Source organism: Streptomyces sp. NPDC030820, from assembly GCF_055572075.1.
The window spans coordinates 492355-605613 of record NZ_JBVIEB010000002.1 but is presented as its reverse complement, the minus strand read 5'-3'; the positions used below and the strand labels follow the sequence as shown (position 1 = coordinate 605613).

Below are 113259 nucleotides of genomic sequence, written 5' to 3'. Positions count from 1 at the left end.
GATGCCTCGGGACACCGTGCGCCTGGGTGCCGTCCGGAAGGCGGGGCACACCACGCACGGGAGTGCCGTCGGAAAGCCCCGGAACACCACGCGCGGGCGTCCCGTCAGGCAGCCTGGGAACACCACGCACGGGCGTCCCGTCAGGAAGGCGCGGCACGCCGCGCGCCGGGGTTCCCTCCCCGAAACGCGGCGCACCCTGGGCCGGCATGCCGTCCGGGAACCTCGGGACACCATGTGCCGGAGTGCCGTCGGGAAGCCTCGGAACACCGTGGGCCGGAGTGCCGTCGGGAAGCCTGCGGAACCCCTGCACGGGAGTGCCGTCGGGAAGCCTCGGTACACCCTGGGCCGGAGTGCCGTCAGGAAGCCTGCGGAACCCCTGCACGGGAGTGCCGTCAGGAAGCCCCGGAACACCACGCGCGGGCGGGCCGCCGGGGAACCTCGGGGCACCGCCTGTAGGAGTGCCGGGCGGGAAGTCCTGCGGGCCGCGCGGCGGGGAGCCGGTGGCGGTGCCGGGAGCGCTCGTCGGTGCCTGTCGCTGGCCGGGTAGCAGCGGCTGCCCGCCTCGGGCGCCGCTGGTCCGCCCGGCGGGGGGTGCGTCCGCGGAGTCGCCCTTCGGGGACGGGCCGCGGCGGCTGTGGCGTCCCACGTCGGCCTCAGCTCCCCGTGCCCGAGTCGGTGCCGGTGTCCCCGGTCTCCGCGAGGAGTTCCCGGAACGCGTTGGCCACCACGTCCGGGTACTCCATCATCGCCACGTGCCCGGCGTCCGGCAGGGACAGCAGGCGCGAGTCGCGGAAGGCGCGGGCGGCCCGGTGGGCCATGCGGAAGCCGACCAGCTGGTCGCGGCCGCCGTAGATCAGCAGGGTCGGCGCGAGCACGCGCTCGGCCTGGCGCCACAGCCCGTGCTGTCCGCCGAGCGTGTAGGCGTTGACGATCCCGCGCGCGGATCGGGCCATCGCGTCCCAGAAGTACGGCAGCTGCAGCCGCCGCTCCAGCTCCTCCACGGCGTGCTGGAACGCCTCGGGCGACACCTGCCCGGGGTCGCCGTAACAGAGCGCCAGGACCCCGCGCACCCGCTGCTCGGCCGTCCACTGCTTGGTGAACCGGGTGAACAGGGCGGCGACGCCGGGCACCCCGAGCAGCGCGGTCGGCGCCGCGGTGCGCTGGATGCGCAGCTCCGGCAGGGCCGGGGACACGAGCGTGAGCGTACGGACGAGGTCGGGGCGTACGGCGGCCACGCGCGTGGCGACCGCGCCGCCGAGCGAGTTGCCGAACAGGTGCACCGGGCCGCGGCCGGCCGCGTCGAGATAGCGGATCACCGCACGCGCGTGCCCGGTGACGGAGTAGTTCCCGTCGTCCGGGGGCGGTGAGTCGCCGAAGCCCGGCAGGTCGACCGCCTCGCTGTCCACGACGCCGTCCAGCTCGGCCATGAGCGACGACCAGTTCTGCGAGGAACCGCCGAGCCCGTGGACGTACAGCGCGGGCGGCAGGCCCTCGCGCGTGGGACGGCGGGACCGGATCGACAGGGTGACCCCGGGCAGTCCCACGGACCGCAGCCGCTCGCCCTCACCGACCCGGACGGGCGCCACCCGGGGAAGCACACTGGCGGCCGGCACGGACGGCGACTCGGTCGAAGACATGCGGCAATGTTACGAGGTGATCACGTCGTGGTTCATGTGTTCGCCGTCACAGAGTGCACCGCGGGTGACGGGTGGAGCGGAACCGAACCCGGATCCGGACCGGATCCCAACCGGATCCGGACCGGATCCCAACCGGATCCGAAACCGGATACGAACAGGTCCGCTGCGAACGGGCGAGACGGCATGGCGTCCGGTTCCGCCGTCTCATAGGCTCGTACAGAGGGCACCCGGTATGTGGCCCCTGCTGTTTCCAGGGACGTTCGTAGGAAGGGAGCCCACCATGGCCTATGACCCCACCGAACCCGACACGATCGAGGACCTGGAGGCCGACGCGGTTCCGGAGCCGGAGATCGACGTCGAAGCCAACGAGGTCGACGCCGCCGAACAGCACACCGATATCAAGCCGGACCGTGACGACCCCTTGACGGGCGTGGATCCGGCCCGCGCGAACGAGGCCGATCTGGTCGAACAGGCGCGTGTGGTCTCGCTCGACGAGGACGACTACCGCTGACCTCGCCGACCCCCGCGGCCGCACGGGACGCCCGCTGCAGCTCGCGAGGAGCGCGTCCGCGAAGTCCTCGAACGCCCGGCTGCAGCTTCCGCCGCCGTCCGGTACGTGAAATTCTGCGCTCGCAGCGCGCACACCACGGTTACCGAAAAGTACGATGGCCGCGCGGCTGACACCGCGATATGGACGACTTTGGGAGGCGGCGTGACAGCCATCGAGCAAACTGAGGCAGCACGCCCGCGTGGCACCCGTCTGCCACGCCGAGCCCGACGGAACCAGCTGCTGGGCGCCGCCCAGGAGGTTTTCGTCGCGCAGGGGTACCACGCGGCGGCGATGGACGACATCGCCGAGCGGGCCGGCGTGAGCAAGCCGGTGCTCTACCAGCACTTTCCCGGCAAGCTCGACCTCTACCTCGCCCTGCTGGACCAGCACTGCGAGTCACTGATCCAGTCCGTGCGCAACGCGCTTGCCTCGACGACCGACAACAAGCAGCGGGTCCGGGCGACCATGGACGCCTACTTCGCCTACGTCGAGGACGACGGCGGCGCCTTCCGGCTGGTCTTCGAGTCGGATCTGACGAACGAGCCCGCGGTCCGCGAGCGCGTCGACAAGGTCACCAACGACTGCGCCGAGGCGATCTGCGACGTCATCGCCGAGGACACGGGTCTGTCGCGCGCGGAGTCGATGCTGCTCGCCTCCGGCCTCGGCGGTCTCGCCCAGGTGGTGGCCCGCTCCTGGCTGCACAGCGACCGCAGCGTGCCGCGCGACCAGGCGGTGCAGCTGCTGACCTCGCTGGCCTGGCGGGGCATCGCGGGCTTCCCGCTGCACGGCAGCGAACACCACTGACGGCCGTTTGTTCCCGTGCGCTGTTCGCTGACGGCGTTCCGGCCCGCGGCGTGCGGGTCCTCTCACCGGGCTAATGTGTGCTGGGTACGGCGCGGAAGATCGCGCACATCACTGACCGTCGGAGGGACATAGCCGTGGAGGTCAAGATCGGCGTGCAGTACGCGCCCCGCGAGATCGTTCTGGAGAGCGGTCAGAGCGTCGAGGAGGTCGAGCGCCTGGTGAGCGACGCGCTGGCCGGAAAGACGCAGCTGCTGACCCTCCAGGACGAGAAGGGCCGCAAGGTCCTGGTGCCGACGGACCGCCTGGCGTACGTGGAGATCGGCGAACCGACCGTGCGCAAGGTGGGTTTCGGCGCGCTGTAGGCCGACGTCGTGAGAAGGGCCCGGCGGCCGTGTGCCGCCGGGCCCTTCTGCGTGTGCGGGGCACACAGTCGGAGCACAACTCCTCCACAGCGGAGGATTGCACTCCGCAGGTCACGGGTATGACGAGCTACGACCGCACGTGGGCAGGCCGCCGTGGGAGGAACCCCGACATGATCCTGGAAGCACTCGCGTCCGCAGTGCTCGGTCTGATCCTCGCCTGGGCGGCGGCACACCGTCTGTCCCACCGCCTGCCGGCCCGCCCGCTGGTCTTCTGCACGGGCATCGCCGGCGCCCTCTTCGGCGACTTCGTCACCCACACCGCCCTCGGCCCCGGCGCCGCCTGGCTGAGCCTCCTGGGCGCCGCGATCATCTCGGCGGCATCCCTGTCCCTGCTCATCCGCCCGGCGGGCGGACTGCGCCGATCAGCGACGGCGTAGCCGAAGCTGAAGGGGCGCGGGGCTGTGTTTGACATGCGGCTCCGCCGCGGGGCGCGAGCAACCACACCACACCCGCAGCCGCGCAAATCCCCGCAACCACCCCCCACGAAGCGCACCGCTCTCAGGCCGCGAGGCCCAGCGCAGCCATCCGCTTCGTGTGCGCCTCAGTGATCCGCGAGAACATCCTCCCGACCTCCGCGAGATCGAACCCGTCGGCAACCCCGCCCACGAGCATCGTGGACAGCGCGTCCCGGTCGGCGACCACGCGCTGGGACTGCGACAGCGCCTCGCCCATCAGCCGCCGCGCCCACAGCGCCAGCCGGCCCCCGACCCGCGGGTCGGCGTCGATGGCGGCCCGCACCTTCTCCACCGCGAACCCGGCGTGCCCGGTGTCGTCGAGGACGGCGAGGACGAGTTCGCGCGTGTCCGAGTCGAGACGGGCGGCGACCTCCCGGTAGAAGTCGCTCGCGATCGAGTCGCCGACGTACGCCTTGACCAGACCCTCCAGCCAGTCCGAGGGCGCGGTCTGCTTGTGGAAGCCGTCGAGTGCGGCGACGAACGGGTCCATGGCGGCCGTCGGCTCCTCGCCGATCTCGGTCAGCCGGTTCCGCAGCCGCTCGAAGTGGTGGAACTCCGCCGAGGCCATCTTCGCCAGCTCCGCCTTGTCCGCGAGGGTCGGCGCGAGCTTCGCGTCCTCCGCGAGCCGCTCGAACGCCGCAAGCTCCCCGTACGCGAGCGCGCCGAGCAGGTCCACGACGGCGGCGCGGTACTGCGGGTCGGCGGAGGCCTGCGCCCAGTCCTGGGCGGCGACACCGGTGGGTTCGGCGGAGGCGGCGGACGCGTTCTCAGGCTTGTCAGAGCTAGTCATGAGGCGCACAATAGCCCGCTTGCGCGGCGTCGGAAGGTCGTGGCCGATCAGTGTGACGACCATGACGTGACCAAATCGGCCATCGCATGTGCGCGAATCCGGGGTATGGTGGTAATGCGCCTGCCAGAGTGCGTCGACGGTGTTCGACGGCTCCGAACAGGCTGCATGCATGAGGATGCCCGGTCGGTGGCCCGATCGGCTCCGACCCGACAGCCCTCCCTGGCCGTGCGGCACAGTACGTACGACGACCGGAGGGACACCCTCAGCGGTACGAGCGCTAGAGCGTCGGCAGAGGTCCCGTGTCTTACGGCTTGCCTTGAGTGGCTCGCTCGTACGGCGGCCGACGTCCCCGGCACGGTCGCACATGACCCCCGCGCTCGCCTCGCGCCGCGCACACAGAAGAGGCATGACCCTGACTACAACGTTTCGAGACCTTGGGATCCTCCCCGAGACCGCCGAGGCCCTGGAGGCCGTCGGCATCACCACTCCCTTCCCCATCCAGGAGATGACGCTTCCCGTCGCCCTTTCCGGCACGGACGTCATCGGCCAGGCCAAGACCGGCACCGGCAAGACGCTGGGCTTCGGTCTCCCGCTCCTCGAGCGCGTCACCGTCCCCGCCGACGTCGAGGCCGGACGCGCCGCCCCCGAAGCCCTCACCGACGCCCCGCAGGCGCTCGTCGTCGTCCCCACGCGCGAGCTGTGCACCCAGGTCACCAACGACCTGCTGACCGCGGGCAAGGTCCGTAACGTACGCGTGGTCGCGATCTACGGCGGCCGGGCCTACGAGCCCCAGGTGGAGGCACTGAAGAAGGGCGTCGACGTGGTCGTCGGCACCCCGGGCCGGCTGCTGGACCTCGCGGGCCAGAAGAAGCTGAACCTGAAGCACGTGAAGTGCCTGGTCCTCGACGAGGCCGACGAGATGCTCGACCTGGGCTTCCTGCCCGACGTCGAGAAGATCATCGACATGCTGCCGGTCAAGCGCCAGACCATGCTGTTCTCGGCGACCATGCCGGGCGCGGTCATCGGCCTCGCGCGCCGCTACATGTCCCGGCCCACGCACATCCGCGCCACCGCGCCGGACGACGAGGGCGCGACGGTCGCGAACATCAAGCAGTTCGTCTACCGCGGGCACTCCATGGACAAGCCGGAGATGGTCGCCCGCATCCTGCAGGCCGAGGGCCGCGGACTGGCGATGATCTTCTGCCGTACCAAGCGCACGGCCGCCGACATCGCCGAGCAGCTGCAGCGCCGCGGGTTCGCGTCCGGCGCGGTCCACGGCGACCTCGGCCAGGGCGCCCGCGAGCAGGCGCTGCGCGCCTTCCGCAACGGCAAGGTCGACGTCCTGGTCTGCACCGACGTCGCCGCGCGCGGCATCGACGTCGAGGGCGTGACCCACGTCATCAACTACCAGACCCCCGAGGACGAGAAGACGTACCTGCACCGCGTCGGCCGTACGGGCCGCGCGGGCGCCAAGGGTACGGCGATCACGTTCGTCGACTGGGACGAGATCCCGCGCTGGCAGCTGATCAACAAGGCGCTGGAGCTGGACTTCAACGATCCGGTGGAGACGTACTCGTCCTCCCCGCACCTGTTCTCCGACCTCGGCATCCCCGAGGGCACCAAGGGCGTCCTGCCGCGCTCGGAGCGGACCCGTGCCGGTCTGGACGCGGAGGAGCTGGAGGACCTCGGCGAGACCGGCGGGCGTGCCGCTCGCGGCCGCGGCCGTGGTGGCCGGGGCGAGCGTGACGGCCGTCCCGAGTCCGGCGCCGCCGAGCGCGAGCGTACGGCCCGTACGCCGCGCCGTCGCCGCCGCACCCGTGGCGGGGCACTGGTCGACGAAGCTACGACCCCTGCGGCGCCGGCCACCGAGTCGGGCACCGCGGACACCGCCGGCGTGGAGGAGCCCGGTGCGCCTCGCACCCTGCGCCGCCGTCGCCGTACCCGCGGCGGGGCGCCGGCGCAGCCGGTGACGGCCACCGAGGCCGCCGTCGAGTCGGTGGACACGGCGGAGGGCCCGGCCCAGCTGGAGACCCCTGAGGTCCCGGAGGCTCCGGAGAAGCCGCGGCGCCGCCGCACCCGCAAGTCGGCGGAGCCGGTCGTGACCGAGACGGCGCCCGAGACCATCGCGCCGGAGCCGGAGCCGGCACCTGTGGCCGCCGAGCCGCAGGCCGTGGCCGCGCCCCTGGAGGCCCCGGAGGTGAAGCCGCGCCGCCGTACGCGCAAGACGGCCGAGCCCGCCGCCGAGACGGCCGTCGCCACCGCCGAGGGCGCGGAGGCAAAGCCGCGCCGCACCCGGAAGACGGCCGCCGCCGTCACCGAGGCAGCACCGACTGAGGCAGCACCGGCCGAGGCAGCACCGGCCGAGGCAGCACCGGCGGACACGGAGGCGGAGCCCAAGCCGCGCCGCACCCGCAAGAAGGCCGCCGCCGCACCGGAGGCCGCCGAGGCCGCCGTGGACACGGCCGAAGGTACGGAAACCAAGCCGCGCCGCACCCGCAAGAAGGCCGCTGCCGCACCGGAGACGACCGAGGCACCCGAGGCCGAGGCCAAGCCCCGCCGGACGCGCAAGACGGCTGCCGCCGCCGAAGCCGCGGTGGACGCGGCCGAGGGCACGGAAGCCAAGCCGCGCCGCACGCGGAAGAAGGCCGCCGCCGCACCGGAGACGACCGAGGCACCCGAGGCCGAGGCCAAGCCCCGCCGCACCCGCAAGACGGCCGCTGCCGTCGTCGAGGCGGACGGGGACGCCGAGGTGGCCGCGCCGAAGGTCCGGCGGACCCGTAAGGCCGTCGCCAAGGCGGTCACCGCGGAGATTCCGGCGCAGGCCACCGAGGAGCCGGAGGCCAAGCCGCGTCGCCGTACCCGTAAGGCCACGGCGGCCGTCGAGGCCGCCGAGAGCTGATCCGGCACACGCCAAGCGACGGCCCGGTCCCTGATGAGGACCGGGCCGTCGCCGTTTCCGGACGTCCGCGGCGGAGCCGTACATCAAACAGAGCCCCGCACCCCGCCCAGCCACAGCACAGCGCACCCGCCGCGCCCGATAACCTCTCCCCATGAGCAGGCCCGCCACCTTCGTCCCGCCTCCCGGTGCCCGTGCGTACTCGCTGCGGACCGCGCGCGGAGAGTTCGCCGTCGTCGACGCTCCCGTGGCCGACGGGGTCGCGCCCCGAGGGGTGGCGCTGTTGCTGCCGGGGTTCACCGGGAGCAAGGAGGACTTCAATCCGCTGCACGTGCCGCTCGCGCGGCGCGGGTACCGGACCGTGGCCGTCGACGGGCGCGGGCAGTACGAGTCGGACGGGCCCGAGACCGACGAATCGGCTTATGCGCAGCAGGAGTTGGCGCGGGATGTGCTGGCGCAGGCGGAGGCGCTCGCGGAGCCGGTGCATCTGCTGGGCCACTCCCTCGGCGGGCAGATCTCGCGCGCGGCCGTACTGCTCGACCACGCGCCCTTCCGGTCGCTCACCCTCATGGCCTCCGGCCCCGCGCACATCTCGGAATCCCAGCAGCAGCGCGTGAAGCTGCTGCGGGACGCACTCGCGGTGATGACCATGGGCCAGGTGTGGGACGCGATGCGGGCGATGGAGACGCCCGAGGAGACCGAGACGGCGACGCTCGACGGCGGCCTCGACGACCGGGACGACCTGCAGCGCCGCTGGCTGGCCACCAAGCCCGCCCAACTCATCGCGACCGGACGCCAGCTGTGCGCGGAACCGGACCGTGTCACGGAACTGGCCGCGCTGCCGCTGCCGTTCCATGTCCTGTCCGGCGCGCGGGACGACACCTGGCCACTGCCCCTGCTGGACGACATGGCGGTACGGCTGAACGCACGGCGGACGGTGATCGAGGACGCCGAGCACTCCCCCAACACCGACCAGCCCCTCGCCACGGCCCGCGCGATCGCCGACTTCTGGGACACGGCCGTCGGACAGGGCTAGCGCCGTCGGACAGGGCTAGTACTGCGTCTGCAGATGCTCCCAGAACCCGTCCCTGAGGGCGCGGCGCAGGTCTGCCTGGCCGCGCAGGGAGTACTGGAGCAGACCCTCGGCCTCGACCAGCAGGTCCTGATCGACGGAGCCGGGGAGGTAGGGATGGCCGGGGAGCAGCTCGACCAGGGCCTCGCGGCCTCGGGACACAAGCCACTTCGCGGCGATCTGGGCGCCGACGAAGCGGACGTCCTCGCGGGTGGGGCGGGTGCCGGCGGTGGCGTCGTAGGCGATGGCCGTGCGGCGGGAGACGTACGGCTTGAAGAACTCCAGGTCGAGGGTGCGTTGGCTGTCGACCTCCCAGAGGAGGGGTTCCGCCTGGTTGCGGCCCTCGGGGGCCTCTATGCCCCACAGGTGGACGCGGGCGCCGTAGCCCTGCGCCGCCTCGACCGCCGAGACCAGGTCCTCGTCACCGCCGAGCAGGGCCGCGTCGCTGATCGCGCGGTGCCTCGCCAGTGATTCGAGGTCGCTGCGGATCAGGGAATCGACGCCCTTCTGCTGGTTGTTGGCGTTGAGGTTGCCCAGGCGGACCTTGACGTCGGGGAGTTCGGCGATGGACTGCTGCTCGGCGGTGTGGATGCGCCGGCGGGCGCCGTCGTACCAGTACACACGCAGCAGGCGGCTGTCCGCGAAGACCTGGCGGGCGCGGTCGATGAGGGCCTCGATCAGGCCTTCGGCGTCGAGATCGAAGGCCCGGCGGTCCTCGGTCCCGGCGACCAGCCGGCCCGCGGCCGCGTACAGATAGCCCGCGTCGACGAAGATCGCGTGGGTGGAGGGCGTCTTCGCCACCTCGGCGAGCATGCGTTCCAGCAGCTCGTTCGTGCGGTCGATGCGGGCACCCAGGGCCGCCAGGTCGTCGTTCATTGCCTCCATTGTCCCGGTGGTCACGCTGCGAACACAACCGCTCCCGATCGGTTCCGCACCCTCTACTTACCGGTCGGTAATTAGACGTTCGAAAAATTTCTTTAGCGTAGGGAATGTTTGTAACACGCGGCAGGTTGACTACTCACGAGGCCGGAAGACACTTCCGGCCCGCCAAGTAGTTCTCCTCAGGAGGATGACCAGACGAAGGGAGAAGCCCATGCGCTTCGAAATCATGCGACTCGACGAGGTCGACGGCACCACCGTGGACAGCACCGTCGTGGACGCCGCCTCCGTCAACCGGATCGTTCAGCAGGCCGCCGCCATCGGACAGCGCCTGTGGATCCGCCCGGCCGACACCCAGGCCTCGTAACGCTCACGCGCTGCGCGCCACTCAAGCTTTCCGGGGGAGCCGAGCCTACGAGGGCTCAGCTCCCCCGGATCACCTGAGTGAGACCGTTGATGATCTGCTGCACGGCGATCGCGGAGAGCATCATGCCCGCGAGCCGCGTCACCAGCACGACACCGCCGTCCTTGATGACCCGGATGATCAGCAGCGAGTAACGCATCACCAGCCACAGCACGACATGGATCGCGAGGATCGCGGACCACACCGATACCTGTGTGGCCACACTGTCGGCCTTCTGCACGGCCAGGATCACGGACACGATCGCACCGGGCCCGGCCAGCAGTGGCATGCCCAGCGGTACGAGCGCCACGTTCACGTCCTTGGTCTGCTTCGGCTCGTCGGTCTTGCCGGTGAGCAGGTCCAGTGCGATCAGCAGAAGCAGCAGACCGCCCGCGATCATCAGCGCGGGGACGGAGACGTGCAGGTAGTCGAGGATCTGGTGGCCCAGGACGCCGAAGGTGGCGATGACCCCGCCGGCCACGCACACGGCCTGGAAGGCCATGCGCTTCTGCACCTTGGCCGGACGGCCGGCGGTGAGGGCGAGGAAGATCGGGGTTATCCCCGGGGGATCCATGATGACAAAAAGGGTCAGAAACAGAGAGCCGAAGACGGCGAGGTCGAACATGGGGAAGTACTGGCCTTGCTGGAAAGGGTTGACTAGGGGCGTGTGAGGGCCGCTGACGGCCTCAGGCCCCGCCGGTCCCCGGCACGGGAAACGCCCCGGTGGCCCGCCGCGTGATCTCCCCGTACACCTCGGGGTCGGTCGCGTACGCGCCCAGCGCCACGGTCTTGCGGCTGCCGTGGTAGTCCGAGGAGCCCGTGACCAGCAGATCCAGGTCCTTCGCCAGGCCCCGCAGCCGGTCGCGCGCGTCGGCGTCGTGGTCCATGTGGTCGACCTCGATGCCGTCCAGACCGGCCTCGGCCAGCTCCGCGATCCGCGCCTGAGGGACCGTACGGCCGCGCTTGGCGGCGGCCGGGTGCGCGAACACACAGACCCCGCCCGCGTTCTTGACCAGCCGGATCGCCTCGAAGGGGTCGGTCTCGTGCTTCTCCACGAAGGCCCGGCCGCCGTCGGCCAGCCACTCCTCGGTGAACGCGTCACTCACCGTCGGTACGACGCCCAGCTCGACCAGCGCCGTCGCGACATGCGGGCGCCCCACGGAACCGCCGGCCGCGATCCGCTCGACCTGCTCCCAGGTGACCGGCACGCCCAGCGCGTTGAGCTTGGCGATCATGCCCTTGGCCCGCGGCACCCGGTCGTCCCGCACCAGCTCGCGCTCGGCGAGCAGCGCGGGCTCCTCGGGGTCGAAGAGGTAGGCCAGCATGTGCATCGAGATGCCGTCGATACGGCAGGACAGCTCGGCGCCGGTGACCAGGGTGAGCCCCTCGGGCAGCGCGGCGATCGCCTCGGCGTACCCACGGGTGGTGTCGTGATCGGTGAGCGCGACGACGTCCAGCCCGGCAGCGGCGGCATTGCGCACCAGCTCGGCCGGGGTGTCCGTACCGTCGGAGGCCGTGGAGTGACAGTGCAGATCGATACGCACGCAGACTCCAGGCGATGACGGACGGAAGGGGACACCTAAGGATACCGGGGTTTTCAAGCCCACTGTCACACCCGCAACCGTTCAGCGCCCTTTACTGGACGAACCCAAAGGGGCGCGGGGCCGTGTTCGATATGCGGCTCCGCCGCGTGGGCGCGAGCAACCACAACGAGACCCGCAGCCGCCAACGACGAGAACCCGGCACCCCAGCAGGCGTCACGGCCGAAGCAAGCGCGGCGACAACGCTCCGAAGGGCACCAGATCCAGCTCCGCCCCCGCGTCCCGCAGATCGGTCAGCACCAGCTCGTCGTACATGAGCAGGCCCGCCTGCTCGGGCCACATCACCGCCCACAGCCACATGCCGAGGGCCTCGCCGGCGAAGACGGCGCGGTCGTCGGGGGTGCGGTAGACGTGCCACAGCGGGGTGGGACGGCCGGCGGCCAGCACCTTGGCCTGGGGCGGCTTCTCGACGTTCATGTACGACCCCGGGTCCGGGCCGTCGATGCCCGCGTACCGCGCGCCGAGGCCGACGCCGAGTTCCTCGGCCACCAGGATGAGCTCACCGGGGCCGCCCAGCGGGCCGGGCCCGGAGCAGGCGACGGCGGTCGCGCGGCCGCCGCTGCGGTCGTCGCCCGCGTAGGCCACGCCCGTGAAGAGCCAGCCGACGGGCAGCGGCCAGGGCATCCACAACGGCACATGCGTGCGGTGCACGACGGCAGCGAGGGCTTCCACACTGGGCGGGATCACGGGCTGCAGCGGATACACCGTGCCGTGCACATCGCACTGCCACGCATCGGCGAAGAGACCGGGCGCCCTGACCCGGCCACCGCACCTCGGGCAACTGGGTTCGCCCCTCATAGGGCTCCACGGTCCTACCCCCGCACGCCCACGTCAAGGACGATCACCCGTCCGGCAAACTCGATGCCACCTACATTGATCGGCTGAGCGGCCGCCTTCATGGGCAGCGGCCTGGTCGAACCGTTCCCGCCGTGGACCGCGTGGGCCCGCACGCCACCGTGAACGGCGACATCGTCTTTGCCAAGTGACCGAACCCAGCCTTGAGTTGGTGAGATCGGTCACTTCCGCATCAGTCGAGCGGGACCGACCTGCGGGCGGGGTCCCTGAGGTCCGTCCCGTTCGCGAGCCACCGCTCCTGGAGGGCCTGGGCGCCGTGCACCCGCTTCCAGGCGGCCTCGTTCGGGGTCATCGGCAGCAGCGGCAGGAACCGTACGGGCTCCATCGGGTCGTCCAGCTCCAGGTCCTCGACCAGGCCGCCGGGCTCGCCCACCAGGACCGAGGTGAAGGGGGCGCCGGGCCACAGCGGGTCACCGACGTCCAAAGAGGCGCCCGGGGTCACGATCAAGCCCTCCACCTGCGGGGACGCGGCCAGCACGGCCAGCGGCCGGAGCACCTTGTCGGTGTCGGCGAGGCCCGCGCGGACGGACAGGACCAGCTCGGCGCGGGGGCCCTTGACCGGGTCGGCGAGCATCGCGGTGGGGTCGGTCATGGGGTGCGCGGACATGCCGAGGGTGGCGTACCGCACGACGTCCCCCTCCTGGAACCGGAGCACCTCGATGCGGTCCGTGCCGAGGAAGGTGACGGCGGCGCGTGCGTCCGGCTCGCCCAGCGCGGTGGTCAACCGTGCTTCGACCAGAGGAAGAACATCAACCATGCGGTGAGCATAGAACTCGTCAGTAGCGGGCAAAGCTGCGCCTTGACACATCGGGCGGCTGCTACGCTGAGCCGGTGGTTCGGGACAGCACGCAGAAGCGTCGCTATCGAGTCCCGACGCCGATGAGACTCCCTTACGAGGGACCGGCCGGAGGAGGTGGGGCTGTCATGGATCGAAGTCGACCGTGCAGTACCACTCGCTCTTCCGCCCGTTGATGTAGTCACTGGCTGGTTTCCGGCTGTCTGACGCCTTCCTGTGCGCGTTGCCCTTCGGAAGAGCACTTCGTTTCGCTTTGCCTGATCCGCCTGATCACCCGATCCGTCTGATCACCAGATCTGCCGATCGCATCAGTTCTGCATCAGTAGCGAAGTCGCCACCGCGACGGTGCGGTGCTCCCCGCTTTGTGGACGTGCCAAACATCCCGCAGTCAGGACGTCCCCATTCCGGGTAGTTCCACCCGTCGCCGGCGGTCTTTCGTTGCCTGTCGCGAAGGAGCCTGCCCATGTCGATGATCCGCGACCTGCGCGCCGTGGTCCGTCCGTCCCGCGTCTCGCTGCGCAAGCCCACGAGCGCGTCGAGCGTGTCGTACGACACCACCCGCGACCCCGCCACCCCGTCGGCCGTGGTCGACTGCGCCGTCTACCGCGACGGCGTGCGCGTGCGCAGCGACAAGCCGCTCAGCCCGCACGAGGCGATGCGGCTGGTGCGGCGCGACGGCGGCTTCGTGTGGATCGGCCTGCACGAGCCGACCGAGGCCGAATTCGCCGGTATCGCGAGCGAGTTCGGGCTGCACCCGCTGGCCGTGGAGGACGCGGTGCAGGCCCACCAGCGGCCCAAGCTGGAGCGGTACGACGACTCGCTCTTCACCGTCTTCAAGACCATCCACTACGTCGAGCACGACCGGCTCACCGCCAACAGCGAGGTCGTGGAGACGGGCGAGGTCATGTGCTTCACCGGCCGGGACTTCTTCATCACCGTCCGGCACGGCGGCCAGGGCTCGCTGCGGGCGCTGCGCCACCGGCTGCAGGACGACCCGGAGCTGCTGGCCAAGGGCCCCTCGGCGGTGCTGCACGCGATCGCGGACCACGTGGTGGACGGCTACATCGCGGTCGCCGACGCGGTGCAGGACGACATCGACGAGGTGGAGACCGAGGTCTTCTCGCCGGGCCGCAAGGGCGGGGTCTCCCGTGGTGTGGACTCGGCGCGGATCTACCAACTCAAGCGTGAGGTGCTGGAGTTCAAGCGCGCGGTGGCTCCCCTGCTGCGCCCGATGCAGTTGCTGAGCGAGCGGCCGATGCGGCTGGTCGACCCGGACATCCAGAAGTACTTCCGGGACGTCGCCGACCACCTCGCCCGGGTCCAGGAGCAGGTGCTGGGCTTTGACGAACTCCTCAACTCCATCCTCCAGGCCAACCTGGCGCAGGCCTCCGTCGCGCAGAACGAGGACATGCGCAAGATCACCGCCTGGGCCGCGATCATCGCCGTGCCGACGATGGTGACCGGCGTGTACGGGATGAACTTCGACCACATGCCGGAGCTGCACTGGAAGTACGGCTACCCGGTGGTGCTGGGCCTCACCATCGCCATGTGTGTGGGCATCCACCGGGTGCTGAAGCGCAACGGCTGGCTGTGAGCGGCGCTGGATAGGCTGGGCGCATGACAAGCGAGCTGCTCGACCGGGCCCTCATCGAGGAGGCCTCCAAGAAGTCCGGCCTCATCTGGGTCAGGGGCGCCGGGGCCGGTGCCGCGCGTGCGCTGTGGCACGTGTGGCACGAGGGCGCGGTGTGCCTGGTCGGGGACGGGCCCGGTGAGCAGCCGCTGGAGGGGCTGGTCGACGGGGGCACCGCCGAGGTGACGGTGCGCAGCAAGGACAAGGGCGGGCGGCTGGTGACGTTCCCGGCGACCGTGTCCGAGCTGCCCTCCGGCTCCGAGGAGTGGGAGGCTGCCGTCGCCGAGCTGAAGGGCAAGCGCCTGAACGCCCCCGACGGCGAGGAGATGCCGGCCCGCTGGGCCCGCGAGTGCCGGGTGCTGCGCCTGGTTCCGGCCGGGTCCTTGGTGCCGTTGCCCGCCGGCAGCCTGGCGGAGGCTCCTGCGCGGACTCCGGCGACTACGCGTCGACCGATCCCGGCGGGCCTGCCGAAGCTTCTCGCCAAGCGCCGCAAGGGACGGTAGCGCCGAGCCCTGCTCAGCCCACGCCTGAGCGGACCCACCCGAACCCCTAGGACGCCGGCAGCTGCTTGCCGTAGTCGACGGTCTCACCCTTCGCAGGCTCGGCGACAGCGAAGTCCTTACCCCAGTCCGAGAAGCTGAGCGTCCCCGCGCCGCCGCCGCGGACCAGGCGGAGGGGATACGGGGTGCCCTCCAGGGAGACGTCGAGGCTGCCCCCGGAGCCCTTGTCGCCGGTGATGCGGATGGTGCGGGTACCCGAGTCGTCGTGGTGGCCGTCCGTCGCCAGTGTGCCGTGCAGGGTGAGCAGTCCGTCGAGGAGGACGTCCTTGTCCGTGAAGCCGCTGAACTTCCGGTACGCGGGGTCGCCCTGCGGCACCTTCACGTACTTGCCGTTCAGCTTCTCGCCCGCGCCGTCGCCGCCGTCCTTGCCGCCGGCCTGGTTCCAGAAGTCCGCGTCGGCCTTCAGATACAGCTGCTTCCCGACCCGCAGCAGCTTGAAGGTCGCCCCCTTCGAGGTCACCGAACCGGTCCCGCCGTCGGCCTTCAGCCGCATGTCCAGCTGGTACGTGCGGCCGCTGGTGACCACGGTGCCGGACAGCCGTACCGCCGATGCCCCCTGGGCGGCCGACCGGGTCTTCGCCTGGATCCGGTCGGCGGGCAGCTTGCCCACGCCGTTCGTCCCCGCGTCCGGATCCTCGCCGCCGCACCCGGTCAGCACCGCCGTCCCCGTCACGGCGCCGACGCAGATCGCGGCGACCAGCGCGGCCCGGCGGGTACGGCCCTGGGGAATCGCAGTCACAGGTGGGGTCGCCTTTCTGACGGTTCCTGAGCGGTGCACGGCAGCGTACCGGTGCCCCGGCCACCCGGCGGAGCCAGTCCGTCCGGACCCCCCACCGGGGCGTATCCGACCGGTACGGGCTAGCCTGAAGCGCACCCGAGCGGGCAAATCCGAGCAATTCACCGATCCATTCACAAAGAAAGCGGAACACCCCACCAAAGGGGGATTCCCAGGCCACGTCAGCAGAGGAAGCAGAGCCATGGCAGCCGGCGCCCCCCGGATCTTCGTCTCGCACCTCGCCGGGGTCCCCGTCTTCGACCCGAACGGCGACCAGGTGGGCCGTGTGCGCGACCTGGTCGTGATGCTGCGCGTGGGCCGCAAACCCCCGCGCCTCCTCGGGCTGGTCGTCGAACTGACCACCCGGCGCCGTATCTTCCTGCCCATGACCCGGGTCACCGGCGTCGAGTCCGGGCAGGTCATCATCACCGGCGTGATGAACGTCCGGCGCTTCGAGCAGCGGCCCACCGAGCGGCTGGTCTTCGGCGAGCTGCTGGACCGGCGGGTGACGCTGGTGGAGACCCGCGAGGAGGTCACCGTCCTCGACGTGTCCGTGCAGCAGCTGCCGGCCCGCCGCGACTGGGAGATCGACCGCGTCTTCGTCCGCAAGGGCAAGAAGGCGAGCGCCTTCCGGCGGGCCAAGGGCGAGACGCTGACCGTCGAGTGGTCGGCCGTCACCGGCTTCTCCCTGGAGGAGCACGGACAGGGCGCCGAGAGCCTGCTCGCCACCTTCGAGCAGCTGCGCCCCGCCGACCTCGCCAACGTCCTGCACCATCTCTCCCCCAAGCGGCGCGCCGAGGTCGCCGCCGCCCTGGACGACGACCGGCTGGCCGACGTACTCGAAGAACTGCCGGAGGACGACCAGATCGAGATCCTCGGCAAGCTGAAGGAGGAACGCGCGGCGGACGTCCTGGAGGCCATGGACCCCGACGACGCGGCCGACCTGCTCGGCGAACTGCCCGAGGAGGACAAGGAACGGCTGCTGAGCCTGATGCAGCCGGGCGACGCGGCCGACATGCGCCGGCTGATGTCGTACGAGGAGCACACGGCCGGCGGTCTGATGACCACCGAGCCGATCGTGCTGCGCCCGGACGCCACCGTCGCCGACGCGCTCGCCCGGGTCCGCAACCCGGACCTCTCCCCGGCACTGGCCGCCCAGGTCTATGTCTGCCGACCGCCGGACGAGACCCCGACCGGCAAGTACCTGGGCACGGTCCACTTCCAGCGGCTGCTGCGCGAGCCGCCCTACTCCCTCGTCAGCTCCATCGTCGACACGGACCTGCAGCCGCTCGACCCGGATGCGGCGCTGCGCGTCATCGCCGGGTTCTTCGCCACGTACGACATGGTCGCCGCGCCCGTGGTGGACGAGTCCGGATCGCTGCTCGGCGCGGTCACCGTGGACGACGTACTGGACCACATGCTGCCCGAGGACTGGCGGGAGACGGAGTTCCTCCTGAACGACGAGAACGAGGGGGTGGGCAGCTATGGCTCCTGAGCGTGACACCGCGACCCGCGAGCGCAACCCGGTGGGCGCCACCGCCGCCACCCGGCCCCGTGCGCCCCGGCTGGACCAGCCGCGCCCGCCGCGCCGCCGGGTGCTGCCCGAGTGGGACCCGGAGGCCTTCGGCCGGCTGTCGGAGCGGATCGCCCGCTTCCTGGGCACCGGACGCTTCATCGTCTGGATGACGGGCGTCATCATCCTCTGGGTGCTGTGGAACATCGCCGCACCCGGCTACCTGCGCTTCGACCAGTACCCGTTCATCTTCCTGACCCTGGCGCTGTCCCTGCAGGCCTCCTACGCGGCCCCGCTGATCCTGCTCGCGCAGAACAGGCAGGACGACCGCGACCGGGTCAACCTGGAGCAGGACCGCAAGCAGAACGAGCGGTCCATCGCCGACACCGAGTACCTGACCCGGGAGATCGCCGCACTGCGCATGGGCCTGGGCGAGGTCGCGACCCGCGACTGGATCCGCTCGGAGCTGCAGGACATGGTCAAGGAGCTGGAGCACCGACGGCATCACGACGGGCATGTCGTATTCCCGGCGGAACGGTCAGAACGGTCTCCGGGACGTGACACAGACGACCGCTGAGGGGCATCCCGGACGCCCCTCGGCGCGCCGTACCATCGTGCTTATGGCTACGGAAGACGCGGTGCGCGAGGCACTGGCGACGGTGAACGACCCCGAGATCAACCGACCCATCACCGAACTGGGGATGGTCAAATCGGTGGAGATCGGGGAGGACGGCGCGGTCGCGGTCACCGTGTACCTGACGGTCTCCGGCTGCCCCATGCGCGAGACGATCACCCAGCGCGTCACCGAGGCGGTCTCCCGGGTGGACGGCGTCACCCGCGTCGACGTCACCCTCGACGTGATGAGCGACGAGCAGCGCAAGGAGCTGGCGGCGGCCCTGCGCGGCGGCCAGGCCGAGCGCGAGGTCCCCTTCGCCAAGCCCGGCAACCTCACCCGGGTCTACGCGGTCGCCTCCGGCAAGGGCGGTGTCGGCAAGTCCTCGGTGACGGTGAACCTGGCGGCCGCCATGGCCGCCGACGGCCTCAAGGTGGGCGTCGTGGACGCCGACATCTACGGCCACAGCGTGCCGCGCATGCTGGGCGCGGACGGCCGTCCCACCCAGGTCGAGAACATGATCATGCCGCCGTCGGCGAACGGCGTGAAGGTCATCTCCATCGGCATGTTCACCCCGGGCAACGCCCCTGTCGTCTGGCGCGGCCCGATGCTGCACAGGGCCCTTCAGCAGTTCCTGGCGGACGTGTACTGGGGCGACCTGGACGTCCTGCTCCTGGACCTGCCGCCCGGCACCGGTGACATCGCCATCTCCGTCGCCCAGCTGATCCCGAACGCCGAGATCCTGGTCGTGACGACCCCGCAGCAGGCGGCGGCCGAGGTCGCCGAGCGCGCCGGTTCCATCGCGGTCCAGACCCACCAGAAGATCGTCGGCGTGGTCGAGAACATGTCCGGCCTGCCCTGCCCGCACTGCGGCGAGATGGTCGACGTCTTCGGCACGGGCGGCGGCCAGCTGGTCGCCGACGGCCTGACCCGCACGACGGGTACGACGGTCCCGGTCCTCGGCAACATCCCGATCGACGTCCGCCTGCGCGAGGGCGGCGACGAGGGCAAGCCGGTGGTCCTGACCGACCCGGACTCCCCGGCGGGTTCCGCCCTGCGGGCGATCGCCGGGAAGCTGGGCGGTCGGCAGCGGGGGCTTTCGGGCCTGTCGCTGGGGCTCACCCCGAAGAACAAGTTCTAGAGAGAAGAACGAGTTCCGAAGAGCTACGACGAAGGGGCGCCGAAATCGATCGGCGCCCCTTCGTTCATGCGTGAGCGGACGTCACGCGTAAGCGGAAACGTCCTTCACCACGGCGAACCCAAGACCGTACGCACTCATCCCCCGCCCGTACGCACCCAAGTGCACCCCCGCCTCCGTGGTACCGGCGAGCACCCACCCGAACTCCGACTCCCGGTAATAGAAAGAGGCCGCAACCCCATCCACCGGCAGAGAGAGCCGGCTCCACTCCGGCCCCTCCAGATCGTCGGCCAAAGCCCACGCGGTCTCGGTCTGCTGCTCCAGCCAGTCGTCCCGCAGGCTGTGGTCCATCTGCCCGGGCCAGGTGAACGACAGCAGCCCCACCCCGGCCAGCCACGCCGCCGAGGAGACCGACGTGGCCTCCAGCAGCCCCGTACCGTCGGCGCTCCTCCGGGACGGCTGCGCGGCCACGGTGACGACCACCGCGAACTTCTCCCGCGGCTCACCGGCGGGGCCGACCTCGCCCCGTACGGAGGGCTCGTCGCCGTGCCCGATCGAACCGTGCTCCACGGCGCCGTCGGCCGCCGTACCGACCTGCATCAGCCAGCGCGGCCCCGTGAACGCCTCGTCGAGGCCGTACCAGGGGAAGGGTGCCTGCAGATAACCGTCGACCGTACGCCGGGCGGAGGGGAGCTGCTGTCCATCCTCCGCGGCCGGCGCCTGCGCGCCCACCCGACTCGTCGTCTCCATCTGCCCGGACGCCTCCTCGCTCTCGTCGGACCGGGATGGCCCGCCCCCCTTCGGGCGTACTCGCCGGTCCGCACAACAACTCGGCAGCATATCCACACCGATGAGAGCCTCAGGGCAGGCGCTGGATGCGTGGGTCGCGCGAACGACCTGTTCAAGCCGTGTGCGACGGGTGCGTGCTATGAAACGCGTCACGTGCGCGGCATACGCCCGCGTGCGCGTGTCGGCGCCGGGGCGTGCGCTAGGTGGCGTCCGCGTCGAACGGCGGCCGCTCGTCCTTGCCGGACTCCTCGGGCTTCTTGGTCATGTCGATCCGCCCCGAGGAGGCCGAACCCGAAGAAGACACGGACGACGGGACCGACGAGGACGACGCTTCGCTGTCCAGGCCGTGGACGGCGTCCGTGACCTCGGCCATCTCCTTCTTCAGGTCGAAGCCGTTGCGGATCTCCTTCAGGCCCAGGTCGTCGTTGTCCAGCTGCTTGCGGATGAACGTCTTGGGGTTGAGGTCCTCGAACTCGAAGTCCTTGAATTCCGGACCCAGTTCGTTGCGGATGTCCTGCTTGGCACTCTCCGAGAACTCGCGGATCTTCCGGATCGTGCGCGTGACGTCCTGGATGACCTTCGGGAGCTTGTCCGGACCGAAGACGAGCACGGCGAGCACGATGATCGTCACCAGCTCCAGTGGCCCTATGTCATTGAACACCTGACGCTCCTTGCGATGTCCTCGGTCGCTCAACGGTACCCGCCGTTCCTGTCCGACCGGTACCGTCCCGAGGTGAGACTTCTGTCAGTTCCGCGCCGCCGCACCCAGTCGGAGCGGGACCTCCTGGTCCGTGCCGCCGCGCCGGACCGTCAGCCGCAGCCGGTCGCCGGGCCGGTGGGCGCGGATCTTGACGATCAGCTCCTCGGCCGTGTGCACGCGCTGCCCGTCGACCTCGGTGATGATGTCGCCCGCCTTGAGACCGGCTCGTTCACCGGGGCCGCCCCGGGTCACGGCCGGGCCGCCGTCCGCGCTCCTGCTGTCGATACGGGCGCCGTCACCGGTGTACGCCATGTCGAGCGTGACGCCGATCACCGGGTGGGTGGCGCGACCGTCGTTGATCAGTTCCTCGGCGACGCGCCTGGCCTGGTTCACGGGGATGGCGAAGCCGAGACCGATGGAACCGGCCTGTTCGCTGTCCGAGTCGGAGCCGCCGTCGGCGGAACGGATGGCGGAGTTGATGCCGATGACCTGGGCCCGCGAGTCGAGCAGCGGCCCACCGGAGTTGCCCGGGTTGATGGGGGCATCGGTCTGCAGCGCGTCGACGTACGAGACATCGCTCCCGTCGCCCTTCTCCCCGCCGGCCGTGATGGGCCGCTCCTTGGCGCTGATGATTCCGGAGGTGACGGTGTTGGCGAGGTCGAAGGGGGCACCGATGGCGACGACGGGGTCACCGACCTGGACGTCGTCGGAGTTGCCGAGGGGCAGCGGGGTGAGCCCGTGCACCCCGTGGACCTGGACGACGGCGAGGTCGTAGCCGCTGTCGCGGCCGACCACCTTGGCCTTGACGGTGTCGCCACTGCTGAACGTCACGGATATCTCGCCGCCTGATCCGGCCGGCGCGACGACGTGATTGTTGGTGAGGATGTGCCCCCGGGTGTCGAGCACGAAGCCGGTGCCGGTGTCCGACTGGTCGGTGCCGGTGACGTGGAGGGTGACGACGCTGGGCAGCGCGAGGGCGGCTATCCCTGCCACGCTGTACGGCGCCCGCCCGACGGGCACGTGCCCGGCCTGCGGCAGGTGTACGTCGTCCCCCAGCCCCTCCCGCTCGACCCAGGCGCCGGCCACCCCGCCGATGCCCGCGGAGACAACGGCGACCACAAGGCTCCACGCGACCAGCAGCCGCCGCCCACGCCGCTTGCGCTGCTCAGCCGTCAGCACCCCGGCACCGGTCTGCTGCAGCGCCCCCTGAGCGAACACCTGCTCCCTGGGCGACCCGGTGGCCCAGGGGTCATACCGCGGACCCGACTCCGACCCTGAGGGGGGCGGTAGCAGGGGGCCTGCGGGGGCGGGGACGCCGGGGGTGTGCGGCCCTGGTACGGGGGCGGGTGTGGGCGCGGGCGCGCCGACTACCGGTGGTGCTCCCTGGGCCGTGGTGACCGCGGGGTGCTGTACGGGCGGTGCGGGCGCCCAGGGGCCCGGCTCGCCGTACGGCGGGGTGCCGTAGGGGTCGGGGTCGTGCAAGGGCTTCGGCCGCTGGGTGGAAGCCGTCCAGGCGCCGTCCTCGGGCTCGGTCGACCCTCCGGCCGCGGCGGCCCCATCCGCCCCGGCACCGCCCGCCGTCCCCGACACCGGCTTGGCCAGCTCGAAGTCGGACTCCGCCGCGGCCTTCGGGCGTGCCAACTCGAAGTCGCCCGGTGTCCCACGCTGCGCGGCGCTCTCCGGCTGCTCCGCGTCGGTTCGGCCGGTCGCTGTCACCCCCGCCGTTCCCTCCGGGGCGTCCTGCGGTGGGACACGGTTGCCCTTGTTCATGCTCTCCCCACGGCTGGCCGCGGCCGCGCGCTTCGGCGGTGGCCGCGGAACGTCGACTACGCCCCCGGGTCAACGCCGCGGGAACGGCCCTCACAGATTCAACCAGGTTCGCGGGCCGTGGCGCAGTGGCCGGTCAGGGGTTCTGGCGGGGGGTGGAGGGGGGCGGTGTGGGAGCGGGGGTGGTGCCAGGGGCGGTGCCGGGGACGGGGGCGGGCAGCAGGCCGGAGCCGGTCACTCCGGGAATCCTGGACCAGGCGGCGAGCGGGTAGACCACGGTGTCGTCGAGCGGACGTATCAGCGGGGAGACCGCGGCCGCACCGGCCAGCACCGGCGCGGTCAGGCCGCGCATGGCGCCGTCGCCCTGGGTACCGCCGGAGCCGGGGGTCGGCAGTCCGGGCACCAGCGGCGCGGTCATCGACGTCGGGACGGCCGGCGTCGGTCCGAACTGGGTACCGCCCTGGGCGAGCAGCGGTCCCACCGAGCGGCGGCGCGGGCTGTCGGGCGTGGCCGAGCCCGCGCCGGTGCCCGCCGAGCGCGCCGGGATGACATTGCTGCCGGTGCCGGAGCCGCCGCGGGGGTCCGCGGTGTTGTCACCGGGGACGGCGGTGGTCACGCCGCCGAGGGCGACCGCGGCCAGCGACACCGCGCCGGCGGCGGCGAACGCGAACCGCAGTCCGCGCGAGGCGGAGCGGCCGTCGTCCGGGCGGCCGACGGGGTGGATACGGAAGCCGCGCTCCTCGGCGGCCGGGACCGGGCTGTCCGGATGCGCGGAGCCGTGCGGGCGGGCCGGGACATAGCCGAACGCGAAGCGCTCGCCGCGCCTCATTCCGAAGACGCCGGAGGTTCCCGCCGGCCCGGTGGTCTCGTCGTCACCCGGGCCGCGGCCGAAGAGTCCTCCCCCCGGCGGCGACATGCCGTCGCCGTCCGGGTCACCTCCTCCGGGGAGGCCCTGGAGGCGGGCCAGGAGGCTTGCCGAGGGAGGCGGCGGGGCCGTCTCCGCGAACACGTTCTTCAGCCGGCGCTGGGCGTCCGCCTCCGCCTTGCACCGGGCACAGGTGGCCAAGTGCGCGAGGACCCGCTCACGCGACTCATGACCGAGCTCTCCGTCCACCAGGGCGGAGAGCCGGTCTCCCAGGTGCTGCTCTGCGAGGTGTGCCTCCGCAGGTTTGGGCCGGGATCCACTCACGCGGTCGCGCCCCCTCCCCCCAGAGCGGGGACACGGGCCACGAAGGAGCGCCGCTCGGCCGCGCGGGCCTCCGGGGACCGGTGCGCGAGCGCCTTGCGGAGCTGGGAGCGGCCACGGTGGATACGGGAGCGGACCGTGCCGAGCTTCACACCGAGGGTGGCGGCGATCTCCTCGTACGACAGTCCCTCGATGTCGCACAGGACGACGGCGGCGCGGAACTCGGGCGCGAGGGTGTCCAGGGCCTGCTGGACGTCGGCGTCGAAGTGCGCGTCGTTGAAGAGCTGCTGCGGGGTGGGCTCGCGGCTGGCCAGGCGCTCGGCCGCGTCCTCGCCGAGGGCGTCGAAGCGGATGCGCTGCTTGCGCCGGACCATGTCCAGGAACAGGTTGGTGGTGATGCGGTGCAGCCAGCCCTCGAAGGTGCCCGGCGAGTACGTCGACAGGGAGCGGAAGACACGGACGAAGACCTCCTGGGTGAGGTCCTCGGCATCGTGCTGATTGCCCGTCAGACGGTAGGCCAGCCGGTAGACCCGGCCGCTGTGCGTGCTGACGATCTCCTCCCACGTGGGCGGAGTCCACGCCTGCCCGTCCGCGTCGGTGGAGAAGGTCGCGGTCTGGGCCTCGCCTGCGGCGAAACCGGCGTGGTGGTCAGCAGCGGTGTCGGTCACGGATTTCGGCCTGCCCGCCGACCCGAGGAAGCGCCGCAGCACTCCACCCCGGTCCCGGGGCGCAGCCGCACCTCCCCTGTCAGCTCTGGTGGTGTCCAGTGGAGCCCCTACCATAGCCACCTCGCCCGTTAGCTCCCCATAAGCGGTTTTACAAGAATTTGATCTGGGCTGATACGGCTCATCCGGCTGCGTCAGCAGTTGCTCGGCGTCCCCATCCACCTCTAGCACCCCCGTCTTACCCCCGTCACGTCCCGGGCCACCGTCTCAACCCTTTAAACGCCTGGTCCTATCTGCGGGTTCCCGCCGCCAACGGATACAGTCACGCCCAGGCAACCACGGGGACAGGAGAGGGTCATTACCGGCAACCGGCAGACGAGCTGGGCGTTCGCCGACGCCTTTGTCGCCGAGGACGACGCGCTGCGGTGGGCCCGCGACCGGGCCCGCGAGGCAGGGCTGCGCTCGGTGTCGCCCGGCACCGGCGCCGCGCTGCGACTGCTCGCCGCCTCCGTGGACGCGAAGGCGGTCGCGGAGATCGGCACGGGCTGCGGGGTATCCGGAATCCATCTGCTGCACGGCATGCGCCCGGACGGGGTGCTCACCACGGTCGACCCGGAGCCGGACCACCAGCAGTTCGCCCGGCAGGCCTTCCGCGCCTGCGGTTTCGCCAGCAACCGGGCCCGCTTCATCCCCGGCCGCGCCCTGGACGTCCTGCCCCGGCTCGCGGACGCCGGCTACGACCTCGTCTTCTGCGACGGCGACCGGCTGGAGTACCTGGACTACCTCGCTGAATCGTTGCGCCTGCTGCGGCCGGGCGGTCTGGTGGTGTTCGAGGGCGTCTTCGCCAACGGCCGTACGGTGGACTCCGGACCGCAGCCCACGGAGGTGCTGCGGCTGCGGGAGCTGCTGCGCGCGGTGCGCGAGAGCCAGGAACTGGTCCCGTCGCTGCTGCCGGTGGGCGACGGCCTCCTGTGCGCGGTCAAGAGGTGAGACCCGCCGCGGGGTCCGGGAGCGCGACTGCCCCGGCACCGCGTACGATGCCGGGGCAGTCCGAAGGACAGGATCGCTGGGACGTCAGACGACGACCTTCTTGAGGGCGTCGCCGAGCGCCTCGGCCTCGTCAGGGGTCAGCTCGACGACGAGTCGACCGCCGCCTTCGAGCGGAACGCGCATGACGATGCCCCGCCCCTCCTTGGTCACCTCGAGCGGGCCATCACCCGTCCGCGGCTTCATGGCCGCCATGCTCGTTCCCCTTCCTGAAACCAGCTCATCGTCTGCCGAGAGCCCTGGGAGGGCATCCGCGGTTCCGAAACGGACACGCGACACCGGCATCGAACACATTGCTTCCCAGCCATTATCCCGCATCGCAGGACCCGATGACCAACGTCAGTAGGCATCGCTTGGGCAACGCGCGCGAGCAAAACCACCCAATTCGGCGATGTGGCTGCGATACTGCACCGCCGCACCGACATCGACCGGCCGACTCCGCTCCGGTTTTCTTTGATGCAGGTCACATGTCGGGTCCGGCCCATGGGCGGCGATCTCCGCCATGCTGTGCTTCGTACAGAGACGTACTGAGCGGTACGTCACCCGCGAACCGGAGGGGATGCGCCATGGCCGACACCGTGCTCTACGAGGTGAGCGACGGACTCGCGACGATCACGCTGAACCGCCCCGAGGCGATGAACGCGCTGAACATCGCGACGAAGGTCGCCCTGCGGGAGGCGGCGGAATCCGCGGCCGGGGACACGGCCGTACGGGCGATCCTGCTGACAGCGGCCGGGGACCGGGCGTTCTGCGTCGGCCAGGACCTCAAGGAGCACATCGGACTGCTCGCGGCGGACCGTGAGACCGGGTCCGGGCAGACGATGAGCACGGTCAAGGAGCACTACAACCCGATCGTGCGGGCCCTCGCCGGGGCGCCCAAGCCGGTGGTCGCCGCGGTGAACGGGGTCGCGGCCGGGGCCGGTTTCGGCTTCGCGCTCGCCGCGGACTACCGGGTGGTCGCCGACACGGCCGCCTTCAACACCTCCTTCGCGGGCGTGGCCCTGACCGCCGACTCCGGCATCTCCTGGACCCTGCCCCGGGTGATCGGCCCGAGCCGCGCCGCCGACCTGCTGCTCTTCCCGCGCAGCATCAGCGCCCAGGACGCGCTGGAGCTGGGCATCGCCAACCGGGTCGTCCCCGCGGCCGAGCTGCGCGCCGAGGCCGAGAAGACGGCGCGGGCGCTGGCCGAGGGCCCGACGGTGGCGTACGCGGCCATCAAGGAGGCGGTGGCCTACGGCCTCACGCACTCCCTCTCCGAGACCCTGGACAAGGAGGACGACCTGCAGACCCGCGCCGGCCAGTCCGAGGACCACGCGATCGCCGTCCAGGCGTTCGTGAACAAGGAGAAGCCGAAGTACCTGGGCCGCTGAGCCCCGACCACCGCAGCGACCGCCGCCCGGCCTGCCCCACGCTCGCTCGGCGCGGGGCGGCCGGACCGACGGCGCCATGCCGTCTTCGGCGCCTCGGGGCAATGCGCAGGGGCTCCGTGCGGGCCAGGCGGTCGGGCCGGGGCAGATCGGCGGAGCCACGGCGGACCGAGCGGCGGCAGACCAGCCCCGGCGACCGCGAACCGAGCGGCCACGGACGGCGGACCGGGCGGCCCTCGCACGCGATGCGCAGGGCCTCCATGCCAGCCAGGCGGTCGAGCCGGCGGCGACCCGCGGAGCCACGGCGGAGCGAGCGGCGGCAGACCAGCAGCACCAACCGCGAGCCGGGCAGCAGCAGACCGGCGGCAGCGACCGCGGACCGGGCGGCCCTCGCACGCGGCGCGCGGAGCCTCTGCACCGGCCAGGCGGTCGGGCCGGGCGGCAGGCTCGGGGGGCTAGCGTGCGACGAGCAGGGACTCCGCGGCCACGGGGCGGTAGCCGGCTGCCTGGAAGGCGCGGATGCTGCGGGCGTTGCCGGCGGCCTGTTGGGACCAGACCCAGTGGCCCGGGGGAACGAGGTGCCGGGCGGCTGTGGCCAGGGCCCGGCCCAGCCCCCGGTGGCGTACGTCCTCGTCCACCTCGACCGCCGTCTCCCAGCGGCCCGCCACACCCCGCCCGAGGACGACCACTGCGCCGTCCGTCGCCCAGACGCGCACGTCGTCCCGGCGCTTACGGGCGCTGTGCACGCGCGGATGGTCCGGGTCGGTGAGTTCGCGCAGGTCCACCGGGGGATCGCCGGGCAGGGAGCTCGCCACGGAGAGCAGATCCACGCAGTCCGTCGTGCGGCCCGTGCGGTGCAGGAACGCGGCCAGGAAGCGGGGGTTCATCGCCGCCGCCAGCTCGTCGCAGTCGAGGGACGCGAGCGTGCTGTGCACCCACTGCGGATCTTCGTCGGTGAACACCACGGAGTGCGCGGTGAACGCGATCACCCCGGCGTCGCGGCGGCTCGGCTGCGGCACCACGGTCGTACCGCCGTCGGGCGCCGGGAAGCGGCCCTGCGCCGCCGCGTCCAGGATGTCGGCCAGGGTCGGGGCGATGGCTGTCAGACGCCCGCTCCTCTCGCCACGCACGCCTCCAGGTGGTCGTCGACCAGGCCGCACGCCTGCATCAACGCATACGCAGTCGTCGGGCCGACGAATCTGAGGCCCCGCTTCTTCAGCGCCTTGGACAGCGCCGTGGACTCCGGGGTCACGGCCGGGACGTCGGCGACGGTCTGCGGGGCCGGGCGGCCGGCCGGGTCGGGGGCGTGGGACCAGATCAGCTCGTCCAGGTCGCCGTCCGCCCAGTCGGCGAGCACGCGCGCGTTGGCCAGCGTGGCGTCGATCTTGGCGCGGTTGCGGATGATCCCCTCGTCCATCAGCAGGCGCTCGCGGTCCTCGTCGGTGAACGCGGCGACCTTCTCGATCCGGAAGCCGGAGAAAGCCGCGCGGAAACCCTCGCGGCGGCGCAGGATCGTGATCCAGGACAGGCCCGACTGGAAGGCCTCCAGGCTGATCCGCTCGAAGAGGGCGTCGTCGCCGTGGACCGGGCGGCCCCACTCCTCGTCGTGGTACGACACGTAGTCGTCGGTGGACAGGGCCCAGGGGCAGCGCAGCGCGCCGTCGGGCCCGGCGAGGGCGGCACCGTCGCTCATCGCTGGTCCTCCGGGTGATCGGGCTTCTCCATGCGGACGTGTGCCGCCGCGGCTCTGGCGCCGGCCAGTGCCGACTCCAGGTCGGCGATACGGGCGTCCCGCTCGGCGAGTTCGGCGCCGAGCCGGCCGAGGACGTCGTCGACGTCCGCCATGCGGTAGCCGCGCGGGGCGACCGGGAAGCGCACGCCGTCCACGTCGGCGCGGCTCACCGGGCGGTCCGGGGGCAGCGGGTCCTGCAGCCGCTCCGGGGCCACCTCGGGCAGCGGGCCGCTGCCGCCGCCGCCCACCACACCCAGTGTCACCGCGGCGACCACGACGGCCAGCGCGACGACCAGGAACAAGAACATCACCATCGCCAGGGTCCCCACGCTCTCTGCCGGACGCTCGGCCGGACGTCGAATGTCTCCGTCGAAACTCTCAGGGTCCGATCGTGCCATGCGAGTCTGACAGTTAGGGTCACAGGCGGCCGCACTGTGGAACGTACTAGGAGAGGTCACAGCGGATGCTCAGGCTGGGCAGGCGGGAATTCGGGCCCCATGAGCCGGTGATCATGGCAATCGTGAACCGGACTCCGGACTCCTTCTACGACCAAGGAGCCACGTTCCGTGACGAGCCGGCCCTCGCGCGTGTGGAGCAGGCGGTGGCCGAGGGCGCCGCGATCATCGACATCGGCGGGGTGAAGGCCGGGCCGGGCGAGGAGGTCACGGCCGAGGAGGAGGCGCGGCGGACGGTCGGCTTCGTGGCGGAGGTACGGCGGCGCTTCCCGGACGTGATCATCAGCGTGGACACCTGGCGGGCCGAGGTCGGCGAGGCGGTGTGCGAGGCGGGGGCGGATCTGCTGAACGACGCGTGGGGTGGCGTCGACCCGGGGCTCGCTCAGGTCGCCGCGCGGTACGAGGTGGGGCTGGTGTGCACGCACGCGGGGGGTGTGCAGCCGCGTACGCGTCCGCATCGGGTGACGTACGACGATGTGATGGCCGACATCCTCGATGTCACCGTGGGTCTGGCCGAGCGGGCGGTCGCGCTCGGGGTGCCGCGTGAGTCGGTGCTGATCGATCCCGGGCACGACTTCGGGAAGAACACGCGGCACAGTCTGGAGGCGACGCGGCGGTTGGACGAGATGGTCGCCACGGGGTGGCCGGTGCTGGTGTCGCTGTCCAACAAGGACTTCGTCGGGGAGACGCTGGACCGGCCGGTGAAGGAACGGTTGATCGGTACGTTGGCGACGACCGCGGTGTCCGCGTGGCTCGGGGCGCAGGTGTACCGCGTGCACGAGGTGGCCGAGACGCGTCAGGTGCTGGACATGGTGGCATCCATCGCCGGGCACCGGGTCCCCGCGGTGGCCCGGCGGGGTCTGGCTTAGGTACCAGGGGGCTCCGCCCCCTGGACCCCCGTCCTAGCGGCCCGCCTCCTTCGACACCAGTGCCACCGCCTCCTCCACCTCGTCCGTGACGTGGAACAGGAGCAGGTCCTTCTCCGCCGCCTTGCCCTGGGCCACCAGGGTGTTCTTCAGCCAGGACACCAGGCCGCCCCAGTACTCGCTGCCGAAGAGGACGATCGGGAAGCGGGTGACCTTCTGGGTCTGGACCAGGGTCAGCGCCTCGAAGAGTTCGTCGAGGGTGCCGAGACCGCCGGGCAGAACCACGAAACCCTGCGCGTACTTCACGAACATCATCTTGCGGACGAAGAAGTAGCGGAAGTTCAGGCCGATGTCGACATAGGGGTTCAGGCCCTGCTCGAAGGGCAGTTCGATGCCGAGGCCGACCGAGACGCCGCCCGCCTCGCACGCGCCCCTGTTGGCCGCCTCCATCGCGCCCGGCCCGCCGCCGGTGATCACGGCCCAGCCCGCCTCCACCAGGCCCCGGCCGAGCCGCACCCCGGCGTCGTACTCCGGTGAGTCCGCCGGCGTACGCGCCGAGCCGAACACGCTGATGGCGGGCGGGAGTTCGGCGAGCGTGCCGAAGCCCTCGATGAACTCCGACTGGATGCGCAGCACGCGCCAGGGGTCGGTGTGGACCCAGTCCGAGGGGCCGCCGGCGTCCAGCAGCCGCTGGTCCGTCGTGCTCGCCGTCACCTGCCCCCGTCGGCGGAGGACCGGTCCCAGACGCTGCTCGTCCGGCGGGATCTTCTTCCCCTCGGGGTTGCCGGTAGGCATGTGCGCTCCCTCCGCTCGGGGGTGGTTCCACCTCAGCGTAGATCCACGCCGGTTACGGAGGGGGGACATGCGTATGTCCGGCACGCGTGCGCCGTACGGGTGTCCTACGACGTCGTACGGCGTCTTACGGCGTCTTACTCGGTGAGCCAGGCGCGCAGGCGTTCCTCGCCCGCCAGGACCTTGGCCGTCTCCACGCGCTCGTCGCGCTTGTGGGCCAAGTGCGGGTTGCCCGGGCCGTAGTTGACGGCCGGGATGCCGAGCGCGGCGAAGCGGGAGACGTCCGTCCAGCCGTACTTGGGGCGCGGGGTGCCGCCCACCGCCTCGATGAAGGCCGCGGCGGCCGGGTGGGAGAGGCCGGGCAGCGCGCCGCCGCTGTGGTCGTCGACCACGAACTCCGTCACTCCGCAGTCCGCGAACACCTCGCGGACGTGCGCGATCGCCTCCTCCTCCGTGCGGTCGGGGGCGTAGCGGAAGTTGACCGTCACCACGCACTCGTCGGGGATGACGTTGCCGGCGACCCCGCCGCTGATGCGCACGGCGTTCAGGCCCTCGCGGTACTCCAGACCGTCGATGACCGGGTAGCGGGGCTCGTAGGCGGCCAGGCGGGCCAGGATGGGCGCCGCCGCGTGGATGGCGTTGGAGCCCATCCAGGAGCGCGCCGAGTGGGCCCGCTCCCCCTTCGTCTTCAGCAGCATGCGCAGGGTGCCCTGGCAGCCGCCCTCGACCTCGCCGTCCGAGGGCTCCAGCAGGACCGCGAAGTCGCCCTCCAGCCACTCCGGGTGGGCCATGGCCACGTGCTTGAGGCCGTTGAGCTCGGCGGCGACCTCCTCGTTGTCGTAGAAGACGAACGTCAGGTCGCGGTTGGGGGCGGGGACCGTGGCCGCGATGCGCAGCTGCACCGCGACGCCCGACTTCATGTCGCAGGTGCCGCAGCCCCACAGCACGCCGTCCTCGTCGAGACGTGAGGGCACGTTGTCCGCGATCGGGACCGTGTCGATGTGGCCGGCCAGGATCACGCGCTCGGCGCGGCCCAGGTGGGTGCGGGCGATCACGTTGTTGCCGTAGCGGTCGACCGTCAGGTGCGGCAGGGCGCGCAGGGCGGTCTCGATCGCGTCCGCGAGCGGCTTCTCGGTGCCGCTCTCGGAGGGGAAGTCCACGAGCTGCGCGGTGAGCGCGGCGGCGTCGAGCGTGAGGTCAAGCGAGGTGTCGGCCATGGCGTCGACCCTAGCGCGCCGCTCACCGGGGCCGGCGGGCAAGCGCTGTCTGCCAACCCCACGTGAGGGTCCGGCGGGCCTCCAGTACCTTGTACGCGTGCCAGAGCCGTCCCCCACCCGTCCCAAACGTCGCGGCCGCCTCTTCCGTTACAGCGCGGCCCTGTTGGTCCTGTGCGGCGTCGCCGCGTACCTCGTGGTGCAGTACGTCACCGGAGGCGGCGGAGCACGCGGCTGCAAGGTGGTCTCGGCCGACGGTGACGCGACGTCGTACGAGTTCACGCCGGAGCAGGCGGTGAACGCGGCGACGATCGCGGCCGTCGGCACCGGGCGCGGGATGCCCGAGCGGGCGGTGACGATCGCGCTGGCGACCTCCCTGCAGGAGTCGGGGCTGCGCAACATCGAGCACGGCGACCGGGACTCGCTGGGCCTGTTCCAGCAGCGGCCCTCGCAGGGCTGGGGCACCGAGCAGCAGATCATGGACCCGGCGTACGCGGCCGGCATCTTCTACGCGCACCTGGCCAAGGTGCCGAACTACACCGATCTGCCGCTGACCAGGGCGGCCCAGGAGGTCCAGCGCAGCGGCTACCCGGAGGCGTACGCCAAGCACGAGCAGGACGCGAAGCTGCTGGCGGCGGCGCTGACCGGGCGCGCGGCGGCCACGCTGACCTGCGACGGTCGCCCGGAGACGACGGCCTCGGCGACGGGTCCGGACGCGGTGCGGGCCGCGCTGGTACGGGACTTCGGTCGGGACGCGCTGCAGGAGACCGGTGCGGAGGTGGGCGGTACGCCGGTGCCGTCGCCGTCTCCCGCGCCGAGCGTGACCGCGACCGCGCAGGGGCGGACCGTGACCGTGCCGGTGCCGCAGGGCACGAAGGTGGACGCGATCGGACGCGGCGAGCGGCAGCGGGGCTGGCAGCTGGCGCAGTGGGCCGTGGCCAACTCCTCGGCGCTGCACATCGAGCGGGTGTCGTACGCGGGCCGGGAGTGGGCCGCGGGAAGCGGCGGCGGGCGGTGGACGGCGGCCGCTTCGAACGGCGCCCGCAGTGCGGGGGCGTCCCTGGGGGCCGTCCGGATCGTGACCGGACAGTAGTACGGGAGATCACGCCGACGGGTTGCGCGGCGCCGGTTCGGGCGGCGGTTCCGACGGTACGGGCACCGCCTCCGGAACCCCTTGGAAATCAAGGGCCGTAAGGATTCTGCGGAATTCGGGCAGACGCTCTTTGCCCGTTTTTATCCACACCTGATAATGCGATGCGTTATCCATTCTTTACCTGGGGCGTCCGCAACCTTCGCGGGCTTCGAGCGGTAGTCACGGCGTCCGGGCCACGACACGGACCCGGACACAGACACCGTTCTCTCCCGTCGAATGGAGCATCATGTCCCTCCCTCTGACCCGCCGGATCGCCCGTGCCGCGCTGCTTGTCGCAGCGGGAGCGGCAGCCGGGGTCGGTGCGGCCGGCTCCGCCGGTGCGGCCACGAACCTGCCGGCGGCGGCACCGAACCTGGGTGGCCTGTCCGCGCTGGACACGGCACACGCCGGCAACACGGTCGACGGTGCCGCGCAGAACGTCACCTCCCTCGCGGGCCACGCGGGCGGCAAGGCGGTCGAGCAGACCGTGCCGGCCGCGGCCAGGACCACGGGCGGTGCCGTGAAGAAGACGACGCCGGTGGCGCAGAAGGCCGCGGGTGAGGCCGCCGGGGCGGCGGGGAACGTCCTCGGGGGCGCCACGTCCAACGTGACGAAGGGCGGGGTGCCCAACCTACCGGTGCAGGGGCTGCCGCTGGGTGGCTGACGGCTCGCTGCCGCTGAGCCGACGGCCAACGGGGTCCAGGGAGTTCCCTGGGCCCCGTTCGCCTGCCACGGCGGCAGTGCTACGCCGTCAGGCGGGAAACCGCTGCCCGGACGCGTTCGTCCGTCGCCGTCAGGGCCACTCGTACGAACTTTTCGCCCGCCTCGCCGTAGAAGTCGCCCGGGGCGACGAGGATGCCCAGGTCGGCCAGGCGGGCGACCGTCTGCCAGCAGGACTCGTCCCTTGTGGCCCAGAGGTAGAGGCTGGCCTCGCTGTGTTCGATGCGGAAGCCGTGGCCGAGGAGGGCCCCCCGGAGGGCGTCGCGGCGGGCGGCGTAGCGCTCGCGCTGCTCGTGGACGTGGGCGTCGTCGCCGAGGGCCGCCACGACCGCCGCCTGGGTCGGTGCGGAGGTCATCATGCCGCCGTGCTTGCGGATCTCCAGCAGCGGGCCGAGGACGGCCGGGTCGCCGGCGATGAAGGCCGCGCGGTAACCGGCGAGGTTGGAGCGCTTGGAGAGCGAGTGGACGGCCACGATGCCGTCGTAGGAGCCGCCGTTGACGTCCGGGTGCAGGACCGAGACCGGGTCGGTCTCCCAGCCCAGCTCCAGATAGCACTCGTCGGAGAACAGCAGCACGCCGTGCTCGCGGGCCCAGGCCACGATGTCCGTCAGCTGCTGCTTCGACAGCACCTTGCCCGTCGGGTTCGACGGGGAGTTCAGCCAGAGGAGCTTCAGGCCCGCCGGGTCCAGGTCGCGGGGGTCGTCGTAGACCTCGTAGTCGGCGCGGGCGAGGCGGGCGCCGACCTCGTAGGTGGGGTAGGCGAGGCGCGGGTAGGCCACCTTGTCGCCGGGGCCGAGGCCCAGCTGGGTCGGCAGCCAGGCGACCAGTTCCTTGGAGCCGACGACCGGCAGGACATGGCGGTGGGTGACCCCGCGGGCGCCCAGGCGACGCTCCAGCCAGCCGGTGATCGCGTCGCGCAGCGCCGGGGTGCCCCAGACGGTCGGATAGCCCGGGGAGTCGGCCGCGTCGATCAGGGCCTTCTGGATCAGCTCGGGCACGGGGTCGACCGGGGTGCCCACGGAGAGGTCGACGATCCCGTCAGGGTGCGCGGCGGCCGTCTTCTTGTACGGCTCCAGCTTGTCCCAGGGGAAGGTGGGGAGCCGGTCGGAGACTGCGGACACGGGAATCAGGCTCTCTTTCGTACGGTGCGGCAAACGCCTCGGTCCCGTACGGCCACGATCTGGGCGATCGGGCCGTACGGGACCGAGGCGGCGCGGTCGGTGCGGGCCGCTTTGCGCTCAGACGGTCACTCGCCCTGCGGCGGCAGCGCGGCGACGAACGGGTGGTCGCGCTCGATCAGGCCCAGCTTGCTGGCGCCGCCGGGAGAGCCGAGCTCGTCGAAGAACTCGACGTTCGCCTTGTAGTAGTCCTTCCACTCCTCGGGGACGTCGTCCTCGTAGAAGATCGCCTCGACCGGGCAGACCGGCTCACAGGCACCACAGTCGACGCATTCGTCCGGGTGGATGTACAAGGACCGGGAGCCCTCGTAAATGCAGTCGACCGGGCACTCCTCGATGCACGCCTTGTCCTTGACGTCGACACAAGGCTGCGCGATGACGTAGGTCACGCTGTCGTTCCTCCTCGATAGGGCGCTGGCGGGCCTCCTCAGGCTCCGCCGCCTGGCGCGCGGGAGCGCGGCGTCGTCGATGCCCGCCCCTAGTATCTCCGTTCCGGGGCATGATCCGAACAGGAGGGGTGAACTGACCAGTGGAAATCTCGGCTACAGGACGTCTGGAAGTCCGCATCACCCCTGCTGACGTGGGAAAACGTGTCTCCGTACGGCGGTTGAGCGAACCTGGCGCGGCGCAGGAGAAGTTCACCGACACGGTCGGTGTTCTCACATCATGGGACAGCGGCGTGCTCGTGATCACACGACGGGACGGGCAGAGTGTCCGGATCGCCGAGTCCGCGCTGGTCGCGGGCAAGGTCGTACCGGCCGCTCCGGCGCGCCGCCGGGGCCCCGCCGCCTCGTACGAGGAACTCGCGCGGGTCTGCTCGCGCGGCTGGCAGCCGCTTGAGACCGAGCGGCTGGGTGAGTGGGAGCTGCGGGCCGCCGACGGGTTCACCCGGCGTGCCAACAGTGTGCTGCCGCTCGGCGATCCGGGCGTTCCGCTCGACGCGGCCCTGACGGCCGTACGACGCTGGTACCGCGAGCGCGGCCTGCCCGCCTACGTCCAGACGGCCACCGGAGCCGCGGGCACGCAGGAGCTGCTGTGTGCGGAGCTGGAGCGGCGCGGCTGGGTGCGGGAGGTGACCGCCGAGGTGTGGACCGGCGGCCTGGCGCCGGTCGCGGACCGGGCCGAGGGCACCGGTGTGGTGCTGTCGCGGCAGGCGGACGAGGCGTGGCTCGCCCGGTACCAGCGCAAGGGGGTGAGCGAGGTGGCCCTGCGGGTGCTCGGCGGCAGCCCGTCGGTGTGGTTCGCGACCGTGCCCGGTGCCGGGGGTGAGCCCCCGGCGGCGATCGGTCGGTGTGTCGTGGACGGGCGGTGGGCCGGGTTCGCTGCGGTCGAGGTGGATCCCGGGCGGCGCCGGCAGGGGCTCGCCACCGAGGTGATGGCCGCGCTGGCCCGGCGGGCGCTGGCGGAGGGCGCGTCGGCGGCCTGGCTGCAGGTCGAGACGGACAACGAGGTCGCCCGCGCGCTGTACGCCGCACTGGGCTTCACACCGCACCACGCGTACCACCACTACCGGGCACCGGACGTGGCAGGGCCCGCCGACCAGGACCGCGAGACGCACGCATCCACGGGCCGGGGCGGGGCAGCGGACGCGGACGCGGGCCGGGACCGGGCAACGGACGCGGTCAGCGATCGGCACACGGCCGGGGGTGCGGACACGGTCGGGGGTGCGGACACGACTGGCACTGGGGACTCGGTCGGCGATCGGCACACGGCCAGCACTGCCGACGCGGCCGGGGCCGGGGGTGCGGACACGGCCGGGGGTGCGGACACAGCTGGCACCGGGGACTCGGTCGGCGATCGGGACACGACCAGTGCTGCCCACGCGGCCGGGGCCGGGGGTGCGGACACGGCCGGGGGTGCGGACACAGCTGGCACCGGGGACTCGGTCGGCGATCGGGACACGACCAGCACTGCCGACGCGGCCGAGGCCGGGGCTGCGGACACGACTGGCACCGGGGACACGGTCGGCGATCGGGACGCGACCGACACCGCGCACACGGCAGACACTGCCGACACGACCGCCCCCTCGCGCACAGCCGACACTGCCGATACGACCGACACCTCGGACACGGCCGACGCGCCCACAGCCGACGCGGCGGGGACTGCGGACAAGGCCGACGCCGCCGACAAGGCCGACGCGGCCGGGGTTGCGAACACGGCCGCGTCGGCCCACGCCACGCACACGGCCCACGCCACGCACACCGTCCACGCCACGCACACGGTCGGCGATCGGGACACCTCCCCGGGCGCGCCGGGTCGCCGGAGCCGCGCCGCCGCGCCCGGCAGTCGTCGGGGCTGGACGGCGGGAGCCGGACGATTCCGGGCCGGTCGGGTCGTAGAACCGCCGTGGAAGGGCATGAGCCTGGCATGCGTCACCCGTATCTGCCGCCGCCGTATCCGCCCCCGCCGGAGCGGTCGGCCGAGTTGCGCCGCAGGTTCGCCGAGGAGGCACGGTCCGAGCGGCCGGATCTGTCGGCGCTGTGCCTGCTGATCGGCGCCGAGGGGGACGGCACGCTGGACGAGGCCGGGATCGACGCCGCCCAGCTGGAGCTGGACCGGCTCGCGGGCGAGCTGCCGTACCGGCCCGGTGGGCCGCGCGCGTGGGCGGAGGCCGTACGGCGGCTGCTCGGGGCGCGCTACGGCTTCCACGGGACGCCCGGCGACTACCAGCGACTGGAGTCCTCCCTGCTGCACGAGGTGCTGCGGCGGCGGCGCGGGCTGCCGATCCTGCTGTCGGTGGTGTGGCTGGAGGTCGCGCGGCGGGCGGGGGCTCCGGTGTACGGGATCGCGCTGCCGGGGCACTTCGTGGTCGGCTTCGGGGCGGCGGAGGAGCAGGTGCTGGCCGATCCGTTCGACGGCGGGCGGGTGCTGACCGGGGCAGACGCGGAGATGCTCGTGGTGGGGGCCACGGGGGCGCCGCTGGACGCCTCGATGCTGGAGCCCGCGGCGCCGCTGGAGGTCGTCCAGCGGATCCTGAACAACATCCGCGCATGGGCCGCAGCCCGGCCGGAGCGGTCGGACGTGGCGCTGTGGGCCGTGGAGCTGGCCCTGCTGGTACCCGCACATCCGGCTCGGCTGCGCTATGAGCGCGGGCAACTTCTCGTGCAGCGGGGGGAGTTCGCGTCAGGTGCGGAAGAACTGGAGTATTACGCCGAGTTGATCGAGGTGGTGGACGAGTCGGCCGCGCGGAAGGTACGGGAGCAGGCGCACACCGCCCGCGCGATGCTCAACTGACCCCTCAGAGCCACCCCTTCTCCCGCGCGATCCGTACCGCCTCCGCCCTGTTCCGTACCGCGAGCTTCTGGATGGCCGTGGAGAGGTAGTTGCGGACCGTGCCCTGGGAGAGGTGGAGGGCCTTGGCCAGTTCGGCGTTGGTGGAGCCGTCGGCGGCCGCGTTGAGCACCTCGCGTTCGCGTTCGGTGAGCGGGTTGGCGCCCTCGGCGAGCGCGGCGGCGGCGAGCGTGGGGTCGATGACCCGCTCGCCGGACAGCACCTTGCGGATCGCCTCGGCGAGCTGGGCGGCCGGGGCGTCCTTGACGAGGAAGGCGTCGGCGCCGGCCTCCATGGCGCTGCGCAGATAGCCGGGGCGGCCGAAGGTCGTCAGGACGACCAGTTTGACCTGCGGGAACTCCCGGTGGACCTGCGCGGCCGCCGCGATGCCGGTGCAGCCGGGCATCTCGATGTCGAGCAGCGCCACGTCCACGCCGTGCGCGCCGACGGCCGCCAGCACCTGGTCGCCGCGCGCGACCTGGGCGACGACCTCGATGTCCTCCTCCAGGCCGAGCAGCGCGGCCAGGGCCTCGCGGACCATCGACTGGTCCTCGGCCAGCAGGACCTTGATCGTGCTCGTCATGCCCCGGATCCTACGTCCCCCCGGGGAGCCGACGGGACGCGGGCGACCAGCCGGAACCCGTGCTTGATCCGGCCTGCCTCCAGGGCGCCGCCGGCCTTCTCCAGCCGCTCGGTGAGGCCGATCAGGCCGTTGCCGGGCCCGCTGCCGCTGCCGCCGGATCCGTTGTCCTCGACGGAGAGTTCGAGCATCGCGCCGTCCAGAGTCTGGCGGTGGGTGAGCTGGACGAGGCACTTGTCGGCGCCGCTGTGCCGGACCACGTTGGTGGTCGCCTCGCGCAGCGCCCAGGCGAGCGCGGACTCGGACTCCTCGGGGACGTCGTCGAGGTCGGGCTCGGCGGGCACCTCGGCGATGACACCGGCGGCGGTCAGGGCGACCTGGGCGCCGGCGAGCTCGGCGGCGAGCCGGGGGCGCCGGTAGCCGGTGACGGCCTCCCGGACGTCGACCAGGGCCTGCCGGCTGACCTGCTCGATGTCGGCGACCTGCTGGGCCGCCTTGTCGGGATGGTCGGGCAGCATCCGCCCGGCCAGCTCGCTCTTCAGCGTGATCAGGGAGAGCGAGTGGCCGAGCAGGTCGTGCAGGTCCCGGGCGAGCCGCAGCCGCTCCTCGTTGGCGGCGAGCTGGGCGACGGTGGCCCGGGCCTTGCGCAACTCGATGGTCGTGCGGACGAGTTGGCCGACGCCGGTCATCGCGAAGCCGATCAGTACCACCAGGAGGAGCAGGCCGCGGGCCTCCTTCTCGCTGGAGTGCAGGCCCACCAGGTACAACACGGCCCCCGTCGCCGGGATGGCCCAGTAGGCCGCCCGCAGCGGCAGGGTGGCCCCGCAGGCGACCGACAGGTAGACGAACAGGCCGAGCCAGGCGCTGCCGAGGGTGTAGGCCAGCACGGGGGCGAGGATGCCGAGGACGACCAGCAGGACCACGACGACCGCGCCCGAGAACGGCCGGCCGATGTTGCGGAAGACCAGCGACAGGTAGACCCCGACGAAGGCGGCGAGGCCGAGCGCGCCGGCCACGGTGGCACCGGTGGTGTGGTGGCCGCTGACCAGGTCGTGAATCGGCGAGCTGAGGAAGACCAGCCAGACGCCGATCCACAGCACCTTGACCGTCAGCTCACGCCGGTTGCGGGGCGGCCAGCCGATCCGCACCTCACGTGCCTGCCGCGCATCGTCAGCCCATGGTTCTTCCGCCATCGTGCTCACGCCTTCAGCGTGTCCTTCCGGTACAGCCAGGCCGCGCCGCCCGCGAAGAGGACGAAGTAGACGGCGAGGATGGCGATGTCCGTCGCGTTCGGGGCCTGGCTCTGTTCGACCGCCCGTCCCAGTGCAGCGTACGCGTGCGTGGGAAGCCACTTCGCGATGTTCTGCAGAACCTTCGGGAAGGTGGTGGACGGCATCCACAGGCCGCCGAGGATCGACAGACCGAAGTAGATGATCATCGTGATCGGGCGGACCGAGTCACCGGAGGCGAGATAGCCGATGGCGACGCCGAGCGCGGCGAAGACCAGGCTGCCGGCCCAGATCACCCCGGTGAGGGCCAGCCACTGCCAGGCGTCCAGGTGGACGTGCTTGATCGCGGCGGCGGCCAGGAACACCACGACGATGGACGGCAGGCTCACCACGGCGGCGCCGGCGGTCTTGGCGAGGACATAGCCGCGCCCGGGCAGCGGGGTCAGCCGCAGCTGCCGTACCCAGCCGTTCTCGCGCTCCTTGGCGATGCGCTCGCTGTTGCCCATCAGGACGGCGGTGAGGGCGCCGAAGGAAGCCATGGAGACCATCAGGTACGTGGCGACGGTCAGGCCGGTGCCGTCGACCTTCTCGTTCGAGCCGGAGCTGCTGGAGAAGATCAGGAAGAGGATCGCGGGGTAGAGGACCGAGAAGAACAGGAACTTCTTGTTGCGCAGGGCGCGGGTCAGTTCGAGCTTGATCAGGGCGTTCATGACTGCTTGGCCTCCTCGGCCTCCGTGATGGCGACGAAGGCCTGCTCCAGACCGAGACCGGCGACTTCGAGGTTGCGGGGGTAGACACCGAGGCCGTACAGGGCGTGCACGGTGGCGTCGGCGTCGGACGACTGGATGCGGACCGTCTGGCCCGACACGTCGATGGAGGTCAGGAACGGCAGGGCGCGCAGGGCTGTCTCGTCGATCCCGCCCTCCAGGTCGAAGGAGACCCGGCGGGCGCCCGCCTTGGCCTTGATCTCCGCGGCGGTGCCGTCGGCGAGCAGCCGGCCGCGGTGCAGCACGAGCACGCGGTCCGCGATCGCGTCGGCCTCTTCGAGGTAGTGGGTCGCGAAGAGGACGGTACGGCCCTGGTCGGCCTGCTCGCGCATGGTGGCCCAGAAGGCCTGGCGGGCGGAGACGTCCATGCCGGTGGTCGGCTCGTCCAGGATGATCAGGTCGCTGTCGCCGGCGGTGGCGAGGGCGAAGCGGACGCGCTGCGCCTGGCCGCCGGAGAGCTTGTTGACCTTGCGGTCGGCGATCTGTGTGATGCCCGCGCGGGTCATCACGTCCGCGGCCTTGTACGGCTTCGGGTGCAGCGAGCAGCCCAGCTTGACCAGTTCCTCGACGGTGACCTCGTCCATCAGGCCGCCGCTCTGCAGCATCGCCCCGACCCGCCCGGCGACGATCGCCTCGCGCGGGGTGCCGCCGAAGAGGCTCACGGTGCCGCCGTCGGGCTGCTTGAGGCCGAGGAGCAGATCGAGGGTGGTGGACTTGCCGGCCCCGTTCGGGCCGAGGAGGGCGACGGTCTCGCCGGGGTACAGCCGGAGCGAGAGCCCGTCGACGGCCCGCACGCTCCCGTACGTCTTGCTCACCTGGTCGAAGCCGACCACCGGGGTGGTGGTGGCCGGTGCCGCAGTTGTCGTCATGGCGTCCATGCTCGCGGCGGGGGCCGGGTGCGGGGCAGTGTCGGGGGTCCTGAGTGCCGGATGACAGATGTCATGCCGACCGGGTGACAGGGATGGCGAAGGGGGCGTCCGCCGAACGCCGGACGCCCCCTTGTACCGCTCGCCTAGCTCGGGTTGGTGGAGATGACCGCGACCCGGTTGGTCTTGCTGATCAGCGCCTGGCGCAGGGCGCCGTACACGTCCTGCGGAGTGACCGGCGTCTTCTTGCCGTTGGCGCGGGTGATGAGCACGCCGTCGAAGGTCTTGCCGTACAGCTGCTTCAGGGCGGCCAGGTCGGGCTTGTCGACCAGTTTGCCGTCGACGGCCGTCACCCGGAGGAACTTCCACAGCGAGTTCTGCGGGCTCATCAGGACCATGTGCGTCGCGTCGGTCTTCACCACCACGTTGGCCGACATCGCCGGCTGCGCGAACAGCTTCATCTCCTGGTCGACCGCCGCGTTCGACACCGTCGGCTGACTGGTGGTCGTCGGGACCGTGACCGGGGTCGGCGTGCCCGTCTCCACCATGGTGCGGTAGGCCTGTTCGACCGCCTGGGTGGACTGGGCGGCGTCGATGGCCTTGCCCGCCTTGCCGTAGACGGCGACCGCCTTGCCCGGCTTGAAGTCGATGCCGCCCTCGACGACCGAACCGGAGCCGCCGCCGGCCTGCTGGAGCGCGGCCTGGAGCTTCTCCTCGTCCACCGGCATCTCGGGCTCGATCACCCGCTTCTGCCCGAAGAGGGAGCCGATGACGTGGACCGGGTTGTAGTCGCTTGTCGCGGCCTTGCTCACGGTGGCCTGGAAGTCGAACTGGAGACCGGCGTTCTCCGGCGTGAGGGTGACCGTCCTGCCGCCGACGGAGAGCTTCAGCGGCTTGTTCACCTGGCTGCCGAAGGCGTCGTCGAGCTTCTTGACGGCGTCGTCACGGGTGCCGCCGCCGATGTCCACGCCGAGGACCGTGGTGCCCTTGGGCACGTCGGTGTGGTTCATCAGCAGCCCGGCGCCGTAGGCACCGCCCACGACGACGACCGCGCCGACGCCGAGCAGCACCAGCTTGCTGCGGCCCTTCTTCTTCGGCTTGGCCTGCGTCTTGGGGGCGGAGGCCGGCTCCGGCCGGGACTGGGTCTGCCCGGCCGAGGCGTCGGCGGAGAACGGGGAGCCGGCGGACCCGGGGACCACCGGGATGCCGCTGGTGACGGTGTGTCCGGAGACGTTGTCGACCGGGCGGTAGCCGGGCGTGCCCGGTTCGGGGGCCGGCTTCTGCGGGGTGAGGATCGCGGTGTCGTCGCTGAGTCCGCCGCCCGGACCGAGACCGGTGGGACCGGCGCCGGTGGCCGGGGCGCCGGGTCCGGCGGGGCCGCCCGGGACGGCAGGCCCTTCGAGGTCGGCGAGGTCGGCGAGGGCGCTGCGCGGGGGCTGGGGAGCCTGGGTGTGCCGGCCGCCGGGACCGTCGTAACCGCCCATGCCGGACCGGGCGTCGAAGGGTTCGCCGGCCGACGGGCCGAGGCGGCCGTCACCGGTGACCGGGCCGCTGGTGGGGCCGGCCGGGCCCTGGGGGCCGCCCGGGCCGCCGTGCCCGTTCTGGCCGTTGAAGCCGCTGGGCCCACCGGGGCCGCCGAGGCCGCCCGTTCCGCTCGGGGCGGCGGGGCCGCCGAAGCCGTCGTGGCCGTTCGCACCGGGGCCGGGGAAGCCGTTGCCGCCGTGCGCGCCCGGGGTGCCGCCGAAGTCCTCGTGGCCGCTCGCACCGGCCGTGCCCGTGCCGCCGAAGTCGTCCTGGCCGTCGTTCTCCGAGAAGTACGGCAGGTTGTCGCGGCGCTGTTCGCCGCCGGACGCGCCGGGGCGGGAGCCGTTGCCCAGCGGGCCCGCGTTCAGTGCCTCGGTCACGTCGAAGGAGCCGGTGCCGCCGCCGTGTCCGGGGGCGACGGGGCCACCGGTGGCACTGGGCAGGCCCTTGCCCTTGCCGGTGCCGGAGCGGGAGGCACCCGGGACGCTCATGGAGCCGACCACACCGCCGGGGCGACCGCCGGGGCGTGCACCGGTGGTACCGGACGCACCGGATGCTCCCGGACCACCCGGACGGGTGCCCGACGCGCCGGGGGCGGTGGTGGAACCGCCGGGCGTTCCGGTCCCGTTCGTGCCGCCGCCGCCCGGACCGCCCTTGCCGGCGGAGGACTTGCGGGGCGCGAACCAGTCGCTGGCCTTCTCCTCGGCCGGGGCCGCGGGCTCGGCGGGGGGCTCGGCGGCGGAGGTGGCCGTCCGGTCGGCCGCGGGTCGCGGGTCGCGGGCGGGCGCCTCGTCCGCGGCGCCCTCGGCGTCCCCGACGGGCTTGCGCACGACGACCGGCGGAATGGGCCGGGAACCGGGGATGTTGATCCGGATCCGGGTCGTCAGCGTCGTCTCGGTCTTCTTCTCCTCCGGCCGCGTGGCCGCACGGCCGGCGTCCGTACCGTCGTCGGAAGCCATGGGGGTCCCGTACGGCGGCGTGCCGGACGGGTATGCGGCTCCGCCGCGCCCGTCGGGCCCGGAGGACGGAGTGTCAGTTTCACGACTCAAGGCAGGTTCTCCCAGTTGGCTTCGCCGCCCTTACGACCTCAACTAGCTCGGGCGGCTCGGCGGCGCGCACCACCATACTGGCCACTTCTGGCGTGTATCCCATGACCGCAGTGGAAACCCACACCGGACTCGCACCTGCGCCGCACGGCGAAGTGGTACGTCATTTGGCAAGTCGGGCGGGACCGCCGCGAGGTTGCCGCCCGGCGCCAAGGGTGGCGCAGATCACAGCGATGGCCATGCCGCCGAGCAGGAAGAGATAGGAGCCGAGTCCCGCGCCGAACAGGAAGTCGCCCTCGGGGCGCGAGGTGGTGAGCAGGATGACGGTGACGATCCAGCCCGCCACCGGGGCGACGGCCCCGCCCCGGCCGCCCGTGGCGTACGCCCCGCCGAGGAACAGCCCGGCCGCGCCGGCGAGGGCGAGCAGCAGCCCGCCGGGGAACCAGGCCGCCTGGACCAGGGACCCGGCGAGGCCGATGACGGCGCCGAGCAGGAAGAGTCCGGCATAGGCGGCGATCCGCCCCGCCGAGGGCCGCTGGAGCGGCTGGGCGAGCAGCGGGCCCTGTCCGTTGCCGCTCATGCCGCCGCCTCCTCGATGCCCGCGAACAGGTCGGTCTCCCCGGGCCGGCCCGCGCCGCGCACCAACTCGTAGTACTCGGTGGTGAACAGCGGCTGGGCCAGTTCGTTGGAGAGCGCGAAGTAGGGCTCGGCCACCTCGATCTGGGTGACGTGGGCGCGCATCGCGGCGGCCTTGGCGGCGGCGTGGGCGGACCCGTCGACGACGGTGGTGACCCGCTCGTCGTCCACCACGCCGGGTACGTCGGCGACGGTGGCACTCTTCTCGAAGGGCAGCTCGGCCAGCTCGTCCTGGAGCCGGGCGAAGGCGTCCTCGGCGACCGAGCGCGGGACGCGGTTCCAGTAGACCTTGGCGATGCGGTGGCCGCGTTCGGCCGCGAGGTCGACGGCACGCATGGCGACGCGGTGGGCCTGGATGTGGTCCGGGTGGCCGTAGCCGCCGTTGTCGTCGTACGTCACGAGGACCTGGGGGCGGACCTCCAGGATCACCTCGGCCAGGTGCCCGGCGGCCTCGTCGAGGTCGGCCTGCCAGAAGCATCCCGGGTCCGCATTGTCCGGGATGCCCATCATCCCGGAATCGCCGTAGCGGCCCGCGCCGCCGAGCAGGCGGGCATCCGTCACACCGAGCGCGCGTACGGCGGCGGCCAGCTCACCGCGCCGGTGCGCGCCCAGCGCCGGGCCGGTCAGGTGCCGCAGCTCCGGCGGGATGACCTCACCCCGCTCCCCGAGGGTGCAGGTGACCAGGGTCACATGCACACCCTCGGCCGCATACCTGGCCATGGTTGCGCCGTTGTTGATCGACTCGTCGTCCGGATGCGCGTGCACCAGGAGAAGACGCCGGGCGGGAAGTTCCGTCATGGGACCACCCTACGAGGCGGGGGGGCTCTTGCTGGGGCTGGTTGGGGTGGGGGGCGGTCGGGGGGCGGGGGGCGGGTCGGGGTCGGTGGCGGGGTCGGGGTCGGGGGCACGCCGGGTGGGCTAAGCGGCTTGCGGGTGGTGGGGGCGTGGGGGCGGTGAGGAGTCACATCCGTCCCATGGGTCACGTGTAGGGAGTGATTGGCAGATTTGTGCCACCCGAAGGCCATCCGTCCCCTGCTGACCTTCGGTCCTTCATCCTGCGCGTGGAACAAATCTGCCAATCACCACCCGCCACCACACAGCTGGGGCCGGTGAGGCCTGTGTGACCGCCGACGGCCGCCCAGGGAAGGCCCTCACCCCCGCAAGCCGCTAAGCTCCCCGGCGCGCAGGCGAGGCGCGGGATTGCCCCCGCCCATCGGCCGATCGCCGCCGAGCCGACCCGGCGTGCCGCCCGCCTGCGCGTGGGCCCCACCGCCACCCACCCACCTATCGACCCACCGACCCACGCACCCGACCACCCGCCCGCCGGCGATCGCCGCTAAGCCCGCCCGCCGACGTGCAGGCCAGGCGCGCCCCCACCCACCGACCCACGAACCCGAGCGCCCCCCCACCGGCCGTCCGCCGCCGAGCCGACCCGGCGTGCCGCCACCCCCCGAGGGCGCCCCACCCACCAACCCCGTTCGCCGCCAAACCCACCCGGCGTGCGTGTGAGGTGCGAGCGCGTCCTCCGTAGGCAACGGCGGTGGGCGGCGTCCCAAGGGGCCGGTGCCGGGCAGGGCCACCGTCTCTCTGGGCCGCTCGCTCGCTTCTTCTGCGGGCCGGAGTGAGGTGGGTCAAGGGTGGCCCGGAGGGCCATCGCCGAAGGCGACGCGCAGCGCCCTTGACGCACCTCGCGGAGGCCCGACAATCGCCGAGAAGCGAGCGGCCCTACGGCAACTGCACAGCAGGCGCCCGGAAAGACGTCGTGACGGCGCCGAGGCCCGCCTCAGAACTTGATGCTGCTGATCATGCTGGCGACGTTGGTCGTCAGTTGGCTGATCGTGGGGGCGACGGTCGAGGAGGCGAGATAGAAGCCGAGCAGGACGCAGACCACCGCGTGGCCGCCCTTCAGCCCTGACTTCTTGATCAGCAGGAAGACGATGATCGCCAGCAGCACCACCGCCGAAATCGAGAGTGCCACGGCGGCTCACCTCCAAAGATCGTCAGATCTAGATCAGTTGAGCAAATCCATGCAGACGCCAGCAGGTTAATACCCACACAGCGGTAGTGATCATAACTATCCGTGCTCGCGCATCGCGCGGCGCACGGCCGCACAAGGGGGCGCATGGCCAATATGGTCGGGGTATGACGACCGAGTCTGACTCCTTCCCCCGTCGGCACGCCCGGACCCAGCGGTTCACGCTCGGCGCGCCGCGTGCGTTCACGGTGGCGCCCGACGGTTCGCGTGTCGCGTTCCTGCGCTCCGGCTCCGGCACCGACCGGGCCAACTCCCTGTGGGTCATGGACCTTCCGGACCGCGCCGAGCGCCTGGCGGCCGATCCCGGCGCCCTCCTCGGCGGCGCCTCCGAAGAGCTCTCGGCCGAGGAGCGGGCGCGCCGTGAGCGCAGCCGGGAGGGCGGTGCCGGCATCGTCGGCTATGCCACCGACACCGCCCTGGAGTTGGCGTCTTTCGCCTTGTCGGGGCGGCTTTTCACGGCCGAGCTGCGGGCCGGTACGGCGCGCGAACTCCGGGTTCCGGGGCCGGTGATCGACCCGCGCCCCTCCCCCGACGGCACGCACATCGCCTATGTCGCGCAGGGTGCGCTGCGGGTCGTAGGCGCCGAGGGCGAGGGCGACCGGGCGCTCGCCGAGCCGGAGCCCACCGACGGACCGGGGCGGGTCACGTACGGGCTCGCCGAGTTCATCGCGGCCGAGGAGATGGGCCGTTCGCGGGGTTTCTGGTGGGCGCCGGACGGGCGCCGGCTGCTCGTGGCGCGCGTGGACGACACGCCGGTGAAGCGGTGGTGGATCGCGGACCCGGCCCACCCGGAACGTGAGCCGATCGACATCGCCTACCCGGCCGCGGGCACGCCGAACGCGGACGTCCGGCTGTTCGTGCTCGGGCTCGACGGGGAGCGCACGGAGGTCGCGTGGGACCGGGCCCGCTACCCGTATCTGGCCCGTGTGCACTGGTCAGCGGCGGGTGCGCCGCTGTTGCTGGTACAGGCGCGGGACCAGCGCAGCCAGCTGTTCCTGGCGGTGGACCCGGACACGGGGGCCACCCGGATGGTGCACGCCGACGAAGATCCAAGTTGGCTGGAACTTTTCCCTGGAGTGCCCTGCTGGAGCCCGTCCGGGCAGCTTGTCCGGATCACGGACGAGGGCGGCGCACGGGTGCTGACGGTCGGCGAACGGCCTTTGACCGGCGGTCAGTTGCATATCCGCGCGGTGCTGGACGTGGGCGACGACGACGTGCTGGTTTCCGCCTCGGCGGGCCCGGAGGCGCAGGCGCCGGAGACCGGCGAGGTCCATGTGTACCGGGTGAACGAGCTGGGCGTGGAGCGCGTGTCGCAGGAGCCCGGGGTGCACTCGGCGGTGCGCGCCGGCGGTGTGACCGTGCTCGTGTCCGCGACACCGGACACTCCCGGCTCCCGTGTCCAGGTGCTGCGTGACGGAAAACCGGCGGCGACTGTCCGCTCGTACGCCGAAAGTCCTGGTTTCTCCCCGCGGGTGACGCTGACCCAGGGGGGCGCACGCCGAATTCCGTGCGCCGTGCTTATGCCACGGGACTACCACGGTGACACTCCCCTGCCCGTCCTCATGGACCCCTACGGCGGCCCGCACGGCCAGCGGGTGCTCGCCACGCACAACGCCCACCTCACCTCCCAGTGGTTCGCCGACCAGGGTTTCGCGGTGGTCGTGGCGGACGGACGGGGCACTCCGGGGCACTCGCCGGCCTGGGAGAAGTCGGTGCGCGACGAGCTGGCGGCCGTCGTACTCCAGGACCAGGTGGACGCGCTGCACGCGCTCGCCGGTGAGTTCCCGCTGGACCTGGACCGGGTGGCGATCCGCGGCTGGTCCTTCGGCGGCTATCTGGCGGCACTGGCGGTGCTGCGCCGCCCGGACGTCTTCCATGCGGCGGTCGTCGGCGCCCCGGTCACCGATCTGCGGCTGTACGACACCCACTACCAGGAGCGCTATCTGGGCCTGCCGGACGAGCAGCCGGAGGTCTACCGCCGCAACTCGGTGATCGACGACGCGGGCCTGGTCGGCCCGGCCGAGCCGCACCGCCCGATGATGATCATTCACGGGCTTGCGGATGACAACGTCGTCGTCGCCCATTCCCTGCGGCTGTCCTCCGCCCTGCTCGCCGCCGGCCGCCCGCACGAGGTCCTGCCGCTGTCCGGCGTGACGCACATGACCCCGCAGGAGACCGTCGCGGAGAACCTGCTGCTGCTCCAGCTGGACTTCCTCCGGCGCACCCTGCCCGACCAGGGCAAATGAACCGCGAACTGCGTTAACAAGCAGGCAACTTCACGGAAGCGGTACCGATATACGGACGCGGGAGGCTGATCAGCGTACGGCCGTGCGGGTGCCGTGTACGGGCCGGGGTGCGCCATGTCACCCCGGCCCGTTGCCGTACGCGTACCCCTACGAGTCCTCCGCCGGAACCACCTGCTTCTCCTCCGCGAAGTGACAGGCCGAGGCGTGGGCCGCCGGGCCGGAGGTGTCGCGGAAGACGGCCGGGACCGCCAGGGCCGGCACCTCCCGGGCGCAGCGCTCCTGTGCCTTCCAGCAGCGGGTGCGGAAGCGGCAGCCGGAGGGGATGTTCGTCGGCGACGGCACGTCTCCGCTGAGCATGATCCGCTCGCGCTGCTCCCGGGCCGCGGGATCCGGGACCGGGACCGCCGAGAGGAGGGCCTGGGTGTAGGGGTGGGTGGGGTGGTCGTAGATCTCGGTGTCGGTGCCGATCTCCACGATCCGCCCGAGGTACATCACACCCACCCGGTCGGAGATGTGCCGGACGATGGACAGGTCGTGCGCGATGAAGACGTAGGAGAGCTCGAACTCCGACTGGAGGCGGTCCAGGAGGTTGATGACCTGGGCCTGGATGGAGACGTCGAGGGCGGAGACCGGTTCGTCGGCGACGATGACCTCCGGGTGCAGCGCCAGTCCCCGTGCGATGCCGATGCGTTGGCGCTGGCCGCCGGAGAACTGGTGCGGGTAGCGGTTGACGTACTCCGGATCGAGACCGACCACGTCCAGGAGTTCCTGGACCCTGCGGCGGCGGTCGCCCTTGGGCGCGACCTCGGGGTGGATGTCGTAGGGCTCGCCGATGATGTCGCCGACCGTCATGCGGGGGTTGAGGGAGGTGTACGGGTCCTGGAAGACCATTTGGATGTTGCGGCGTACGGCCTTCAGGGCCTTTCCGGACAGCTTGGTGATGTCCTCGCCCTTGAACCTGATGGAGCCGGCCGTGGGGCGCTCGAGGCTGCAGAGCATCTTGGCGAGCGTGGACTTGCCGCAGCCCGACTCGCCGACGATGCCGAGGGTTTCGCCCTTGCCGAGGGTGAAGTCGACGCCGTCGACGGCCTTGACCGCGCCGATCTGCCTCTTGAAGAGGATGCCCCGGGTGAGGGGGTAGTGCTTGACGAGTCCGGTCACTTCGAGGATGGGCTCAGTGCTCGCGGTCGTCGACGTCATCGAGGCACTCCCTCCAGAAGTGGCAGGCGCTGCCGCGGGTGCCGGAGACCTCGTACAGCGGGGGTTCGTCGGTGCGGCAGACGTCCCGGGCGAGCGGGCATCGCGGGTGGAAGGAGCAGCCCGGAGGGATGTGCATCAGGTTCGGCGGCAGGCCCTTGATGGCGTACAGCTGCTGTCCCTTCTGGTCCAGGCGCGGGATGGAGTCCAGCAGGCCGCGGGTGTAGGGGTGGGCCGGCGCCTTGTAGATGTCACGGACGGGTGCGGACTCGACGATCTTCCCGGCGTACATGACCGCGATCCGGTCGGCGACGTCCGCGACGACGCCCAGATCATGGGTGATCAGGATCAGCCCCATGTGGTACTCGCGCTGCAGCTCCGCCAGCAGGTCCATGACCTGGGCCTGCACGGTGACGTCGAGGGCGGTGGTGGGTTCGTCGGCGATGATGAGTGCCGGTTCCAGGGCCAGCGCCATGGCGATCATGATGCGCTGGCGCATACCGCCGGAGAACTGGTGGGGGTAGTCCCGCACGCGCTGGGCGGCGGCCGGAATGCGCACCCGTTCCATCAGCTCGACGGCCTTGCCCCGGGCGTCCTTCTTGGACATCCCGCGGTGCACGACGAACATCTCGCCGAGCTGGTCCCCCACGGAGAGCACCGGGTTGAGCGCCGACAGTGCGTCCTGGAAGATCATCGCCATCCTGGCGCCGCGGATCCTCCTGCGCTCCTCTTCCTTCAGTGTGAGCAGATCCCGTCCCTGGAACAGGATCCGACCGCCCGTGACCTTGCCCGGCGGGGTGTCGAGGATCCCCATCACGGCCTGCGCGGTCACCGACTTGCCCGACCCGGACTCGCCGAGCACGGCCAGGGTCTCCCCCGCGTCCACCTCGTAGCTCACCCCGTTGACGGCATGCGCGATCCCGTCCCGGGTCCGGAACTCCACCCGCAGGTCCCGCACTTCGAGCAGCACGCCGCCATCGCCTCGCACGGCCGTCACCTCAACTTCGGATCGAGGGCGTCGCGGACCGCGTCGCCGAGCATGATGAAGGCCAGGACCGTGATGGCCAGGGCGCCCGAGGGCCACAGGAGGGCGTGGGGGGCGTTGCGGATGTAGGGGGAGGCGGCGGAGATGTCGATGCCCCAGGAGACGCTGGGTGGTTTCAGGCCCACGCCGAGGTACGACAGGGTCGCCTCCAGGGCGATGTAGGTGCCCAGCGCGATGGTCGCCACCACGATCACCGGCGCCACGGCGTTCGGTGCGATGTGGCGCAGCAGGATGCGGGAGTCGGAGGCGCCGAGGGCGCGGGCGGCCTGGACGTAGTCGTTCTGCTTGGCGGTGATGACCGAGCCGCGGGCGATGCGGCCGATCTGCGGCCAGCCGAGCAGGACCATGAAGCCGATGACCGGCCAGACCGTGTTGCTGGTCACCACCGACAGGAGGACCAGACCGCCCAGGACGACCGGGATGGCGAAGAAGATGTCGGTGATCCGGGACAGGATCGAGTCCCAGACACCGCCGAAGTACCCGGCCAGGGCCCCCAGGACCGATCCGAGGACGCCCACCCCGAGCGTCGCCAGCACGCCCACCGTGACGGACGTACGGGCGCCGTACACCGTGCGCGTGTAGACGTTGCAGCCCTGGCCGTCGTACCCGAAGGGCGCGCCCGGGCCCGGGCCGTCCTGGGCCTTGGCGAGGTCGCAGGTGAGGGGGCTGCCGGAGGCGATCGCCGAGGGCCAGACGGAGATGAGGACCAGGAAGAGGATCACCACGGCGGAGATCAGGAAGACCGGGTTGCGGCGCAGGTCCCGCCAGGCGTCGGACCACAGGGAACGTGGCTTGCCCGCCGGGCCCGTGCCCTCGGGTCCCCCCGGCGTCCGCTCCAGCGTGGCGGCCTCGCTCGCGCCCAGGTCCATCGCGCCTCCCATGCCGGTTCCGGCGATCGCGCCCTCGGGCTCGTACGGCTGCTCAGGCATAGCGGATCCTCGGGTCGAGCACGGCGTACAGGAGGTCGACGAGGAGGTTGGCGACGAGGAAGACGAGGACGAGGACGGTCACGAAACCGACGACCGTCTGCGTGTTCTGGCGCAGGATGCCCTGGTAGAGCTGGAAGCCGACGCCATGGATGTTGAAGATCCGCTCGGTGACGATCGCGCCGCCCATCAGCGCGCCGATGTCGGCTCCGATGAAGGTGACCACGGGGATCAGCGAGTTGCGCAGCAGATGACGGACGACGACCCGGCGCCGGGGCAGGCCCTTGGCGACCGCCGTACGGACGTAGTCGGCCCGCTTGTTCTCCGCGATGGAGGTCCGGGTCAGCCGGGTGACGTAGGCCAGGGAGACGGAGGCGAGGACCAGACCGGGCACGATCAGCTCGCCGAAGGTCGCGTACGCCGAGACGGACGGTCTGATCCAGCCCCACTGGACGCCGAGCAGCAGCTGGAGCAGCAGACCGGTGACGAAGGTGGGGACCGAGATCACCACGAGAGTGGCCAGCAGCACCCCGGTGTCGACGGGCCGGCCGCGCCGCATGCCCGTGAGCACGCCCAGCGTCACACCGACGACGATCTCGAAGAGGATGGCGACGATGGTGAGCCGGATGGTGACGGGGAACGCCGTTCCCATCAGCTCGGTGACCTTCTGGCCGTTGAACGCCGTACCGAAGTCGCCGGTGAACAGGTGCCCCATGTAGGTGAGGTACTGCTGCCAGAGCGGCTTGTCCAAGCCGAACTCCCGCTTGAGCTGGGCGGCCGTCGCGGGATCGCAGGCCCGTTCGCCGCACAGTCCGGCGATGGGGTCGCCCATCACGTTGACCATGAGGAAGATCAGCAGGGTGGAGCCGATGAACACGGGGATCATCTGGAGCAGCCGCCGCGCGACATAGCGCCCCATGTCGCTCAGCCCACCTTGATCTCGTTGTAGACCGGCACGCTGAAGGGGTTGAGCGTCACGTGGGAGAGCCGGGAGGTGTAGCCGGCGCTGCCGTTCTGGTACCAGAGCGGGATGGCCGCCATGTTGTCGCGGACGACTCCCTCGGCCTGCTGGAACAGCCGGATGGCCGTGGCCTGTCCGGTCTCGGCGTTGGCCCGGTCGACGAGGCGGTCGAACTGCTTGTTCGACCACTTGCCGTCGTTGGAGGAGGCGCCCGTGTAGTACAGCGGCTGCAGGAAGTTCTGGATCAACGGGTAGTCCATCTGCCAGCCGGCCCGGAAGGGGCCGGTCATCTTGTGCTGCCCGATCTGGTTGCGGAAGTCGGCGAAGGTGCCGACCGGGTTGCCCACGCAGGCCTTGTTGTTGCCGAGGGCGTTGTTGACGGAGTTGCACACGGCGTCCACCCATTGCTTGTGCGAGCCGCTGTCCGCGTTGTAGGTGATCTTCAGCTGGCCACCGGGGATCCCGCCGCCCTCCTGGATGAGCTTCCTGGCCTGCACCGGGTCGTAGTCGCAGGCGTGGCCGCAGAGCCCGGGCTTGTAGCCGCCGGCCGCGCCGAGGACGGGGGAGGTCCAGTCGGTGGCGGGGGTGCGGGTGTTACGGAAGATGGTCTCGGTGATCTGCTTGCGGTTGATCGCCATGGACAGGCCGGTGCGGACCTTGCGCGCCCCGGGGGTGTTCCACTTCGGGTCGTAGTACGGGAAGGCGAGGGTCTGCAGGATGCCGGCCGGGGTGTTGATGTAGCGGCCGTTCAGGTCGGTCTTGACGTTCTTGAGCTGGGTGGAGGGCACGTCGTCGACCAGGTCGAGGTTGCCGGCCAGCACGTCGGTGTAGGCCGTGTTGTTGTCGGTGTACACCAGGAGGGTCACGCCGACGTTCCGCGCCGGGTCGGGGCCGGGGTAGCCGTCCCACTTCTTCAGGTTCATGGCCGAGCCCCTGGTGTACGACTCGATCCGGTAGGGCCCGTTGCCCACCGGCTTCTTCAGCCAGGCGGCGTGGTCGGTGAAGAAGGTGCGGGGCAGCGGGTCGAAGGCCGCGTAGCCCAGGGTGTCGGGGAAGCTGGAGAACTTCTGGCCCAGCCGGACGGTGAAGGTGTGGTCGTCGATCACTTTCAGTCCGGACAGGGTGTCGGCCCTCTGGGCGCCGCTGTCGGGGTGGACCTTGTCGTATCCGGCGATGTAGGCGAAGAAGTAGGCGTTCTTCTGGTTGTTCCTCAGGCTCGCCCCGTAGTTCCAGGCGTCCACGAAGGAGCGGGCGGTCACCTTCTCGCCGTCGGAGAAGGTCCAGCCCTTCTTCAGCTTGATCGTGAAGTTCTGCGAGTCCCTGGTGTCGATGGAGGCGGCGAGCCAGTTCTGGGCCTTGCCGGTCTTCGGGTCGTACTTCTTCAGGCCCCGGAAGATCATGTCGAGGACCTTGCCGCCCTGCACCTCGTTGGTGTTGGCGGGCTCGAGCGGGTTCTGCGGGTCGCCCCAGGAGGAGGTCAGCACCCCGGCGCCGCCGAAGCCGCTCGCGCCACCGCACGCGGTGGCCAGGAGCCCGGCGGCGATCACACAGGCGGCCCATCGGGCGTGCCTGATACCCCGCATGGCTGCCTCCTCCGCGAGCACAGATCCGATACCGGTCAATATCGGCTCATACGATCACATGCCGCACGCCGACCGCCGGATTGAGGGGCCGTCAGCGGCACGCGTCAGCCGAAAGCAGGCAGCGACCTGGAGCGCCCGGACGATCCCGGGGGGCAGCGCAACAGATCTTCGCGCAACGATGCCGAAACGTTGGATTAGGACGTGTCGATGTACGCATTTCGACACACCACCGTCCGCATATCGAACTCATCGCCCGATTGGCCCTATTGGCCCGATGTGAAGCACGGATTGATTACGGCGTGCTACCCGCGTAGCTACGGAATGATCAAGTACGGGTAAAGAACGCAAAGACGCAACCAAGGCGATCGAGAATTTATTGACCCTGCATGAATTGCGTTGAAAAAGTCCGGCGTAGCCCGTAGGGGAGCGCCCTGCGGAGCCTTGACCCACAAGGCACGGAGCATCATGACCACCCCCGCATCCCCTTCCCCGGCCGCCGCACTCGAGGTGACCGAAGAAGACAGCGCCGCATCGGCGAAGCCCGGCAACCCGAAGGGCACCGAGAGCCGCTCTCCGGGACGGCTGGCCTGGACCCGCTTCAAGCGGGACCGGACGGGCGTCATATCCGCCTTCGTGGTGATCTCCTTCTTCGTCGTCGGCATCGCCGCACCGCTGATCGCCAAGGTGTACGGGAAGGATCCGTACACCACGTACGGCATGAACATCCCGGGCCTGTTCAACGAGTTCAACTACCCGATCAAGCCCAACGGCGGCATCAGCTCCGACTTCTGGCTCGGCATCGAGCCGCAGCTCGGCCGGGACGTCCTCACGTTCCTGCTCTACGGCATCCGCAACTCGCTGCTGATCGCGACCGCCGCCGCACTGCTGACGACCCTGCTCGGTGTCGTCATCGGCATCACCGCCGGCTACCTCGGCGGCAAGACCGACTACCTCGTCGGACGCGTCATCGACATCCTGCTGGCGTTCCCGCAGACGCTGTTCTTCATCGCCTTCTGGCCCGTGGTCATGGCGATCTTCGTCCCGCCGACGGACAACACTCCTGTCTGGCTGACCGTCACCAGCCTCATCCTCGTGATGACGGCCTTCGGCTGGGCCTCCATCGCGCGTCTGCTGCGCGGTGAGGTGCTCGCCCTGCGCGAGCGCGAGTTCGTGGAGGCGGCCAAGGTCACCGGCGCCTCCCCGGCCCGGATCATCTTCAAGGAGCTCCTGCCCAACCTGTGGACGCCGATCCTGATCCAGGCGACGCTCCTCCTCCCGACCTACGTCACCGCGGAAGCGGGGCTCGCCTTCCTCGGCGTCGGTCTCCAGGATCCGACCCCCGACTGGGGCGTGATGATCCAGAACGGCGCCAAGTACTACCAGGACGACATCACCTTCATGCTCTTCCCGGGCCTGGCCATGGTGATCTTCGTCGTCGCCTTCAACCTCCTCGGCGACTCGGTCCGCGACGCCCTGGACCCGAAGACCAAGCGCTGAGTTCCTCCCGGCCCGGGCGACGGGGCCCGGCCGGGATCAAGCACCACTTGTCATCCACTACGAACGGGTCAGCCATGTCTCTCTCCCGCAGAAACTTCGTCATCGCCACCTCTGTCGCGGCCGCGGGCTCGACGCTGCTGTCCGCGTGCAGCAGCGGCGGCGGGGGCGGCAACGGCACCCCGAGCGCCGGCGCCACGTCCTACACGGGCGCCAAGGTCACCATCGGCACGAAGGCCGACTCCACCGGCCCGGCCCCCGAGATCGCCGGCGCGAAGAAGGGCGGCACGATCTACGGCCTCGCGCCCGACGACTTCTCGCACCTCGACCCGCAGCGCATCTACTACGCGTACAACTCCACGGTCGCGCTGCTCCTGCACCGCTGCCTGACCGGTTACAAGATCGACTCCTCCGGTCACCAGAAGCTCGTCGGTGACTTGGCCACCGACACCGGTACCGCCTCCAAGGACAACAAGACCTGGACCTTCACGCTGAAGGAGGGTCTGAAGTGGGAGGACGGCAGCGAGCTGACCGTCGAGGACGTGCGCCACGGCATCGAGCGGCTGTGGGCCCCGTTCATCACCGAGTCCGGCACCTACGTCCAGATGGCGCTGACCGGCAAGGGCGCCAAGTGGCGTGACGCCTACGAGGGTCCGTACAAGGGCAAGCACCTGGACTCGATCGTCACCGACAAGGCCAAGCGGACCATCACCTTCCACCTGGCCGAGCCGAAGCCGGACTTCAACTTCACCCTGGCGATGCACTCGTACGCCGCCACCTCCGTGAAGCTGGACACCAAGGAGAAGTACGACAAGAAGCCGGCCGCCTGCGGTCCGTACAAGATCAAGGCGCACACCACCGACAAGTCGATGGTGCTGATCCGCAACAAGTACTGGGACCCGGCCACGGACTCGATCCGCAACGCCTACCCGGACGGCTTCGAGTTCGACTTCGGCGTCGAGACCCTCGAGAGCACCGACCGCCTGATCGCCGACCAGGGCAACGACCAGTACGCCGTGTCGATCTACAAGGGCGTGCCGGCCGAGCGCATCCAGAAGGTCCTCACCGACCCGCAGCTGAAGAAGCGCACCTTCAACGGCCTGCTGACCGGCACCTACTACTACGCGATCAACACCAAGCGCGTCACCGACCTGAAGGTCCGCCAGGCCCTCATCCACGCCTGGCCGCTGCAGCAGATCCGGCAGATCTACGGCGGCCCGTCCGCCGGTGACATCGCCACCTCGATCCTCAGCCCCGACATCATCGGCTACGAGAAGTACGACCTCTACGGCAAGCTGCAGAAGCCGCAGGGCGACCCGGCCAAGGCCAAGGCGCTGCTGAAGGAGGCCGGCAAGGAGGGCGTGAAGGTCGTCTACGCCTTCCCGCAGGACCCGACCTACCTCAAGACCAAGGTCGTCATCGAGAACGCGCTGAAGGCGGCCGGCTTCACGCCGGTCATGAAGCCGATCGACTCCACGTCGTACTACGACCAGATCCAGCAGATCAACAACACCTTCGACGTGATGTGGTTCGGCTGGTCCCCGGACTGGCCGACCGCCTACACGATGATCGAGCCGCTGTTCGACGGCGCTGCCATCGGCAACGGCCAGAACAACGTGTCGCAGACCAACATCAGCTGGATCAACGACGCGATCAAGAAGAACGCCGTGATCGCGGACCAGACCGAAGCCGGCAAGGCCTGGGCGGCGCTGGACAAGAAGATCATGCAGGAGGTGGCGCCGATCATCCCCGAGACGTTCACCCGCCGCTTCTACGTGTACGGCTCGAAGGTGGGCGGTGCCCAGTTCGACCCGAACTTCTCCGCGACCCTGCTGTACAAGACCTTCGTGAAGGCCTGACGTACGAACCCCGGCGGGGCGGCCCCAGTGCCGCCCCGCCCGTCTCACCCCCTACGGCATCCGTCAGGAAAACCCAACTGCCATGCTCCGCTTCCTCATCCGCCGGACCCTCGGCGCCGCTGTGATCCTGTTGATCATCAGCGCCCTGGTGTTCGTCCTGTTCTACGCCGCTCCGCGCGACCCCGCCCGCCTCGCGTGCGGCAAGGTCTGCACGCCCGAGACCCTGGCCCTGGTGAAGAAGAACCTCGGGATCGACCACTCGCTCCCCGTGCAGTACTGGGACTGGCTCAAGGGCCTGTTCGTGGGGCGTGACTACAGCTCCTTCGGGCACTGCGACGCGCCGTGCCTCGGCTACTCGTTCCAGAACCGCGAGCCGGTCCTGGGCACCATCGGGGACCGCTTCCCGGCCACGATCTCGCTGGCCCTGGGCAGCTCGGTGGTCTTCCTCCTGTTCGGTGTCGGCACCGGCATGCTGGCCGCCGTGAAGCAGGGCAAGGCGCTCGACAAGATCGCCAGCTCCGCGTCGCTGATCGCGTCCTCGATGCAGATCTACGTCGTCGGCGTCTTCGCCACGTACCTCTTCGTGGACCAGTTGCACCTGCTGGACCGGGCCAACTACACGCCGTTCACCGACAACCCGGGCAAGTGGTTCACGGGCCTGCTGGTGCCGTGGCTGGTGCTGTCGCTGATCTTCACCGCCAACTACACCCGTATGACGCGATCCCAGATGGTCGAGTCACTCAGCGAGGACTACGTCCGCACGGCCCGCGCCAAGGGCCTGTCCCGCAGGACGGTGTTCTTCCGCTTCGCCTGGCGCGGCGCGATGGGCCCGATCATCACCATCTTCGGCCTCGACCTCGGCACGCTGCTCGGCGGCGCGATCATCACGGAGTCGACCTTCAGCATTCAGGGCATAGGCAAGCTGTCGGTGAAGGCGGTCAGCACCAACGACCTGCCGATGCTGCTCGGCGTCGTCCTGGTCGCCGCGGCTGCGATCGTCGTCTTCAACATCATCGTCGACGCCGTGTACGCCCTCATCGACCCGCGCGTGCGCCTCGCATAAGGAGAGAGACCCGTGAGCACCCCCTTCCTCTCCCTGCGCGACCTGCGCGTCCACTTCTCCACCGAAGACGGTGTCGTCAAGGCGGTCGACGGGCTGTCGTTCGACCTGGAGAAGGGCAAGACCCTCGGTATCGTCGGCGAGTCCGGCTCCGGCAAGTCCGTCACCAACATGGCGATCCTGGGTCTGCACGACCCACGGAACACCACGATGGACGGCGAGATCCTGCTCGACGGCAAGGAGCTGATCAGCGCCACTGAGGCCGAGCTGGAGAAGCTGCGCGGCAACAAGATGTCCATGATCTTCCAGGACGCGCTGGCCTCGCTCTCGCCGTACCACACCATCGGTGCACAGATCGCGGAGACGTACCGCAAGCACACCGGCTGCTCCAAGAAGGAAGCCCGGGCCCGTGCGATCGAGATGCTGCGCCGCGTCGGCATCCCTCAGCCGGACGTCCGCGTGGACGACTACCCGCACCAGTTCTCCGGCGGTATGCGCCAGCGCGCGATGATCGCCATGGCGCTGGTCTGCGACCCCGAGCTGCTGATCGCCGACGAGCCGACCACGGCCCTCGACGTGACGGTCCAGGCCCAGATCATGGACCTGCTCAAGGACCTCCAGCAGGAGTTCGGCACCGCGATCATCTTCATCACGCACGACCTGGGCGTCATCGCCGACATCGCGGACGACGTGCTGGTGATGTACGGCGGCCGGTGCGTGGAGCGCGGCACCAAGAAGCAGGTGCTGAGCGCCCCGGACCACCCCTACACCCTGGGCCTGCTGAACTCGATGCCGAGCCTGGACGGCCCGGTCGACGTGCCGCTCTCCCCCATCCCCGGCTCCCCGCCCTCGCTGCTCAACCCGCCCTCCGGCTGCCGCTTCCACCCGCGCTGCGCGTTCGCCGAGAAGGTCGCCGACGGCCTGTGCTCGACCGAGCGCCCGAAGCTGGAGGTGGCCGAGGGCCGAGGTTCCGCCTGCCACCTGTCCCAGGAGCAGAAGCAGGAACTCTTCGCCGACTTCGCCACAACCCGGCACAACTGACGGACAGCAGACGGGACTTCACGACCATGAGCAACACGAACCCCCTCCTGGACGTCTCCGGGCTCACCAAGCACTTCCCGATCAAGGGCGGCTTCCCGATCCGCCGTACGGTGGGCGCGGTGCAGGCCGTGGACGGGCTGGACTTCCAGGTCGGCGAGGGCGAGAGCCTGGGCCTCGTCGGTGAGTCCGGCTGTGGCAAGTCGACCACCGGCCGGCTGATCACCCGCCTGCTGGAGCCGACCGGCGGCAAGATCACCTACCGCGGGCAGGACATCACGCACGCGGGCCGCAGGGACCTGGCGCCGATCCGCTCCGAGATCCAGATGATCTTCCAGGACCCGTACGCCTCGCTGAACCCGCGGCAGACGGTCGGCAAGATCATCTCGGGTCCGATGGAGATCAACGACATCAACCCGGCCGGCGGCCGCGAGAAGCGGGTCCGCGAGCTGCTGGAGATCGTCGGCCTCAACCCCGAGCACTACAACCGCTTCCCGCACGAGTTCTCCGGCGGTCAGCGCCAGCGCATCGGCGTGGCCCGCGCGCTCGCCCTGGAGCCGAAGCTGATCGTGGCGGACGAGCCGGTCTCCGCGCTCGACGTCTCCATCCAGGCCCAGGTCGTGAACCTGCTGCAGAAGGTGCAGAGGGAACTCGGCATCGCGTTCGTCTTCATCGCCCACGACCTCGCGATCGTCCGGCACTTCTCGCAGCGCGTCGCGGTGATGTACCTCGGCAAGATCGTCGAGATCGCCGACCGCGACGACCTGTACGGCAACCCGCGCCACCCCTACACCCGGGCGCTGCTCTCCGCCGTACCCGAGGCGACGGTGGACGAGGAGCCGCGCGAGCGCATCCGCCTGGTCGGCGACGTGCCCTCCCCGATCAACCCGCCCTCCGGCTGCCGCTTCCGCACCCGCTGCTGGAAGGCGACGGAGAAGTGCGCGTCGGAGGCCCCGCCGCTGGTGCAGGCGGAGGGCAACAAGCCCGGCCATCTCACGGCGTGCCACTATCCTGAGACGCAGGAGACGATCTCCGCACCGCGTGCCTCCCAGGACCGTCTCTCCAAGGACCCCGAGGCGGCGGCCTGACACACCCCTTTTCGTCAGCCGCCCCTTGCGGAACGGACTTTCACCGGCCCATTGACCCGAGCCCTGAACGTCCGCTTCCAGGGGACGAAGGCCCGTGCCTCCCCAGGCGCGGGCCTTCTTCGTACAACGGGCTTGCCTCGACCGGAAATTGAGAGTCGCTCAAGAAGTGCACCGGAACCTGACGCGCCGTTCAACATCATGTGTCAGACTGCGGCGGTGGTAGATCATGTCTTTACCGATCTCACGCTCGCCGCGCTCTATGACCGCCTCAACCCCTGGCGGCCGGGCGACGACTTCTACCTCGGTCTGGTGCGGGAGGCCCGTTCGGTGCTGGACATCGGGTGCGGCACCGGGCAGTTGCTGCGGCGGGCACGGACCGAGGGGCACCGAGGCCGGCTGATGGGGCTCGATCCGGCGCCCGCCATGCTCGTACGGGCGCGGCGGGCCCGGCCGGACGTCGAGTGGGTGCTCGGGGACATGCGCACCCGGCTGTGGCACGGGGAGTTCGACCTCGTCGTCATGACCGGGCACGCCTTCCAGGAGCTGGTCGGGGACGAGGAGATCCGGCACTGTCTGCGCGGGGCCCGGGCGGCCCTCGGCGACGGTGGGCGGTTCGTCTTCGAGACCCGCAACCCTGCCGCCCGCCCGTGGGAGCGCTGGACCCCGGACCGGGTGTACGAGATCACCGCCGAGGACGGGAAACCGGTGCGGGTGTGGCACGAGGTGCAGAGTGACGGCCTGGTCGACGGCCGCGTGCGGTTCACCGAGACCTACGACAGCGATGCGTGGCCGGCCCCGCAGGTCTGCCACAGCGTTCTTCGCTTCCTGGACGAGGAGTCCCTGGAGGGCTTTCTCGCCGAGGCCGGGCTGAGGGTCGTGGAGCAGTACGGCGACTGGGGGCGGGGGCCGGTCACCCCCGCCAGTCCTGAGATCATCACCGTGGCCCGGGCGGCCTAGGCCCTGTCGTCCTCCTCCAGCGCCGCCAGCGCCGGGTCCAGCACGATGTCCTCGTCCCGGGCCTCGGTCGTCGGTTCCTCCGGGAAGTGGCAGGCCGTCAGGTGGCCGTCCCGGTTGCCGGAGATCTGGACCAGCGGCGGCTCCTCGGTCGCGCACTTGTCCTGCGCCTTCCAGCAGCGGGTGCGGAAGCGGCAGCCGGAGGGCGGGGAGATGGGGGACGGCACATCACCGGCCAGGCGGATGCGCTCGCGCCCGCCCGAGTCCTCGTCCGACAGGTTCACCTCGGGAACCGCGGACAGCAGGGCGTGCGTGTACGGGTGGCGCGGCCGGGTGTAGATGGAATCGCGGTCACCGACTTCGATGATCTTGCCGAGGTACATGACCGCCACCCGGTGCGAGAAATGGCGGACGACGGCCAGGTCGTGGGCGATGAACACGAACGCGATGCCCAGTTCCCTCTGGACCTCCTGGAGCAGGTTCACGACCTGGGCCTGGATGGAGACGTCGAGCGCGGAGACCGGCTCGTCCGCCACGATCAGCTTCGGCTCCAGGGCGAGCGCGCGGGCCACGCCGATGCGCTGGCGCTGACCGCCGGAGAACTCGTGCGGGAAGCGGTTGTAGTGCTCCGGGTTCAGGCCGACGATCTCCAGGAGTTCACGGACCCGCTTCTCCCGGCCGCCCTCCGGCTCGATCCCGTTGATCTCCATCGGACCCGAGATGATCTTGCCGACCGTCTGCCGCGGGTTCAGCGACGAGTACGGGTCCTGGAAGATCATCTGGATCTCGGAGCGGATCGGGGCGAGCTGCCCCCGCGTGGCGTGGCTGATGTCCTGCCCGCGGTAGGTGATCGTGCCGCTCGTCGGCTCCAGCAGACGGGTGATCAGCCGGCCCGTGGTCGACTTGCCGCAGCCCGATTCGCCGACCAGGCCGAAGCTCTCCCCCGCGTGCACGGTGATGTCGACGCCGTCCACGGCCTGCACCGCGCCGATCGTGCGGCGGATCGGGAAGCCGCCCTTGACGGGGAAGTGCTTGGTCAGGCCGGAGACCTCCAGCAGCGGCTCGCCGTCCATGGCGGCGCTCTTGTCTCGCGGGGCCGGGAGAACCATGTCCTCAGTCATGCCGATGTCCTCCTAGCCCAGACGGGGCTTGATCTCTTCGATGAAGATGGTCCGCTTCTGCTCCGCCGTGAGATGGCACGCGGAGGCCCGGTCCGGCGCCAGCAGCGGACGCTCGCGCACACAGCGGCCCGCGCCCTCGACCCGCTCCTGGAAGGTGCAGCGGGGGTGGAAGCGGCAGCCGGACGGCGGGTTGAGCAGCGAGGGCGGGGTGCCGGGGATCGGGGTGAGCTGGGCGCCGAGGTCGGAGTCCAGCCGCGGCATCGAGTTCAGCAGGCCCCAGGTGTACGGGTGCCGGGGCGAGCGCAGCACCTCTTGGGCGGTGCCCCGCTCCACCGCGCCGCCCGCGTACATGACCATGATGTCGTCGGCCATGTCGGCGATCACCCCCAGGTCGTGGGTGATGAAGATGATGCCGGATCCGAACTCCTGTTGCAGGTCCTTGAGCAGATCGAGGATCTGCGCCTGGACCGTCACGTCCAGGGCGGTGGTCGGCTCGTCGGCGATCAGCAGGTCGGGGTCGCAGACCAGGGCCATGGCGATCATGGCGCGCTGGCGCATACCGCCGGAGAACTGGTGCGGGTAGTCCTTCGCCCGCGCGCCGGGGTTGGGGATGCCGACCTTGCCGAGCATCTCCACGGCGCGTTCCCAGGCGTCCTTCTTGGAGGCGCCGGTGTGCTTCCGGTACGGCTCGGCGATCTGCCGGCCGACCGTGTAGTAGGGGGAGAGCGCGGTGAGCGGGTCCTGGAAGATCATGGCGACCTTGTTGCCGCGCAGCTTCTCCAGCTCGGACTCCCGGGCCGTGGTCAACTCCCGCCCGTCCAGCAGGATCTCGCCCTCGACCGTGGTGAACATGGGGTTGTGCAGGCCGAGGATGGTCAGGTTGGTCACCGACTTGCCCGAGCCGGACTCGCCCACGATGCCGAGCGTCCTGCCGCGCTCCAGATCGAAGGAGAGCCCGTCCACGGCCCGTACGACGCCGTCCTCGGTCTTGAAGCTGACGTGCAGGTCCCGTACGGACAGCAGGGTGCCCGTGCCGGCCGGGACCGGAGCACCGGCTTCCTTGGTCAGAGTGGTCACGACAGTGCTCCTAGGACAGCCGCACGCGCGGGTCGATGAAGGCGTACGCGGCGTCGACGACGATGTTGAACAGCAGGATCATGCTGGCGGAGAAGAGCATCACGCCGAGCAGCAGCGGCAGGTCGCTGAAGAAGACGGACTGGACGGCGAGGTTGCCGAGACCGGGCAGGCTGAAGGTGTACTCGGTGATGATGGCGCCGCCGAACAGCGAGCCGAGGTCGATGCCGAAGATGGTGACGATCGGGATCAGCGAACCGCGCCAGGCGTAGCGGAAGAAGACGTAGGCGCGGGACATGCCCTTGGCGCGGGCGGTCCGGACGTGTTCCTCCTGGAGCTGTTCGATCATCGAGGACCGCGCCATACGCGTGTACTGCGCGGCGAAGATCGTGGAGAGGACCACCCAGGGGATGATCAGGCCGGTGAACCAGGACACGGGGTCCTGGGTGAACTCGTTGTACGCGGGCTTGTCGAACCAGTGGGTCTGGTAGACGAGGAGCGCGAGGGCCAGCGGGCCGAGGAAGTAGATCTGCAGCGAGCTGATGACCATGGCCCCCGCGGTCGCCGTCTTGTCGATCAGGGTGCCGCGCCGCCAGGCGGCGAGCAGCCCGGTGCCGAGGCCGACGATCAGGAAGCACACGGCCGCACCCATGGTGAGGGAGACCGTGGTGGGCAGCCGGTCCATCAGGGTGGCCCAGACCTGCTCGTTGGTGTGGTACGAGTAGCCGAAGCAGGGGGCGGGGCACGGTCCCTGGGCGAACTGGCTGCTGCCCAGGACGAGGTTGTGCAGGAAGATCCAGTACTGCTCGGTGATGGGTTTGTCCAGGCCGAGCACATGGTGGATGTTCGCGATGGCGCCCGGGTTGCAGGTCTTGCCGCACATCATCAGCGCGGGGTCCCGGGGCACCCCGAAGAACAGCACGAACGTGACGATGCTCAGCAGGAACAGAATGACGACGGCACCGATGATCCGGCGGACGAGGAAGCGCAGCATGACAGGGCAGCTCTCAGACGTCGGCGGCCTTGGCGGTACCCGGCGCGCCCCCTGCTCGGGAGCGTGCCGGGTACCGGACGGGGACGGTTACTTGATGAAGAGGCGACGCGGGTCGACCCCGCCGATGACGTCGTCGTAGACGAGGCCGCCGACCTTGGAGCCGGCGATCTGGGTCTGCTTGTAGTACGCGGTCGGGACCACGTTGACGACCTTGGTGAGCAGGTACTTGTCGAGCTTCTCCCACTCGGCCGCGGCCTTGACCGGGTCGGTGATCGCGTTGATGCGGTCGATCTCGCTGTTCACGTGGGGGTCGTTGATCTGCGAGTAGTTCGACGCACCGTCGGCGATGATGCGGCCGTCGTACAGCAGCGGGAGGACCGTCGAGGCGGACGGCCAGTCGGCGCCCCACGCGGTGTGGAAGATGTCGTAGTTGTTGTTGAGCTTGGAGACCTGGTCGTAGTAGGTCTCGGAGGGGATCTCCTGGCGCTGGACGTCGAAGCCGGCCTTCTTCAGGCCCGCCGCCATGGCCGTGGAGTACTGCTGGCCCTCGGGGGTGTTGGTGTAGCCGAAGGTCAGCTTCATGTTGAGCTTGCCGGCCTGCTTGAGCAGGGCGCGGGCCTTGTCCGGGTCACCGGCCGGCTTCTTCTTCTTGCCGAACGGGTCGAAGGAGGCGTCGTAGCCGCTGACGGTCGGGCTGAGCAGGCCGCCGGCGACCTCCATCGCGTCGGTGCCGCCGAAGGCACGGACGAAGGGGGTGACGGGCAGTGCGTAGGCGATGGCCTCGCGGACCCGGATGTCCTTCATCTCCGGCTTGCTCATGTTGATGTTCATCTGGCCGACGTACGGCTGGTAGCCGGAGACGGTACGGGACTTGAGCTGCGGGTTCTTGAGGACGCTGGACAGGTTGCCCGCGTCGACCTGGTTGCTGAAGCTGAGGCCGGTCTGGTCGGGGCCGCTGTCCGCCAGCAGGGCCTTGGTGGAGGTCTCGAACTGCTGGTTGAACGTGAAGTTGAACTGGTCCACGTACTGGTGCCGGATCGGGTCCGTCTTCGGGTCCCAGTTGGTGTTCTTGACCAGCACCATCGACTTGCCGGACTTGAACGACTGGATCTTGTACGGGCCGGTCGCGAGCGGGGCCTTGTCGTACTTCTCCTTGGTGTCGCCCTTAGCGGACACGATGGAGTAGCCGGCCATGGCGAGCGCGTACGGCAGGTCCGCGTGCGGCTTCTTGAAGTGGAAGATGATGGTTTTGTCGTCGGGCGTTTCCAGGATGCTGTTCGGCAGGTGCTTGCCCTTGTACGGCCCGTCGGGGAGCAGCTTGCGGTAGTCGGCGCCCGGAGTGTCGGCCAGCCACTGCTGGAGGTAGGGCGGGCCCTGGGTGATGAAGGGCGCGAAGAGCCGCTCGAAGGTCTGGCGGACGTCCTTGGACGTGATCGGGGTGCCGTCCTGGAACTTGATGCCGTCCTTGAGCGTGTACTTCCAGGTCTTTCCGCCGTCCGTGGTGGTACCGGAGTCGGTGGCGAGGTCGCCGACGATCTCGTGCTTGTGGCCGTCGTTGCTGGTGGCCTTGTAGCCGGTGAGGCCTCTGTGGATCAGCTGGGCGAGCGCCATCTGGTCGGAGACGTAGATCTGCCCCGGGTCGAGGTGCGCGAAGCTGTCCCGCTGCAGCACCTCCATGCTGCCGCCGCTCTTGGCGCCCGGCACGTCGGCGGCGGGGCCCTGGGAGTCGGCGGTGCCGCCGAACTTGATGGCTGCCTGCTGTGCCTTGGCGTTCTGCTGGTCCTTGTTGTCCTTGGTGCCGGTGTCGCTGCCGCCCTTGCTGCAACCGGTGAGCACAAGAGCTCCGGCCGCGAGCACGGAGAGCGCGCTGGAGACGTGGCGTCCGCCCCTACTCATCACGAAATTTCCCACCCATCCTTGAAACTGACATTCCGTGTGGTTGACGTGCTGCGGTCAGCGCGCGGTCTTGGGGTCGAAGGCGTCTCTGACCGAGTCCCCGAGCAGGTTGAACGCGACGACGAAGATGATCATCGAAACGCCGGGGAAGAACATGTAGGTGATGTCGTTCTGCATCACCAGTTCGGTGGACGCCTTGGAGAACATCTGCCCCCAGTCCGGCGTCGGTTCGACGATGCCGACACCCAGGAAGGACAGACCGGCCTCGGCGGTCACGAAGTTGGGCAGCAGATACGTCGACTGCACCAGCAACGGGGTGACGATGTTGGGCAGGATCTCCTTGCGGATGATCCGCCACGGCGAGGCACCGCTGACCTTGGCCGCCTCGATGAACTCCCGTTCCCGCAGGGCGAGTGCGGTGCCGCGCAGGATACGCCCGAGACCCATCCAGCCCAGGAACCACTGGACGATGATGAGGGCCACCACCCGGACATAGGTGGGCGTCTCGTCGCGGGGACTGACGAACAGGGACACCACGACCGGCATGCTCGCGATGAAGAACAGCTGCGCCGGGAAGGCGAGCAGGAAGTCGATGACCCGGCCGAGCAGATAGTCGGTCTTACCGCCGATATAGCCGGCGGTGACGCCGAGCAGGATGGCGGTCAGGACGACCGCGACGGTGACGGCGACCGAGATCATCAGCGAGGTGCGGATGCCGTAGATCAGCTTGGTGAAGACGTCGTAGCCGTTGCCTGGTTCGAGACCGAACCAGAACTCGCTGCTGATACCGCCGTTGGGATGCACCGGCACGCCGGCGCTGTCGAAGAGTTCCGGGCGCTCGTCCGCGTACACCGTGTACGGGTTCTTGCCGTACAGCTTGGAGATCAGCGGGGCCAGCAGGCCGATCAGGAAGAAGAAGCCCACGACGTAGGCCGAGATCACACCGGTGCGGTCGCGTTTGAAGCGCAGCCACATCAGCTGGCCGGGGGACCGGCCTTCGAGCTTGACGGCTTCGCTCTTCGCCTCCGGCCCTGGTTCGCCGTCGACGACGACCGAAGTCCCGCCGCCCTCAATGTCGATAGGACTTGTCACGGTTCGTCCGTTTCACAGGTATGAGTGTGAGAGGTGCCCGGGTACTCCTAGGGCGCGCGTAACCGCGAGGCGGACGCGCGTAGTTCTACAGCCGAATCACACCGCTGGAAGTGACGAACAGACGCGCCTGGTGTTTGTGACACCGCGCATGGGGGTTCCTCCTCATGACTCCACGTGTTCACCAACAGGAGAGGGTTTCCGTCCTGCCTCCGACACCCCTGACGGAGGGCCAGACACCCTCTGGTGCTCGCGAGTCGGCGCGCTGTCCCCACAGCGCGAGACCCATTGACCCGAGCGCTACGCGGCTAACTATCTGCCATGGGTCGACCACCGACCACTGCCCGTAGATCTCAATTCAGTCACAGCTCACGGCTAGACCTTCCAAAATCTGGACAAACTGTTCGACGGATTAAGGCGCGAAACGGACTTGTTACTTGGCTATCGGTCGGGGATCTCCGCATGTCGGACATGCGGCCTCCGAAAATGGGTTGCAAAAAGCCCGGGTGTTCCCATTCTGGGGACACCCGGGCTCAACTGCCGGGGGATCAGCCGTGCTTGGCGCGGCTCGCGGCGCGCGCCCGCTCCCGCTGGTCGAGCACGACCTTGCGGATGCGAACGGCCTCCGGGGTCACCTCGACGCACTCGTCGTCGCGGCAGAACTCCAGCGACTGCTCCAGCGACAGCTTGCGCGGCGGCACGATCGACTCGGCCACATCGGCCGTCGAGGACCGCATGTTGGTGAGCTTCTTCTCCTTGGTGATGTTGACGTCCATGTCGTCGGAGCGGGAGTTCTCGCCGACGATCATGCCCTCGTACACCTCGGTGCCCGGCTCGACGAAGAGCACGCCGCGCTCCTGAAGATTCGTCATCGCGAACGCGGTGACCGCGCCGGAGCGGTCGGCGACCAGCGAACCGTTGTTACGGGTCTGCAGCGCACCGAACCAGGGCTCGTGGCCCTCGTGGATGGAGTGCCCGATACCGGTGCCGCGGGTCTGGGTCAGGAACTCGGTCCGGAAACCGATGAGTCCGCGCGACGGCACGACGAACTCCATGCGCACCCAGCCGGAACCGTGGTTGGACATGTTGTCCATGCGGCCCTTGCGGACACCCATGAGCTGCGTGACGGCGCCCATGTGCTCCTCGGGCACGTCGATCGTCATGCGCTCGACCGGCTCGTAGACCTTGCCGTCGACCTCCTTGGTGACGACCTGCGGCTTGCCGACGGTCAGCTCGTAGCCCTCCCGGCGCATGGTCTCGACCAGGATGGCGAGCGCCAGCTCACCACGGCCCTGGACCTCCCAGGCGTCGGGGCGCTCGGTTTCCAGCACGCGCAGCGAGACGTTACCGATCAGCTCGCGGTCCAGGCGGTCCTTCACCTGGCGGGCGGTGACCTTGCGGTCCTTCACGGCCGCCTTCGCGTCCGCGCCCTTGCCGGTGCCGCCGCGGCCGACGAGCGGCGAGGTGTTCGTACCGATGACCATGGAGATCGCCGGCTCGTCCACCGTGATCAGCGGCAGCGGAACCGGGTTCTCGGTGTCGGCCAGCGTCTCGCCGATCATGATGTCCGGGATACCGGCGACCGCGCAGATGTCACCCGGGCCGGCCTTCTCGGCGGGCTTGCGGGTGAGCGCCTCGGTCATCATCAGCTCGGAGATGCGCACGTTCTGGATCGACCCGTCGCGCTTGATCCACGCGACCGTCTGGCCCTTGCGCAGCTCGCCCTGCTCGACCCGGAGCAGCGCGATACGGCCGAGGAAGTTGTCGGCGTCGAGGTTGGTGACGTGGGCCTGGAGCGGCGCGTCCTCGTCGTACGTCGGCGCCGGGATGTGCTCCAGGATCGTGGAGAAGAACGGCTCCAGGCTGTCGGAGTCGGCCGGGACCGTGCCGTTGTCCGGCTTGGTCAGCGAGGCGATGCCGTCACGGCCGCAGGCGTAGACGATCGGGAACTCGATCTGCTCCTCGTCCGCGTCCAGGTCCAGGAAGAGGTCGTAGGTCTCGTTGACGACCTCGTCGATCCGGGCGTCCGGACGGTCCGTCTTGTTGATGCACAGGATGACGGGGAGGCGGGCCTGCAGCGCCTTGCGCAGCACGAACCGGGTCTGCGGCAGCGGGCCCTCGGAGGCGTCCACCAGCAGCACGACACCGTCCACCATGGACAGACCGCGCTCGACCTCGCCGCCGAAGTCGGCGTGGCCGGGGGTGTCGATGATGTTGATGGTGATGGGCTCGCCGCCGTCCTTCGGGTGGTACTTCACCGCGGTGTTCTTGGCGAGGATCGTGATGCCCTTCTCACGCTCCAGGTCGTTCGAGTCCATCATGCGGTCGTCGACGCCTTCGAGCTGGTGGGCGGCGAAGGCGCCGGCCTGCTTCAGCATGCCGTCGACGATGGTGGTCTTGCCGTGGTCGACGTGAGCGACGATGGCGACGTTGCGGATGTCGTGGCGCGTGGCCATAGTGCGACGAACTCCCGGGGTGTGAGGATCACCCAGCGCGTACATGTGTGTCGCGCGGGCCCTGCCGGGCTGGACACGCCACGGCCTCACCCCATGGTACGTGGCCCCGAGGGAGTCGGCCTCCTCAGGGCCGTGTGATGATCTCCATGAAGATCAGCTGGGCGAAGGTGTGCTGGTGGGACCGGCTGCGACCTTCGCGCCCTTCTTCAGGAAGCCCATGTCCTCGTAGACCGGCGTCTGGAATCCGAACGCCCCGGCGTTGACAAGATTCTTCCGCACCGCCACGAGCTGCGGCCGCTGGTACAGCGGGATCGACGCCGCCGAGGCCCAGATCCGCGAGTCCGCCTTGCGGATCAGCGACACCTCCTCGTCCTCGTCCAGGGTCGCCGCGGCCTCGTCGAAGAGCTGGTCGACCTGGTCGGTGCCCACCCGGGTGTAGTTCTGCTCGACGTTCAGCGAGCCGTCCGCCGCCGGCACCGGCTTCGCGAACACCGGCCGGTCGTCCGTCGCCGGGAACGCGGAGGACGGCCACGAGTACAGCGCGAGGTCGTAGTCGCCGGAGGCGATGTGGTCCTTGAAGTAGCTCGCGTCCGGGACCTTGGTGATCGTCGTCCGGATGCCGACCCGCTCCAGCATGGCCGAGATCCGCTCGGCGACCGAGTCCAGCGTCTGAGAGCCGGGGCCGGACGGGAGGACGAAGCGGAGCAGGAGCGGCTTGCCGTCCTTGGCGAGCTGCGGTGCCGCCGCGGCGGCCGGCGCGGCCGTGCCCTGGGGGGCGTACGCCCCCTGTGCACCGCCCTGCTTGCCCTCGCGCGCCAGGTGCCGGTCGCCCCCGTCCCCGCGGCCGCCGTTCTTCTCGTCCCCGCCGACGACGTGCTCGCCGTCGTTTCCGCCGTCGGACTTGTCCTCCTTGGCCGTCTTCTCGCGCTCGGGGCCGGCCGCCTTGTCGCCCTTCTTCTTGGGCTGCTGCTTGATCGGGCCGCCGGCCACCCAGCCGGCGTCGGTGAGCAGCGCCTGCGCCTCCTTGGTGTCCTGGTCGCCGATCGCGCCGCTGTTGTCGGCGTACGCGGCCTGCCCGGACAGGGCGAGATGGCTGCCGACCGGGACGGCGGGCAGGCCCAGCGGGGTGAGCACCAGCTTGGCCAGTTCCCGGCGGTCCAGGGCGCGGGCGACGGCCCGGCGGACGCGTTCGTCGGCGAGGGGGCCCGTGGAGCCGTTCAGGGCGAGCTGGGTGTAGGCGGGCTCCAGCGACCTGCGGACCTCGACGTCGCGCAGCGCCTGCTGCTCGTCCAGGTACTCGGAGACGGCCCTGCGCAGCTGCTCCCGGCCGGCCTTGACGTCGCCGGCGGCGAAGTCGTGCGCGCGCGCCCAGTCCCGCAGCTTCTTCACCGAGGTCTTGCCCGAGCCCTGCAGCGGGTTCGCGGCGTGGGCGGCGAGCCCGATCCGCTCGGCGTCGGCGGGGTCGACGTCGGCGATGTCCACGCTGCCGTCGGCGAGCGCGGCGGCCCGTTTGTCGCGGGGTACGGCGTGCAGCACGATCTCGTTCAGCTTGGCGGGCCTGCCCCACCAGCGCGGATTTCGGGTCAGGACGACGTCCTTCTCGGCGGTGTCGACCTTGGCCACGGTGAAGGGCCCGGCGGTGACCTTCAGCTGGCGGCGGGCGCCGTCGTTGAAGGCGTCCGGGCTGCCCATGACGTCCTTCGGGTACAGCGGGGAGAACAGCGACTTCCAGTCGGCGTAGGGGCGGGAGAAGGTGACCCGGACCTGGAGGTCGTTGGCGCCGCGCTCGATCTTCTCGATGCGGTCGTAGCCGGCGTTGCGGGCGGTCCAGTAGGAGCTGTTCTTTCCCGCCAGGGCGTGCCACTGGGCGACGAAGTCGGGGGCGCCGATCTCCCGGCCGTCGCTCCAGACGGCCTGCTGGTTCAGCTTGTACAGCACGACCTGGCGCGGCTCGGTCTCGATGACCTTGGCCGACTCCAGGTAGGCGGGGTTGGGCACCGGCCGGCCGGTGGCGTCCAGGCGGAACATCGACGGCAGGACGGCCTGGGCGACGCGGCTGGTGCCGGCGTCGGCGTCGGCCTGGAAGGTGTTCAGGGTCTCGGGCAGGGCGTCGACGGCCCACTTCAGGGTGCCGCCGTCGGCGACCCGGCCACGGGCCACCGGGGCGATGTCCTGCCCGGCGAGGGGCCCCGGGACCTTCTCGTCGGAGCCGCCGCATCCGGCGAGGAACGGCACCGCGAGCGCGCCCGTGGCCAGGAAGGAGACCGAGCGGCTGACGCTCCGCCGGAGGCGCCGCGATGTGCCGTCGTTCGTCTGCGGGACCGTCGTGGCTGGTCGCACAGTTCCCCGCGCCCCTACGGGGCGCTGGCCGTCGTTGGACATCTCTGGCTACCTCCGGGAAGCCGCGGGTTTATGCTCACATTTGTCGGTATATGGAGCTGATCACCTTTGGCGGTATTTGGAGCTGATCAGATCTATGCGGCCCACTGAAGAGGAAGGGATCCGGCCACCACGGGCGACACGGCGACGACGGGCGGTAACCCCACCCGTGCGGCGCAACACCACCCGAGATGCACCAGTGCGCCTCCGCCAATCGCTGCACATGCCTTCACATCGGCACGTGTGACGCGCAACACTCCAAGGCGCATGAGCGTTGCCGCCCAGGGCCCGCCGGACCCGCGGAAGTGAGGGCAAGTCATGTCCGTGCACGACGACATCACCTCGGTCCAGCGCTCCCTCGACGACCTGAACCGGTCGCTGGGGCGCCTGGAACGCCAGCTCGGCAGCGGCGGCCTGGAGATGCGCAGGGTCCGGCTGGACGCCGACCATCTGCGTGAAAGCGTGGCGCTGCTGCGTGAGGCCGCCACCACCGGGGAGGCCCCGCGCCGCCCCGACCTCGTCACCATCTCCGACGCGCCGTACGACACCAGCCTGTGGGTGGGCTCGGACGACGAGGGCCTGGGCGCCCGCGACCGGCACGCCCCCTGATCCCTGACGACCGGAGCCTGCCTTGGCCACTGGTACGGAACCCCAACAGAACAGCGGCGGCGTACGGACCACTGCGCGCGCCGCGATCGCCGCTCCGCATCTGCGGACCGACCGCTGGTGGCTGGCGCCCGCCGTCACCGCGGCCGGTCTGCTGGCCTTCGTCGTCTACTCGACCTGGCGGGCCTTCGCCAACGCGGACTACTACGCGGCGCCGTACGTCTCGCCGTTCTACTCGCCGTGCCTGGCGAGCAACTGCAGGACCATGCACGCGGGCCCGAACGCCGATCTCTTCGGGAGCTGGTGGGGCATCTCCCCCGCCATCATCATCCTGATCTTCCCGCTCGGCTTCCGGCTGACCTGCTACTACTACCGCAAGGCGTACTACCGCAGCTTCTGGGCGTCCCCGCCCGCCTGCGCGGTGGCCGAGCCGCACAAGACCTACACCGGTGAGACCCGCTTCCCGCTGATCCTGCAGAACGTCCACCGGTACTTCTTCTACGCCGCCCTGCTGGTCGCCGGCGTGCTCACCTACGACACCGTGCTGTCCTTCCGGGACACGCACTACCGCTGGGGCCACATGGGGCTCGGCACCCTGGTGTTCCTGGTCAACATCGTGCTGATCTGGGCGTACACCATCTCCTGTCACTCCTGCCGGCACATCGTCGGCGGCAAGCTCAAGCACTTCTCCAGACACCCGGTGCGCTACAAGGCGTGGCAGTTCGTCGGCAGGCTCAACGCCCGGCACATGCAGCTGGCCTGGGCGTCGCTGCTGAGCGTGGCGCTCGCCGACTTCTACGTCTATCTCGTCGCGTCCGGGGTCTTCGCCGACCCGCGCTTCTTCTAGGAACAGGTGAGCCGTCTTATGTCCGTGGTGGACCGCCAGGAGTGGGACGTCGTCGTGGTCGGTGCCGGCGGCGCCGGGCTGCGGGCCGCGATCGAGGCGCGCGAGCGAGGCGCCCGTACGGCGGTGATCTGCAAGTCGCTGTTCGGCAAGGCGCACACGGTGATGGCCGAGGGCGGCATCGCGGCGGCCATGGCCAACGCCAACGAGCACGACAACTGGCAGGTGCACTTCCGCGACACCATGCGCGGCGGGAAGTTCCTCAACCAGTGGCGGATGGCCGAGCTGCACGCGCAGGAGGCCCCGGACCGGGTGTGGGAGCTGGAGACCTGGGGCGCGCTGTTCGACCGTACGAAGGACGGCCGGATCTCCCAGCGCAACTTCGGCGGCCATGAGTACCCGCGGCTCGCGCACGTCGGCGACCGTACCGGCCTTGAGCTGATCCGCACGCTCCAGCAGAAGATCGTCGCCCTGCAGCAGGAGGACTTCAAGGAGACCGGGGACTACGAGTCCCGGCTGAAGGTCTTCCAGGAGTGCACGGTCACCCGGGTCCTGAAGGACACGGCATCCGACAGCGGCTCCGCCGCGGGCCGGGTCTCGGGAGTCTTCGCCTACGAGCGCGAGACCGGCCGCTTCTTCGTCCTGGAGGCCCCCGCGGTCGTGGTCGCGACCGGCGGCATCGGCAAGTCCTTCAAGGTCACGTCGAACTCGTGGGAGTACACGGGTGACGGGCACGCCCTCGCCCTGCTCGCGGGCGCACCCCTGCTGAACATGGAGTTCGTGCAGTTCCACCCGACCGGCATGGTCTGGCCGCCGTCGGTGAAGGGCATCCTCGTCACCGAGTCGGTGCGCGGCGACGGCGGGGTGCTCAGGAACTCCGAGGGCAAGCGGTTCATGTTCGACTACATCCCGGACGTCTTCAAGGAGAAGTACGCCGAGTCGGAGGAGGAGGCCGACCGGTGGTACGAGGACCCGGAGAACAACCGGCGCCCACCGGAACTCCTCCCCCGCGACGAGGTGGCCCGCGCCATCAACGCCGAGGTCAAGGCGGGCCGGGGCTCGCCGCACGGCGGGGTCTTCCTGGACGTGTCCACGCGGATGCCCGCCGAGGTGATCCGGCGCCGGCTGCCCTCCATGTACCACCAGTTCAAGGAGCTGGCGGACGTCGACATCACGGCGGAGGCCATGGAGGTCGGCCCGACCTGTCACTACGTGATGGGCGGGATCGCCGTCGACTCCGACACGGCGGCGGCGCGCGGCGTGCCGGGCCTGTTCGCGGCCGGTGAGGTGGCCGGGGGTATGCACGGCTCCAATCGCCTCGGCGGCAACTCGCTCTCCGATCTGCTGGTCTTCGGACGCCGGGCGGGCTGGCACGCGGCGGAGTACGCGCAGGGACTGGCGGATCAGCGCCCGCCGGTGGACGACGCCCAGGTCAACACGGCCGCGGCGGAGGCCCTGCGCCCGTTCTCCGCGGAGGCGGACCGGGAGGGCGAGGCGGGCCCGCCGGAGAACCCGTACACCCTGCACCAGGAACTCCAGCAGACCATGAACGACCTGGTCGGCATCATCCGCCGCGAGGGCGAGATGGAACAGGCCCTGCACAAGCTCGCCGAGCTGCGGGTGCGCGCCCGCCGGGCCGGGGTGGAGGGCCACCGCCAGTTCAACCCCGGCTGGCATCTGGCCCTGGACCTGCGGAACATGCTGCTGGTCAGCGAGTGCGTGGCCCGGGCCGCCCTGGAGCGCACCGAGTCGCGCGGCGGCCACACCCGCGAGGACCACCCCACGATGGACCGCAAGTGGCGCAACGTGAACCTGCTGTGCGCCCTCGCCGACCCCACCGGCGGCCTGGCCGCGACCGACCCCTCCCGCAGCCAGATCCGTCTCAGCCGTGAGACCACCGCCCCCATCCGCCCGGACCTGCTCGCCCTCTTCGAGAAGGAAGAGCTGGTCAAGTACCTCGCCGAAGAGGAGCTGTACGAGTGAGCAGCTACGAGGCCCGCTTCAAGGTGTGGCGGGGTGATGAGCAGGGCGGCGGCCTGGAGGACTTCACCGTCGAGGTGAACGACGGCGAGGTGGTCCTGGACATCATCCACCGCCTCCAGGCCACCCAGGCCCCCGACCTGGCCGTGCGCTGGAACTGCAAGGCCGGCAAGTGCGGTTCGTGCTCGGCGGAGATCAACGGCCGCCCCCGGCTGATGTGCATGACCCGCATGTCGGTCTTCGACCGGGCCGAGACGATCACGGTCACCCCCCTGCGCACCTTCCCGGTGATCCGCGACCTGGTGACGAACGTCGGCTTCAACTACCAGAAGGCGCGGGAGGTCCCGGCCTTCGTCCCGCCCGCCGGTCTGGGCCCCGGCGAGTACCGGATGATGCAGGAGGACGTGGACCGCTCGCAGGAGTTCCGCAAGTGCATCGAGTGCTTCCTGTGCCAGGACACCTGCCATGTCGTCCGCGACCACGAGGAGAACAAGACGGCGTTCGCGGGCCCGCGCTTCCTGATGCGGATCGCCGAACTCGACATGCACCCGCTGGACGCGGCCGCGGAGACCGGCCTGGACCGCAGGCGCACGGCCCAGGACGAACACGGCCTCGGCTACTGCAACATCACCAAGTGCTGCACCGAGGTCTGCCCCGAGGGCATCAAGATCACCGACAACGCCCTGATCCCCATGAAGGAACGCGCGGTCGACCGCAAGTACGACCCGCTGGTGTGGCTCGGCTCGAAGATCAGGAGGCGGTCTTCGTAGGAGCGGGGCGACCGGGGCGCTGGGAGAGAAGCTGGACCACCATTCCCGCCATCCACAGGCACCACCCGGCGGCCGGAAGGGCGTCCAGCCCCGCGTCGGCGAGCGGTCCGAGGAACATGAACAGGCCCAGCCCGACCGCATTGGCCAGCGCCCCGTACCCCCACAGCCGGGGCCGCAGCACCCGGCGACGGGCCACCGGCGGTATCCACTCCGCCGCGACGGCCAGGGCACCGAGCACCCCCATGAGCGCCACCGACAGCACGGCCGCCACCACCAAGAACATGTGCATGCCGATCATGCTCCCACCAGAGCCAGGGCCTCGGCCAGGTTGTACTCCGCGATCCCCCGCATGAACCCGGCCTGCGGGAAGTCGCCGTCGGCGAGCCGCAGCGGGCCGGCGACCAGGTTCAGGTGCATGGCCAGCCGGTACAGCCGCAGCCGGTCCTCGTCCAGGCCGCCGTCGCGCAGGGCGGCGTAGTGCGGCCCGAAGCGCAGTCGCAGGAAGACGTGCTCCCACTCGGCGTCGAAGTACATCAGTCCTTCGACGTCGATCAGTGCGGGACGGCCGTCGGCGTCCAACAGGACGTGATCCGGGCCGAGTTCGCCGTGGACGAGGGTGTGCCCGGCGGTACGCGGTCGCACCCGGTCCGCGAGGGAGCGCACGGCGTCCTCCAGCCGCTCCCGGGCCGCGGCGACCCGCGGGTCGCGTACGGCGGTCTCGGCGATGTCGGACAGGGCGCGGTCGGTGACGAGCCGGGCACAGGAGGCGCCGTACGAGGTGCCGCCACCGTCGGCCACGGCGACCTTGCCGAGGCCGGCGGAGCGGCAGCCGCGCAGGGTGCGCAGGGCCCCGGCGAGCTCCCGCAGCGCCGGGCCCGCCGCGTCCGGGTCCCGCCGCAGGGCCTCCTCCAGGCTGCCGCCGGGCAGGTCCTCGACCACGGCCGCGGCTGCCTCGGCGTCGACGTGGAGCAGGCGCGGGGTGCGGACGCCGGCGGCCGTGAGACGGTCGTGGGAGGCGGTGAACAGATCGAGTCCGGAGGCGTGCGAGAAGGGGTCGCGGGGGTCGGCGTCGGGCTGGTCCCAGTAGTCCTCGTCCGGCGACCAGACGTAGGCGATCGCGGTGCCGCCGTCGTCGAGGCGGAGCCGGTAGACGCCCTTCTTGGAGCCGCCGCGCAGCCGGGTGACGGCGGTGAGGGTGCGGTGCCGGCCGAGGGCGGCGCGGGCGAGCGGGGTGAGGTCGGCGACGGTCCTGTGCTGTCGTGTTCCGGTCACCGGCCCCAGTTTTGCCGATTCACCGGACCCCGTCATCGCGATTTCACCGGACCCAGTCCTCCCGATAGGCCGTCCAGTCCGCCTCGGTGGCCGCGAAGTCGACGTAGAGGGCGACGCCGAAGCGGGCCCGGCCCTTGTCGGTGCGGGACAGGCCGAGGCGGACCCCGCGTAGGGCGGCCGGGACGGTCTCGGCACGGGCCCAGTGGCCGACGCGGTTCTCGTGGTAGAAGGGCAGGCCCATGAGCAGGTCGGTGGACTCGGGGGTGACCTCCAGGGCCAGCGAGGTCTGCTGGGCGACATAGCCGCCGTACAGGCTCTGCAGCGGCTGCATGGTGTCGTACGACATCACCGCGATCTGGTCGACACGCCGCGCGACCTGCCCGAAGTACGCCTGCGACCACCACTTGGGGTGGCCGGTGACCGTGCCCCAGACGGAGTGGAGGGCCGGCAGCGGATCGATCTGGTGGGCGGCGACGGAGAGCACGGCGTGACGGGCGCGGGTCACGCGGTGCAGGGCGTCCAGGAGGGCGAGGTAGTTCCGGTCGCCGGAGTGCAGGGGCTCCAGGTCGAAGTGGGCGCCCTGGAAGCCGGCGGCGAGGATCTGCCGGGTGGACTCGACGACGGCGGCGCGCGTCGCGGGCCGCTCCAGGTGCATGGCGTACGGCTTCTCGGGGGCGACCTCGTCGCCGAGCCAGGCCTGTACGCGGATGTGCGGAGCCCGGCGACGCAGGGTTTCCGTGAGCCAACGGGCCCTGGGGTACGCCGACTCGGGGAGCGTGCCGTCGTGCTCCAGGGGGCCCGCGTGGACGTAGAGGTCGCGGATGCCGGTGTCGCGCAGCCGGCTGACCAGGGCGGTGACGTCGGCGTCGGTCTTGCGGCCGTCGATCCAGGCGTGGCCGAGCCAGACGGCGTCGCGGTCGCGGGTGTACGTGCCGCGGTCGGGGGTCCCCGTGTAGTTGAGGCGGAGGGCTGTCTCCGCGGCGAGGGTGGGGAGGAGCAGGAGGAGGACGAGGGCGAGAGCGGTGCGCCGGAGCGTGCGCGGCCAGGTGCGTTTCCGGCCCGTGCCGCCGGCGCGGGTCGCGTCGTCGGGAGCGGGTGGCTTTTCGCTCGTTTCCCCGTCCAGGCCTCCCCCGTCCGTCATCACCCCTTCCGCCTTTGCCCCGTCGCTGTCCCCGGTGTCCATTCCTGACCCCCTGCCCATCCTGTCCCCCACCCGTATCCGTCCCGCTCGCGAAGGCGCCTACCTGCCCATACGCTCCGAAATGTGACGTCCTCCCTGATCCGTGGCCGGCCTCGGCGCGCCAAGGCCCACATATGGGTGCGGGTGGCGCATGCCGTGCTGGGTGTCGTGGTCGGGGCCGGGTGGCTGGTGTTGCCGCTGATGACGGTCGGCGCGCAAGATCCGGTTCCCGAGGCGCACACCGGGACCGTCGCGAGCGCCGCCGCGCCGCAGCAGGACGAGACGTCCACCGCCGATCTCGTGCTGCCCCTGATCGCGGTGGTCGCCGCCGTCGGGCTGGCCGGATACGGCTATCTGCGCCGCACCCGCCGGGCCCGTACCCGTACGACCCCCGGGGTCGTCTCCGCCGCCCCGCCCGCGCCCACCCCGGCCGACTCCGAGCGTCAGGCGCGCGCCGCGCTGGTCCTGGCCGACGACTGTGTGCGCACGAGCCGGGAGGAACTCACATTCGTCCAGGCGCGGTTCGCGGAGGCGGACACCGAACCCTTCCGCCACGCCCTGCGGGCCGCCGAGACCGAGCTGGCGGCCGCGTGCGCGATCTGGCGGCGGTACGAGCAGGGGGTGCCGGAGGACGCCGTGGCCCGGCGGCAGGCGCTGGTCGGCGTGGTCGGCCGGTGCGCGGAGGCGGGGCGCCGGCTGGATGCGCAGGCTCCCGCGCTGGACCGGCTGCGGGAGCTGGAGGGGCCGGGACTCGGCGGGGCGCTGGAGGTCGCCGAGGGGCGGTTCCGGGAGCTGACGGGGCGGACGCTCACCGCCGAGGACACCCTGACCGCCCTGCACGACCGCTGCACGCCCGCGGCCGTCGCGCCGGTCACCGGGTACCTCGAACAGGCGAAGGACCGGCTGGTGTTCGCCACCACACGGCTCAACGAGGCCCGCCAGTCGGCCGACACGGGCGACGGCGCACGGGCCGCGGGGCAGCTGCGCGCCGCCGAGGGCGCGGTGGCCCAGGCCGATGTGCTGGTCACCGGGGTGGAACGGCTCGCCGTGGAGCTGCGGGAGGCGGCGGAGCTGGTGCCGGCCGCGCTGACCGGCGCGGAGGCGGAGATCGCGGCGGCCCGGAAAGGGGCCGTGCCGGCTCCCCTGACCAGCGGTGAGCTGCACGCCCGGCTGGTCCACGCGGACGGTGTGCTGGCCGCGGTACGGGAGGAGCTGACGGCGGGCCCGTACGACCCGCTGGACGCCCTGCGCCGGATCGCGCGGGCGGTGGAGCGGCTGGAGACGGGCCACGCCGGTGCGCCGTCCGCCGCGGCGCTGCTCGTGGCGAGGAGTTCCGTCGCCGGGGCGGACGACTTCGTCACGGTGCACCGGGGCGCGGTGGGCCCGGAAGCGCGGGTCCGCCTGGCGGAGGCGGCGCGCGAACTGGGCGCGGGCCGTGCCGGCGAGGCCGACGCCATGGCCCGCGAGGCCCGGGACCTGGCCGAACGGAACGTACGGTCCCACGGCAACCCGCACACGAGCGCCGACGGAGACACACCGGGCCTGGCCGCCGCGGTCCTGGGCGGAGTCCTCCTGGCAGAGGCCCCGGACGGGGGGCCACCGGCGAGCTACGGGGGGCCGGAGACGAGGTCCCGCCGCAGCTTGTCAGCACCTGCCTAGCCGATCGGGCCGACCAGGTCCCAGCCTCGGGTGGGCGGGGTCAGAAGAGGCTCAGCAATGCCTCTGCCGGGTCGGTGAGGCCTGCCTCTGCGCCGGGCAGCGGCAACTCGAACCACACCGTCTTGCCGCGCGGCGTGCGGCGCGAGCCCCACGCCGCGCTGAGCAGCCCCACCAGCTGCAGTCCCCGGCCGCCCTCGTCGGTGTCCCGGGCCCGTCGGCGCCTGGGCTGGACCAACCCGGAGTCCCACACCTCGCAGACCAGCGTGCGGTCCAGCAGCAGCCGTAGCCGTATCTCCCCCTCGCCGTACCGCAGCGCGTTGGTGACCAGTTCGCTGACGAGCAGTTCCGTGGTGTCGACCAGCGGCTCCAGGTCCCAGCTGAGCAACTGCCCCCGGGCATACTCCCGCGCCCGGCCCACGCTCCGCGGCTCACGCGGCAGCGTCCAGTCGCCGACGGACTCGACCGGCAGCCCCTGCACCCGGGCCATCAGCAGCGCGATGTCGTCCTCGCCGTGGTGGGTGTCCAGGGTGTTGAGGACGTGGTCGCAGACGTCCTCCAACGGGCGGGAGGGGTCGGTGAGCGCGCCCACGAAGGCCTGGAGCCCCTCGTCCAGCGGATGGTCCCGGGACTCGACCAGGCCGTCCGTGTAGAGCGCCAGCAGCGCGCCCTCCGGCAGCTCGACCTCCACCTCCTCGAACGGCTCACCGCCCACCCCGAGCGGCATGCCGGGCGGCACGTCCAGCATCAGGGCCGGCTCACCGGGCTCGACCAGCACCGGCGGCAGATGACCGGCGTTGGCGAACGTACAGCGTCTGGTGACGGAGTCGTACACGGCGTAGACGCAGGTCGCGAGGTAGACCTCGGACAGGTCGGCGTCGCGCGGCTGGCGTGCCGTGCGTGTCGCCTGCTGCACGCCCCCCGGGGTTCCCAGCCCGCGCGCGATCTCGTCCAGCGCCGAGAGCACCTCGGCCGGTTCCAGATCCAGCAGGGCCAATGTCCGTACGGCGGTACGGAGTTCGCCCATCGCGACCGCCGCCCGCAGGCCCCGCCCCATCACGTCGCCCACGACCAACGCCGTACGGTGGCCCGGCAGTTCGATCACGTCGAACCAGTCGCCGCCCACCTCGGTCGCCGCGTTGCCCGGCAGATAGCGGCAGGCGATGTCCAGCCCGGAGGCCTCGGGGTCGCCCGGCGGCAGCAGCGAGCGCTGCAGTATCAGCGCCCGCTCGTGCTCCCGGCGGTAGAGGCGCGCGTTGTCGATGCACACTGCCGCGCGCGCCGCCAGCTCCACCGCCAGGTCCCGGTCGCGGTCGCCGAAGGGCTCGCTGCCCTTGGCGCGCGCGAACTGGGCGAGGCCGACGACCGTGTCGTGGGCGACCATCGGCACGGCCAGCGTGGACTGCACGAGCCCGCCCTCCTCGGGCGGCACATGCTGCGGCCGGGCGGTGCGCAGGGCGTCCGCACAGGGCGAGTTGAAGGGAAAGTGGTGGACCGCCCCGACCTCGACGGGCTCGCCGGAGCCGGCGAAGGGGGCGCCGGAGACGGCGCTCGCGAAGGCGACGCGGCGCAGTTCGGCGCTGCCGTCGGTGAGCCCGGGCGGGGTCTCGTCGCCGGTGAGCAGGCCCTGGTAGAGGTCGACGGTGGCCAGGTCGCAGAAACCGGGGACGACGACGTCGAGGAGTTCCCGGGCGGTGGTCTCCAGGTCGAGGGAGTTCCCTATGCGGGCGCCGGCCTCGTTGAGCAGGGCGAGGTTGCGCCGGGCGGCGGCGGCCTCGCGGGCGGCGGCCCGGCGGGAGGTGATGTCGGTGCCGAGCCAGGCGATGCCGATGGGCCGGCCGCTGCCGCTGTGCACGCGGTAGAGGTTGACGGACCAGTGCCGGCGTTCCTCGGAGCCGGGGACATGGCCGGTGACATGCATGTCGGTGATGGACTGGCCGGTCTCCAGCACCCGCCGCAGGGTGGCCGAAACCCGCTCGGCCTCACCGCGCGGCAGATAGTCGTGAACTCCCTTGCCCCGGTGGTCGTCCGGGGTTCCGCCGAAGATCGAGGCGAACCGCTCGTTGGCCCGACGGACCCTCAGATCGGTGTCGATCAGCAGGAATCCGAAGGGGGATTGACCGAATATGGCCTGCGAGGCGGCCAGATCGGTCTCGATGCTGCGCAGGGTGCGGACGTCCACGACGATGCACACGGCGGCCTTGTCGCCCTCGGCGGTCCGGGTGGGCATGACGTAGACCTCGGCCAGGCCCTCCTCGCCGCGCGCGCCGTCCGCCTGGTCCGGCATCCGGAAGGGCACGACCCCGGTCCACTCCCGCCCGTCGAGGATTTCGGCCATCTTGTGCTGGCCGCGCTCGCGCAGGTCGGGGTCGATGAAGGCCTCTATCGGATCCATGCCGACGGCGCGTGCGGCGGGGATGCCGAAGAGCTGCTCGGCGCGCAGGCTCCACTGGTCGACCAGCCCGCCGGGGCTGATGGAGAAGGACGCGACCCTGATGTAGTCGTAGATGGAACCGGGCGGACTGCTCTGCCACATGGCGTCGCCGGGTGCGGCGGCTTCCGCGGCCTGGTTCATCGCGCCGTCCGACGGGTCCTCGGACTCCGTGGCCTTCGCTGGTATCTCGCTCACGCGAACCGTCCCCTCCAGCTCACCGCGTCCGGCACCGGTCACCGACGGCGGCTGCCCGCAGTATCCAGCACTACGGCGTCGCACGACACGGTGTTCACGATCACAGCTCGGTCCAGACGTTTTTCGGACCGGTCCGTGACAACACTTCCACTCTTCTAACCAGGGAACACGCCCTCGAATCACACACCCCGGAGCCGGTCGCGCGTCCGCGGCGCACGATGGACGCACCCCCGCCCGCTGTACACCTCCGCGCTCCCCGGGTGCTTCCGGCTCACCCCGGCACCGTCAGTTCGAACCAGACGGTCTTTCCGCCCGCGCCGGGCCGGGTGCCCCAGCGGCGCGAGGACTCGGCGACCAGTTGCAGCCCGCGCCCGCCCTCGTCCTCGTCGTGGGCGACGCGCTCGCGCGGAAGGTCGGGCAGCGGGTCGGACACCTCCACCCGCAGCGCGTCGTCCAGCCCGACGGGGCGTACGAGCCGCACCCCGATGGGGCCGGTGGCATGCCGCAGCGAGTTGGTGACGAGTTCACTGACCAGCAACGCGGCGAGATCGGCCACGCAATCGAGGTGCCAGCCGTGCAACTGGCCACGGACCGCGGCGCGTGCGGTGCGCACGGCGTCCGGTTCCGCGGGAAAGGTCCACTCGGCGCAGTCGCCATCGGTGTCGATCACGCCGATCACTTCCCAGGCAAGCGAGCCCCCACCCATGTCCGGTTTCGTGGGGTTAATGGGCACATACCCGATATCAAGGGGGCAGTACCGCGCGGGAGAGCGCACAGTGGCACGAACGGCGTAGGAGCCGCTCAGTGCCGGCCGGTGGTGAGCCGGGGTGAGACTTCACGGACCGCCGGGACGTCCTGGTCGAGCCAGTCCACGTCCCAGATCCGGTCCGGGGTCAGCCAGCGCAGTTCGTCATGGTCCTGGAGGGGCCTCGGCGCGGGCGAGCCGGGGCGCAGGCGCGCGGTCCACACCTGCAGGACGTACGGCGCCCGCAGCGGCCACTCCCCCGGCACGCGCTCGACCGCTTCGGCGTCGACGCCGAGTTCCTCGCGCAGTTCGCGCACCAGGGCCTGCTCGGGCCGCTCGCCCGGCTCGACCTTGCCGCCGGGCAGCTCCCAGCGTCCGGCGAGGTCGGCGGGCGCGCTGCGGCGCGCGGCGAGCAGTCGGCCGTCGGCGAGCAGGGCGGCTCCCACCACCACGATCCGGTCCGTCATGGGTGTGCCGGGCGTCATGGACGTCATGGGGCGGAGCCTACGGGAGGGCGCGCGAGGTCAGTTGCGGGCGCCGTCCCCGTTCTGGCCGATGCGCTCGACCCAGTAGAGCTGTTTGTGTCCCCGGTCGTCGAGACTGTCGGCGATCTTCTGGGCCTCGGCGCGGGTCGCGTACCGGCCGACTCGATAGCGATTGCCGTTGTCGTCCTGCCGTATCACGATCCAGGGCAGGGAGACCGTCCCCTCACTCATGGTTCCCACCGCCCGCGCCGCTCCTTCTCGCACCGCCCCGCCCTCCCCCACGCTCGGCTTCGCTCGCGCGGGGAGACCCCCACCCGCTTCCTGTCCCGGGCCCCCGCCGTGCGCCGCCTAAGGAAACCGCAATACGCATATGCCCGAGCGTACGCCCAACCTTTACGCAGCGAACACGCCTTTTCACAAAGAGGTATGCAACCAGCCAGAACGCAGGGGGCGCACAGAAGCGAACGCGCCGTCACGAGCGCCACTGTCCCTAGTCGCGGGCATATCCGTGTGACCCCCGATCACCTGGCAAAACGGCCGAATCACGGCGGCAGCCCACCCCCGCCCGAAGGCCAAACACGCAGCCCTCCACCGCCGGAACGCACCAGGGGTGTGCGCTACCTCACTCGGGGGGCGCACTTCGCGTTCGAGTGCGGTGGTCGTGGTGGGCGGCTCCCCAACGCCCATCACCTCACAGGCAAGTGATACGCCACCCGATACCGATCCGCCGGGATCACCACATCGGCCGTCTCCACCGCCCGGCCGGAGGCGTAGTACGTGCGGTGGACGACCAGGACCACATGTCCGGGGACTCCACCGAGTACATGGAGTTCCTCGGCGAGGCCGGGGCGGGCGCCGACCTCCTCGGTGACGTTGTCCACGATGACGTCGATGGCGCGCATGCGCTCGACCACGCCCATGCCGCCGAGCGGCCCCTCCTCGGGCAGCATCACCGGGGTGCGGCCGGTGACGGCGAGGGGCTCCCAGGAGGTGGAGAGCATCATCGGCTCGCCGGCCTCCCGGAACAGGTACTTGGTGCGCATGACCCGGTCGCCGGCCTGGAGGCCCAGCCGCTCGGCGATGGCGGCCCCGGCCTCGGTCTGTTCGCTGCTGGATTCCCAGGTGCCGCGCACCGAGGCGTCGGCCTGCTCCTGCCGGAAGGGCGTGGCACCGCCGGACGGGCGGTATCCGGAGCGGGCCACGAGGCGAGGCACCGGGCGCTCGCGGACATACGTCCCGGAGCCGGAACGGCCCTCCACCAGGCCCTCGGCCATCAGCACCTTGCGGGCCTCCAGCGCGACGGTGTCCGAGACGCCGTACTCCTCGCGGATGCGGGCCTGGGAGGGCAGGCGGGTGTGGGGCGGCAGTGAACCGTCGACGATCTTCTTGCGGAGATCACCCGCGACACGCAGGTACGCCGGCTGCTCACCGAAAGTCACTGGCCGCTCCCATCAGGTTGTACAGACAGCAACAGCGTGGCAACCGTGGGTTCGGCCATGCAAGTGAAGGCCAGAGAATCACTCGATGTGATGACAGGGGATGTCGGGGGGCTTTACGCAGGCACTTTCTCCCTATAAATGCGCTCGCACGGCTGCGCTCACACCTTGATGCCGGTGTCGGCACCGTCGTCTTCCGGACAGGTACCGGCCGGGGTGGCCGATACGGCCCTTCCGGCTGGTGGGGGCCGGGAGGCGGGGGCAAGGACACCGGTACCGTGCTCCTGGAGCGGGCGGCGGCGCCGCGGACCGGTGAACGGCCGGTGGCCCGGCTGACGTACGACTGGGCGCATGCGAGCGGGGCACGAACGGGGGCGGAATGAGGGTGGACACCCAGACCGGAAGCCGGGTAAGCGGCGAGGTCGTCCGGGCGGTGAACGGGCTCACCACGCGGTGGGCGGCGACAGCGGCGCAGGACGGCACGGTGGTGTCGGCGGCCGGGGTCTGGCCGCTGCTGGCCTTCCTGGCAGACGGTGCGACGGGCCCGGCGCGGGCCGAGCTGAGCGAGGCCCTCGGTCTGCCGGCGGATCAGGCGGCAGGGGCCGCACGGGAGTTGCTCGGCGCACTGGCCGCCCTGCCCGGTGCGGACTCGGCCGTCGGCCTGTGGACCAGGCGGACGCTGGAGCTCCGCCCGGAGTGGCACTCGGGGCTGCCCGCCGAGGCGCACGGCGTGCTCACCGGGGACCTGGACGCCGACCAGCGGGCGCTGGACGCCTGGGCGGCGGACCGTACCGGCGGGCTGATCGGCCGGATGCCGGCCACGCTGAACAAGGACACCGAGCTGGTGCTGGCCGGGGCGCTGACGCTGCGGACCCGCTGGCTGCGGCCCTTCCAGGAGGTGCCGCTGGAGACGGCGTACGAACCCTGGGCCGCCACCGAGCGGTTGGGGCTGCGCCGCAGGAGCGCCGTGCTGGACCGGATCGGCGTCGCCGGCACCCCGCACGGCTGGGTCACCGAACTGAAGGTGCTCGGTACGGACGCGCTGGACGTGCATCTGCTGCTGGGCGAGGAGGGGATGGCGCCGGGCCGGGTGCTCGGCGCGGGCGTGGACCTGCTGCACCGGCCGTGCACGCTCGTACCGGGCTCCCGGCTGCCGTACGGCGCGGCGGGGCCGGGGCTGCGGGTGGTCAAGGAGCGGAGCGCCCGGCGCGAGCCGCCGACCCTCGACGTCCTGACAGCCGCGTACGACGTGACGGCGGACCACGATCTGCTGGAGCGCCACGAGCTGTTCGGGCTGACCACGGCACGGGACACCCGGCAGGGGCACTTCCCCGGCATCAGCGACTACCCGCTCGCCATCGGCTCGGCCGCGCAGAGTGCCCTGGCGCGGTTCGGGGCACTGGGCTTCCGCGCGGCGGCGGTCACGATGTTCGGGGCGGCCGCGGGATGCGCGATGCCCCGTCTGCGCCATGTGACGCGCAGGGTGGAGGCCGCCTTCGACCGCCCCTTCGGCTTCCTCGCGCTGCACCGGCACTCGCGGTTGGTGCTGGCGGCGGGGTGGGTGACGGATCCGCTGCCGTTCCCCGAGTACCCGGACCAGGTGCACCCGAACGACGCGTGGGAGAACGACCGGTGAGCAAGGTGACCGCCGAGACCGTCCGCCGGGTGAACGGGCTGACGGCGCGTTGGGTGCAGGCCCTGTCCGAGGGCACGGCCTTCTCCGCGCCGGGGGTCTGGCCCCTGCTGGCCTTCCTGGCCGACGGCGCCGCGGGTCCGGCGCGGGACGAGCTGAGCGAGGCCCTCGGTCTGCCGGCGGATCAGGCGGCAGGGGCCGCACGGGAGTTGCTGGCGGCACTGCGGTCGGTGTCCGGGCTGGACGCGGCGCTCGGCCTGTGGACACATCAGGCGCTCACCCTGCGGGAGGAGTGGCGGGCCGGGCTGCCGGCCGGGACGTACGGGGTGTTCGGGGACGACCTCGTCACCGCGCAGGAGCGGCTGGACGCCTGGGCGGCCGAGCGGACCGACGGGCTGGTGGAGCGCATGCCGGTGGCGCTGACCCGGGACGCGCGGATGGTGCTGGCCAGTGCCCTGTCCCTGCGCACGACCTGGCGGCAGCCGTTCACCGAGCTGCCGTTGCGGCCCGCGTCCGGCCCCTGGCAGGGGCGTACGCTGCGCGGGCTGTACCGCCGCAGCGTCCGTCCGGACCGGGTGGGGGTGACGGGCACCCCGGACGGCTTCGTCACGGCGCTGACGGTGCCCGGTGACAACGGCGTCGATGTGCATCTGGTGCTCGGCGAGGAGCACATGACACCGGGTCAGGTGCTGGCGGCCGGCGTCGGGATCGTGGCGCGGGCGCTGCCGCTGACCGCGGGCGGCTCGCTGCCGCACGGGCATGTGGGGCCGGGCCTGCGCGTGGAGCAGCAGCCGGCCGTCGAGCCGGAGCCGCTGACGCTGGATGTGCGGACGGTGGCGTACGAGGTGCGCGCCGATCACGATCTGCTCGCGCTGGCCGAGCTGTTCGGCCTGACAGCGGCGGCGGATGACCGTCACGGCCACTTCCCCGGCATCAGCGACCGCCCGCTCGCCATCGGCGAGGCCCGCCAGTCGGCGGTGGCGCAGTTCGGTCCGCTGGGCTTCCGGGCGGCGGCGGTGACGGCGGTGATGGCGGCGCCGGGCAGCGCCCCGCCGCGGTACCGCTACGAGACCACGGTCGTCCGGGCCGTCTTCGACCGCCCCTTCGGCTTCCTCGCCGTCGACCGCGAGTCGCGGCTGGTGCTGGTGGCGGGCTGGGTGACGGATCCGGCGCCGGAGCCCGTCATGAACTTCCCGGGCGCTGTTCCTCCAGGACTCTGACACAGCGGGCGAGCAGCCCGGTCAGGGCCTCGCGCTCGGCGTCGCTGAACTCCGCGGCGAGGGCGCGTTCGACGCGTACGGCGGCCGTGTCGGCCTCGGCCATGACGGCGCGGCCCTCGTCCGTGAGGCGGGTCTCCAGGACGTTCCTGTGCCACTCGTGCGGGCTGCGGGTGATCAGATCGCGGTCCTGGAGGTTCTTCAGGACCGTGTTCATGGTCGGCGGGGTGACCCCGCACAGCCGGGCAAGGGCCGCGGCTGAGATGCCGGGGTTGTCGGAGAGGTGGAGCAGCGCGGCGTACTGGGCGACGGTCAGGCCCGCGGGCTTGAGGACCGCGGTCTTCGTGGCGTTGAGGGCCTGCTCGGCCCGCTTGAGGTGGGAGCCGAGGCGCTCGGACGCGGGCATGGAGGTCACCCGGCCCAGATTAATGCTTGAGCGAGGATGAAGACTCTGGCGGCCATTAATGCACTGGCGATGATTAGAACTCTAATATAGATTGGCACTCATCCGAGAGTGAGCAGCCGAACCGAGAGGCACTGCCGTGTCCCGTACGATCCACCGCCGTACCTTCCTGACCGGCGCCGCAGCCACCGCCGTCGCCCTCGCCGCGCCCCGGGCGACCGCGGCCACCGGCCATCCCCGTATCTCGACCGCCTTCACCCTGCCCGACGACCGGGCCTACCCCGAGGGCATCGCCCTCGACCCGCGCACGGGCGACGCCTACGTCGGCTCCTTCACGACCGGCGCGATCTACCGGGCCGCCGCCGGCAGCCGCGCCGCCGACGTCTTCCTGCCGGCCGGCGCGGACGGCCGTACGACGGCCAACGGGCTGAAGGCCGACCGGTCGGGCCGCCTGTGGGTCATCGACCACACCACCGGAATCGACGTCTACAACCTGCGCGACCGCTCCCTGCTGGCCCGCTTCGAGGTACCGGAGGGTGATCAGCGCTTCGTCAACGACCTCGTCGTCACCGCGGACGGCACGGCGTACGCCACCGACAGCGTGCGTCCGGTGATCTACCGGGTCACCCCCGCCGAGGTGGCGCGCGGCGGCCGTGCGCCGCTGGTCGCACACGTCGACCTGAGCGGGGCGATCCCTGCGCACTCACCTACCGCCTACACCCTGAACGGCATCGTCGCCGACCCCACCGGACGCCTGCTGTTCGTGGTCGACATGACCGGCGGCGGCCTGTACCGGGTCGACGTGACCGACGGATCGGTCCGGCAAGTCACCCTGCACGGCGGCGACCTGGTGAACGGCGACGGCCTGGAGCTGTCCCACCGCACCCTGTGGGCGGCCCACAACAGGACCGACACCCTGACCCGCTGGCACCTCTCCCCCGACGCCACCGAGGCCCACCTGACCCGCACCCTGACCACCCCCGCCCTCCAGATCCCCACCACCCTGGCCCGCACCCCCGGCGCCCTGCTCGTCGTCCGCTCCCAGTTCGACAAGGGCGGCCCGATGGGACCGGGAACACCGACCACGCCGTTCACGGTGGCGCGGGTCACGGGGATGTGAGCTGCGAGCCGGCGCAACAGCGAGGGTCGGCTCCCGGAGGAGCCGACCGGCTGGCGGTCACCCGCGCGGTCGCCATCCGAAGTTCATCGGCTCACTCAGGGGCGAGTACCTCGTCGTCCGCATGGGTGCCGAACTCGGCGACGCGGACTTCCGCAATGCGTTCGTACCGGACGATCCGGTCGGCCCAGGCCGCGTCGACGCCGAAGGCGACCTGGGCGAAGCCGAGTTGCCCCAGAGCTTCTGTCACTCCGGGGTCGCCGGGGGCCAGGAGGCGTAGGGGATCACCGAGGGCGAGGGTGTGCGGGGGCACGAAGAACTCTTCGGGCAAGGCCGTGCGGGCGTGGACGAGTGCGCCGACAGCGACGACCGCGCCTGCGCCGAGCCTCGCCCCTTGCAGGACGGTCGCCGAGGTCGCCAGGTACGCGCACCTGTCCACCGCGCAGCCCAGCAGGGTGGCGTGCGGTCCCACGAAGACGTGGTCGCCCAGCAGAACCGCCTGCTCGCCGGCGACCGCGGAGGCGCGCAGGACCGCGTTCTCACTGATGACCGACGCCTCGCCGATCTCGATCCGGGAACCCTCGGCGTCGAGCACCGCGCCGTACATCACCCGCGCCCGCGGCCCGATCCGCACGTCCCCGACCAGCGTGGCCGTCGGCGCCACATAGGCGGTGGGGTGAACCTGCGGGACGTGCCCCTGATGCCTGATGCGCATTCCGGTATTCCTTCGTTCTTCCGCGACCACGGATGGACTGTTCCCGGCCGTCCGCCGTCCGTCCGGCGGATTCCGGACGTCATGTTCGGGAACAGCAAGGGGCCGGCTCCCGGACGAGCCGACCCCATCTGACCTGCAAGTCTGCCAGGCTTCCAGCGTGGTGTTACTTCACTCGCTCACACGTTGAAGCGGAACTCCACCACGTCGCCGTCCTGCATGACGTACTCCTTGCCCTCCATGCGGGCCTTGCCCTTGGCGCGGGCTTCGGCGACCGAGCCGGTCTCGACCAGGTCGGCGAAGGAGATGACCTCGGCCTTGATGAAGCCCTTCTGGAAGTCGGTGTGGATCACGCCGGCCGCCTCGGGGGCCGTGGCGCCCTTCTTGATGGTCCAGGCGCGGGACTCCTTGGGGCCGGCCGTGAGGTAGGTCTGCAGGCCGAGGGTGTGGAAGCCGACGCGGGCCAGGGTGGCGAGGCCGGGCTCGTGCTGGCCGACGGACTCCAGCAGCTCCAGCGCCTCCTCCTCGTCCAGCTCGGCGAGGTCCGCCTCCAGCTTGGCGTTGAGGAAGATCGCCTCGGCGGGGGCGACCAGGGCCCGCTGCTCGTTCTTGAAGTCCTCGTCGATCAGTTCGTCCTCGTCGACGTTGAAGACGTAGAGGAACGGCTTGGTGGTGAGCAGATGCAGGTCGTGGAGGAGTTCGTTGCGCTCGGTGCCCTGGACGATGCCGTGCGCGAAGAGCGTGTCGCCCTTCTCCAGGATCTCCTTCGCCTCCTCGACCGCCTTGACCTTCGGGGCCACGTCCTTCTTGATGCGGGACTCCTTCTGGAGGCGCGGAAGGACCTTCTCGATGGTCTGGAGGTCGGCGAGGATCAGCTCGGTGTTGATCGTCTCGATGTCGTCCTTCGGCGAGACCTTGCCGTCGACGTGCACGACGTTCTCGTCCTTGAAGGCGCGGATGACCTGGCAGATCGCGTCGGACTCACGGATGTTCGCGAGGAACTTGTTGCCCAGACCCTCGCCCTCGGAGGCGCCGCGCACGATACCGGCGATGTCCACGAAGTCGACCGTGGCCGGAAGGATGCGCTCCGAGCCGAAGATCGAGGCCAGCTTGGCCAGCCGGCCGTCGGGGACGCCGACCACGCCGACATTCGGCTCGATCGTGGCGAACGGGTAGTTGGCCGCCAGCACGTCGTTCTTGGTCAGGGCGTTGAACAGGGTCGACTTGCCGACATTGGGCAGGCCGACGATTCCGATCGTGAGCGACACGTTGCGACTTCCCGTAGATGAGTGGGCCAGAGGCTGCCAGGGGCCAGAGACCGACACTGGCCGATCCACCAGTCTACGGCGTCCGCGCCGGGCGGCTCGAGGCAGCTTCGAACGCCTGGCCAAGCTGTTCCCACCGGCGTGTCTGATGGGTTATTCGGCACATAAACAGACCTAAGTTGGTCGAGTGGAGCAACGCAGAACGCGACCCCCGAACGACGGACCGCGACGCGGCACGCCGCAGCAGCCCACGCAGCTGCCCCCGCAGGCGCGGCGCGGCGCCGGCGGCGAGCGCAGGCCGGACCGGGACCAGGGCCAGTGGCAGGGGACGTGGCGGCCGGGGCGGGAGGAGCGCGGCGCACCGCAGGCAGGGGCCGCCGCCGGGCCGGTCACACCCGGGCCTCGACCGCGGGGGCTCCGGCTCACCGGGCTCGGCAGCGGGCTGTTCTGCGCCCTCGTGATGTTCCTGCTCGGCTGCCTGGACACGCTGCTGTTCGGCGGGTCCATGAGGGTGTACGGCGTGCTGTTCCTGCCCGTGTGCGTCCTGACCGCGCTGTGGGTGCGGGCCGGGGACGTCCTGACCGCCCCGGTGGTCGTACCGATCGCGTTCGCCGCGGGGATACTCCCCGTCGCGGATGGCGGCGGGGGGCTGCTCGGCCGGCTGATGGGCCTGTTCACCGGGCTCGCCACGCAGGCCGGCTGGCTGTACGGCGGGACGCTGGTCGCCGGGGTGATCGTGCTCGTACGCCGGGTGCGGTGGGTACGACAGCGCCGGCGGCGAGGGTGAGTCGAGACGCGTGACCGGCTGACCTCAGCTGCGGCCGACCGGGGTGTGACCGGCCCGCGCCGGCAGGGTGCCGCTGGTGCGACGGCCGCTGTCGGTGGGCGCCACCCCCAACCGCCCGACTCACCCGTGCGCGTGCTCCTGCGCCGCTCTCATCGCCGCCCCCACGATCCCCGCGTTGTTCTGCAGCTGTGCGGGGACGATCTCGGCCTTGATGCCCTCGATGAGGTGCAGGAACTTGTCGGCCTTGCGGCTGACACCACCGCCGATGATGAACAGCTCCGGCGAGAACAGCATCTCCACATGCGCCAGGTACTTCTGGACGCGGCGCGCCCAGCGCTCCCAGGTCAGCTCGTGGTCCTCCTTGGCCTTGCTGGAGGCTCGCCGCTCGGCCTCGTGGCCGTCGAGTTCCAGGTGGCCCAGTTCCGTGTTCGGGACGAGGAGGCCGTCCACGAAGACGGCGCTGCCGATGCCGGTGCCGAAGGTGAGCAGAATGACCGTGCCCCTGCGGTCCCGGCCGGCGCCGAACTGCATCTCGGCGACGCCCGCCGCGTCCGCGTCGTTGACGACCGTCACCGGCAGGCCGCCCAGCTTGCCGCCGAACAACGCGCGCGCGTCGGTGTCGATCCAGCTCCTGTCCACGTTCGCCGCCGTACGGACCGTCGCGCCGCCGGTGACCACTCCGGGGAAGGTCAGGCCGACCGGACCGGTCCAGCCGAAGTGGTCGATGACCTGCTTGACCCCGTCGGCCACGCCGTCCGGCGTCGCCGGGTGCGGGGTGAGCACCTTGCAGCGCTCCTGGGCGAGGTCGCCCCTGTCCAGGTCCACAGGGGCGCCCTTGATGCCGGAGCCGCCGATGTCCACGCCGAAGATCTGCATGGCACCACGTTACGACGGACGACTGACGGTCACTCCTCGGAGGCGCCGCTGCCGCCGCGCTCGGCGACGAGGGTGGCGGCCTCTTCGCGAAGGTCGCGGCGGAGTTCCTTGGGCAGGGAGAAGGTGATGGACTCCTCGGCCGCCTTGACGATCTCCACGTCGCCGTAACCGCGCTCGCCGAGCCATTCCAGGACCTGCTCGACCAGGACCTCGGGGACGGAGGCGCCGGAGGTGACGCCGACGGTCGTCACCCCCTCCAGCCAGGCCTCGTCGATCTCGTCGGCGAAGTCCACCAGGTACGCCTCGCGGGCGCCGGCGAGCTTGGCGACCTCGACCAGCCGCTTGGAGTTTGAGGAGTTGCGCGAACCGACGACGATGACCAGCTCGGCCTCGGCACCCATCTGCTTCACGGCGAGCTGGCGGTTCTGCGTGGCGTAGCAGATGTCGTCGCTGGGCGGGGAGACGAGCCCCGGGAACTTCGTCTTCAGGGCGTCGACGGTCTCCATGGTCTCGTCCACGGACAGGGTGGTCTGGGACAGCCAGACGACCTTCGACGGGTCGCGGACCTCGACCTTGTCGACATCCGCGGGGCCGTCGACGAGCTGGATGTGGTCGGGGGCCTCGCCGGAGGTGCCGATGACCTCCTCGTGGCCCTCGTGCCCGATCAGGAGGATGTCGTAGTCCTCCTTGGCGTAGCGGACGGCTTCCTTGTGGACCTTGGTGACCAGGGGGCAGGTGGCGTCGATGGTGGCGAGGCGGCCTCGCTCGGCCTCCTCGTGCACGACCGGGGCGACGCCGTGCGCCGAGAACATGACGATGTTGCCGGGCGGCACCTCCTCCGTCCGCTCGACGAAGACGGCGCCCTTCTTCTCCAGGGTCTGCACGACGTACTTGTTGTGGACGATCTCGTGCCGGACGTAGATCGGGGCCCCGTACTGTTCCAGGGCCTTCTCGACGGCGATCACGGCGCGGTCCACACCGGCGCAGTAGCCCCGGGGGGCGGCGAGCAGGACACGGCGGCCAGACGAAGCGGTCATGCGTCCCATCGTAAGGGTGCGTTCGGCGGCGCCGAGATCGCGTGCCCTGTGCGGTCCGGCGCCTGAGCGGTGCGGGTGCCGGCCGGGAGTCGGGTCGCTTGCCCGCGCTTGCGTGGTGCCGCCCGCTGTCGGTACCCCCCGTTACCCTCAACCGCATGGCTGCGAAAACCACCCCTGAAGCCCCCCTGCCCGTGGGCGAGGTCTCCCGGCTGATCGGGGGCTGGATCGATCGGCTCGGGGCGGTGTGGGTCGAGGGGCAGATCACGCAGTTGTCGCGGCGGCCCGGCGCCGGGGTCGTGTTCCTGACGCTGCGGGATCCGTCGTACGACATCTCCGTGAGCGTGACCTGCTACCGGCAGGTGTTCGACGCCGTCGCCGATGTCGTCGGGGAGGGCGCCCGCGTCGTCGTACTGGCGAAGCCGGAGTGGTACGCACCCAGGGGGCAGCTGTCCCTGCGCGCCGCCGAGATGAGGCCCGTCGGCGTCGGTGAGCTGCTGGCCCGGCTGGAGCAGCTGAAGAAGGCGCTCGCGGCCGAGGGACTGTTCGCGCCGGAGCGGAAGAAGCCGCTGCCCTTTCTGCCGCAGCTGATCGGCCTCGTCTGCGGGCGCGCCTCCGCCGCGGAGCGGGACGTGCTGGAGAACGCCCGCCACCGCTGGCCCGCCGTCCGCTTCGAGGTCCGCAACGTCCCGGTGCAGGGCGTGCACGCCGTCCCGCAGGTCGTCCAGGCGGTGAAGGAGCTGGACGAGATGGAGGACGTCGATGTGATCATCGTCGCCCGTGGCGGCGGCAGCGTGGAGGACCTGCTGCCGTTCTCCGACGAGCAGCTCGTGCGGGCCGTGGCCGAGTGCCGTACGCCCGTCGTCTCCGCCATCGGGCACGAGCCCGACAACCCGCTGCTGGACCACGTCGCCGACCTGCGCGCCTCCACCCCCACCGACGCGGCCAAGAAGGTCGTGCCGGACGTGGGCGAGGAGTTCGAGCGGGTGCGGATGCTGCGGGACCGGGCCCGGCGCTGTGTGAACGCGTATCTGGAGCGGGAGGAGCGCGGGCTGGCGCACGCGCTGGCCCGCCCCTCGATAGAGGATCCGCACCGGATGCTCGACGAGCGCGCCGACCACGTGGCCTCTCTTGTCGAGCGCAGCCGGCGGACCCTCGGGCATCTCCTCGACCGCGCGGACTCGGAGCTGACGCACACGCACGCGCGCGTGGTGGCCCTCTCCCCGGCGGCGACGCTCAAGCGCGGGTACGCGGTGCTGCAGAAGACGGACGGGCACGTGGTACGCGGTCCGGACGAGGTGACGGAAGGCGAGGCGCTCCGGGCCCGCGTCGCCGACGGCGAATTCACAGTGAAGGTGGGCGAATGACCGGCAAGGTGGACGAGGCGCTCTCGTACGAGCAGGCGCGGGACGAGTTGATCGAGGTCGTACGGCGCCTGGAAGCGGGCGGTACGACGCTGGAGGAGTCCCTGGCGCTGTGGGAGCGCGGTGAGGAGCTGGCCAAGGTGTGCCGGCGCTGGCTGGAGGGTGCGCGGGCCAGGCTGGACGCGGCGCTGGCCGAGGAGGAAGCGGGCGAGGAGGCGGATGCCGAGTAGGCGTCCGGCTGTTGCGCCCTGTGAAGCGGGTCACCACACCCAGGCTTTTGTTGAAGGTTGAACTTCACTGTCGTAGGGTCATCCCTGTCAGCCGATCCGGACCGCGGTCCGGTACGTCGGATCAAGGCGCCACCTAGGAAGTTCACGCATGTCTCTCGTTCTTGACCCCGCCGCCCAGGACCTGCTGTTCCGCGAGGCCCGCACCGCGAACACCTTCACCGACGAGCCGGTGACCGAGGAGCAGGTCCAGGCGATCTACGATCTGGTCAAGTACGGCCCCACCGCCTTCAACCAGAGCCCGCTGCGCATCACCCTGGTCCGCTCCGCCGAGGCCCGTGAGCGTCTGGTGCAGCACATGGCCGAGGGCAACCAGCCGAAGACCGCCACCGCCCCGCTGGTCGCGATCCTCTCCGCGGACAACGAGTTCCACGAGGAGCTGCCGACCCTCTTCCCGCACTTCCCGCAGGCCAAGGACGTCTTCTTCAGCGAGCGTCCGGCCCGTGAGGGCGCCGCCGCGCTGAACGCCGCACTGCAGGCCGCCTACTTCATCATCGGCGTCCGCGCCGCGGGCCTCGCCGCCGGCCCGATGACCGGCCTCGACTTCGAGGGCGTCCGCAAGGAGTTCCTGGACGACGACCACACCCCGCTGATGGTGGTCAACATCGGCAAGCCGGGCCCGGACGCCTGGTTCCCGCGCTCCCCGCGCCTGGCGTACGAGGACGTCGTCACGACCGTCTGAGCCCCCGGACACACCGTCCGAGCCCCACCGGACACACGAAGAGGCCCCCGGCACCGCCGAGGGCCTCTTTCGCATGACCGCAGGTCATGCGTCGCTCACTGCATCTTCAGCGCCGCCGCGAACTTCGTCAGCTCCTCGAAGGACGCCGTGCCGGCCACCACCGTGGTGGAGCCGGGCGTGCCGTTCAGGACCAGAGCGTCGTAGCGGCCGCCGGTGTAGCGGGTCCAGGTGCGGCCGTCGATCGTCTGGGTGTGCTTCGTCGCCGACGCGCCCTGGCTGGCCTGGTCGATGAAATCGGTCGGCTTCTGCGTGGACTGCTCGATCTGCACATACTGGCTGTCCGGGGTCTGGAAGCCCAGATGCCAGCGATCGCCGTTCTCGCCCTGGAAGCGTACGGAGGTCGCCTTCCAGGTACTCGGCAGGCCCTCGGGCGCGGCCACCGGGTAGCTCGCCGCGCGTCGGGCGGTGAGCAGCTCGACCCGGTAGTCGACCCGCTTCAGGTCGGGAGAGTGATCGTCGTGCGGGATGGCGAGGAAGTAGACGACCAACGCCGCGATGCCGATCAGGGCCAGGGAGAGAACCATGTCCCTGGCCGTCTTCTGCTTGCCGTTCGAACCTGCCACGCCCTCTATCGTCGCAGGTGCCCCCAGCGCTCATCCGTGGGGTCCCCTGCTCATTTTGTCTGCCTAACGATAGAGTCGGAGGCAATACCCTCATCCGGCCGTCGTCGTATCAGAAAGGTGCGCTCCGATGACCGAAAATCATCACCTGCCGTCCGAGCTCGATGTTCCCTCCGAGGCTCCCGACCGCAACCTCGCCCTCGAACTCGTCCGGGTGACCGAGGCCGCCGCCATGGCCGCCGGCCGCTGGGTGGGGCGCGGCGACAAGAACGGCGCCGACGGTGCCGCGGTGCGCGCCATGCGAACCCTCGTCTCCACCGTCTCGATGAACGGCGTCGTCGTCATCGGCGAGGGCGAGAAGGACGAGGCCCCGATGCTCTTCAACGGGGAGCACGTGGGCGACGGCACCGGTCCCGAGGTCGACATCGCGGTCGACCCGATCGACGGCACCACGCTGACGGCCAAGGGCATGCCGAACGCGATCGCCGTTCTGGCCGCCGCCGAGCGGGGCGCCATGTTCGACCCCTCCGCCGTGTTCTACATGGACAAGCTGGTCACCGGCCCGGAGGCGGCGGAGTTCGTCGACATCGACGCGCCCGTGGCCGTGAACATCAAGCGGATCGCCAAGGCGAAGAAGGCCACCCCGGAGGACGTCACGGTCGTCATCCTCGACCGGCCGCGGCACGAGGGCCTGATCAGGGAGGTCCGGGAGGCCGGCGCGCGCATCAAGCTGATCTCCGACGGCGATGTGGCGGGCTCGATCTACGCGCTGCGTGAGGGCACCGGCGTCGACCTGCTGCTCGGCATCGGCGGTACGCCCGAGGGCATCATCTCGGCCTGCGCCGTGAAGTGCCTGGGCGGCACCATCCAGGGCAAGCTCTGGCCCAAGGACGACGAGGAGCGGGCGCGAGCCATCGACGCCGGCCACGATCTGGACCGCGTTCTGACGACCGACGACCTGGTGTCCGGGGAGAACGTCTTCTTCGTCGCGACCGGCATCACCGACGGCGAACTGCTGCGGGGTGTCCGGTACCGGTCGGAGACCGCGCTGACCGAGTCGATCGTGATGCGGTCGAAGTCCGGGACGGTTCGCCGGATCGACTCCGAGCACCGGCTGGCCAAGCTGCGCGCCTACAGCGCGATCGACTTCGACCGGGCCAAGTAGCACCTGACCGGAGGGGCACGCACTTTGCCCCTCAGGGACCACGGCGCCCTCTGTGCGGAGAGGGCGCCGCTCCTTCACTCAGCCCGCTATACGGTTGGCCGCCGTCGCCCGTGCCGCCTTCTTCAGCTCCATCTCCCGGCGACGCCTTCGCGCCAGGACCACACGGCGTTCCGCCGCCGTGAGGCCGCCCCAGACGCCGTACGGCTCGGGCTGGAGGAGGGCGTGTTCGCGGCACTCGACCATCACCGGGCAGCGGGCGCAGACGCGCTTGGCCGCCTCCTCGCGAGACAGCCGGGCGGCGGTCGGCTCCTTCGACGGGGCGAAGAACAGGCCCGCCTCGTCGCGCCGGCACACGGCTTCGGTGTGCCAGGGAGCGTCTTGGTCCCTGTCTCGCGCCGGCATCCGCTGGACCGGAAGGGCAGCTACCTGCAAGGACGAATGCGGCGGTTGCAGCACGGTCTACTCCTGACGACGGCTTCGCGAGCGAGAGACGATGCAGCAAGGCCTACCCGCTGTGCGCGCGCCTATGCACAGCGTCCCCACTCGTGGGCGCGCGAGCGGCTCGTTCGCGCCCCCAACACCCGCGCGCAGGAGGAGTGGAACCCTCCGGTCACCATCGGATTCGCGACCGTCAACGGCCCAGGTGTCTGCGCAGCTTCCGGTCGACCTTGTCCTGGACCCGCTCCAGCTTCCGGTCGACCTTGCTCTGCACCCGGTCCAGGATGTCCGCCACGCGCTTGCCGCGCCTGGGGCGCGCCTCGACATTGCCGAGTACGGCCCAGCCGTCGACGTAGACGACCGGCGCCTCGGAGTCGACCGAGTCCAGCGTGTCCACCTCGAAGTTGCCGAGGACGCCGCCTCCGGTGCCGCGCAGCGACACGTTCTCCGGGACGCGGATCTGGACGTCGCCGAAGACCGAGACGGCCTTGATCACGACCTGCTGGTACTCGAAGATCGCCTCGCTGAGGTCGATCTCGACGCTGCCGAAGACCGAGTACGCATGGATCCGGCGACCGGCGCGCCAGCGGCCCCGGCGCACGGCGCTGCTGAAGACCGCGACAACGTTGGCGTCCGCCTCGTGCGGGATCGCGCCCGGGGAAGGGCGGGGCGGAGCGGGCGCATAGGCGCCGGTGGCGGGGCGCTGGTGGGCGGCGGGCAGGTCCCGAATGAAGACCTCCAGCTCGCCCACCGTCTTGGCGGCGAGGACGCCCTCGACCCGCTCGGCATGCTCGTCGGCGGTCAGCCGCCCCTCGGCCAGGGCCTCGCGAAGAATCTCGGCGATGCGGTCACGGTCGGCGTCCGAGGCACGCAGCTCGGCGACAGGTGCTTCGGTGTGCTTCTGAAGGTCCACGGGAACAGCGTACCGAAACGCGATAGATCGCGACTAGGGGCTGTGGAAAACCTCGGCGTGCCGGACTGAGCCTTACCTCACAGGTTCCGTGTCGGCGGCAGGTTCTAGGCTGGTGAGGCCCGCCAGCGTCGGCGGGCGCCGTCCGTCAGAGTGAGGAATGGGCTGAGATGCCTGAGTTCGCGTACACCGATCTGCTCCCCCAGGGAGAGGACACCACCCCGTACCGGCTGGTGACGTCCGAGGGCGTCTCCACCGTCGAGGGCCCGGACGGGCGGACGTTCCTCAAGGTGGAGCCGGAGGCGCTGCGCAAGCTGGCCGAGGAGGCCATCCACGACATCCAGCACTACCTGCGCCCCGCCCACCTCGCCCAGCTGCGCCGGATCATCGACGACCCGGAGGCGTCCGGCAACGACAAGTTCGTCGCCCTGGACCTGCTGAAGAACGCGAACATCGCGGCGGCGGGCGTGCTCCCGATGTGCCAGGACACCGGCACGGCGATCGTCATGGGCAAGCGCGGGCAGAACGTGCTGACGCAGGGCGGCGACGAGGAGGCGCTGAGCCGCGGCATCTACGACGCCTACACCAAGCTCAACCTGCGCTACTCGCAGATGGCTCCGCTCACCATGTGGGAGGAGAAGAACACCGGCTCCAACCTGCCGGCCCAGATCGAGCTGTACGCCACCGACGGCGGCGCCTACAAGTTCCTGTTCATGGCGAAGGGCGGCGGCAGCGCCAACAAGTCCTTCCTCTACCAGGAGACGAAGGCCGTCCTGAACGAGGCCTCCATGATGAAGTTCCTGGAGGAGAAGATCCGCTCGCTCGGTACGGCCGCCTGCCCGCCGTACCACCTGGCGATCGTCGTCGGCGGCACCAGCGCCGAGTACGCGCTGAAGACCGCGAAGTACGCCTCCGCGCACTACCTGGACGAGATCCCGGCGGAGGGCTCGGAGCTCGGCCACGGCTTCCGCGACAAGGACCTCGAGCAGAAGGTCTTCGAGCTGACGCAGAAGATCGGCATCGGCGCACAGTTCGGCGGCAAGTACTTCTGCCACGACGTCCGCGTGGTCCGCCTGCCCCGGCACGGCGCGTCCTGCCCGGTCGCCATCGCCGTCTCCTGCTCGGCCGACCGCCAGGCCGTGGCGAAGATCACCGCCGAGGGCGTCTTCCTGGAGCAGCTGGAGACCGACCCGGCGCGCTTCCTGCCGGAGACGACGGACGAGCACCTGGACGAGTCGTCGGACGTGGTCAGGATCGACCTGAACCAGCCGATGGACACGATCCTCGCCGAGCTGACCAAGTACCCGGTCAAGACCCGCCTCTCGCTCACCGGTCCGCTGGTCGTCGCCCGTGACATCGCGCACGCCAAGATCAAGGAGCGGCTGGACGCGGGCGAGGAGATGCCGCAGTACCTGAAGGACCACCCGGTGTACTACGCGGGCCCGGCGAAGACCCCCGAGGGCTACGCCTCCGGGTCCTTCGGCCCGACGACGGCCGGCCGCATGGACTCCTACGTGGAGCAGTTCCAGGCGGCGGGCGGCTCCAAGGTGATGCTGGCGAAGGGCAACCGGTCGAAGCAGGTCACCGACGCGTGTGCCGCGCACGGCGGCTTCTACCTCGGCTCCATCGGCGGCCCGGCCGCCCGTCTCGCCCAGGACTGCATCAAGAAGGTCGAGGTCCTGGAGTACGAGGAGCTGGGCATGGAGGCGGTCTGGAAGATCGAGGTCGAGGACTTCCCGGCGTTCATCGTCGTGGACGACAAGGGCAACGACTTCTTCCAAGATCCCGCGCCCGCGCCGACGTTCACCTCCATCCCCGTGCGGGGCCCCGGGCTGGTGTAGTTCCTCGGGTGCGGCGGGGACACTTCTCGCCCCCGCCGCCCCTACCCGTCCCATCTCCAGGGGCTCCGCCCCTTCGACCCCGCTGGGGCTCCGCCCCAGACCCCATCGGCCCGAAGGGCCTCGTCCTCAAAAGCCGGACGGGCTGAGTGGTGCCGTAAGCCGAACAAGTCGAACGACTTCTTCACCGACCCCGCCCCTCAGCCGACGTTCACGTCGATTCCGGTGCGGGGTCCGGGGCTGGCGTAGGGCCCTCAGTCCCTCCCATAGGCGCACCCTCGGGACAGGCTGATGGGCGCCGTCGGACGAACAGCCGGCGCAAGGCCTGTCCCTGTTGCCCGGCGGCTCCGAGTGACTGTTGGGGCCGAGGGAAAGCGGGCGCCTCACCGGCACCGGCCCCTGAGTCGGCTGCGTTCACGCCCTGGGTTCCGGGGGCGCGGCCCCGTCTCGCCTGCACGCCGGGCCGGCTTGGCGGCCGACGGTCGGCCAAGAAGCGAGCGGCCCACCAGTCACGTCACAGCTCAGGACGCCTCAGACGCCGCCCAACTCCGACCCCGGCACCGCAAAACGAACGACGACCATGCCGACCGGCCGAAGACCAGCGCCGGGCCACAACCCGTCATCACCGAGGCGTCCCATCCGCCTGTCCTGCACCAGCCTTCCGAGACGCATGACCTGATCTGCCATCACCTCGGGTCCGCCGACCGGTCGCAGCGGCCTTGCCCCGCTCCTCCAAGCCCGAACCCGAGCCCAGCCCAAGCCCAACGGAGGGAAAGCGGCCGGTTGCTCCCACGCCAAAGCGACCTCGAAATGCGGTGCCACCGGCTGCCGCTCCCGTCAGCCTCGCCGCTCCCGCTGCTGCCGGAGCCAGTCGCCGTACGCCGTCTCCGCGAGGTGTCTCCCTGCACCCGATACCTCACCCTGCGTAACGAGCGGGAACAACTCCAGGCGCCCGATCGCTATAACCCGCATGAGCGACTACCGCATCGAGCACGACTCCATGGGCGAGGTCCGTGTCCCCGCCACCGCGAAGTGGCGGGCCCAGACGCAGCGCGCCGTCGAGAACTTCCCCATCTCAGGCCAGCGCATCGAGCGCGCGCACATCGAAGCCCTCGCGCGCATCAAGGGCGCCGCGGCCAAGGTGAGCGCGCAGCTCGGTGTGCTCGACAAGGAGATCGCCGAGGCCATCCAGGAGGCGGCAGCCGAGGTCGCCGAGGGAAAGTGGGACGAGCACTTCCCCGTCGACGTCTTCCAGACCGGTTCCGGCACCTCGTCCAACATGAACACCAACGAGGTCATCGCCACTCTCGCGAGCGAGCGGCTGGCCCGTGACGTGCACCCGAACGACCACGTCAACGCGTCCCAGTCCTCCAACGACGTCTTCCCCTCCTCCATCCACATCGCCGCCACCGCCGCCGTCACCCACGACCTGATCCCCGCCCTCGACCACCTCGCCGCCTCCCTGACCCGCAAGTCCGAGGAGTTCGCCGACGTCGTGAAGTCCGGGCGGACCCACCTCATGGACGCCACCCCCGTGACGCTCGGTCAGGAATTCGGCGGATACGCCGCCCAGGTTCGCCACGGCGTCGAGCGGCTCCGCGCCTCCCTGCCCCGGCTCGCCGAACTCCCCCTCGGCGGCACCGCCGTCGGCACCGGCATCAACACCCCGCCGGGGTTCTCCGCCGCCGTCATCCAGGAGGTCGCCCAGGCCACCGGGCTGCCGCTGACCGAGGCCCGGGACCACTTCGAGGCGCAGGGCGCCCGGGACGGGATCGTGGAGACCAGCGGGCAGCTCAGGACCATCGCGGTCGGGCTGACGAAGATCGCCAATGATCTGCGGTGGATGGCGTCCGGGCCGCGTACCGGGCTCGCCGAGATCCGGCTGCCCGACCTCCAGCCGGGCTCGTCCATCATGCCGGGCAAGGTCAACCCGGTGATCCCCGAAGCCGTCCTCATGGTGGCCGCCCAGGTCATCGGCAACGACGCGACCATCGCCACCGCCGGCGCCGCCGGGAACTTCGAGCTGAACGTCATGCTGCCGGTCATCGCCAAGAACGTGCTCGAATCCATCCGGCTGCTCGCCAACGTTTCGCGGCTGCTGGCCGACCGGACGATCGACGGCATCACCGCCGACCGGGAGCGGACCCGGGAGTACGCGGAGTCGTCTCCGTCCGTCGTCACCCCGCTGAACAAGTACATCGGCTACGAGGAGGCCGCGAAGGTCGCCAAGAAGTCCCTCGCCGAGCGGAAGACGATCCGGGAGGTCGTGCTGGAGAGCGGGTACGTCGAGCGCGGCGACCTGACCCTGGAGCAACTCGACGAGGCACTGGACGTCCTGCGGATGACGCACCCGTAACCCCGAGCGAACACTTCCGGCCACCCACCACCGGAGCGGCCGGAACCGTGACGTGCACCGCAGCGTCGTATGCCCACGGCACCTAATATCTGTCCATGACGGACGACGGAGCGACGACACACGTGGACACGGCGGACACGGCGCACTCGGCGGGCACGGGACCCGCGACGCACTGGACCCCGGGCACCCAGATCCTGTGGCGCTACCGGGAGAACGCCGGCGCGCGCATCCACATCGCCCGGCCCGTCACCGTCGTACGCGACGACGCCGAACTGCTCGCCGTGTGGATGGCCCCCGGCACCGAGTGTGTGAAGCCGGTCCTCGCGGACGGCACGCCCGTGCATCTGGAGCCGCTTCAGTCCCGCTACACCAAGCCGCGCTCGGTGCAGCGGGACCGCTGGTTCGGCACGGGTGTGCTGAAGCTGGCCCAGCCCGGCCGGCCCTGGTCGGTGTGGCTGTTCTGGGAGCCGGGCTGGCGGTTCAAGAACTGGTACGTCAACCTGGAGCAGCCCCTGGCCCGTTGGGCGGACGGGGTGGACTCCGAGGACTACTTCCTGGACATCTCCGTGCACCCCGACCGCAGCTGGCACTGGCGCGACGAGGACGAGTTCGCGCAGGCCCAGCGGGACGGGCTGATGGACGCGCGGACCGCCGAAGGGGTCCGGGCGGCCGGGCGGGACGCGGTCGAGGTGATCGAGGCCTGGGGGGCGCCGTTCTCGGACGGCTGGCAGCACTGGCGCCCGGATCCGTCCTGGGCGGTACCTTCTCTCCCCGAGGACTGGGACCGTACGCCCGCGCACGTGTCCTCATGAGACCCTTGATGCGCCCCCGGGCAAGAAACGTAGGATCGTCCTCCGCAAGGGCGCAGAAGTGCAACTTCCGGAGCGCATGCCGGGCTTGACCGATCGTCACCGAGGGGCGGCAGCACGTGAGCGAGGGGTACCAGGGCACAGGAACTACCTCTGACCACGCGAGAATTCCGTTCCTGGGGCACGTATTGCGGGTATCGGGACTTCTGCGGGAGCAACTGCGCGCCCGACGCGCAGTGCCGTACGGATGGATGCGACACGCGTGACGGAGCAGCCCACCTCCTTCGAGCGCCCCCAGGGCGCCGACCCCGCGGAGGGCCGCGGGGCGCTCCTGCGTGCCCCGAAGCCTGCCGCGACCCCCGCCTTACCGGTGCAGTCCCGGGCCGAGGGAGCGTCCTCCGGACCGGGCACGGCCACGCCCTGTGGTCAGGGAAAGGACGGCAAGGGGATTCAGCCCCCGGTCGGCAAGGGGAAGGAGCCCCCAGTCAACGGCCCCGAGCACTCCCAGCCCGCCACCACCGAACCCGGCGCACACCGCCCGCGCCCCGCGCCGGAGGCCACCCCTGCGCGCCCCGCGCCGGAGGCCATCCCGCCGCAGCCCGGCGCCGAGCAGGAGCGGACGGCGGAGCGTGCCCCGGGCGGCCAGGAGCGTCGTACCGGGCGCGGTCTGCCGCCGGGTCGGCCGATGCCGATGCGGCGCGACGGCGACCGGCTGAGATTCGTGGGCGCGGCCACCCGGCGGATCGCGCGCGGACTGGACCTGGACGAGATCGTGATGGGCCTGTGCCGGGCGACCGTGCCGACGTTCTCGGACGCGATCCTGGTCTATCTGCGCGACCCGCTGCCGGTCGGCGACGAGCGGCCCACCGGTCCGGTGGTGCTGCGGCTGCGCCGTACCGACCGGATACCGGAGGACCGGGACACCGACGGTGTGCTGCTGCCGCCCGCCTTCGACCCCGAGCCGGAGCCGAGCGCGCTGGCCGAGCTGTCGTCGCTCACCACCGAGCTGTGCGAGGTGCGCCCCGGCGGCGCGCTGAACGAGGTGCTGCGCGGGGTGCGGCCGGTGTTCGCCGACGCGCCCGCCGCCCGGGCCGCGCTGCCCGAGCTGCTCGGCGACTGCGCCGAGACGGTCGTACCGTCCGGGCAGCACGCGATCCTCGCGCCGCTGCGCGGCCGGCGCCGGGTGATCGGCGCGGCGCTGTTCCTGCGCCGCCCGGAGCGGCTGGCGTTCGAGGCCGACGATCTGCTGGTGGCGGCCCAGCTGGCCACGCACAGCGCGCTCGGCATCGACAAGGCGGTGCTGTATGGCCGGGAGGCGTACATCGCCGACGAGTTGCAGCGCACCATGCTGCCGGAGACCCTCCCCCGGCCGACGGGGGTGCGGCTGGCGTCGCGGTATCTGCCGGCCGCGGAGACCGCGCGGGTGGGCGGTGACTGGTACGACGCGATTCCGCTGCCGGGCAGCCGGGTCGCGCTGGTCGTCGGTGATGTCATGGGGCACTCCATGACGTCGGCGGCGATCATGGGCCAGCTGCGGACGACCGCGCAGACCCTGGCCGGGCTCGATCTGCCGCCGCAGGAGGTGCTGCACCACCTGGACGAGCAGGCGCAGCGGCTGGGCACGGACCGCATGGCGACCTGCCTGTACGCCGTCTACGACCCGGTGACGCACCGCATCACCATCGCCAACGCCGGCCATCCGCCGCCCGTGCTGCTGCACCTGGGCGGCCGGGCCGAGGTGCTGCGGGTGCCGCCGGGCGCGCCGATCGGCGTCGGAGGGGTCGACTTCGAGGCCGTGGAGCTGGACGCGCCCGCCGGAGCCACGCTGCTCCTCTACACCGACGGGCTGGTGGAGTCCCGGCTGCGGGACGTGTGGACCGGCATAGAGCAGCTGCGGGAGAAGCTCGCCGCGACCGCCCAGCTGACCGGGCCGGACCATCCGCCGCCGCTGGAAGCCCTGTGCGACGAGGTACTGGACATGCTCGGCCCGGGCGACCGGGACGACGACATCGCGCTGCTCGCGGCCCGCTTCGACGGGATCGCGCCGAGCGACGTGGCGTACTGGAAGCTGGAGCCGGAGGAGACGGCCCCCGGCCAGGCCCGCCGGCTGGCCCGGCGCGCGCTCGCCCGCTGGGACCTGGAGGACCTGTCGGACTCGGTGGAGCTGCTGGTCAGCGAGGTCGTGACGAACGCCGTACGGTACGCCTCCCGGCCGGTGACGCTGCGGTTGCTGCGCACGGACGTGCTGCGCTGCGAGGTCGGCGACGACGTGCCGCAGCTGCCGCGGCTCCGGCAGGCCCGGGCCACGGACGAGGGCGGGCGCGGCCTGTACCTGGTCAACAAGCTGGCCCGGCGCTGGGGCGCGACCCGGCTGAGCACCGGCAAGGTGGTGTGGTTCGAGCTGAACCGGGGCTGAGGGCCCCGCTGTCCGTGCGAAGGGCGCCCGGCTGATGCCGGGCGCCCTTCGCACGCCTACTGTCCGCCGACGTCGAGCGGGTTCTGCGGGGTGGCGCCGTCCGAGGGTCCGGTCGGCGGCGACGACGACTGGGTCGGCGGCGGCGAGGAGGACTGGCTCGGCGGCGGCGACGACGTCGTGTGACTCGGCGACGGCGACGACGTCGTGTGACTCGGCGACGGCGACGACGTCGTATGGCTCGGCGACGGCGACGACGACTGGCTCGGCGACGGGGAGGACGACTGCGACGGCTGGACGGCCGCGCCCTGAGTGGTCTCCAGGTCGAACTTGCTGACGCCGCCCATGGCCTCGAAGGTGTACGAGGCCCAGATCTTCGCCGGATAGCCGCCACCGTTGATGCGGCCGGTGTGGCCGATGGGGTTGAGCGGGCCGGTCGCGCCCGTCAGCGGAACCTGCGCGTGGGTCTTGGAGTCCTCGCCGAACAGGCCGACCGAGGTGACCAGGCCGGGCGTGTAGCCGGTGAACCAGGCCGACTTGTTGTTGTCGGACGTACCCGTCTTGCCGGCGACCTGCTGGCCGTCGCGCGCCGAGTTGCCCGCCACCGAGTCGCGGGCCGTACCGTCGTCGACCACGCCGGTGAGTACGGAGGTGACCGTGTCGGCGGCCTCCCGGGGGATCACCTGGTCGCCGATCGGATCCGGCAGGGTGACGCTGTTGTCCTTGTGGTCGGCAGACTTGATGATCGCCGGGGTGACCTTCCGGCCGTGGTTGTCGAGGGTCGCGTAGATGCCCGCCATCTCCAGCGGGCTCGCGCCCATGGAGCCCAGCGTCTGGGCGGGGACCGGATCCATGCCCTTGGTGTCCATGCCGAGCTTGGCGGCGGTGGCCATCACCGTTTTCATGCCTACGTCGACGCCCATCTGCGCGAAGACGGAGTTGACGGACTGGTTCATGGCCTTCTGGACGGTGATGGGGCCGTAGCTGGTGTCGTCCTCGTTGGGCGGGCCGAAGCCGACCTTGCTGCCGTGGTCCACGACCTGGCGGCCGCTGGTGCCGTCGTAGATCGTGTTCGCCGTGATGGGCTGGCCGTCCTGCGTCTGGGCGCCCTCGGCCAGAGCGGCGGCCAGGATCACCGGCTTGAAGGTGGAGGCGGGCTGGTAGTCGCGGCGGGTCGCGTTGTTGGTGAAGTGCTTGAAGTAGTCCGCACCGCCGTACATGGCGAGGACCTTGCCCGTCTTCGGATCGACGGACACGGCACCGGGCTGGACGTTGGCGTCGACGGTGCGCTTCTTCGGATCCAGCTTGCTGGTCAGCTGCTCCTTGACGGACTGCTCCAGCTCGTGCTGTTTCTTCGGGTCGATGTTGAGCGTGATGGTCCAGCCGCCCTTCTTCACCAACGCCTCGGCGTCACCGAGGGAGTTGGCCCGGCCCTGGGCGATCAACTGCTTCTCCAGGGCCGCGTTGGCCGCGTCCACCAGGTAGCCGGTCTGTCCCTTCATGCCGGGGGCCGCCTTGGGCGCCTTCGGTACCGGGAACTGCAAGGACTGGCGCTTGCCCGCGTCCAGCCAGTGCTGCTTGACCATGTTGTCCAGGACGTAGTTCCAGCGGGCCACGGCCAGCTTCTTGCCGGTGTCGCTCGCGATGGCCCAGTCGTACTGGTTGGGCGCCTGGAGCAGCGCGGCGAGGTAGGCGCCCTCCTGGACCGTGAGGTTCTTGGCGTCCTTGTGGTAATAAGCCTGGGCCGCGGCCTGGATGCCGTAGGCGCCGCGGCCGTAGTAGCTGGTGTTGATGTAGCCCGCGAGGATGTAGTCCTTGGACTTCTGGCGGTCCAGCTTCAGCGAGATGACCAGTTCCTTCAGCTTGCGCGAGACGGTCTGGTTCTGGTCCAGGTAGTAGTTCTTGACGTACTGCTGGGTGATCGTGGAGCCGCCCTGGGTGCCGCGCCCCATGAGGGTGTTGAGCACACCGCGGGCGGTGCCCCTCAGGTCGACGCCGGCGTCGTGGTAGAAGGTCTTGTTCTCGGCCGCGACGAAGGTGCGCTGGACGTCCTTGGGGACTTCGGCGAGGTCGACGCTCTCCCGGTTGAGCTGGCCGGTGCGGGCGAGCATCGTGCCGTCGCTGTACTTGTAGATGTTGCTCTGCAGCTGGGCGTCGGCGTTCCCCACCGGGATGTCGACGTACATGTACAGCCCGATGAAGGCCGCGATCGCGAGCAGGCACGTCCCGAAGAACGTGCCGAGGATCTTCTTCCAGGTGAAGAGCCGGCGTATGCGGCCCTTGGGGGCCTTGGCGCCGGCCGGTGCACCCGCCGTGGGGCCGGAGCGGCGGCGCCTGGGCGCCGCGCGGTGGCCACCGCGCTGTCGCGCTCGTCTCTCTTCCGCTCGTCCCATGGGTTCCTTCGCTCCGCTTCCGTCTCGGGTTCCGCCTCGGGTCAGCTCCGAAAGCTAACACCCGTCTATATGACAAAGGGCGTCTGATCCGTTCTTTTACGGACGTGACAATCAGCACCTGCCCCAAGGGAACCGACGGATCTGGAGGTCATGGGGTTGCTTCCGGAAGCAAAAGTGTGTCGAGCGTCAGCGGCAGACCCGCTGTTTCGAAACCGTGACAATCGGCTTCCACCTGTGCCGCCCTACAGCGCGCCATCGTCTCCGCACTCCGTGTATACATGCGGCGTATACACCGTGTGTAGAGTGCGCGGCATGTCCATCGGTCACACTCTCCTGGGACTCCTGGAGTCCGGTCCGCGGCACGGCTACGACCTGAAGCGGGCCTTCGACGAGAAGTTCGGTCACGACCGGCCGCTGCACTACGGCCAGGTCTACTCCACGATGTCCCGGCTGCTGAAGCACGGTCTCGTGGAGATCGACGGGATCGAGGCGGGCGACGGCCCCGAGCGCAAGCGGTACGCCATCACGGACGCCGGCATCACGGACGTCGAGCGCTGGCTCGGCACTCCGGAGAAGCCGGAGGAGTATCTGCAGTCGACCCTGTACACCAAGGTCGTCCTCGCCCTCCTCACCCACCGCGACGCCTCCGTCATCCTCGACACCCAGCGCGCCGAGCACCTGCGCAGCATGCGGATCCTCACCGACCGCAAGCGCAAGGGCGACCTCGCGGACCAGCTGATCTGCGACCACGCGCTGTTCCACCTGGAGGCCGACCTGCGCTGGCTGGAGCTGACCGCCGCGCGCCTCGACAAGCTCCGTGCGGAGGTGGCCAAGTGACCCATCCCGCCGGCTCCCTGCTCACCGCCGAGGACCTGCGCAAGGCCTACGGCCCCACGGTCGCGCTCGACGGCGCCGAGTTCTCCATCCACCCCGGCGAGGTCGTCGCCGTCATGGGCCCCTCCGGCTCCGGCAAGTCGACCCTGCTGCACTGCCTCGCCGGCATCGTGCCGCCCGACTCCGGGTCCATCGTCTACGACGGCCGCGAACTGGCCGGCATGAGCGACGCCGAGCGCAGCGCGCTGCGCCGGTCCGAGTTCGGGTTCGTCTTCCAGTTCGGCCAGCTGGTGCCCGAGCTGACCTGTGTGGAGAACGTGGCGCTGCCGCTCAGGCTGAGCGGCACCTCCCGCAAGCAGGCCGAGAAGGCCGCGCTCGCCTGGATGGAACGCCTTGAGGTGGACGACCTCAAGGACAAGCGGCCCGGCGAGGTCTCCGGCGGCCAGGGGCAGCGCGTCGCGGTGGCGCGGGCGCTGGTCACCGGACCCCGGGTGGTGTTCGCCGACGAGCCGACCGGCGCGCTGGACTCCCTCAACGGCGAGCGCGTGATGGAGCTGCTGACCGACGCGGCCCGTACCACCAACGCGGCCGTCGTGCTCGTCACGCACGAGCCCCGGGTGGCCGCCTACTCCGACCGCGAGATCGTCGTACGCGACGGCAAGTCCCGCGACATGGAGCGGGCCATATGAACGCCCGGCAGTGGTCCAGGGATCTCGGCATGGGGGTCCGGTTCGCCTGCACCGGCGGGCGCGAGGGCTGGACCCGGATGCTGCTGACGGCGGTCGGCGTCGGTCTCGGCGTGGCGCTGCTGCTGCTGACGACCGCGATCCCGAACGCGCTGGCGGTGCGGCACGACCGCGACGCGGCCCGGCTCGACTACACCTACGGCCCGCACCGGCCGAAGGCCGCGAACACCCTGGTGATCTCCGACGCCGACACGACCTACCGCGGCGAGGACGTCCGCGGCCGGCTGGTGGAACCGGAGGGGCCGCGGGCACCGGTCGCGCCGGGCCTGGCGACGTACCCGGCGCCGGGCGACATGGTCGTCTCCCCCGCGCTGAAGAGACTGCTCGGCTCCGACGACGGCAGGC

General features: G+C 70.8%; 104 protein-coding genes and 1 pseudogene (1 of these 105 only partly in view). 46 read left to right on the top strand and 59 right to left on the bottom strand.

From position 1 onward, the window contains the following. Positions 1 to 653: 653 nt before the first annotated feature. The gene (locus ACZ418_RS07395; RefSeq protein WP_468358259.1) at positions 654 to 1637 is read right to left on the bottom strand and encodes an alpha/beta fold hydrolase; all 984 of its coding nucleotides are present in this window, start codon (positions 1635 to 1637) and stop codon (positions 654 to 656) included. 280 nt (positions 1638 to 1917) lie between these two features. Here ACZ418_RS07395 and ACZ418_RS07390 point away from each other — a divergent pair, with 280 nt between their 5' ends. The 4 genes from ACZ418_RS07390 to ACZ418_RS07375 all read left to right on the top strand — a co-directional run bounded on the left by ACZ418_RS07390 (position 1918) and on the right by ACZ418_RS07375 (position 3790). Further along, positions 1918 to 2148 carry a hypothetical protein gene (locus ACZ418_RS07390; RefSeq protein ID WP_468358256.1) on the top strand — a complete coding sequence of 77 codons (231 nt, stop codon included), beginning with the start codon at positions 1918 to 1920 and terminating at the stop codon, positions 2146 to 2148. A gap of 201 nt (positions 2149 to 2349) precedes the next feature. Next, on the top strand, positions 2350 to 2991 hold the full coding sequence (locus tag ACZ418_RS07385) for a TetR/AcrR family transcriptional regulator (RefSeq protein WP_468358253.1): 642 nt from the start codon (positions 2350 to 2352) through the stop codon (positions 2989 to 2991). Positions 2992 to 3125: 134 nt separating this feature from the next. Beyond that, positions 3126 to 3353 carry a DUF3107 domain-containing protein gene (locus ACZ418_RS07380; protein WP_450981106.1) on the top strand — a complete coding sequence of 76 codons (228 nt, stop codon included), beginning with the start codon at positions 3126 to 3128 and terminating at the stop codon, positions 3351 to 3353. 170 nt (positions 3354 to 3523) lie between these two features. Further along, positions 3524 to 3790 carry a hypothetical protein gene (locus ACZ418_RS07375; protein WP_468358250.1) on the top strand — a complete coding sequence of 89 codons (267 nt, stop codon included), beginning with the start codon at positions 3524 to 3526 and terminating at the stop codon, positions 3788 to 3790. Between the two features lie 121 nt (positions 3791 to 3911). Here ACZ418_RS07375 and ACZ418_RS07370 read toward each other — a convergent pair whose 3' ends face one another. Then, positions 3912 to 4658, bottom strand: a complete 747-nt coding sequence (locus ACZ418_RS07370) for a ferritin-like fold-containing protein (protein WP_468358247.1) — start codon at positions 4656 to 4658, stop codon at positions 3912 to 3914. Positions 4659 to 5064: 406 nt separating this feature from the next. Between ACZ418_RS07370 and ACZ418_RS07365 the strand changes: the two genes are divergently transcribed. Both ACZ418_RS07365 and ACZ418_RS07360 read left to right on the top strand, forming a co-directional pair. Further along, on the top strand, positions 5065 to 7557 hold the full coding sequence (locus ACZ418_RS07365) for a DEAD/DEAH box helicase (RefSeq protein ID WP_468358245.1): 2493 nt from the start codon (positions 5065 to 5067) through the stop codon (positions 7555 to 7557). 151 nt (positions 7558 to 7708) lie between these two features. After that, positions 7709 to 8590: an alpha/beta fold hydrolase gene (locus ACZ418_RS07360; protein WP_468358242.1), complete on the top strand. Its 882-nt coding sequence runs from the start codon at positions 7709 to 7711 to the stop codon at positions 8588 to 8590. Positions 8591 to 8605: 15 nt separating this feature from the next. Here the strand turns inward: ACZ418_RS07360 and ACZ418_RS07355 are convergent, their stop codons facing one another. Then, positions 8606 to 9511 (bottom strand): NYN domain-containing protein, encoded by a 906-nt coding sequence (locus ACZ418_RS07355; protein ID WP_468358931.1) that lies wholly within the window; start codon positions 9509 to 9511, stop codon positions 8606 to 8608. A gap of 208 nt (positions 9512 to 9719) precedes the next feature. On the opposite strand from ACZ418_RS07355, the gene ACZ418_RS07350 reads away from it, so the two are divergent. Beyond that, complete coding sequence (locus tag ACZ418_RS07350) at positions 9720 to 9872, top strand: hypothetical protein (RefSeq protein ID WP_194294011.1); 153 nt, start codon at positions 9720 to 9722, stop codon at positions 9870 to 9872. Positions 9873 to 9927: 55 nt separating this feature from the next. On the opposite strand, the gene ACZ418_RS07345 is transcribed toward ACZ418_RS07350, so the two are convergent. The 4 genes from ACZ418_RS07345 to ACZ418_RS07330 all read right to left on the bottom strand — a co-directional run bounded on the left by ACZ418_RS07345 (position 9928) and on the right by ACZ418_RS07330 (position 13121). After that, positions 9928 to 10533: a MarC family protein gene (locus ACZ418_RS07345; RefSeq protein ID WP_468358238.1), complete on the bottom strand. Its 606-nt coding sequence runs from the start codon at positions 10531 to 10533 to the stop codon at positions 9928 to 9930. A 61-nt stretch (positions 10534 to 10594) separates the two neighbouring features. Then, positions 10595 to 11452, bottom strand: coding sequence for a PHP domain-containing protein (locus tag ACZ418_RS07340; protein ID WP_468358235.1), 858 nt, complete (start codon positions 11450 to 11452; stop codon positions 10595 to 10597). Between the two features lie 213 nt (positions 11453 to 11665). Beyond that, a complete protein-coding gene (locus ACZ418_RS07335) occupies positions 11666 to 12307 on the bottom strand; it encodes a DUF6758 family protein (RefSeq protein ID WP_468358232.1) in 642 nt (213 codons plus the stop codon). 229 nt (positions 12308 to 12536) lie between these two features. Then, the gene (locus ACZ418_RS07330; protein WP_468358229.1) at positions 12537 to 13121 is read right to left on the bottom strand and encodes a suppressor of fused domain protein; all 585 of its coding nucleotides are present in this window, start codon (positions 13119 to 13121) and stop codon (positions 12537 to 12539) included. A 502-nt stretch (positions 13122 to 13623) separates the two neighbouring features. Between ACZ418_RS07330 and ACZ418_RS07325 the strand changes: the two genes are divergently transcribed. Together ACZ418_RS07325 and ACZ418_RS07320 are read left to right on the top strand one after the other, a co-directional pair. Next, positions 13624 to 14754 (top strand): magnesium and cobalt transport protein CorA, encoded by a 1131-nt coding sequence (locus ACZ418_RS07325; RefSeq protein WP_468358226.1) that lies wholly within the window; start codon positions 13624 to 13626, stop codon positions 14752 to 14754. 23 nt (positions 14755 to 14777) lie between these two features. Then, positions 14778 to 15293 (top strand): hypothetical protein, encoded by a 516-nt coding sequence (locus ACZ418_RS07320; protein WP_468358223.1) that lies wholly within the window; start codon positions 14778 to 14780, stop codon positions 15291 to 15293. Between the two features lie 46 nt (positions 15294 to 15339). Here ACZ418_RS07320 and ACZ418_RS07315 read toward each other — a convergent pair whose 3' ends face one another. Next, positions 15340 to 16089 (bottom strand): hypothetical protein, encoded by a 750-nt coding sequence (locus ACZ418_RS07315; RefSeq protein ID WP_468358220.1) that lies wholly within the window; start codon positions 16087 to 16089, stop codon positions 15340 to 15342. Positions 16090 to 16327: 238 nt separating this feature from the next. On the opposite strand from ACZ418_RS07315, the gene ACZ418_RS07310 reads away from it, so the two are divergent. From ACZ418_RS07310 to ACZ418_RS07300, 3 genes are read left to right on the top strand one after another with little or no spacing between them, the layout of a single operon-like run. Further along, entirely contained in the window at positions 16328 to 17620 is a 1293-nt protein-coding gene (locus ACZ418_RS07310; protein WP_468358217.1) for a magnesium transporter MgtE N-terminal domain-containing protein, read from the top strand. Next, entirely contained in the window at positions 17610 to 18215 is a 606-nt protein-coding gene (locus ACZ418_RS07305) for a DUF1003 domain-containing protein (RefSeq protein ID WP_468358214.1), read from the top strand. Before ACZ418_RS07310 ends, ACZ418_RS07305 begins: the two co-directional genes overlap by 11 nt. A gap of 43 nt (positions 18216 to 18258) precedes the next feature. Continuing rightward, entirely contained in the window at positions 18259 to 19392 is a 1134-nt protein-coding gene (locus ACZ418_RS07300) for an Mrp/NBP35 family ATP-binding protein (protein ID WP_468358211.1), read from the top strand. A gap of 81 nt (positions 19393 to 19473) precedes the next feature. On the opposite strand, the gene ACZ418_RS07295 is transcribed toward ACZ418_RS07300, so the two are convergent. The 5 genes from ACZ418_RS07295 to sigE form a co-directional block, all read right to left on the bottom strand. Next, positions 19474 to 20139, bottom strand: a complete 666-nt coding sequence (locus ACZ418_RS07295; protein WP_468358208.1) for a hypothetical protein — start codon at positions 20137 to 20139, stop codon at positions 19474 to 19476. 238 nt (positions 20140 to 20377) lie between these two features. Then, positions 20378 to 20839 carry a sec-independent translocase gene (locus ACZ418_RS07290; RefSeq protein WP_468358205.1) on the bottom strand — a complete coding sequence of 154 codons (462 nt, stop codon included), beginning with the start codon at positions 20837 to 20839 and terminating at the stop codon, positions 20378 to 20380. Positions 20840 to 20923: 84 nt separating this feature from the next. Further along, positions 20924 to 22648 carry a S1C family serine protease gene (locus ACZ418_RS07285; RefSeq protein WP_468358202.1) on the bottom strand — a complete coding sequence of 575 codons (1725 nt, stop codon included), beginning with the start codon at positions 22646 to 22648 and terminating at the stop codon, positions 20924 to 20926. 133 nt (positions 22649 to 22781) lie between these two features. Continuing rightward, positions 22782 to 23834 (bottom strand): anti-sigma factor family protein, encoded by a 1053-nt coding sequence (locus ACZ418_RS07280; protein WP_468358199.1) that lies wholly within the window; start codon positions 23832 to 23834, stop codon positions 22782 to 22784. Beyond that, positions 23831 to 24541 carry an RNA polymerase sigma factor SigE gene (sigE, locus tag ACZ418_RS07275; protein ID WP_228623347.1) on the bottom strand — a complete coding sequence of 237 codons (711 nt, stop codon included), beginning with the start codon at positions 24539 to 24541 and terminating at the stop codon, positions 23831 to 23833. Before sigE ends, ACZ418_RS07280 begins: the two co-directional genes overlap by 4 nt. Positions 24542 to 24787: 246 nt before the next feature. Here sigE and ACZ418_RS07270 point away from each other — a divergent pair, with 246 nt between their 5' ends. Further along, a complete protein-coding gene (locus tag ACZ418_RS07270) occupies positions 24788 to 25486 on the top strand; it encodes an O-methyltransferase (protein WP_468358928.1) in 699 nt (232 codons plus the stop codon). An 84-nt stretch (positions 25487 to 25570) separates the two neighbouring features. Here ACZ418_RS07270 and ACZ418_RS07265 read toward each other — a convergent pair whose 3' ends face one another. Continuing rightward, the gene (locus ACZ418_RS07265; RefSeq protein ID WP_018544333.1) at positions 25571 to 25738 is read right to left on the bottom strand and encodes a DUF3117 domain-containing protein; all 168 of its coding nucleotides are present in this window, start codon (positions 25736 to 25738) and stop codon (positions 25571 to 25573) included. Positions 25739 to 25882: 144 nt separating this feature from the next. Further along, on the bottom strand, positions 25883 to 26047 hold the full coding sequence (locus ACZ418_RS07260; protein ID WP_468358195.1) for a hypothetical protein: 165 nt from the start codon (positions 26045 to 26047) through the stop codon (positions 25883 to 25885). A gap of 62 nt (positions 26048 to 26109) precedes the next feature. Here ACZ418_RS07260 and chcB point away from each other — a divergent pair, with 62 nt between their 5' ends. Continuing rightward, entirely contained in the window at positions 26110 to 26913 is an 804-nt protein-coding gene (chcB, locus tag ACZ418_RS07255; protein WP_468358192.1) for a 2-cyclohexenylcarbonyl CoA isomerase, read from the top strand. Between the two features lie 452 nt (positions 26914 to 27365). Here the strand turns inward: chcB and ACZ418_RS07250 are convergent, their stop codons facing one another. The 3 genes from ACZ418_RS07250 to ACZ418_RS07240 are packed head-to-tail and all read right to left on the bottom strand — an operon-like array spanning position 27366 to position 28956. Beyond that, positions 27366 to 28007, bottom strand: a complete 642-nt coding sequence (locus tag ACZ418_RS07250) for a GNAT family N-acetyltransferase (RefSeq protein WP_468358925.1) — start codon at positions 28005 to 28007, stop codon at positions 27366 to 27368. A gap of 5 nt (positions 28008 to 28012) precedes the next feature. After that, positions 28013 to 28603: a DNA-3-methyladenine glycosylase I gene (locus ACZ418_RS07245; protein ID WP_468358189.1), complete on the bottom strand. Its 591-nt coding sequence runs from the start codon at positions 28601 to 28603 to the stop codon at positions 28013 to 28015. Continuing rightward, positions 28600 to 28956, bottom strand: coding sequence for a DivIVA domain-containing protein (locus ACZ418_RS07240; RefSeq protein ID WP_468358186.1), 357 nt, complete (start codon positions 28954 to 28956; stop codon positions 28600 to 28602). The genes ACZ418_RS07245 and ACZ418_RS07240 overlap by 4 nt, the downstream gene beginning before the upstream one ends. Before the next feature lie 149 nt (positions 28957 to 29105). Between ACZ418_RS07240 and folP the strand changes: the two genes are divergently transcribed. Continuing rightward, positions 29106 to 29966, top strand: a complete 861-nt coding sequence (gene folP / locus ACZ418_RS07235; protein WP_468358183.1) for a dihydropteroate synthase — start codon at positions 29106 to 29108, stop codon at positions 29964 to 29966. Between the two features lie 33 nt (positions 29967 to 29999). Here the strand turns inward: folP and ACZ418_RS07230 are convergent, their stop codons facing one another. Next, positions 30000 to 30758, bottom strand: a complete 759-nt coding sequence (locus ACZ418_RS07230) for an LOG family protein (protein WP_468358180.1) — start codon at positions 30756 to 30758, stop codon at positions 30000 to 30002. Between the two features lie 134 nt (positions 30759 to 30892). After that, positions 30893 to 31972, bottom strand: a complete 1080-nt coding sequence (dapE, locus tag ACZ418_RS07225; protein WP_468358177.1) for a succinyl-diaminopimelate desuccinylase — start codon at positions 31970 to 31972, stop codon at positions 30893 to 30895. Between the two features lie 97 nt (positions 31973 to 32069). On the opposite strand from dapE, the gene ACZ418_RS07220 reads away from it, so the two are divergent. Both ACZ418_RS07220 and ACZ418_RS07215 read left to right on the top strand, forming a co-directional pair. Further along, positions 32070 to 33062: a heavy metal transporter gene (locus ACZ418_RS07220; protein ID WP_468358174.1), complete on the top strand. Its 993-nt coding sequence runs from the start codon at positions 32070 to 32072 to the stop codon at positions 33060 to 33062. 286 nt (positions 33063 to 33348) lie between these two features. Continuing rightward, positions 33349 to 33765: an ATP-binding protein gene (locus tag ACZ418_RS07215; RefSeq protein WP_468358171.1), complete on the top strand. Its 417-nt coding sequence runs from the start codon at positions 33349 to 33351 to the stop codon at positions 33763 to 33765. Between the two features lie 79 nt (positions 33766 to 33844). Here ACZ418_RS07215 and ACZ418_RS07210 read toward each other — a convergent pair whose 3' ends face one another. Together ACZ418_RS07210 and fdxA are read right to left on the bottom strand one after the other, a co-directional pair. Then, positions 33845 to 34942: a bifunctional succinyldiaminopimelate transaminase/glutamate-prephenate aminotransferase gene (locus tag ACZ418_RS07210; protein ID WP_468358168.1), complete on the bottom strand. Its 1098-nt coding sequence runs from the start codon at positions 34940 to 34942 to the stop codon at positions 33845 to 33847. Positions 34943 to 35067: 125 nt separating this feature from the next. Further along, the gene (gene fdxA / locus ACZ418_RS07205) at positions 35068 to 35388 is read right to left on the bottom strand and encodes a ferredoxin (protein WP_023546973.1); all 321 of its coding nucleotides are present in this window, start codon (positions 35386 to 35388) and stop codon (positions 35068 to 35070) included. Between the two features lie 140 nt (positions 35389 to 35528). On the opposite strand from fdxA, the pseudogene ACZ418_RS07200 reads away from it, so the two are divergent. Further along, positions 35529 to 36530, top strand: a pseudogene (locus ACZ418_RS07200) (GNAT family N-acetyltransferase); the annotation flags it as partial. Between the two features lie 836 nt (positions 36531 to 37366). Next, the gene (locus ACZ418_RS07195) at positions 37367 to 38233 is read left to right on the top strand and encodes a transglutaminase family protein (RefSeq protein WP_468358165.1); all 867 of its coding nucleotides are present in this window, start codon (positions 37367 to 37369) and stop codon (positions 38231 to 38233) included. Positions 38234 to 38237: 4 nt separating this feature from the next. On the opposite strand, the gene ACZ418_RS07190 is transcribed toward ACZ418_RS07195, so the two are convergent. From ACZ418_RS07190 to ACZ418_RS07155, 8 genes are all read right to left on the bottom strand, one after another. Continuing rightward, the gene (locus tag ACZ418_RS07190) at positions 38238 to 38852 is read right to left on the bottom strand and encodes a response regulator (protein WP_468358162.1); all 615 of its coding nucleotides are present in this window, start codon (positions 38850 to 38852) and stop codon (positions 38238 to 38240) included. Then, a complete protein-coding gene (locus ACZ418_RS07185) occupies positions 38849 to 40042 on the bottom strand; it encodes a sensor histidine kinase (protein WP_468358922.1) in 1194 nt (397 codons plus the stop codon). Before ACZ418_RS07185 ends, ACZ418_RS07190 begins: the two co-directional genes overlap by 4 nt. 5 nt (positions 40043 to 40047) lie before the next feature. Then, positions 40048 to 40788, bottom strand: coding sequence for an ABC transporter permease (locus ACZ418_RS07180; RefSeq protein WP_468358159.1), 741 nt, complete (start codon positions 40786 to 40788; stop codon positions 40048 to 40050). Continuing rightward, positions 40785 to 41714 (bottom strand): ABC transporter ATP-binding protein, encoded by a 930-nt coding sequence (locus ACZ418_RS07175; protein WP_468358156.1) that lies wholly within the window; start codon positions 41712 to 41714, stop codon positions 40785 to 40787. The genes ACZ418_RS07180 and ACZ418_RS07175 overlap by 4 nt, the downstream gene beginning before the upstream one ends. Positions 41715 to 41857: 143 nt before the next feature. Continuing rightward, positions 41858 to 44284 (bottom strand): hypothetical protein, encoded by a 2427-nt coding sequence (locus ACZ418_RS07170; RefSeq protein ID WP_468358153.1) that lies wholly within the window; start codon positions 44282 to 44284, stop codon positions 41858 to 41860. A 160-nt stretch (positions 44285 to 44444) separates the two neighbouring features. Continuing rightward, positions 44445 to 44861 carry a DUF6113 family protein gene (locus ACZ418_RS07165; protein WP_468358150.1) on the bottom strand — a complete coding sequence of 139 codons (417 nt, stop codon included), beginning with the start codon at positions 44859 to 44861 and terminating at the stop codon, positions 44445 to 44447. Further along, on the bottom strand, positions 44858 to 45715 hold the full coding sequence (gene mshB / locus ACZ418_RS07160; RefSeq protein ID WP_468358148.1) for an N-acetyl-1-D-myo-inositol-2-amino-2-deoxy-alpha-D-glucopyranoside deacetylase: 858 nt from the start codon (positions 45713 to 45715) through the stop codon (positions 44858 to 44860). Before mshB ends, ACZ418_RS07165 begins: the two co-directional genes overlap by 4 nt. Positions 45716 to 46700: 985 nt before the next feature. Continuing rightward, positions 46701 to 46895 (bottom strand): hypothetical protein, encoded by a 195-nt coding sequence (locus ACZ418_RS07155; protein WP_194294050.1) that lies wholly within the window; start codon positions 46893 to 46895, stop codon positions 46701 to 46703. A gap of 164 nt (positions 46896 to 47059) precedes the next feature. Here ACZ418_RS07155 and ACZ418_RS07150 point away from each other — a divergent pair, with 164 nt between their 5' ends. Further along, complete coding sequence (locus ACZ418_RS07150) at positions 47060 to 49198, top strand: prolyl oligopeptidase family serine peptidase (protein ID WP_468358143.1); 2139 nt, start codon at positions 47060 to 47062, stop codon at positions 49196 to 49198. Positions 49199 to 49345: 147 nt separating this feature from the next. Here the strand turns inward: ACZ418_RS07150 and ACZ418_RS07145 are convergent, their stop codons facing one another. Genes ACZ418_RS07145 through ACZ418_RS07125 form a run of 5 tightly spaced genes read right to left on the bottom strand, consistent with a single transcriptional unit; the run spans position 49346 to position 54910 of the window. Continuing rightward, complete coding sequence (locus tag ACZ418_RS07145; protein ID WP_468358140.1) at positions 49346 to 50398, bottom strand: ABC transporter ATP-binding protein; 1053 nt, start codon at positions 50396 to 50398, stop codon at positions 49346 to 49348. Next, positions 50373 to 51365, bottom strand: coding sequence for an ABC transporter ATP-binding protein (locus ACZ418_RS07140; RefSeq protein ID WP_468358919.1), 993 nt, complete (start codon positions 51363 to 51365; stop codon positions 50373 to 50375). Before ACZ418_RS07140 ends, ACZ418_RS07145 begins: the two co-directional genes overlap by 26 nt. Before the next feature lie 23 nt (positions 51366 to 51388). Then, positions 51389 to 52369: an ABC transporter permease gene (locus ACZ418_RS07135; RefSeq protein WP_468358137.1), complete on the bottom strand. Its 981-nt coding sequence runs from the start codon at positions 52367 to 52369 to the stop codon at positions 51389 to 51391. Next, positions 52362 to 53285, bottom strand: a complete 924-nt coding sequence (locus ACZ418_RS07130) for an ABC transporter permease (RefSeq protein ID WP_468358134.1) — start codon at positions 53283 to 53285, stop codon at positions 52362 to 52364. The genes ACZ418_RS07135 and ACZ418_RS07130 overlap by 8 nt, the downstream gene beginning before the upstream one ends. Positions 53286 to 53290: 5 nt before the next feature. Continuing rightward, positions 53291 to 54910, bottom strand: a complete 1620-nt coding sequence (locus ACZ418_RS07125; RefSeq protein ID WP_468358131.1) for a peptide ABC transporter substrate-binding protein — start codon at positions 54908 to 54910, stop codon at positions 53291 to 53293. A gap of 465 nt (positions 54911 to 55375) precedes the next feature. Here ACZ418_RS07125 and ACZ418_RS07120 point away from each other — a divergent pair, with 465 nt between their 5' ends. The 6 genes from ACZ418_RS07120 to ACZ418_RS07095 all read left to right on the top strand — a co-directional run bounded on the left by ACZ418_RS07120 (position 55376) and on the right by ACZ418_RS07095 (position 62406). Continuing rightward, positions 55376 to 56407, top strand: coding sequence for an ABC transporter permease (locus ACZ418_RS07120; protein WP_468358128.1), 1032 nt, complete (start codon positions 55376 to 55378; stop codon positions 56405 to 56407). A 74-nt stretch (positions 56408 to 56481) separates the two neighbouring features. Continuing rightward, entirely contained in the window at positions 56482 to 58263 is a 1782-nt protein-coding gene (locus ACZ418_RS07115) for an ABC transporter substrate-binding protein (protein ID WP_468358125.1), read from the top strand. Positions 58264 to 58345: 82 nt separating this feature from the next. After that, the gene (locus ACZ418_RS07110) at positions 58346 to 59326 is read left to right on the top strand and encodes an ABC transporter permease (protein ID WP_468358122.1); all 981 of its coding nucleotides are present in this window, start codon (positions 58346 to 58348) and stop codon (positions 59324 to 59326) included. Between the two features lie 12 nt (positions 59327 to 59338). Further along, on the top strand, positions 59339 to 60364 hold the full coding sequence (locus tag ACZ418_RS07105; RefSeq protein WP_468358119.1) for an ABC transporter ATP-binding protein: 1026 nt from the start codon (positions 59339 to 59341) through the stop codon (positions 60362 to 60364). 26 nt (positions 60365 to 60390) lie between these two features. After that, a complete protein-coding gene (locus ACZ418_RS07100; RefSeq protein WP_468358116.1) occupies positions 60391 to 61449 on the top strand; it encodes an ABC transporter ATP-binding protein in 1059 nt (352 codons plus the stop codon). Positions 61450 to 61665: 216 nt separating this feature from the next. After that, positions 61666 to 62406: a class I SAM-dependent methyltransferase gene (locus ACZ418_RS07095; protein ID WP_468358113.1), complete on the top strand. Its 741-nt coding sequence runs from the start codon at positions 61666 to 61668 to the stop codon at positions 62404 to 62406. Here the strand turns inward: ACZ418_RS07095 and ACZ418_RS07090 are convergent. The 7 genes from ACZ418_RS07090 to ACZ418_RS07060 form a co-directional block, all read right to left on the bottom strand. Then, positions 62403 to 63524 (bottom strand): ABC transporter ATP-binding protein, encoded by a 1122-nt coding sequence (locus ACZ418_RS07090; protein WP_468358110.1) that lies wholly within the window; start codon positions 63522 to 63524, stop codon positions 62403 to 62405. The genes ACZ418_RS07095 and ACZ418_RS07090 overlap by 4 nt on opposite strands. A gap of 12 nt (positions 63525 to 63536) precedes the next feature. After that, positions 63537 to 64601 (bottom strand): ABC transporter ATP-binding protein, encoded by a 1065-nt coding sequence (locus tag ACZ418_RS07085; RefSeq protein WP_468358107.1) that lies wholly within the window; start codon positions 64599 to 64601, stop codon positions 63537 to 63539. Positions 64602 to 64611: 10 nt separating this feature from the next. Next, complete coding sequence (locus ACZ418_RS07080; RefSeq protein WP_468358104.1) at positions 64612 to 65592, bottom strand: ABC transporter permease; 981 nt, start codon at positions 65590 to 65592, stop codon at positions 64612 to 64614. Positions 65593 to 65679: 87 nt separating this feature from the next. Continuing rightward, positions 65680 to 67488 (bottom strand): ABC transporter substrate-binding protein, encoded by a 1809-nt coding sequence (locus ACZ418_RS07075; protein WP_468358101.1) that lies wholly within the window; start codon positions 67486 to 67488, stop codon positions 65680 to 65682. A gap of 57 nt (positions 67489 to 67545) precedes the next feature. Further along, the gene (locus ACZ418_RS07070) at positions 67546 to 68580 is read right to left on the bottom strand and encodes an ABC transporter permease (protein WP_468358098.1); all 1035 of its coding nucleotides are present in this window, start codon (positions 68578 to 68580) and stop codon (positions 67546 to 67548) included. Between the two features lie 545 nt (positions 68581 to 69125). Continuing rightward, a complete protein-coding gene (typA, locus tag ACZ418_RS07065; protein WP_468358095.1) occupies positions 69126 to 71033 on the bottom strand; it encodes a translational GTPase TypA in 1908 nt (635 codons plus the stop codon). Positions 71034 to 71186: 153 nt separating this feature from the next. After that, positions 71187 to 73415: an ABC transporter family substrate-binding protein gene (locus ACZ418_RS07060; RefSeq protein WP_468358092.1), complete on the bottom strand. Its 2229-nt coding sequence runs from the start codon at positions 73413 to 73415 to the stop codon at positions 71187 to 71189. A 315-nt stretch (positions 73416 to 73730) separates the two neighbouring features. Between ACZ418_RS07060 and ACZ418_RS07055 the strand changes: the two genes are divergently transcribed. The 4 genes from ACZ418_RS07055 to ACZ418_RS07040 are packed head-to-tail and all read left to right on the top strand — an operon-like array spanning position 73731 to position 77612. Then, entirely contained in the window at positions 73731 to 74021 is a 291-nt protein-coding gene (locus tag ACZ418_RS07055) for a hypothetical protein (protein WP_468358089.1), read from the top strand. Between the two features lie 22 nt (positions 74022 to 74043). After that, positions 74044 to 74865, top strand: a complete 822-nt coding sequence (locus tag ACZ418_RS07050) for a hypothetical protein (protein ID WP_468358086.1) — start codon at positions 74044 to 74046, stop codon at positions 74863 to 74865. Between the two features lie 18 nt (positions 74866 to 74883). Continuing rightward, the gene (locus ACZ418_RS07045; protein ID WP_468358083.1) at positions 74884 to 76845 is read left to right on the top strand and encodes a fumarate reductase/succinate dehydrogenase flavoprotein subunit; all 1962 of its coding nucleotides are present in this window, start codon (positions 74884 to 74886) and stop codon (positions 76843 to 76845) included. Then, the gene (locus tag ACZ418_RS07040; RefSeq protein ID WP_468358080.1) at positions 76842 to 77612 is read left to right on the top strand and encodes a succinate dehydrogenase/fumarate reductase iron-sulfur subunit; all 771 of its coding nucleotides are present in this window, start codon (positions 76842 to 76844) and stop codon (positions 77610 to 77612) included. Before ACZ418_RS07045 ends, ACZ418_RS07040 begins: the two co-directional genes overlap by 4 nt. Here ACZ418_RS07040 and ACZ418_RS07035 read toward each other — a convergent pair. Genes ACZ418_RS07035 through ACZ418_RS07025 form a run of 3 tightly spaced genes read right to left on the bottom strand, consistent with a single transcriptional unit; the run spans position 77593 to position 80067 of the window. After that, on the bottom strand, positions 77593 to 77901 hold the full coding sequence (locus ACZ418_RS07035) for a hypothetical protein (RefSeq protein ID WP_468358077.1): 309 nt from the start codon (positions 77899 to 77901) through the stop codon (positions 77593 to 77595). The genes ACZ418_RS07040 and ACZ418_RS07035 overlap by 20 nt on opposite strands. 5 nt (positions 77902 to 77906) lie before the next feature. Next, entirely contained in the window at positions 77907 to 78884 is a 978-nt protein-coding gene (locus ACZ418_RS07030; protein WP_468358074.1) for a phosphotransferase, read from the bottom strand. A gap of 43 nt (positions 78885 to 78927) precedes the next feature. Next, positions 78928 to 80067: a glycoside hydrolase family 18 protein gene (locus ACZ418_RS07025; RefSeq protein WP_468358071.1), complete on the bottom strand. Its 1140-nt coding sequence runs from the start codon at positions 80065 to 80067 to the stop codon at positions 78928 to 78930. A gap of 81 nt (positions 80068 to 80148) precedes the next feature. Here ACZ418_RS07025 and ACZ418_RS07020 point away from each other — a divergent pair, with 81 nt between their 5' ends. Continuing rightward, entirely contained in the window at positions 80149 to 81723 is a 1575-nt protein-coding gene (locus tag ACZ418_RS07020) for a hypothetical protein (RefSeq protein WP_468358068.1), read from the top strand. A 40-nt stretch (positions 81724 to 81763) separates the two neighbouring features. Here the strand turns inward: ACZ418_RS07020 and ACZ418_RS07015 are convergent, their stop codons facing one another. From ACZ418_RS07015 to ACZ418_RS06995, 5 genes are all read right to left on the bottom strand, one after another. Then, positions 81764 to 84349, bottom strand: a complete 2586-nt coding sequence (locus tag ACZ418_RS07015) for a SpoIIE family protein phosphatase (protein WP_468358065.1) — start codon at positions 84347 to 84349, stop codon at positions 81764 to 81766. 271 nt (positions 84350 to 84620) lie between these two features. Next, the gene (locus tag ACZ418_RS07010; RefSeq protein WP_468358062.1) at positions 84621 to 85055 is read right to left on the bottom strand and encodes an ATP-binding protein; all 435 of its coding nucleotides are present in this window, start codon (positions 85053 to 85055) and stop codon (positions 84621 to 84623) included. 95 nt (positions 85056 to 85150) lie between these two features. Continuing rightward, positions 85151 to 85561, bottom strand: a complete 411-nt coding sequence (locus ACZ418_RS07005; protein ID WP_468358916.1) for a (deoxy)nucleoside triphosphate pyrophosphohydrolase — start codon at positions 85559 to 85561, stop codon at positions 85151 to 85153. A 57-nt stretch (positions 85562 to 85618) separates the two neighbouring features. Further along, complete coding sequence (locus ACZ418_RS07000) at positions 85619 to 85810, bottom strand: SPOR domain-containing protein (RefSeq protein WP_055709733.1); 192 nt, start codon at positions 85808 to 85810, stop codon at positions 85619 to 85621. A 455-nt stretch (positions 85811 to 86265) separates the two neighbouring features. Further along, the gene (locus tag ACZ418_RS06995) at positions 86266 to 87018 is read right to left on the bottom strand and encodes a GntR family transcriptional regulator (RefSeq protein ID WP_468358058.1); all 753 of its coding nucleotides are present in this window, start codon (positions 87016 to 87018) and stop codon (positions 86266 to 86268) included. 376 nt (positions 87019 to 87394) lie between these two features. On the opposite strand from ACZ418_RS06995, the gene ACZ418_RS06990 reads away from it, so the two are divergent. Together ACZ418_RS06990 and ACZ418_RS06985 are read left to right on the top strand one after the other, a co-directional pair. Further along, positions 87395 to 88651 (top strand): serpin family protein, encoded by a 1257-nt coding sequence (locus tag ACZ418_RS06990; RefSeq protein WP_468358055.1) that lies wholly within the window; start codon positions 87395 to 87397, stop codon positions 88649 to 88651. Then, positions 88648 to 89868 (top strand): serpin family protein, encoded by a 1221-nt coding sequence (locus ACZ418_RS06985; RefSeq protein ID WP_468358052.1) that lies wholly within the window; start codon positions 88648 to 88650, stop codon positions 89866 to 89868. The genes ACZ418_RS06990 and ACZ418_RS06985 overlap by 4 nt, the downstream gene beginning before the upstream one ends. On the opposite strand, the gene ACZ418_RS06980 is transcribed toward ACZ418_RS06985, so the two are convergent. Beyond that, complete coding sequence (locus ACZ418_RS06980) at positions 89831 to 90271, bottom strand: MarR family winged helix-turn-helix transcriptional regulator (RefSeq protein ID WP_468358913.1); 441 nt, start codon at positions 90269 to 90271, stop codon at positions 89831 to 89833. The genes ACZ418_RS06985 and ACZ418_RS06980 overlap by 38 nt on opposite strands. A 136-nt stretch (positions 90272 to 90407) precedes the next feature. Here ACZ418_RS06980 and ACZ418_RS06975 point away from each other — a divergent pair, with 136 nt between their 5' ends. After that, positions 90408 to 91388 carry an SMP-30/gluconolactonase/LRE family protein gene (locus tag ACZ418_RS06975; RefSeq protein ID WP_468358049.1) on the top strand — a complete coding sequence of 327 codons (981 nt, stop codon included), beginning with the start codon at positions 90408 to 90410 and terminating at the stop codon, positions 91386 to 91388. Positions 91389 to 91479: 91 nt separating this feature from the next. Here the strand turns inward: ACZ418_RS06975 and ACZ418_RS06970 are convergent, their stop codons facing one another. After that, positions 91480 to 92100, bottom strand: a complete 621-nt coding sequence (locus ACZ418_RS06970) for a gamma carbonic anhydrase family protein (RefSeq protein WP_468358046.1) — start codon at positions 92098 to 92100, stop codon at positions 91480 to 91482. Between the two features lie 176 nt (positions 92101 to 92276). Further along, a complete protein-coding gene (gene ychF, locus ACZ418_RS06965) occupies positions 92277 to 93365 on the bottom strand; it encodes a redox-regulated ATPase YchF (RefSeq protein WP_468358043.1) in 1089 nt (362 codons plus the stop codon). 184 nt (positions 93366 to 93549) lie between these two features. Here ychF and ACZ418_RS06960 point away from each other — a divergent pair, with 184 nt between their 5' ends. Further along, the gene (locus tag ACZ418_RS06960; RefSeq protein WP_468358040.1) at positions 93550 to 94149 is read left to right on the top strand and encodes a DUF6542 domain-containing protein; all 600 of its coding nucleotides are present in this window, start codon (positions 93550 to 93552) and stop codon (positions 94147 to 94149) included. Positions 94150 to 94269: 120 nt separating this feature from the next. On the opposite strand, the gene ppgK is transcribed toward ACZ418_RS06960, so the two are convergent. Both ppgK and ACZ418_RS06950 read right to left on the bottom strand, forming a co-directional pair. Further along, a complete protein-coding gene (ppgK, locus tag ACZ418_RS06955) occupies positions 94270 to 95025 on the bottom strand; it encodes a polyphosphate--glucose phosphotransferase (RefSeq protein ID WP_468358038.1) in 756 nt (251 codons plus the stop codon). 29 nt (positions 95026 to 95054) lie between these two features. Next, positions 95055 to 96071, bottom strand: a complete 1017-nt coding sequence (locus ACZ418_RS06950; RefSeq protein ID WP_468358036.1) for a 4-hydroxy-3-methylbut-2-enyl diphosphate reductase — start codon at positions 96069 to 96071, stop codon at positions 95055 to 95057. A gap of 146 nt (positions 96072 to 96217) precedes the next feature. On the opposite strand from ACZ418_RS06950, the gene xseA reads away from it, so the two are divergent. The 3 genes from xseA (at position 96218) to ACZ418_RS06935 (ending at position 98392) form a co-directional block, all read left to right on the top strand. Continuing rightward, positions 96218 to 97426 carry an exodeoxyribonuclease VII large subunit gene (xseA, locus tag ACZ418_RS06945; protein WP_468358034.1) on the top strand — a complete coding sequence of 403 codons (1209 nt, stop codon included), beginning with the start codon at positions 96218 to 96220 and terminating at the stop codon, positions 97424 to 97426. Continuing rightward, positions 97423 to 97653, top strand: a complete 231-nt coding sequence (locus tag ACZ418_RS06940) for an exodeoxyribonuclease VII small subunit (RefSeq protein ID WP_451002544.1) — start codon at positions 97423 to 97425, stop codon at positions 97651 to 97653. Before xseA ends, ACZ418_RS06940 begins: the two co-directional genes overlap by 4 nt. A 148-nt stretch (positions 97654 to 97801) precedes the next feature. After that, a complete protein-coding gene (locus tag ACZ418_RS06935; protein WP_468358031.1) occupies positions 97802 to 98392 on the top strand; it encodes a malonic semialdehyde reductase in 591 nt (196 codons plus the stop codon). Positions 98393 to 98487: 95 nt separating this feature from the next. Here ACZ418_RS06935 and ACZ418_RS06930 read toward each other — a convergent pair whose 3' ends face one another. Then, positions 98488 to 99015, bottom strand: coding sequence for a DUF4245 domain-containing protein (locus ACZ418_RS06930; RefSeq protein WP_468358028.1), 528 nt, complete (start codon positions 99013 to 99015; stop codon positions 98488 to 98490). 127 nt (positions 99016 to 99142) lie between these two features. Here ACZ418_RS06930 and glpX point away from each other — a divergent pair, with 127 nt between their 5' ends. Further along, positions 99143 to 100177 carry a class II fructose-bisphosphatase gene (glpX, locus tag ACZ418_RS06925; protein WP_388620318.1) on the top strand — a complete coding sequence of 345 codons (1035 nt, stop codon included), beginning with the start codon at positions 99143 to 99145 and terminating at the stop codon, positions 100175 to 100177. Between the two features lie 78 nt (positions 100178 to 100255). On the opposite strand, the gene ACZ418_RS06920 is transcribed toward glpX, so the two are convergent. Beyond that, positions 100256 to 100633 carry a WhiB family transcriptional regulator gene (locus ACZ418_RS06920; RefSeq protein WP_351209091.1) on the bottom strand — a complete coding sequence of 126 codons (378 nt, stop codon included), beginning with the start codon at positions 100631 to 100633 and terminating at the stop codon, positions 100256 to 100258. 175 nt (positions 100634 to 100808) lie between these two features. Continuing rightward, positions 100809 to 101528 (bottom strand): DUF1707 SHOCT-like domain-containing protein, encoded by a 720-nt coding sequence (locus ACZ418_RS06915; protein ID WP_468358023.1) that lies wholly within the window; start codon positions 101526 to 101528, stop codon positions 100809 to 100811. A gap of 167 nt (positions 101529 to 101695) precedes the next feature. Between ACZ418_RS06915 and ACZ418_RS06910 the strand changes: the two genes are divergently transcribed. The 4 genes from ACZ418_RS06910 to ACZ418_RS06895 all read left to right on the top strand — a co-directional run bounded on the left by ACZ418_RS06910 (position 101696) and on the right by ACZ418_RS06895 (position 108944). After that, positions 101696 to 103366: a fumarate hydratase gene (locus ACZ418_RS06910; protein WP_468358020.1), complete on the top strand. Its 1671-nt coding sequence runs from the start codon at positions 101696 to 101698 to the stop codon at positions 103364 to 103366. A 967-nt stretch (positions 103367 to 104333) separates the two neighbouring features. Beyond that, entirely contained in the window at positions 104334 to 105719 is a 1386-nt protein-coding gene (locus ACZ418_RS06905; protein ID WP_468358017.1) for a class II fumarate hydratase, read from the top strand. Positions 105720 to 105814: 95 nt separating this feature from the next. Continuing rightward, positions 105815 to 106531, top strand: a complete 717-nt coding sequence (gene fomD / locus ACZ418_RS06900; RefSeq protein WP_468358014.1) for a cytidylyl-2-hydroxypropylphosphonate hydrolase — start codon at positions 105815 to 105817, stop codon at positions 106529 to 106531. Positions 106532 to 106775: 244 nt separating this feature from the next. Next, a complete protein-coding gene (locus ACZ418_RS06895) occupies positions 106776 to 108944 on the top strand; it encodes a SpoIIE family protein phosphatase (RefSeq protein WP_468358011.1) in 2169 nt (722 codons plus the stop codon). A 56-nt stretch (positions 108945 to 109000) separates the two neighbouring features. Here the strand turns inward: ACZ418_RS06895 and ACZ418_RS06890 are convergent, their stop codons facing one another. Further along, positions 109001 to 111334 (bottom strand): transglycosylase domain-containing protein, encoded by a 2334-nt coding sequence (locus tag ACZ418_RS06890; RefSeq protein ID WP_468358008.1) that lies wholly within the window; start codon positions 111332 to 111334, stop codon positions 109001 to 109003. Positions 111335 to 111646: 312 nt separating this feature from the next. Between ACZ418_RS06890 and ACZ418_RS06885 the strand changes: the two genes are divergently transcribed. The 3 genes in view from ACZ418_RS06885 to ACZ418_RS06875 are tightly spaced (each overlapping or abutting the next) and all read left to right on the top strand, a layout consistent with a single transcriptional unit that may run on beyond the window. Continuing rightward, on the top strand, positions 111647 to 112171 hold the full coding sequence (locus ACZ418_RS06885) for a PadR family transcriptional regulator (protein ID WP_468358005.1): 525 nt from the start codon (positions 111647 to 111649) through the stop codon (positions 112169 to 112171). Next, entirely contained in the window at positions 112168 to 112857 is a 690-nt protein-coding gene (locus ACZ418_RS06880; protein WP_468358002.1) for an ABC transporter ATP-binding protein, read from the top strand. The genes ACZ418_RS06885 and ACZ418_RS06880 overlap by 4 nt, the downstream gene beginning before the upstream one ends. Beyond that, on the top strand, positions 112854 to 113259 hold the 5' end (the start) of the coding sequence (locus ACZ418_RS06875; RefSeq protein WP_468357999.1) for an ABC transporter permease. The gene runs 1937 nt beyond the window's last position; the window shows 406 of its 2343 coding nt (coding positions 1-406); it begins with the start codon at positions 112854 to 112856; its stop codon lies beyond the right edge, outside the window. The genes ACZ418_RS06880 and ACZ418_RS06875 overlap by 4 nt, the downstream gene beginning before the upstream one ends.

Coding starts and splice junctions, on each gene's coding strand:
- ACZ418_RS07395 (WP_468358259.1), bottom strand. CDS start 1,637: ATGTCTTCGACCGAGTCGCCGTCCGTGCCGGCCGCCAGTGTGCTTCCC.
- ACZ418_RS07390 (WP_468358256.1), top strand. CDS start 1,918: ATGGCCTATGACCCCACCGAACCCGACACGATCGAGGACCTGGAGGCC.
- ACZ418_RS07375 (WP_468358250.1), top strand. CDS start 3,524: ATGATCCTGGAAGCACTCGCGTCCGCAGTGCTCGGTCTGATCCTCGCC.
- ACZ418_RS07370 (WP_468358247.1), bottom strand. CDS start 4,658: ATGACTAGCTCTGACAAGCCTGAGAACGCGTCCGCCGCCTCCGCCGAA.
- ACZ418_RS07365 (WP_468358245.1), top strand. CDS start 5,065: ATGACCCTGACTACAACGTTTCGAGACCTTGGGATCCTCCCCGAGACC.
- ACZ418_RS07360 (WP_468358242.1), top strand. CDS start 7,709: ATGAGCAGGCCCGCCACCTTCGTCCCGCCTCCCGGTGCCCGTGCGTAC.
- ACZ418_RS07355 (WP_468358931.1), bottom strand. CDS start 9,511: ATGGAGGCAATGAACGACGACCTGGCGGCCCTGGGTGCCCGCATCGAC.
- ACZ418_RS07350 (WP_194294011.1), top strand. CDS start 9,720: ATGCGCTTCGAAATCATGCGACTCGACGAGGTCGACGGCACCACCGTG.
- ACZ418_RS07345 (WP_468358238.1), bottom strand. CDS start 10,533: ATGTTCGACCTCGCCGTCTTCGGCTCTCTGTTTCTGACCCTTTTTGTC.
- ACZ418_RS07335 (WP_468358232.1), bottom strand. CDS start 12,307: ATGAGGGGCGAACCCAGTTGCCCGAGGTGCGGTGGCCGGGTCAGGGCG.
- ACZ418_RS07330 (WP_468358229.1), bottom strand. CDS start 13,121: ATGGTTGATGTTCTTCCTCTGGTCGAAGCACGGTTGACCACCGCGCTG.
- ACZ418_RS07325 (WP_468358226.1), top strand. CDS start 13,624: ATGTCGATGATCCGCGACCTGCGCGCCGTGGTCCGTCCGTCCCGCGTC.
- ACZ418_RS07320 (WP_468358223.1), top strand. CDS start 14,778: ATGACAAGCGAGCTGCTCGACCGGGCCCTCATCGAGGAGGCCTCCAAG.
- ACZ418_RS07310 (WP_468358217.1), top strand. CDS start 16,328: ATGGCAGCCGGCGCCCCCCGGATCTTCGTCTCGCACCTCGCCGGGGTC.
- ACZ418_RS07305 (WP_468358214.1), top strand. CDS start 17,610: ATGGCTCCTGAGCGTGACACCGCGACCCGCGAGCGCAACCCGGTGGGC.
- ACZ418_RS07300 (WP_468358211.1), top strand. CDS start 18,259: ATGGCTACGGAAGACGCGGTGCGCGAGGCACTGGCGACGGTGAACGAC.
- ACZ418_RS07295 (WP_468358208.1), bottom strand. CDS start 20,139: ATGGAGACGACGAGTCGGGTGGGCGCGCAGGCGCCGGCCGCGGAGGAT.
- ACZ418_RS07285 (WP_468358202.1), bottom strand. CDS start 22,648: ATGAACAAGGGCAACCGTGTCCCACCGCAGGACGCCCCGGAGGGAACG.
- ACZ418_RS07265 (WP_018544333.1), bottom strand. CDS start 25,738: ATGGCGGCCATGAAGCCGCGGACGGGTGATGGCCCGCTCGAGGTGACC.
- ACZ418_RS07260 (WP_468358195.1), bottom strand. CDS start 26,047: ATGGCGGAGATCGCCGCCCATGGGCCGGACCCGACATGTGACCTGCAT.
- chcB (WP_468358192.1), top strand. CDS start 26,110: ATGGCCGACACCGTGCTCTACGAGGTGAGCGACGGACTCGCGACGATC.
- ACZ418_RS07245 (WP_468358189.1), bottom strand. CDS start 28,603: ATGAGCGACGGTGCCGCCCTCGCCGGGCCCGACGGCGCGCTGCGCTGC.
- ACZ418_RS07240 (WP_468358186.1), bottom strand. CDS start 28,956: ATGGTGATGTTCTTGTTCCTGGTCGTCGCGCTGGCCGTCGTGGTCGCC.
- folP (WP_468358183.1), top strand. CDS start 29,106: ATGCTCAGGCTGGGCAGGCGGGAATTCGGGCCCCATGAGCCGGTGATC.
- ACZ418_RS07230 (WP_468358180.1), bottom strand. CDS start 30,758: ATGCCTACCGGCAACCCCGAGGGGAAGAAGATCCCGCCGGACGAGCAG.
- dapE (WP_468358177.1), bottom strand. CDS start 31,972: ATGGCCGACACCTCGCTTGACCTCACGCTCGACGCCGCCGCGCTCACC.
- ACZ418_RS07215 (WP_468358171.1), top strand. CDS start 33,349: ATGTCCCTCCCTCTGACCCGCCGGATCGCCCGTGCCGCGCTGCTTGTC.
- ACZ418_RS07195 (WP_468358165.1), top strand. CDS start 37,367: ATGCGTCACCCGTATCTGCCGCCGCCGTATCCGCCCCCGCCGGAGCGG.
- ACZ418_RS07190 (WP_468358162.1), bottom strand. CDS start 38,852: ATGACGAGCACGATCAAGGTCCTGCTGGCCGAGGACCAGTCGATGGTC.
- ACZ418_RS07185 (WP_468358922.1), bottom strand. CDS start 40,042: ATGGCGGAAGAACCATGGGCTGACGATGCGCGGCAGGCACGTGAGGTG.
- ACZ418_RS07180 (WP_468358159.1), bottom strand. CDS start 40,788: ATGAACGCCCTGATCAAGCTCGAACTGACCCGCGCCCTGCGCAACAAG.
- ACZ418_RS07175 (WP_468358156.1), bottom strand. CDS start 41,714: ATGACGACAACTGCGGCACCGGCCACCACCACCCCGGTGGTCGGCTTC.
- ACZ418_RS07165 (WP_468358150.1), bottom strand. CDS start 44,861: ATGAGCGGCAACGGACAGGGCCCGCTGCTCGCCCAGCCGCTCCAGCGG.
- mshB (WP_468358148.1), bottom strand. CDS start 45,715: ATGACGGAACTTCCCGCCCGGCGTCTTCTCCTGGTGCACGCGCATCCG.
- ACZ418_RS07150 (WP_468358143.1), top strand. CDS start 47,060: ATGACGACCGAGTCTGACTCCTTCCCCCGTCGGCACGCCCGGACCCAG.
- ACZ418_RS07145 (WP_468358140.1), bottom strand. CDS start 50,398: ATGACGTCGACGACCGCGAGCACTGAGCCCATCCTCGAAGTGACCGGA.
- ACZ418_RS07135 (WP_468358137.1), bottom strand. CDS start 52,369: ATGCCTGAGCAGCCGTACGAGCCCGAGGGCGCGATCGCCGGAACCGGC.
- ACZ418_RS07130 (WP_468358134.1), bottom strand. CDS start 53,285: ATGGGGCGCTATGTCGCGCGGCGGCTGCTCCAGATGATCCCCGTGTTC.
- ACZ418_RS07125 (WP_468358131.1), bottom strand. CDS start 54,910: ATGCGGGGTATCAGGCACGCCCGATGGGCCGCCTGTGTGATCGCCGCC.
- ACZ418_RS07120 (WP_468358128.1), top strand. CDS start 55,376: ATGACCACCCCCGCATCCCCTTCCCCGGCCGCCGCACTCGAGGTGACC.
- ACZ418_RS07115 (WP_468358125.1), top strand. CDS start 56,482: ATGTCTCTCTCCCGCAGAAACTTCGTCATCGCCACCTCTGTCGCGGCC.
- ACZ418_RS07110 (WP_468358122.1), top strand. CDS start 58,346: ATGCTCCGCTTCCTCATCCGCCGGACCCTCGGCGCCGCTGTGATCCTG.
- ACZ418_RS07100 (WP_468358116.1), top strand. CDS start 60,391: ATGAGCAACACGAACCCCCTCCTGGACGTCTCCGGGCTCACCAAGCAC.
- ACZ418_RS07090 (WP_468358110.1), bottom strand. CDS start 63,524: ATGACTGAGGACATGGTTCTCCCGGCCCCGCGAGACAAGAGCGCCGCC.
- ACZ418_RS07080 (WP_468358104.1), bottom strand. CDS start 65,592: ATGCTGCGCTTCCTCGTCCGCCGGATCATCGGTGCCGTCGTCATTCTG.
- ACZ418_RS07075 (WP_468358101.1), bottom strand. CDS start 67,488: ATGAGTAGGGGCGGACGCCACGTCTCCAGCGCGCTCTCCGTGCTCGCG.
- typA (WP_468358095.1), bottom strand. CDS start 71,033: ATGGCCACGCGCCACGACATCCGCAACGTCGCCATCGTCGCTCACGTC.
- ACZ418_RS07060 (WP_468358092.1), bottom strand. CDS start 73,415: ATGTCCAACGACGGCCAGCGCCCCGTAGGGGCGCGGGGAACTGTGCGA.
- ACZ418_RS07055 (WP_468358089.1), top strand. CDS start 73,731: ATGTCCGTGCACGACGACATCACCTCGGTCCAGCGCTCCCTCGACGAC.
- ACZ418_RS07045 (WP_468358083.1), top strand. CDS start 74,884: ATGTCCGTGGTGGACCGCCAGGAGTGGGACGTCGTCGTGGTCGGTGCC.
- ACZ418_RS07035 (WP_468358077.1), bottom strand. CDS start 77,901: ATGCACATGTTCTTGGTGGTGGCGGCCGTGCTGTCGGTGGCGCTCATG.
- ACZ418_RS07025 (WP_468358071.1), bottom strand. CDS start 80,067: ATGGACACCGGGGACAGCGACGGGGCAAAGGCGGAAGGGGTGATGACG.
- ACZ418_RS07010 (WP_468358062.1), bottom strand. CDS start 85,055: ATGGGTGGGGGCTCGCTTGCCTGGGAAGTGATCGGCGTGATCGACACC.
- ACZ418_RS07005 (WP_468358916.1), bottom strand. CDS start 85,561: ATGACGGACCGGATCGTGGTGGTGGGAGCCGCCCTGCTCGCCGACGGC.
- ACZ418_RS07000 (WP_055709733.1), bottom strand. CDS start 85,810: ATGAGTGAGGGGACGGTCTCCCTGCCCTGGATCGTGATACGGCAGGAC.
- ACZ418_RS06990 (WP_468358055.1), top strand. CDS start 87,395: ATGAGGGTGGACACCCAGACCGGAAGCCGGGTAAGCGGCGAGGTCGTC.
- ACZ418_RS06980 (WP_468358913.1), bottom strand. CDS start 90,271: ATGCCCGCGTCCGAGCGCCTCGGCTCCCACCTCAAGCGGGCCGAGCAG.
- ACZ418_RS06970 (WP_468358046.1), bottom strand. CDS start 92,100: ATGCGCATCAGGCATCAGGGGCACGTCCCGCAGGTTCACCCCACCGCC.
- ppgK (WP_468358038.1), bottom strand. CDS start 95,025: ATGCAGATCTTCGGCGTGGACATCGGCGGCTCCGGCATCAAGGGCGCC.
- ACZ418_RS06950 (WP_468358036.1), bottom strand. CDS start 96,071: ATGGGACGCATGACCGCTTCGTCTGGCCGCCGTGTCCTGCTCGCCGCC.
- xseA (WP_468358034.1), top strand. CDS start 96,218: ATGGCTGCGAAAACCACCCCTGAAGCCCCCCTGCCCGTGGGCGAGGTC.
- ACZ418_RS06940 (WP_451002544.1), top strand. CDS start 97,423: ATGACCGGCAAGGTGGACGAGGCGCTCTCGTACGAGCAGGCGCGGGAC.
- ACZ418_RS06935 (WP_468358031.1), top strand. CDS start 97,802: ATGTCTCTCGTTCTTGACCCCGCCGCCCAGGACCTGCTGTTCCGCGAG.
- glpX (WP_388620318.1), top strand. CDS start 99,143: ATGACCGAAAATCATCACCTGCCGTCCGAGCTCGATGTTCCCTCCGAG.
- ACZ418_RS06910 (WP_468358020.1), top strand. CDS start 101,696: ATGCCTGAGTTCGCGTACACCGATCTGCTCCCCCAGGGAGAGGACACC.
- ACZ418_RS06905 (WP_468358017.1), top strand. CDS start 104,334: ATGAGCGACTACCGCATCGAGCACGACTCCATGGGCGAGGTCCGTGTC.
- fomD (WP_468358014.1), top strand. CDS start 105,815: ATGACGGACGACGGAGCGACGACACACGTGGACACGGCGGACACGGCG.
- ACZ418_RS06895 (WP_468358011.1), top strand. CDS start 106,776: ATGGATGCGACACGCGTGACGGAGCAGCCCACCTCCTTCGAGCGCCCC.
- ACZ418_RS06890 (WP_468358008.1), bottom strand. CDS start 111,334: ATGGGACGAGCGGAAGAGAGACGAGCGCGACAGCGCGGTGGCCACCGC.
- ACZ418_RS06885 (WP_468358005.1), top strand. CDS start 111,647: ATGTCCATCGGTCACACTCTCCTGGGACTCCTGGAGTCCGGTCCGCGG.